We start from the raw sequence: 115,343 nt of genomic DNA, 5'->3' as shown, positions 1-115,343 counted from the left end.
ATATGTGGCATCGAAAAGCAACTGCGCATAGTGGTTTGTATTGCCTCCCAAGTGATTAAGCCCACCACTTTTCGACGGTGTAACGCACTTGGGAGTATCGTGGAGTTCAACTTGTCTTTAACCAACCCAGGAGGTTCATGGAATGGCTGAAAAGGATTCCCTACAGGGCGATTCTAATTTCCCACTCATTCGCGACGGAGTTGCCTCGTACCTGCACGATAGCGACCCTGAAGAAACTAGCGAGTGGCTGGATTCGCTCGACGGCTTGTTGGATGAAACATCCACCGAGCGTGCTCGATTCCTTATGTTGCGCCTCCTTGAGCGCGCAACCGCCAAGCGCGTACCGCTTCCTTCCCTAACGTCAACTGACTTCGTCAACACCATTCCAACCACCATGGAACCCGAGTTCCCTGGTGATGAGGAATTGGAGAAGCGCTACCGTCGTTGGATTCGCTGGAACGCGGCAATCATGGTTCACCGTCAGCAGCGCCCAGGCATTGGCGTCGGTGGCCACATCTCCACCTACGCTGGTGCAGCTCCACTGTATGAGGTTGGTTTTAACCACTTCTTCCGCGGCAAGGATGATCCATCTGGCGGCGACCAAGTCTTCTTCCAAGGCCACGCTTCCCCGGGTATGTATGCACGTGCATTCATGGAAGGCCGCCTGGATGAAAACGATCTTGATGGTTTCCGTCAGGAAGTCTCCCGCGGCCCCGGCAAAGGCATGCCTTCCTACCCACACCCACACGGCATGGACTGGTTCTGGGAATTCCCAACCGTTTCCATGGGCCTTGGCCCAATCAATGCCATCTACCAGGCACGTTTCAACAAGTACCTGGAGCTGCGCGGCATCAAGGACACCTCGAAACAGCACGTTTGGGCGTTCTTGGGCGACGGCGAGATGGATGAGCCAGAGTCTCGCGGCGCAATCCACCAGGCAGCTCTCTATGAGCTGGACAACCTGACTTTCGTCATTAACTGTAACTTGCAGCGTCTTGACGGCCCTGTCCGTGGTAACACCCAGATCATCCAGGAACTGGAGTCCTTCTTCCGCGGCGCTGGCTGGAACGTCACCAAAATTGTTTGGGGTCGCGCTTGGGACAAGCTGCTTGAAGCAGACAAGGACGGTGCTCTTGTCCACATCATGAACACCACGTCCGATGGTGACTACCAGACCTTCAAGGCTAACGATGGCGCATACGTGCGTGAGAAGTTCTTCGGCCGTGATGAGCGCACCTTGAAGCTGGTTGAGAACATGACCGATGACGAGATTTGGGCACTGCGCCGTGGTGGTCACGACTACCGCAAGATTTACGCTGCCTACAACACCGTCATGGAGAACAAGGGTTCCGGTAAGCCGACCGTCATCCTTGCCTTCACCATTAAGGGCTACGGTTTGGGCCACAACTTCGAGGGCCGCAACGCAACCCACCAGATGAAGAAGCTGACCCTGGAAGATCTGAAGAACTTCCGTGACAAGCAGGACATTCCTATCTCTGATGAAGAGCTAGAGAAGGATCCTTACTTGCCTCCGTACTACCACCCAGGCAATGATGCTCCAGAAATCAAGTACATGCTGGAGCGCCGTAAAGAACTTGGCGGCTTCTTGCCGGAGCGTCGTGAGAAGTTCACGCCGTTGCAGGCACCAAGCATCGACAAGCTGAAGAGCGTGCGTAAGGGCTCTGGTAAGCAAGAAGTTGCTACCACCATGGCCTTGGTTCGTACTTTCAAGGAAGTCATGCGTGATAAGGAACTGGGCAAGCGCGTAGTTCCAATCATCCCGGATGAGGCTCGTACCTTCGGTATGGACTCTTGGTTCCCAACCTTGAAGATTTGGAACCCACGTGGCCAGAACTACGTGCCGGTAGACCATGACTTGATGTTGAGCTACCGTGAGGCTACCGATGGCCAGATCATGCACGAGGGTATTTCTGAGGCAGGTGCTGTTGCGTCCTTTACCGCAGCGGCAACTTCTTACTCCACCCACGGTGAGCCAATGATTCCGCTGTATATCTTCTACTCGATGTTCGGTTTCCAGCGCACCGGTGACGCTTTCTGGGCAGCAGCTGACCAGAAGGCTCGTGGCTTCATCATTGGTGCTACCGCTGGCCGCACCACTCTGACCGGTGAGGGCCTGCAGCACATGGATGGCCACTCCCCTGTCCTGGCATCTACCAACCCTTCGGTTCTGCAGTATGACCCAGCGTTCGGCTACGAGATTGCTCACCTGATCACCCGCGGTATTGACCGTATGTACGGTGAAAACAGCGAGAGCGTCATGTACTACCTGACCGTGTACAACGAGCCAGTTCACCAGCCTGCTGAGCCAGAAGACCTGGACGTTGATGGTCTGCACCGCGGCATCTACCAGTTCAACACCGTCGGCAACGGCGACAAGGAAGCTAACATCTTGGCTTCTGGTGTTGGTGTTCACGAGTCCCTGCGCGCGCAAAAGATTCTGGACGAAGAGTACGGCGTGAAGACCAACCTCTTCTCCGTTACTTCCTGGGTTGAGCTTGCACGTGAAGGCACACGCCTGAACAAGGAAGCTCTGCAGCACGGCACCGAGCCTGAGAAGCCATTCGTGACTTCCCGGCTGGAAAATGTTGATGGTCCATACGTTGCTGTCTCTGACTTCGTGTCCGACCTACATGAGCAGATCCGTCCATACGTCCCAGGCACCTACATCACCTTGGGCACTGACGGCTTTGGCTTCGCGGATACCCGCGCTGCTGCTCGCCGCTACTTCAACACCGACGCTGAGTCCGTTGTGGTAGCAGTACTCGAGGGACTTGCTCGCGAGGGCAAGGTTGAGCGTTCCGTAGTAGAAAAGGCAGCCAAAGACCTGAAGCTGGATGATCCAACTGCCACCGTCGACACCACTGAAGCTCCTGGCATCGAGTAAACAAGCCTCGGAAGCTCCTGCCATTGCGTTGGAGAGCCTCTTAGGGTTCTAAAAGCCAAGGCCCTCGCAATCGCGTGCCTGCGTCCTTCCGCACCAATGTGTGTGGAAGGACGCAGGCACTTTCTTATGCCCACATACTGCCGTGTAGGAAGACGTATCTGCCCATTCTTTAAAGCTGTACAAAGTGTTTGACTCGCCATACTCCTTACCGTTTTATATTTATATGATTTTTAAAATCGTTAGAACTTTCTGCATGGAGATTTTCAGTTCCCAAACCCCAAGGTGAGAGATGTGCAGATCCAGCTTCTACGGCATTAAAACAGTCGATTTTCCGGAAACATAGCCCGATTGTAGACATAAATGTCTAAGCGGCTACATTTTGAGACTTCCTCGGGCTTAGCAGGCGGAGCACGGATAGAAAATTTTTGCATCACGACAATAGCCCTCACCCCCAACGCGACGACGGCACACCCAGGCCGAAGAGATCGGTACACACCCGACCCCCTATACTTCCACCCCCATTGACTCCACGGAAACAACCACTATTCCGACAGCAAACGCATAGCTTGCAATCGTTTGAATAATACTTGCATTAACCTGCAAAGTTACCGTTGCGTAACCATCGGAAAACCGTTGACATTGGCGTTTCCGCGCCAACGGCCATTGACACCAAAACGCGACCAAAAGCCTAGCCGCTGATACACCTCGGGTGTTACAACTTTTACACCTTGTCGTTTTACCACCGGGATTCTTGCATGCTAAGAAGTTCACCGGTGTAACCAGCACCACACATTAGAGTGGAGGGAAGCAATTAACAAGACGGCTTTCTGCCAAGTAGCCACAATTGCCGAGTTAATGTCGATACATCTCCGAGGAGCGGTGAGATGACAGCGCCGGTAGCCGAAGGAATTCCAAGCATGAGAACCAAACAAATTCACTCAAAGATCTATCTCGAGTTGCAACATCGAATTACTTCAGGGGGTTTAAAACCGGGGGATCTGCTGCCCAGTGAAGCAGAATTGTGTGAGGAGTTCGACGCCTCGAGAGGGCCAGTCCGCCAGGCTATTGCTAGTCTCCGGGCCGAGGGGCTGATCTCGTCTGGACGGGGCCGCCGTTCTGTTGTTCTGGGCACGTCAAAGGCAGATAGTTTCATGTCTATTTTGTCTAACTTCGCGTGGATGAAAGAACATGACCTCAACCCCACCTCGAAAATCTTGTGGATGGCGCGGCGCCCCGCGCCTGCCCACGTTGCAGCTGCACTAGGCATGAAACCTGATGACCCGATCATCTTTATTTCCCGCGTGCTTTTCGCAGAATCCAGGCCACTTATTCTGGAACGCCAATACTTCCCTCTCGAAGTTGGAATGCATGTGCTGGCAATGGAGCCAGGCACTGATGATATCCATGAGGAACTGATTCGGGAAGGCATTAACTTTGACAGTTGCCGTCGTTCAATTGAGTTTGTTCAAGCAGACGAAGAGATGGCGCGGTTATTGGAATTGGAAGTAGGAACAACGCTCATCGGGTCCCGCCTTGAAGCGGCTTCGCCTTCGGGCACGCCCGTGGAATATGCCGAGTATCTCTATCCTGCTACCCATCTCAGCTACACCATTACCGTGGTCAATGGCGAGAGCACACCGTTGTACACCAGCGTGCTCCCAGAGACGAAGCTCCAGTGGAGCTACGACGAATCTGGCTTTTAGTCACACCGTTTCGCAATTTCACTGCATTGTTGTCTCACTGCCCGGAACGGAGTTAGAGTCCATTTACTCCGCCGGGCAGGCTTACTAATTCGAGGCCGGCGCGCTCTCCGAGCTCCGCATAGCGCTCGACGAAGTCGCTGCTTCGTTGCCCTGCAGCGCAGTAGATCATCGCTTGTTGCTGCCCTGTATCTGAGTCGCGTGTGAGTGCCTGGAGCGAAGAAAGTAGTGCCGCAACATCGTCATCGGAACTAATGGAAGACAGGGGCAACTTGTGGGTCACAATGTCTGCTGGCAAGTCAGCGAGTAGTACCTCGTGGGGTTCGCGGATATCCACCGCCAGATAGTCGCCACGACGGGCAGTATTAAGCATGTCCTGAGCTTTTGGCGTGACGGCACAGATTTCGCCATAGGAATCGTGTAATTCCGTGCTTAGCTGTCGTTTCGGGTCTGCGGTCACGCGGAAGGTGCGTGTGGTGGGCGGGAAGGCATCATAGCTAAGCATTTCGCCCGGTTCGGTGGTGCCAAGACCGGTGAGATAACCAACGACGTGGGTGGCCATCAGTGCACCCATGGTGGCGGTGGTCGCGCCGAGAACGCCTGCGGTGGCGCAGTCCGGCACAGAATTCGCATCGGGTTGCTGCGGGAATAGATCCCGGAGTCCGACACCACGCAGTTCAGGTCCGGAATGAAACAGCGCCAGGTCGCCGTGGAACCGAAGCACTGTTGCCCAGATCAACGCCGTACCGGTGATTTCAGCGGCATCAGCAACCAGGTATTTGGTGCTGAAGGAATCTGAGCCGTCCAGCACCAAGTCAACGGAGCCCACCAGGTCCACCGCGTTGGCGGTGGAGAGGCGTTTGGGAATCGCATTAACGGTGATGCCGGGTTGGAGTTCTTCAAGGCGCGTCGCGGCGACTTCTACTTTGAGTTTGCCCACGTCATCGGCGCCGAAGAGGATTTGGCGGTGAATGTTTGTGATGTCCACGGTGTCATCATCAATGATGGTGATGGTGCCAATGCCTACCGATGCCAAAGATTGCATCGCGGGACAACCCAGACCGCCAGCGCCGATGACTAAGACATGCGCATTATAAAGGCGTTGTTGTTCTTCGATACCGAACCCAGGAAGTGCTAAGTGGCGGGCAACCCGGCGTAGTTCGTGCTCAGGAAGACTCATTTACAGCACCTGCTCAGACCAATTTGCAAGGCCTTCAAAACTTGACGATGCCACCGCGTGCTCACGTTTCGGGATCCGTCCAGCCGCAAAGGCTAAGCGCCCGGCTTCGACTGCGTGGTACATCGCCCTTGCCATGGCGACCGGATCTTGGGAGCGGTTAATAGCGGAGGCCAGCAATACTCCGTCGCATCCTAGTTCCATCGCTAATGCTGCATCGGAGGCGGTGCCGACGCCGGCATCGAGAAGAATCGGCACGGATGCGCGCGAGCAAATCAGTTCAATATTGTGTGGATTCAAGATCCCAAGTCCGGTGCCGATGGGTGAACCAAGCGGCATGACCGCGGAAACTCCCACGTCTTCCAAACGAGAGGCCACTACCGGATCATCAGAGGTGTACGCGAGCACGGTGAAACCATCGTTGATGAGTAGTTCACAGGCCTCCAGAAGCTCAGTGGTATCGGGCAAAAGCGTGTGTTCATCAGCAATGACTTCAACTTTCACCCAGGAGGTGCCAAGGGCTTCGCGCGCTAGCTTCGCTGTTAGCACGGCATCGCGGGCAGTACGGCACCCAGCGGTATTTGGAAGCAGGTCAATGCCGAGCCGGCGCAGCATCTCAAATATGGACTCACCAGCGCCGGTGTTGGCACTGTGGCGGCGCATCGCCACGGTGGTCAGCTCGGTTTTACTGGCACGCAATGACTCTTCCAGGAGCGCCTGCGAACTCGCGCCACCGGTGCCCATAACCAGGTGCGAGGTGAAGGTTTTATCTGCGATGGTCAGCATATCTATCCTCCCTGCACTGCGGTGAGAACATCCAGGACGTTGCCGGATTCAATCTCGCGGCCCCATTGCGAGCGTGGCACCACGGCGCCATCGACAGCAACGGCAACGCCTTCATCACTGCCGATGCGCTCGTGCACGAACTGTTCAATGCTCTGCGGCTGGGTTTTAACGGCCTCGCCGTTGAAATGAAAAGTAATCAAGGTGTTCTCCTAAACGTTGAGGGTGGATGAGGCATGGCGGAAAGGATCGCAGGGTGCGATGGCTGGCGATGTCTGCTGGCCAGTAGCCAATTGCACTGCCGTGCGGGCGCCGAGTGCGGCGAGCAAAATGCCGTGGCGGAAGTATCCGGTGGAAACGATGAGGCTGCGGCGAACCTGGCCGAGATAAGGCAGGTCATCGGGGGTGCCGGGACGTGCGCCGCAGGTGGCTTCGAGGAACTCGGTTTCTTCTAGGCCTGGTACCACGCGGATGGCATCACGCAGTAAATCGTGGATGGCGGAGGTGCGCGGGTGGGGCTGGTCTTCCCTGCTGGTCGCGCCGATGGTGACTGTGCCGTCCGCGCGCGGGATGACGTAGATGGGTCGGTCTTCTACGAACCCGCGAATAACACGCGTGGTCAGAGGCTGGAGGGATTCTGGAACGCGAACACGCAGCACATCGCCATACACTGGGCGAAGCTGCAGGGGATGCTCGCCCTCAAACCATCCGGTGATTTTCGCTGCGCCCAATCCGGCGGCAAGGATGATGACGTCGGAGGAATCGACCTCGAACTGCGCACCGGAATTCAAGGTCACGACCTGGTGCGTGGCCGACTCAGCGATGGTGGTGACGGTGGTGACGGTGTCGCATACGTGCTGCGCTCCCCTGGCGAGCACGGCATCAAAAAGTGCGCGGGCAAAAAGGCGCGGGTCAAGCTGGTGGTCACCATCGATGGCCGCGGCTTTCGTGATGCGCGGTGACAGTGCTGGTTCCAACTGGCGGGCTTGCCTGGTGGTTAGTGCTTCAATGTCGAGTTCTTCGGCCTTGATGTAGTCGATGAGCTCGGTGAGGTGCTGCGCATCTGCCCTGTCGGCGCCAATCAGCAAAGTGCCTTCGGTGCGGTAGCCGGTGGGTAGGTCGGTGTACTGCGTGACGCGCCGAATGAGGTCTGGGTAAAGCTGTGCGGATTCTTTCATCAGTGGAACCAGTGCTTGCTGTTGGTATTGCACCTCTGCGGTGGGCGCTAGCATGCCGCCGGCATGGTGGGTGGCGCCGGAGATGGGATCAGGATCGATGAGAGTGACCTCGAATCCGGCGTCTTGGAATTCAAAGCAGGTGGACAGGCCGATAATGCCGCCGCCGATGACTAGGGCATGTGCTGTCATGACGTCGCCCCCGACATCTGCAGGCCGGCGGAGAAATCAGCGATGATCTGCTGGGCAAGCTCAGTGGCTGAGGGGGCCTCGATGAATGCGCGGACCATGGCAACACCTGCGATGCCGGTGGAGGCTAGGGCTGCGACGTCGGCTGGCTGGACATCTCCGATTGCGACAATCGGGAGTTTCGACAGCTCAACCAGCTGCGGATAGCCCTCCAGGCCAATCGGTGCGCGACCGGAGTCTTTGGTGGGCGTGGGCCGGAAAGGTCCAGCACCAACATAATCGATGATGTCCGCGTACTCATTTGCTTGTTGTATGAGCTCGGCGGTTCCGGTGGTCAGCCCGATAATTGCATCGGGGCCTAAAAGCTCACGGACATCTGTGACGAGGATGTCGCTTTGGCCGACGTGTACGCCGTGTACGGGCAGTCCGCGACGCATGAGGATGGCGGCGATATCCACGCGGTCATCGATAAGAATCTTTGTTGCGGGGTTCGCTTCAGCGACGGCGAGAGAAACCTTCTCTGCAAGCTTGAGCAGCTGACCGGCTCCAATGGGCTTAGAACGAACTTGGATAACGCCAGCGCCGCCCGCAGCGGCCTGTGCGGCAGTGGCCACAATGTCATCTTGTGAGCCGTTGCCGGTGACAACATAGCAGCGCAGATCAAGTTGGGCACGGGTTTTCACCAATGTCCTCGCTTCCTTCGACGGTATTAACCTGACAGGTTCAAACGGTCCGGCGCAGCTGCAGCGCTCATCTCAGCCCAATGCTTTGGGCACCCGTTGAGGTAGTGAAAACCAGTCAAGCGTGGGAAGGAAGTTTTGTCAACAACACCTTAAAGGTTGAGTCTTCTAAGCAGGTGAGTCTTGGTGATTCGAAATTGCGGCCGCAGAAATTATTTCATCCAGTGCTTCGGAGATCTGCTCTGGCTCTTCCAAAATCACCATGTGGCCGGAGCCGTCGATGACTTTGAGCTCGCAGTTATTCCACTTTTCGCAGATGGCCTCCGACTGGCTCTTCGGCGTGATGATGTCCATGGAACCGATAACCACCTGGCCCTGCAGTTTTTGCAGGCGTTCTTGGGCTTCAAATTCCGAATGGTCAGTCAATTCATCGAAGTAGCCGACAAAACTTGGCAGCGGAGTATCCAGCAACATCGCCGTGTGGAATTGCAGGCGTTCCATCTTGGGGAAACCTGCAACCACAGCGGCAATGGTTGGCGCTGCAATTTGGGCGACAGCAAAGCGCAGGCGGTTGAATTTCTGCGGCACGCGGTCAATCGCGGAATAAAAAGCCTCGGCAATTGAAGACTGCAGCACGCGCGTGACACCCTTATCGGCGAAACGACGCATGGACGTTGAAATTAACAGCGCACCAGAGATGCGCTCGAAGATATCTTGAGGTGCGCGGCGAATAAGATTCAGAGCAATCATGCCACCCAAAGAATGACCCACCACAACAATGCGACCGCCGTCTTTAGGAAGGCGCTCCAAAATCACGGCGAGGACATCATCCGCTGCATCATCAATGGTGCAGTCTGCCGCTGGAACGCGTGAGGACATTCCGTGCCCCCGGACATCAACAAGCAAACTGCGAACATCGCTCCTGCTACGCAAGTGCTCAACCTGGTCACACCACGCCTCTGACGACAGGCAATAGCCATGAATAAACACCACGGTGACATCAGCATTGGGATTGCCTACCTCAAACCAAGCAATGTCCACGCCCTCATTATCGACTTCCCCCTCAGCGTCGAGATTTTGCAGACCAGGCGATGTTTCATGGTCATGCAGACGCTGGTGCAAAAGGCGCTGCGCGGCACGGTTTTTCCGGCGCTGCCCACGGTATGCAGCCGCAATCCTGTTTCGTTTATACATATGGGCATCCATTGTAGAAGCTAGACTAAGTTGCATGTCCAATGACCTCAGTGCACAACTACGTGCTCACCTTCAGACCTCACAGAACACAGAAACCAAATCAACCGGTGCACCGGAATATTTGGCGCTCATCTCTGAGATTACCGGGCAGGACCTAGAGAATCTCGAACCTGCGCGTCGACTTGATGAGCTAGGGCTAACGTCCTTGAATCTGATTGAGTTTGCAGTGCGCGCAGAAGACCGCCTGGGAGTGAAGTTTGAAGAATCTAACGCACTAGCACTTGAAACCGTGGACGATGTGGCCAAATTTGTGGAGGCAAAACAATGATTTCCTATCTATCTGACATGGACGGCGTTCTCATCAAAGAAGGTGAGATGATTCCCGGGGCGGATAAATTCCTGCAGGTGTTGAAAGACAATGAGATTAGGTTCATGGTGTTGACGAACAACTCCATGGCCACCCCGCGGGACTTGTCCGCGCGGCTGCGTTCCCAAGGACTAGACATCCCGGCGGATAAAATATGGACCTCTGCCCTGGCAACCGCGAAGTTCCTATCCCAGCAGTCCACCACCCGCACCGCGTACGTCATTGGTGAATCAGGCCTGACCACTGCCCTGCATGAGGAAGACTGGATTCTCACCGACAACGATCCCGAGTTTGTAGTCCTGGGTGAGACCCGTACCTATTCATTTGAGGCGATCACCACCGCCATCAACCTCATCCGCGGCGGCGCGCGCTTTATTGCCACCAACCCGGATGTCACGGGGCCTGCCCCGCAGGGTATCTTGCCTGCCACCGGTTCCGTGGCCGCGCTGATTACCGCTTCGACCAACCGTGAGCCTTACTACGTGGGCAAACCCAACCCCGTCATGATGCGCTCAGCGCTCAACAACATCGGCGTGCACTCAGAGAATACCGTCATGATCGGCGACCGCATGGACACCGACGTCAAAGCCGGTTTGGAAGCCGGTATGCGCACCATCTTGGTCCGCACCGGTATCATGACCGACGCCGCTATTTCCCGCTACCCATTCCGACCCACCCGTGTACTGGACTCCGTAGCGGACATCCCAGAACGCCTCATGGACCCGTTTGCCTAGATTGCCTGCGGCAATTACGGTAAACGGCTAAACGGAATCCACGCGCGCGCTGAAACCGAACTCCTCCGCCAAGGTTGAAACCACGGTATCTAGCGCGCGCAATTCGTGCGCTGTACCCGTGATGACTTGGCGGCAGCCCACGCACTTTTCCGCGCGGGGTTCGGGGAGTTCAACGCCAGGGAATGCGGCTAATGATGCCAAATCATCCGCGAATCCCGTATCGCGGTACCAGCGCGTGCACCACTGCGCGGTCAACGGATCATCACCCGGCACCACATACTCTGATGAGCTCGAAATGCACTGCACCATGGCGCGTTCAATCGCCGGGCGCAGGCGTTTAGGCATGCCACTGACACGCAGCACCGCGGTGCTGACGTGCACCCGTTGGGTATCGGCAAGCGCGGCTTGCGAGTTCGCTACGTACGACTCTGCGATCTCCTGATCGCGCTTCCCCTCCGCGACCAAGACATCTGCCGCGAAGGCAAAAGCGTTATCAGCATGGATGTCATGCTGCGCATTGTTTCTCACATGGTTGGTAGCTTCTGCCACCTGTGTTGCTGTTGACACGTGCCGAATCTCCTTACGGCAATTGGGCGCCACCGCATGCGGTTTCCTACTGTGTCTGTGGATCGTTGAAACAGACACCTCGGAACACCGCGGCGTTAGTGCGACGCAAGACGAGCTTCGTCTTCCCCTACGAGCTCATATTCGTACACAACAGCGAGAAAATCTTTGCTCCCGACACATGCGAAGTTGAACCGCAATTAGCTCAGCATCCGTTAATATCAGTCACTTAGAATTACTTTCTGCTCTTCCGCATTGTCACCCCACTTGCACACCACCGGCAACCCTCAATAACCGGTTTAACCCCCACTTATTAAAGCTAAAGTTCAGGTTGAGCACGGCTTTCTTTGTGCCGGTTTTGCCCGCTGCGCAGCTAACCGATGCTCACTCCCACCACGTTTTAGTAATAGTGGTCACATTTCCCGCCGAAGTATTTCCCGGGCAAAGTAAAGCCGCTACTGTATCTGATCATGCGTTTGAACAAGCTTGCCACTGCAGTGGCGTCCCTCGTTGCTGCTGTGGCACTTTCGGCGCCTTTAGCTACAGCACAATCTTCTACCGGTTACCTTTCTTCCAATCCGGAAGTTGCCCGTCAGCTGTCCTCCGCTATTACGGATGCGGTTCCGGATCGGAACTCCGGCGGTTCCAACTCCGCTGCCGGCACCACGCGTAAGACCACCAGTGTATTGGGTCAGGGCAACCGCCAGTATCTGCTGCAGTTGCCATCCAACTACAACGCGGGCGCCACCTACCCAGTGTTGTTCGCATTCGGTGGTGCGGAACACACCGCTGAGCGCACCAAGAACTACATGCGCTTTTCTGAAACCGCCGGCAATGAAGCCATCATTGTCTACCCTGAAGGCCGCGGCGCGGTGTGGGAAGGCCCAAGCTACGCGCAAACCTCCCGCGGTGAAGACGTCGACTTTGTGCGCAGCATCCTCAGCGACCTGCGTTCGCAATACAACGTGGACAACTCTCGTATCTACGCTGCTGGTCTGTCCAACGGCGGCGGCATGGCATTGTCTCTCGCCTGCCAGGCCCCTGAGGTGTTCTCCGCAGTCGCATCTGTCGCGGGCGCTTATTACAACCCGGTCATCAGCGGTTGCTCAGCTGGCAACGTCAACACTTTGATCGTGCATGGCACATCCGATAGCCACATGAAGTACGCCGGCGGCTACGGCACCGGCGGCGCCTACTACTCCGTTGAGGACACCTGGCGTGATGTTGCCGACCGCAATGACTGCAACCTCTACAGCGTCGCTGTCTCCAACTCTGGCCGTTCCGATATCCGTTCCTTCAACGGCTGCGACCGCGGCGGCAAATCCGTTCTGCAGCGCGTCAACGGCGCCGGCCACACCTGGTTCACCGAGAACCCGAACGCCACCCGCACCGTCTGGAACTTCCTGCGCGGCAACTAATCCGCGCCACACCATCTACTGCACTTAGTAGCACAAGCCCCGGAACGATCCCTGCACGTCACAGTGCACATCGCCGGGGCTTTCGGCATTTTAGGCCGTGATTTCGGCCCAGATTTCTTGGTTGGTTTCTTGCCACAGGGGCTTGGCCCATTCGCCGAAGTCGCGGTCGGCAAGTGCGACCATGGCGTGGTCGCCGGCGACCCAGAGGTAGGTGCCGCTCATGCCGAAGTGGCCGGCGGCATCGGCAGGCATGTTTGTGCCCATCCAGTGCGGGTCTTTCTCACCGTGGATTTCAAACCCTAGGCCCCACGGGCAGGGGCGGTGCATGCCGTAGCCCGGCACGATGCCACGCAGGTCTGGGTACTGAATGGCGCGCATTTCACCAAGCGTATCCGGGTGGATAATTTGTGGGTTGAGAACCTCGGAAGCAAACTTCACCAGGTCATCGACGCTGGAGATAAGCCCGTGCCCGGCGCTGCCTTCTAAGCGGGTGGAGTTCATGCCAAGTGGCTTGAGCAAGCCTTCGTGAAGGTAGTCCTCAAAGGCCATACCGGCGGCATCGGCGACGATTTCGGCCGCCCATTCGTAGCCTGCAGAAGAATAGATGCGGCGGTCTTCTACTGGGCGCTTTGCTTCGCGCGAATCAAAATCCACGCCGGAGGCATGCGATAGAAGGTGTCGCAGCGTGGAGCCTTCAGGCCCAGCGGGCTGGTCTAATTCCACCGCGCCTTCTTCCACGGCCAACATGATGCCCATGGCAACCACCGGCTTGGTCACAGACTTGATGTCATATTCGCGGGCAGTTTCGCCCAAAGTTTCCACCCCACCAGGGCTAATTAATGCCCCGGAAACGCTATCGACTGGCCACTGTGAAATCTTTTCTAATGCGCTCATGCAATAGACACTACCTAGCCATGCACAGCCAAGGGCTTGTGTGCGCGCCGAGAAGAGGCGTATACACGCCAAGCACGAACAATCAAGAATCGTATATCGGTGATAATGGACACATTTCCTGCAAGGATCTACCGCCTTCCCCAGCCGTCAGGTATGCGGCGCTTACAGCAAAACACTTCAATAAAGATTGGAAATCAATGTTAATGAGATTATTTCTATTTAGCTATTAAGCGATAAGGGCGTTATCATAACAATCCTTGCATGCCTTCGACCTGCTCCCTCATCTTCGGATGAGGGAGCAAGACTTTGTCGCATGCGTTACTTCATTGATAACCGAACACGGAAAGAGAGTGTACGGACGTCGATCACGTCGCTGACCTCGTCAGTTTTCGTCCCCTCCGGCGACCACCGAATCCTCATCTCCCGTGTTGAAGCCCCCAACGCACTGGGCTACGAATTTCCTATCGGACAGCTCCTCTCGCTCACCCTCGGCGGTGGAAAAGTCCTCTTGGCTCACAAATCCCCTGAGGACCAAGAACGAATCATTGAAGAGTCCGCATCCACGACACTCGCGGACTTTAAAACCCAAACTCCTGAGACTCTACGTACTGATATCAAGCAAATTCTGAAGACCGGCATATTCGTAAGTTCTTCCGAGCGTAGCCAGGGCACCGTCAGCCTCACAGCACCAATTCGAAACGGCGACGACAAAGTCATCGCATCTATTAACATCACCGGCCACGACGGACTTACCAACGCTGAAGCCATCCTCGAATTTCAGTCGACAGCCCTGCAAGCCGCTCGCCGCGTGAGCACTCAAATGTTCTAAGAACGCGCCGCGCCCAAGCGGTCAAGTCCGGTTGAGTGGTGTTTCTGCCTTTCGATAAAACAAGCAGTGAAATTGGTCTTCAGGGGCCGGCTCGTTGCCGGTGCTGTTGCCGGTTCATGCAACCTCCTGAGTGTTGTCGGCGTCGATGACGTTGGCGTTGATCATCGCCTTGGTGTGTTCCAGGCTGGTCAGTGACATGTAGCGATTTTGCTGAATCCAGTCATCATGCTGTTCAGCCAGTACCGCACCGACGAGACGGATAACCGCGTCACGGTTAGAGAAATACCGACGACATCCGTACGCCGACGGATCTCCCGATTAAGTCTCTCGGTCGGGTTATTCGACCAGATTTTGGTCCACACTGATTTCGGAGCATGAGTAAACGCTAGGAGTTCCTCGAGGGCTTCTTCCAGGTAGTGAGCAACGTGCGGGAACTTTTCCTCGCAAAAAGCCACGACCTCCCGGGCTTGATTCCATACTGCCTGCGCATCGGGTTGTTGAAAGATGGTATGAAACATTGCCGATAGCGTCGGCCATTGCGTCTTCGGCACCATCGACGAGAGGTTCTTGGCAAAATGCGTACGACACCGTTGCCAGGACGCATTCGGTAGTACTTCACCAATGGCATGCTGGATGCCCAAATGGGCGTCACTGGTCACGAGGTAGACCTCGTTAAGTCCGCGGGCTTTGAGATCTCTAAAGAACCCGGTCCACGAGGCCACTGATTCAGAGGTAGCGACCTGCATGCCAAGTAGTTCCCTGTAGCCTTCGGCGTTAACACCGGTGGCTAGTAGTACGGAGGTTTTGACCACCCGCCCGCCTTCACGGACTTTCATGGTCAACGCGTCACAGGAAACATAGAGGTAGGGTCCGGTATCTAGCGGGCGAGTGCGGAAATCTTCGACCATGCCGTCAAGGTCTTTCGCCATCTCGGATACCTGTGACTTCGACAGGTTATTGATTCCCAAACTGGCGACGAGATCGTTCATCCTGCGAGTCGATACGCCTTTCAGGTAGCAGGTGGCGATCACGGTCGTTAGTGCGCGTTCTGCCCGGGTGCGTCGTTGAAGTAGCCAATCTGGGAAGAACGATCCGGTGCGCAGTTTGGGCACGGCGACATCAATGGTGCCCACACGAGTATCCAGGTCACGGTGGCGGTAGCCATTGCGGACGTTAGTACGAGACTCAGAGGAGGTGGCGTATTCAGCGCCGCAGACTTGGTCTGCTTGGGTCGAGAGGATTTGGTTAATGAAACCTTGAAGCATCTCGCGCATCAGATCTGGGGATGCTTGAGCGAGCAATTCGTCCAAGTAGGTAGTTGGGTCGATAGAATGAGGACTAGCGGCCATCGTGGTTATCCCTTTCGAGGAGATGTAGGAGTTAATTCGAAAGGTACTGCGGTGGTCGCCCACATCGTTCATAGGGTCCTCACCAACAGTTACAGATACACCACGCTACGGGACACGACCGCCCAAGCTCCAAAAAAGATTCGCCCCAAGGGTCCATCGACAGATCACGAGCCCTCCCCTTGGGCGAATCTTTTCAATTTGCACATGAGAATCCCGTGTAAAACATCAAAAAAGTTCACCCCCCCCGCCCGAATATCCACGGTTTATTCGCTGCTCCTGAAACTGTTTCGTTTGAAACACGTCACATTTTGAAGCGCCCAAAAGCTGACAGCGGTCCCCTAGACTGCAATCCCACTTCAAAATGGCCAGCCACCCTGCGACTCGTACTTCCAAGATTCAGAAACTGCCAACCACCTGCGCCGGTACAGCTAATCTTCACACCCTAAAGTCGACCCCCGACCCCAACAACCGAGCCCGGAAACTCCGCCCTCGAAGCGCAGACAAAAGGTTCGCTCACGAAACCAACATGACGCGACTCACATTGAATCCTGATTAAACACTAATAGAGTCGGGTTTATTCGATATCCCCACGAGTCAAGGAGTTTCATGTTCGTCACCTCTAAGCCCGATACCAAGGCCAAGCGTCTATCCCCGGAACACGAGCAGATCATCATCGCAACCCTTCCGGCGGTCGGTGAGCAGATTGAGACCATCGCGCACACCTTCTACGGCAAGATGTTCAGCGCCCATCCGGAGCTTTTGCGGGATACGTTCAACCGCGGCAATCAGAAGTCTGGTGAGCAGCAGAAGGCGCTGGCTGCGTCTATCGCTACCTTTGCGACCATGCTTGTAGACGAAAATGCACCCGACCCGGTTGACTTACTCAACCGCATCGCTCACAAGCACGTGTCCCTCGGTATCACGGAAGACCAATACCAGGTTGTGCACGATAACCTTTTGCCCGCCGTGGCTGAGGTGCTCGGCGAGGCCGTCACCCCAAAGGTCGCCGAGGCATGGTCCGCGGTCTACTGGATTATGGCTGAGGTTCTCATTGAGCACGAGAAGGTGCTTTATGCATCAGACGGCGTGGAGAATGGTGATGTGTTCCGCGATGCCAAGGTTATTGCAAAGAATGTGCTCACCGAACGCGTAACCGAGTACGTCTTGGTGGGCGACTTTACGGAGCCGCAGCCGGGCCAGTACACCTCCATTGGCGTCAAGCTTGCCGATGGCGCCCGCCAGCTTCGCCAATACTCCATCATCGGCGGTGACGCGACCCAGTACCGCATCGCGGTGGAAACCGATGGTGAGGTATCCAACCATCTTCGCCAGCACATCGAAGTCGGCGACACTATCCAGGCCACCCTTGCCGCTGGCGAGCTTGTGCTTCAGGCTTCTGAGCGTCCAGCCGTGCTTATCTCTTCCGGAATCGGTTCTACCCCGATGGTTGGCATGCTCGCGCACCTCGCGCAGAACAACGCCAACCGGGAGGTTCTTTACCTCCACGCCGATGACTCCGCTGAGACCTGGGCGCAAGAAGGCCACATCCGGGCACTGGCAGGCCAGCTCGATAATTGCCAGCTAGTAGCAGCGCAGCGCAGCGCAGGTGAGCTTCTTGATGTCACCGCCCACAACCTCGTCGGCGCCGACGTCTACATCTGCGGCGGCAACAACTTCCTCCAAGCCATCCGTAGCAACATTGACAGCCTCGACGACGCCGCCAAGCCTTCCTCCGTCAGCTTCGAGCTTTTCAGCCCCAACGACTGGCTGATTCGCTAGCAACGAGCTAATCAGCCACCTCAACAAACTTGCCTGGGCGCACACCATGACACCTTCCAGACAGTGCGCCTAGGCATTACAACAATCGCTGTTGACCTGCCCAATCCAGACCAGGTCAACAGCGATTTCTTATGCCCTCTTCTTTTGAAGAGTCCCATGTCCGCCGCTGTTGCTAGTCTCCAAGTTATTCAACTATCGGTAGCTCAACTGCCCTATTGCTGAACGCTATCCGATAGAGAACTGAATCCAATCTAAATAGAAGAGAGGAAAGACAATAAGTGAATTGGGTTAGATCAAAATTTTACTCACTACGCCAAGGAACCGTCCGACTGCTTTTTACAGACGATTATGAATTTTCCCTGCCTGAAGCCTCTTGGGCGGCAAAAGCGACCTCTGTGAGTCCACACGTAACTAATTTCATTGTCGTCATTGGTTCACTTGTAGGTGGTGTGTCATTCGGACAAGGATCCTGGTCTTGGGGCATTTTGTGCGGTGTTTTCATCGCAATGGGCATTATCCTCGATTACCTTCGAGATCGACGCGAAGTTCAGATATCCACTGAGAAGCGCAATCTTCAACAGCAAGCGATTAAAGACCTAGTTCATACCTTGATAGATACTTCGCAAGGAACCTGCGATGCATTATCAATCGAAGAAAAACGCCGGAGGGAAGCGAGCCTGGCAGCTGCACGAAAGGCTATATTGTCGACGATTCGCAGAAGCATCGGACCAGAAAACGGCGTCCGAGTTAACTTTTTCGAAGTTGCGGAAGATTCCGCGCCCACTCTCAGAGCTTCAACCTACGCACACGAGGGAAGAAGCAATCACCGCTCGACACGCATTTTTGATTTACATGACGAGTCTTTGAAACTTGCGCTCTGCCACAACCAAGGTCGATTCATTGTCGATGCAAAGGCCGCAGGACTCGATTCCGAATTGCCTTACCAAACTTTTGCAACAATGCCCGTAAGCTCGGAAAACTATTTATACGGAATGATAACGGTCGATTCCCCTGAAGCCGGCGATATCAATGAATTCGAAGCAAAAGAGCTTCTCAATTTGTATGCATCTCAGTTTGCTCTCACTTTTATGTCCAGTCCCAAAGAAGCTAAACGATTACGCATCGGTGACATTTGCAACGACTTAGACAATTGAGATGCAACAAGCGATACACTAAAAGCAGAAACCCAGCCAGGAGAGCGAGTGAACAATGCGTAAACAAAAGGAGCAAGTGACCAACGCCCATCGAGTGGACCGAATCAAACTACTTCAAACCAATCCAGACCGATACTTCGAGAATAAACGCAGGATCGACTTCGGATTCGTTGCAAGTAACGATGAAGGTTCCGACCGAAAGCCACGTCGCTAAATTACATAAGCGTTTACCGAGTACCCGTTGCCAAGTGACGCTTCAGCGACCTTGGCAAAGATCTAATTGAAAGAAGCCTCGAGACGCCAGCTATTTACGGTATCTCGAGGCTTTGATTTTGTGGGGCCAGCGGGGCTCGAACCCGCGACCAATGGATTATGAGTCCACGGCTCTAACCGACTGAGCTATAGCCCCAGCACGTTGCAGCAAGAATCGGCTAAATCACCCGCTTGCTGACACGCTTGAATCATTATATAGGTAAGACTTTGCGCCCTGCGAATGCCCCACGTTTGTGTCTTCGTAGAAGAATTAACGAAATGCTCTTACGCTCTGTGGGCTTGGTGGCTAACCTTTGAGGTATGGCAAAAGCACTGATTATCGTTGATGTCCAAAATGATTTCTGCCCGGGTGGCGCATTGGGAACCGAGCGCGGGCACGAGGTGGCGCGTGGGATTAATGAGTTGATTAACGGCGAGCATGATTATGACGTGATTGTGGCGACTCAGGATTGGCATATTGATCCGGGTGCGCACTTCTCGAATGAGCCGGACTTTGTGGATACGTGGCCGGTGCATTGCGCGGCAGATTCTGAAGGCGCGCGGATGCATCCGGAGGTGGATGTGTCGAAGATTCGGGAGTTCTTCCGCAAGGGTGAGTACACCGCGGCGTACTCAGGATTTGAGGGCCACGCGGTCGCCGATGAGTCGACACTGATGGCGGATTGGTTGCGGCAGAATGGAGTGGCTGAGGTGGAGGTCGTTGGTATCGCCACAGACCATTGTGTACTGGCCACGGCGCAGGATGCGTTGCGGGAAGGGTTTGAGGTGAGTGTTATTGAAATGCTGTGCTCACCAGTTGATAAAACCCGAGGTGAGAATGCTCTCACACAGCTTGAAGAAGCAGGTGCGAAGATCATACGATAGTTGGAGATAACTTCAATATCGGCATTGAAAACAGGAGCAGTGGGCATGTCAGGCGCAGGCGTTTCTACGAACAGAACTCAGACGAAGGACCGCAGTCCCCGTCCGCCGCGAACTGACTCCCCCACTGCCAAGAAGAAGCCGAAGTCCAGGCGGTCACAGGGCTGGATGCCCAACCAGCATGGCGCATGGTTCATGCTGTTCATTCCGCCGATCATTGGCATGATTCTGGAGCCATCGTGGGCGGCGGTACCGTTGCTGCTGACCTGGTGGGCAGGTTATTTCACCTACTTCGCGGTCACTATTTGGCTTAAGGGTCGCAGGCGTCAAAAGCATCTACCACCAGTGCTGACTTATGGCGGCATTACGGCCGTCGCCGGTATTACTGCGTTGATTACGCAGTGGCAGCTAGTTTCCTGGTTGCCCATCTTCGCGCCGATTATCGCGGTGTCAATCTATGAAGCCGCCAAACGCCGTGAGCGTTCACTGCTTTCAGGTTGGTCCACGGTAGTGGCAGCGGCGCTAATGTTGCCGACGGTGGTGTCGGTGGCATCGACAAGCACTCCTGCGGCAATTACTGCCGATGTCTGGTGGGCCACCGCCTGGTTCGCCGCCTACTTCGGCGGATCCATCTACTACGTCAAGACGTTGATTAGGGACTTCGGGGACAAGACGCGCTTTGTTCAATCAGTCAGTTTCCACGCGGCGTTGTTCGTCGGTGCGGTGGTCCTCACCATCGCCCAGCCGCATACCTGGCCGGTGGCTGCAGTTAGTGCTTTATTGTTGGCACGCAGCTACGCCATCCCCCGCTTCGCGCAACAGCGCGGCAAGCGCACGGAGCCAAAATACGTCGGCATGATTGACGCCGTGGTCGCCATCTTTGTAGTGATTGCAGCCTTCGCAGCATTTGGCAGTTAACTTCCAACCGACTTTCAGACATCGCGCCTAAAGTCGGTTTTATGACGTTTGTAGATTTTGAGTATTTCTTCTATCAGCTTTGGGGCGTGGTTGTTGACCACATCATCCCGCTTATTGCCCTGCTGCTCATGGCCATTTTGGTCCCGCGTTTGGGCCGCCTGGCCATCAAGGTCATTGAGGACAGGCTGGATGAGGAAGAAGAATCCACCAAGGCACGTCTGGCGCTTCTGGGCGCGCTGATTTACGTCCTGCAGATTGTCGCCTACTTCATTATTATTTTGTTGGCGCTGTCTAACCTGGGCGTTCCCCCATTGGGCGCCGCGGTGCCTGCCACGATTGCATCGGCAGCCATTGGTTTCGGCGCGCAGACCATCATCGGTGACTTCCTAGCGGGCTTCTTCATCATATCTGAGCGCCAGTTCGGCGTCGGCGATTACGTCAGCTTCGACGGTACTGCCACCGCCATTGAAGGCACCGTTGTCGCGCTGACCTTGCGCGCCACCAAAGTTCGTACGCCTTCGGGCGAGGTCGTGATGATCCCTAACGGCTCCGCCGGCGTGGTCACCAACTTCTCCCAGGATTGGTCCCGGGCGGTGGTCAATTTTGATGTGCCAGTGCGTTCCGGTGAGAACCTAGACCACATTCAGAAGATTATTGAGGACACGTCTAATTCGGCGGTCAATGATCCTTCAATTTCTGAGGATGTCGCTGGTGACATTGAAATTCTGCCAGCTACGTCGCTTACTGCGCCGACTGCCGCGGGGCAACCGTGGAAGGTTAACTTCCGCATCCTCGTGGTGGTCAACCCGGCGCGGCAGTGGGCTGTGGAGCGCGGGATTCGCTCGGCGTTGCTCAATGTCTTTTGGGATCATTTCCGCGCCCCGTTTGAGACGCCGCAGGATGCTTTAGATAAGGACACACAGGCAGAGCTTGCACAAATCAAGAAGCAGAAGGTCGCATCGCCTTTCGATACCCCGGTTGCGGATACCTCCACTGCGCCCAGCTACCAGGGCGCAGACGCGCCAAAGATTGCCGCGTCCGAATCACCTACTGAAGTTATGCCAGTGAGGGGCACGGGTCCAAGCCCTGTTAGCGCCACATCCGAAGACTCTCCAGCCGAAGAGACCCAAGACGCCGCTGAAGCAGCAGAGGAGGCGGAGCGCACCGAGGAGGAGCTTGCACCATCGGCCAAGGATGACGGCCCCGGTCGCCCGGCGCAAACAGCTACTTTCGACGCCACTGATATCAACACAGATGCCGTAGATACCGACGCCGCCACAGATGCCAACGGTGACCAGGACAGAGACGAAGAGCAGACCCGAAGCAGCCGCCGCGATTTCTGGCGCACGGATGCTTATGACAAGCGTTGGAAAAAGGTCATGAGCTTTGGTGGCCGCATTCGCGTATCCACCACGGGCCTTATCCTGGCGTTGGTATTCACCGGCGGCCTGGCGTTGGCCTCATCTAATCCAGAAGACGGCAATGCCGGTATCTTGTCCCCTGCTTATTGGAGGGACCGCGCGGAGACAACCATCACGGAAACCACCGAGCCTGAAACCCCACTGGAGTCTTCCGAGAACGAGCCGACAGTAGCCCCTGAGGTGCCTGAACCGTCAGAGCAGCCAATTCCGACTGAGCAAACCCCACAGGAAAGCATTCAGCCGAACCAAGAGCAATTAGAAGATACCTCATCGGTGCCAAGCCAAGATGACCCGTCAGCCCCAAGCCAGGCTCCAACCCAGGAGCCAGCACCAACGGAAGGCACCCCCGACCAAGGAACGCAAGGGTTAAACGACACCGGCGCTACCTCCCAATCAGAAGCAGTGGAAGTCCCAGAACCTGCTGAGGAGCTCCTCCCCTAGCCCAACGCCGCCACACCACAATGTCCAACAACGTAAACATTAAACGCCACTCCAGTAACACTAGTTTACCCCTGCAACAGTGGAAGCTATTCCTAAGCTGAGTAAAGTTTGTTATTTTGCTTAGTAGAATCGTATTTCTTCCACTTCAGGAGTTCTTCATGGCTTTCAAGAAAGCACTGGCCACGGTCGCCGTGTCTGCTACAGCTGCCGCCGTCTTGGTATCAACCGCAGGCGCAGACGAAAAGACTATCTCTGTCGGACAGGGCGACTTGGTCGGCTCCTGCTTTGTCAGCTTCAACGATCCAAGCGATAACCGTTCCTACTTCGCGGATTACTGCGGCGATAGCGAAAATCCAACCCGCCTGCACGGCGAGAACAACGCACCAGTTGATGGCCACGGCACCTTCACCGCATCCGGTCTAAGCGATCTAGGCACCAACCTGGCGTACGTCCAGTGGGATGATGAGGTCGAGGTGGAAGCAAATGACTTCACCCCCAACAACTGGGATGATGCACCAACACCCGGCGATGCCGTGTCCTTCGCTCAGTTTGAGTACGAAGAATCTCCAGCCAAGTCCGGCGAGGGTGTCCTGGCGGGTGAGATCAACGGAACCTACTTCGTGGACTTCGGTGAGCACAACGGCACTGCCGAAGAAGGCTCAGGGCTTCTCGATGGCACCCCCGTTTGGACCACCGACGGCCTCCTCGGCGTAGTCAACGGCCGCTTCAAGAATGGCTCCCACCCACACCTGACTCTGGTCGCATCCCCTGAAGCAACCGGCGGCGCCACCGGCAAGGACACACAAGAAGAGCGCACCAAGCTTATTGATGCCCACTTCAACGGCACCAACCCCACCCCAACCACCTCGGAAGAATCCTCAACCGCGGCATCCACCACGGAATCTTCTTCGTCGCAGCCAACCTCTGAGCCTTCGGAATCTTCCTCCGCTTCCTCCACCACCGCGGAGCCAAGCCCAGAACCATCTGAGCCAAACACCCCGCAGGAGCCAAGCGCTGACGCCTCTTCCATCGGCGGAATCATCGGCATCATCCTGGCTCTCGTCGCAGCCCTCGGCCTCGGCGGCGCAGCCACCGGCGCCATCCAAATCCCTGGCCTCGGCTCCTTGAACCTGGACCTGAACTTGCCGTTCTAATCCCCCAACGAGCCCCCGCTAGACACCAGTGGCGCTGCCCTCCCCTTTCGGAGGCAGCGCCACTTTCGCAAACCAGTAGTTGCACCTCGCGGATTCCTGCTATCGGAGATCAAGAATTCCGTACTGCGAGACCTTTCGCTGCAGTCTTATTCTGGCTTTTTTTGCGGAGTCAAATACCCACCTTCAGCCTGGATATATCCCATTTCTTCCATATCGGATTCCGTTGGAAGAGGGAATACAACATCACTTGTCACAAAGTGAGGCATAATGATTTGCGCTCTTAGGACACGAGAAGCGAGGTTCTGGACGACTTCGCGAAGGTAGGGCAACAATGTCGTAATTGCCTGATCATTTGCGTAGGCGACCAAACCAATCGGATTTACATCGTTTACTAGATACTCAGGGAAGCGATAGGTGCCCTCCACCTCACCACTAATAACACCCCGATCTACCTCGATATCTACAGCAAGAGCGATAGACGTTGACAACCAGCCCTCGTCATTTCTGGCTACAGACCCATCCCCCGAAACCCGGAGCCCAAACACAGGATGAAGTCCGCCGTCCTCAACTTCGGTTTGCTTAACTTCCGCGCTCATCTTGTTATAAGAAACATCTCTGAGCTCAAGGTGCTCATCGAGTATTTTTAAATAACGCGCCGCCAAGACTTCATGTTCAAGCATATTCTACCTTTCGTGTAGATGGCTGCCACACATCTTTCTCGTGATTTTCAAGCTTTGAACCCGAGCGTAGCTTTCGAGATACGGTAAATGATTTTGAGGCTTGACGACTTGGCGAGACAAACTCTGCAGCCCTTGGAGATGCAGACATTACTATCGAGGCGCCAACAGCGAGTGCGTAACGTCTAATAGTTCCTAACGTCGGATTTGAATCATATCGCTCAAACTGTGCAATGGCACTTTGAGACAGGCCCAACATCTCTCCGACCTGGGATTGAGAGAGGTCTCGCTCCTCGCGAATTCTCACAAGACTTTCACGAAACTCCCGCTGCTCACGGAGAATTTCTTTGGCATGCGCCTTTTGCTCGTTCTGTTGGCTATTACTCATAAGTTTTATCTTATACCTCGGGGGTGCCTTTGTTCACGCAATCGGTGTGTCTCGAGCTCCTTAACTCTCCAATTCTCATCCGAGCAATCTTCACAAAGTTTTACTGCCGCGTCGATTTCAACATCCTGAAGCCTGTTGGTTTCACCGGAATTGTCTTTAATTACCCTCTTTTCATGAAGATACAAACCAACTACCCAATTATCACCTTCTTCCACCATATAAAGGCGTAAGCGTACTTTAGCTTGGGAATACAATCCTGACGCCTTCTCCGTTCGAAAGACTTTGAGATCATCCCATCTAATCTCATAGAGATCTAAGGGCTTAGCCCTGTGAATACGCTTGATATGATCAATCGGCTTCAGCGCCCCCATTTCCGCTAACTCAAGTAGATATTCTATTTGAGCTTCGAAATCTCCCTGCAGAACGCCTGAAATGGTGTATCCATTCTTCCGCAGCTTTTCTGTCGCGTTAATTACCGTCTCTCCAATATGGTTCGACGTCGAGCAAAAACGCCAATAGTAATTAACACTGTCCCCACTCGAGCAAACCGATTCATTATTACTCACGATAACAAGCTTACCGTTCGTCTAGACAAATGCACTGACGCACGGTCAAAGCCAGACAACTGCTCTAAAGCAACGCTTACAGGCGATGTACCCTATTATCTATCGAACAAAATTCCGGAGATAATCCTCGGTGGTTTCTTCCGTCAGTTCACGCTCACTCAAAATACGAAATTCAGAGCATCAACTTCCATTTCCTCGGGTAAATTGTTCATAATTCGATACACCCTTAATTTAGGCGTGAATCCTGGTCGGTGGTTGGTGCCCGCATCTCGCAGAAATCACTCATCCCCTCATTTCAAAATGCGGGGATGACTCCTTGTCCGTGCTAATCCTTAATGCTCGACATCGCGTTCTTCGTATTTCTTAATCAGCCGGTTAATCAGTTCATCGGTGAGTTTGTCATCAGACAAAATCATGTCGAGCATCTCTTGGTGAGCTTCATCGATGGCTTCTTTTGGCTCGTCTGCCTGGTCGGAGTTGGTGTCCTCGTCGTAGCGGTCATAGGCTTCGCCGGAGAAGTCCATGCCGATATCGGCAAAGAATCCGGTGCCAGATTCCTTTTCCTTCGGCTCTTCCTCAGATATTGGCTTCCCATTCTCAGTCGCCGGCTGCACGCGGCTGGCTAAATCGGGTGATGGCTCCGGTGCCTTGCGCTCGTGCTGCTGCAGCATCGGCGCCGGCTGTCTGGAGCGTGAGTCCAGAGCATTGCCTTCGGGCCTTTGGAATTCTGAGGTAAACGTATCCAGGAATTCCTCAGCATCAGATTCCGCAACCGAACGGCGCTTGCCGCGTTTGACCTCAAGTTCAATGCGCCGCTGTAGGGCCTTCTCCATTTGGCGGTGGCGCCAAGAGCGAATGCGGGTTGGCTCATACTTGCGTCCTACCGCGCGGCTTTTATCCTCGGCCTTCTTAGCAAGTTCAGCGACCTGTGCTGCGGACTCATTAACCGGTGCCCACTCGGGATTTGAACCTAAGCGCCAGCCGCCCCAGTATCCCCACAGAGACAACACGATGCTAACTAGCGGGCCGACGACCATGCCGACGGCCAGGTAGCCGAAGGAATCAGAAATCAGCACGATGACTGATGCAGCAATTGCCGGAATCACTGTCGGCTGGTTATCGCCAAAGACACCGGGCACGCGGCCGGTGACCACGTCACGAATCATCGAACCGCCAGTCGCGGTGAAAACACCCATCATGATGCAGGGCACCACCGGCAAGCCGTATGACAGGGCTTTTACCGTGCCGGTGCCGGCCCACAGTCCGGAAACAATCGCGTCACCGTGAGCTTGCAGAATCTCCCACGTGCGGCCTTTGAAGTACACAAAGCGCGCAATCAACGCACCGGTAAACGCCAGAATCAGGTATTCAGGCTGCGACATTGCCGCGACGGTGCCCTGGTTAATGAGCACGTCGCGGATCATGCCGCCGCCTAACGATGAAAACAGCGCAATGAAAAAGAACCCAATAATGTCATAGCCACGCTGCCTAGCGATGGTCCCGCCAATGATTCCCATCAACAGCACACCGCTGACATCGGACCAGCGATACAACGAATCAATGAGCGGATCGACCTCTGTCATGCGCTTCATTGTATAAACGACTGCAGCTTTTAGGTCGTTTCACCCTCATTGGGCGGGACTAACGTTCACTCCATTAGTCCGAAATTCCCAATAGCTCAATAGCTTCGTCGGTCAATGCAAATACCAACGGACGCTTTTCCACTTCTCGGATGAGTCCAGCTTCCCGAAGCTTCAGAGTTCTAGGCCGAAGCACCTTCTTCGATAGTCCAGTAACTGCAGATAGTTCATCATTAGTCATGCCAGAACGTGGACCAAAAAGACGAACTTGCCCCAACAGGAACAAGATTTCGTCCTCTCTGTCTTGAAGCGAGGCTCCATTGCTGTCTCTATTGCTTTTGTACCGATCAATCCCCTTGCTGAGCTGTTCTAGCTGGCTAACCTTCTCAGTTAGTGACTCCAGTAAATCTAGCATCGCGCTAGCAAGAATTTCTGCCAAATCGTGGACGAAGAAGGTTAGCTCGCCGCGATTGAGCTTCTCCTCAGCGATACTAAATGCCTTGTAGTATCGAGCTTTTTGATGAAGAACCGCAGCTGAGAGTGAAATAGCCGTAGGCGCAGAGAGATACTCCGTCAGTTTAAGTCCGAGCAGGAACCGGCCAAATCTACCGTTGCCATCGTAAAAAGGGTGAATGTGCTCGAGCAGAAAATGGCCGACAAAAGCATTCACTAAAACATGCTCGGAGTCTTGCTGCGCATTCAGCATCGTTAGGACGCCCGAATGAATGGCATCTTCTCCGCTAAGACCACGATGAATTTCTTTAGTTCCATCTGTGATACTTACAGTGCCTTTTCTGAAATACAATCCATCCAGTTTGTCGTCAGCCGCGATTTCCTTCCCCATGAGCTGGTCGTACAACTCCCGCATTTCCTTTAGTGTTGCAGGAAAGCGAACACGCTCATTGTCGAGCTCTCCGAATAAGAGCAAGTACGTCTTAGCCATTTCTTGAAAAGGCCGAAACGACAGATTAGCTGAATCTTTAGATTCTGCTGCCCGGATAGCATCCTCGATCTCATTGTGCGTGGAATGGATACCTTCAATTTCATTGGTGGACTGAATTTCGCTAATCAATAAAGAGTGCAGGTAATGGTTTCGAGCCACACCAGGAAGCAGATTCCATAGCTTTTGAATCTGAAATTCGGTTCGCCAGATCTTTTCAATTTCAGCAGTCAATTCCGCGACAAGGTTGACGAAGACAGGATGCCCATTCACGGTGTAATTCCAGTGAAGCGAGGAAGGGGAACTGATACGCAGGTTAAGCTCTTCTTCCAACAGAGATCGCGCGTTAGTGCCAGCCTGGTGGTAGTTAATCTTCATTTGTTTATACCCAGATGCCTGCATTACATTCCCTCCTTCCCTTGAAAAGCCTTGAACCGAATTGTCGCATCTCTGATTTGCGACTATTAACGGCTACTGCAAATAGCCTAATTTCCCTCACCAGGGGCGAATGGTAAAAATATAGTTCAAAATGACTCAAAAAGCTACCAATGAGCCAGATCGGGCAATAAATGACAAACTTTTGAGTAACTTAAATGCCCAAATAGCCATTTTGGGCAAATAATACAATCACATATAGCAACAAACTGTCCACGCTTGGCAGAATCGTCGTGCAACTATGGTCGAGTGCATCCATCGTAACTACAGTGGTGGCGACTTAGGATATGTGATGGTTTATGGAAAGCCTTTGGTGACTCTAGGACAAGCTCGAGCGATGGTAAAGGTCGAGACAGTGACCTTGTGCTTCGCGATGTTGAAAGTCTCCCATCACATGCTGCAGTGGATTAGCTGCGCTTGTAAGTCACTAAGGCCACGCCAATGCCGTAGAAGGCAAAACCGTTCTTGTCAGTGTCGGCTCGGTCACCGCCCCGGGGAGCCTGTACGACTCTCGAACTATTGGAAAAACCGAAACTATGGAGGAATGCTCTTACTGTCCGGTACGTAGCCATGCACGGATTCTGGAACGTGCGTTGACGTAGGGCGACGAAGTATTAAATGAAATCATTCGACCCATCGTCCATTTCCCGTACCAAGGTTCTCCATAAAGCTCATCATCTTCATAGCCATTTATCAGCTCGATAATCGAAGCTTTGGCATCACGCAGCTCCTCTCGGAGATAGTCCCAGGACTCGGTTTCGTGCTCGGAATAAAAACGCTGAGCGAGGGCGCCAAGTTGATTCCACTTAATCCCTGCTGCAGGGAATTCATCGGGAAGGCCTGCGGATCGACGTTGGTGCCATATCAGTACTTGTTGGTTCCAACCGATGAGGTATGCCACAAGGTCGGAAGGGCTCATCTTTGTATCTTTTGCGTGACCGTCAAGAACGGGGTCTCTTACAGTTCCTAACGGGACCCTGTCAAGGTCACGCTCGAGCTGAACGAAGGTCTTCTCTATCGCTGCAAGAAGCTCATCCCTAGTTTCAGGAACCGCCATCAGATTTACAATCCTCCAGACTAAGCGCTATTCCTAGGCACAATGCTCGCCCTCTTTCTTCCAATGCTAGTCCCTCATCGACGCAAAAGACGTACGCGGCGACGGTGAAATAACACTGGGAGTTTCAATGCTACAAAAGAAAATCTTAAAGCCGAAGCGCCCCTGCGATTGCTTCAAAGAGGCTGCGGAATGCGCCGCCCAGGGCATCGAAGATTCCGAAAATTCCGCGATTAGAAGACTTCGTGTCATCGGAAGAGCTCGAAGAATTAGAGGAGCCCGGGGAACCCGAGGAGCCTTCGGAGCTGCCCTCCGAGCTGCCGACGGAGCTCGAAGAGTCTTTCTCAGTGACCACGACAATACGGTTTGCGGTTGCTTGGTTGCCATTGGCGTCGCTGACAACATAGTTGATGATGTAGCGGCCTGGCTTGTTGATATCGATGTTGCCGACTACTTCGATGTTGTCCGTGACATCACCGTCGACGTCATCGGTAGCAGTCACGCCAGCTAGCAAATCTGCCTGAGAGCCAGCTTCTACCTCAAGGTCCTCAGCTGGGATAGAAAGTTCTGGTGCGGTGGAATCCGTGCCGGCATCCTGTGCGGTAAAGACTGCGAATTGGCGGGTCTCGCCAGGTTCTACTTCTTTACCGGTAGCGATGTCGCGGCTGGTGGCGTACCACGCATAGACCGCATCGGATTTGAGTCCCGACCATTTGACCTCTGCTGGCCAACCAGAACGTGCCTTTGATTTGCCGATTTCCTCGCCGGTATCGGAAACAAGAGTCACGGCATCGGTGGAGAAGCTTGTCTTGCGGGTTTCAAATTGCACTGGCAGACGGGTGTCGTCTTCAGTGCCGTCATAACGGGAACGGTCATCATATTCCGTAGCACCAAAGTTATCCAGGAACGGTGAGTAGGTATCCACAATCATCTCACCGGCATCCAGATCAAACTGCAGAAGACGCAGGAATGCGGCACCAAATTGCAGTGGAGTATCCGTGCCGTAGTCTCCTACCTCGGTCAGGCCGAGTTCATCAGAACCAACTTCGTAGAACTGGTAATCCGCCAGCAACTCGGTGACGTGGTTGCCTTCGGTGCCAACGTCCTTGCGGGCAACAATGGATACGCCATGCTCATGGCCAGAGAGCACCAGCGCAACGTTAGGGTTTTTCTCCACCACACTTTCTAGGACGATGCTTCCATCATGCGAAGCATTTGCGCCGCGTCCGTCTGGGGAATTACTTGGCTTGTTATAAGCGTGGGTCAACACAATTGCATTGCGGTCTGGGTACTGCTTCAGCACACTATCGGCCCAGTCAGCTTCTTCTTGGGTTACGTCATAGCCCAGGCTGACGACGACAAATTCGAGACCTTCGGCGCTAAACAGGTCATAGTGGTTGTCATTATCGCCTTCTTTCCACGGATGGTGGGAAGCTTCGCGTTCTTGCCATCCCGCGGTCTGCTCCAGTGCTTCATAGCGCTTAGGCCCAAAGTACTCGTTGTACAGGTTGTCTGGGCCAGTGTCGCGGCCGGTCCAGTTATCGTGGTTGCCGGGAAGAACGCCGTTGACAATCTCGGCGTCATCCAGAATCTTCTGCGCTTCAGAGGCTACTTCAAATTCTTTTCGGGCATTGTCCTCATCATCGGTTTCCCGGATCCAGTTTTCAATGATGTCACCAGTGTGTGCGTGGTAGGCAATCTTGCGCTCATCAGCGTTATCAGCAACCCATTGCGTGGCATCCAGGTAGGACTGTTTCCAGACCGCACGCTCTTCTTCCGATGCATTTTCTACCGCACCTTCGACAATGTACTGGGTGTCAGTGTGGTGTGAGATAGCGAAGTCATAGTCATTTGGATCTGCGAAGCTATCCTCGACCGTATTCGCGATGTCGTCTGCAAATGGGTCATAGCCAAGAACCATCGCGTGAACATCAGTGCCGTCGACATGCTCCGCAGTGACGTCACCGTTTAGGCTGACATCGCCGTTGTCTGCTCCGCGGGTGCTAGCCAGCTCATCCCACGTGGAGGTGGCAGTATTCCAGGCAAAAAGTCGGGCGCTGCGGTTTGGGTCAATCTGGCCCTTCCACACAATTTGGTTTTCTTCCGCGCTGTTTTCTGGAAGCGCAACGTCGAAACGCTGGAAAGGCATTTGCTGTGTAGAAGCGGTCTGTGCAGCTTCCTCATCCCCTGGCTTGAGGCTTTCAGAGATCTCAGTGGCATCCTCATACTCAAATTCGAGTGAGTCTGGCAAAGCTCCCACGACGCCTTGGAACCCGCCTTCCGGCGTGGAGGTTGCGCCCTTGGTGAAGGTAGTTTCCACATCGCCACCTGAAGGATTATCCGCGATTGCGGATAACGTGACGCTGCCTTCACCTTGGTCTGTGTCAGTGCCAGCGCCTTCTGGGATGTTACCGCTGGTGAAGTTGATTCGCTCGGAGATTTCTCCTCCGAATACGTCCTTGGCGTGGATGAAAATCTCGTGGTCTCCTTCCAGTAGACCAGGGCCGATGAGCTGGCCTGCTTCAACCTTTTCACCGTCGAGTTCATAGGTTGGTTCGCCGCTTATCAATGCATCATCGGAGTATTCGATGTCAAGCTTTACAGCATCTTTCACGTGCTCTGCGCTGGCTGGAGTTGTAGAAACCAACTCCAGCGCCTTGTCGCTGTTGACGCCAGAATCTGCGTAGAGGGCATCAACATCAGCCTGGGCAATTGGTTCGGAGAACAAACGGGCGCTGCGGAAGGAGGCATCGGCAAGCAACTGCGGGTTGTCTTGGCCATTGGTATCTCCACCAACGGTGAAAGAATCTGCATTGCCCGTAGGAACGTTGTACTCCCCTGACGTTGTCTTGGTGGCCGCCAACTCTCCGTTGAGATAAAGCTGCGCCTCATTGCCGTCCCATACGCCGACGGCGTGGTACCAACGGTCAGGGTCAACTTCCACGCGTGCCTGCTGGTAGCCGGAGCCAACGTTGATGATGAAAGACAGCTCATTTTCATAGAGCGCTAGCGCAAATCCGCCGGCTTGTTTGTTGGCACACAGGCTCTTTTCACTGGCGAATTCGCCGTTGAGTTTGAAAGTACATTCCACGGCGAAGCCATCAGGCAGTGCCTCATCCTGGTCCCCGATATCGAACTGTACTGCATCATCTTGGCCATCAAAGGTGGCAACGGGTGCCTCGAGCGTCGGGTCGACGGCAAATTTTGGATCGCCGCTGACCTTAGCTGGCACATCGCGTGCATTATCAATTGCTCCCGATTCCGAGATTTCAATGTCCAGCAGGTCTGCCTGCACGTTTTCTTGTCCATGGGCTACCCCGACCATGGCGACGTGGCTGACGGTCACAGCACCGGCTACGACTAAAGCTGTTGTCAGCCGAGTCGATTTAGTTGTCATGTGGTTTTCTCTTCTCAATGTAGTTGCTCAATACCTTTGGCGAAGCGGTCGTTTCACCAAAGAACGCGTCCTCTTCGAGACCGCGCCGGATGCAGGTTATCGAGGCAGGGTTAAGCTAAAACAAACTGCAAAACAACATCGCACCAACGTTAGGTAGATGAAAGAACTAGTGACGACGAGATCCCTAACACACGGTTTCATTCTTGCGCCACTGTGAAATTGTTGTGGCCGCATTACCCTGGTGTGAACTACCGTGGAGTGCATGAGCGCGAAGAAGAAGCCCACCAAGAACGTAGCCAAGACGAAGCCAGAAGCTGAAGCGCAGCAGGCGCTGACTGAGGCTGAGCTCAAGGAAGTCAATAAGCAGGCACGTCCAAGCATCGGAAAGATGATGGGCGTTTCGCTGTTGGCTAGTGCCATCGGTGGTGGCGCATTGGTCGGTGGCATCGGGGCCGCTATCGATACTCCTCAGCGCGCGGACTATGAGATTACCGATACCGCAGACATGGAAATCACCAATACGTTCAGCACGGAGGTTCATAATCCTGATGGTGTGCTGAGCGCGGAAGATGAAGCCCGTATGGAGCGCGATGTTGAGCGCCTTGAAGCACCAGCCGTGGTTGAGCAGCTGCACTACATGGTGTTTGAGGAAAATGATGACAATGTCAATGACACTGTGGAGGAATACTGGGGTGGTCTGGATTTTAGGTCCAGTTGATTTAAGCGACTTTGCTTAAAAACTGCTTCTTGAATTCCTCCGGCGGGATAAATCCCAGTGCCGAGTGAGGATGATACGTATTGTACCTGTGACACCATTGTCCGATGCAGTACCGGGCATGTTCCAGATCCAGGAAGCATTCCTGCTCAAACAACTCATCACGCATCCTGTTATGCAATGACTCCACAAACCCGTTATGCCACGGCTGACCAGGAGGAATAAACGCCTGCACCGTCTCTTCCTCAGCAGCCCACGACTGCAGAGTCTTACTGATAAATTCAGGCCCATTATCCATCCGCACCACACGAGGACGCTGACCACGCTCACAGGCAATAACATCCAGCAATTCCACAACAGCTGCAGCATCAATAGTGGAATCTGCTGTAAACCCGACATGCTCACGGGTGAACTCATCCATCACGTTGCAGACCTTGATTGACCTGCCGTGATAGTCCGAATCGAACTGGAAATCCAACGCCCACACATCATTCGGACATGCTGCTGGCTCCACCCTGGGAGTGGGATCCGCCAAGGTTTTCGGCTTCGACCGTTTCCTCGACGGAACCCGAAGATTTTCCTGACGCCACACACGCCGCACCACGTCCCGTCCCACATCAAAACCTTCCTCTTTAGTTTTAATCCAGGCACGGCGATATCCCCACCGAGGATTCTGTGCAGCCCACGTATGCAACCATTGCCGAAGCTCAGCATACTTATCGAACGTGACAACGTCTTTGGCGTGTTTGTGGGCTCGTTGGAAAGAACTTCTAGCAACCCCCACGATCAAGCAGGCACGACGCTGGGATAACCCCAGCACATCCATGAGATGACGCACGGCGTCGTAGCGTCTTGTGGGGGTTAGAATTTTCCCTCAGCCAACTCCTTGTAGGCTGCTTTATCTAGCTCTGCTTCGCCTAAAAGCTTCTTTAACCGGTCGTTTTCATCCCGCAGGGCTTTCAGTTCTCGTGCACCAGCACGATCCATCTGACCATAGGTTTTCTGCCAGCGATGCAGTGTTGCCTCACTGACTTTCAGATCGCGGGCTACATCAGCGTTCGTTTTACCTTCCGCCTTGAGCTTCGCGGCCTGGTCAAGCTTGCCCACGATCTGTTCTGGGGTGTGCTTTTTAAACTTCTTCATCATTGACCATCTTTCCACCCCGCAACGGGGTTTGCTCTGAAAGACTCTCAAATCAAACGGCCCGACAAACCCAGCCCACTCCAATACCTGCGCGATAATCGCCCAGATTTGATTGGTGATGACTCCTTTGCTGACGGTGTCCTGATCGTTGGCGTCGGTCTGGACCCGCGTCAGGCATTTGTCTTTGCGGGCGATGACGTCGCGGAAGCACTAGACCTTCGCGACAGCTCCCACTTGGATGATTCGCTCGATGCCATTAAGCCCGGTGTTGAGGACAACAACATCCCGGCTGGTCTTTTCGCCGGCGCCAACGCAGCAACGGATATCTCGACGTTGGCTGAGGACCGCTACAACGACGCGGTCGGCGACCGTATCGGCGCGATGGTTGGTTCCGGTATCGGTGGCGGCGGTGTCATTTTCGCTACCGGTATGGGTATTGGTGCGTATCGCCGCAGCAAGGCGAAGAAGATTGCCCAAGCCCGCGCAGAGATGTCCCTGGTGGGCAAGGAATATGGTGAGTTGGCCACGCGTCTGGATCAGATTGACATCCGCGCACATTCCCTGACTTCCCCGTTCGCGAATGCCACCATGCGCAATGAGTGGGAGGAAGTCCGTGACCGCTTCTTCAATATCCACGGCCAGGTGGATTCATTGGGCAATCTCACCTCACAGTCCCCGGATGAAAAGTACCTTGAGCAGGCCGATGCCATCCACCAGGCCGCAGTGACCACGCGTGAGGTCAGCTACGCGGAGGACAACATTGACAAGCTTTACCGTTTGGAGCACGGCGATGACGTGGTTCGTCGTACTGAGTTGCAGGCGCTTCGCGATGACGTCGTTGAAGCCCAAGTCGCCCTCGACGATGCAGAATCCGGCCTCTACCGCGAACTTCAAAACCTGCGCGAACGGGCAGACTCCATGATGAACCGGACCCAAGACTCCGGTTTCTTGGACGAATACGTACTCTTGCTTGGTGATTACCGCACCGCCCTTGAGCAGCTACGCAAGCAGAAGTTCGACGACCTCGATGAGTCCGAGAACACCGCACTGGTTGCCCCAGGTATCACCAGCCCCGACTACCGCGTGGGCTACGGCTACAACAACTTCGTTCCATTCTGGGCGCTGAGCACCTGGCACTCCACCAACTCCGCCGCCCAATCCTCCGGCAGCGGTGGCGGCGCCAACACTGGATTTAGCTCTGGCTTCTCTGGTGCGGGTGGCTCATCGAGTTTCTAGTGCCTAAGACTCCTGACTTACTCACAGGTTCTGGCTAACAACTGCGAGCCAGGACCGGAGTACAGTTTTTCCGTGGAATCAAGAAGTTATTCCGTGGAAAGACCGAGGGCTCGCCTTCTTCGCCATACACCTTCACCCGCGCAGGCGGTGGCCTTAGGTTTCTTAGGCCTCATCGCGCTGGGAACCCTGGTGTTGAGCATGCCGGTGGCATCATCCACAGGCGAAGCCACCGGATTTATGCCAGCCATTTTCACGGTGACCTCAGCCGTTACCGTAACTGGCCTGGCCGTGGTTGACACCGGCACCCACTGGAACGGACGAGGCCAAGCGATAATCCTGCTCTTTATCCAGGTCGGTGGCTTCGGCATCATGAGCATCACTTCGTTAGCGGGCATGCTGCTGACCGGGCGCATGGGGCTCCGGTCTAGGCGCTACACCCAGGCAGAAAACCGCTCTTTGGGCACCGGCGATATCGCCCGCACCGTGTTTGCTGCGCTTGTCATCACTGTCCTTTGTGAGGCAGTCGTAGCGCTCATCACCGCGGCGCGGTTTTCAATCGAATAAGGGATGACTCTCCCACGGGCGTTGTGGGAAGGCCTGTTTCACGCTGTATCAGCATTCAATAATGCCGGCTTTGGACTGCGCAGCGACAGCCTAGTCTCTTACGTCGGGGACGGCTGGATCATTCTTCCGCTGGCATTCGCACTCATTACCGGCGGACTAGGCTACCCCGTGGTTTCTGAGCTCTACGACAGGATTCGCGAACGGTGGAGACGAGGGGGCATCGGCAAGCAAAGCAAGCTTTCCGTCACCACCAAAGTAACGCTGCTGGGCACGAGGCTACTCGCCGCGTTCTTCCAGGGTGTCACCCCGCGTACCGCGGGTTTCAACTCCATTGATTACGGTGAAGCACAGCCGGTCACGCTCATGGTCACGGGGCTTTTGATGTTCATTGGCGGTGGCTCTGCCGGCACCGCTGGTGGTATCAAAATCACGACCGCAGCCGTTATCCTCGCGGCTATTATCGCGGAAATCCGTGGACACAATGAGACCACCATCGCGCACCGAACGATTAGTCAATCCGTTGTCCGGCAGGCGCTTGCCGTAGCATCCAACAGCGTGGTGATTGTGGTTGTAGCCGTGGCTGCCATTCGTATTTTCGAGCCCAACTTTAGCGGTGAGTCCATCACTTTTGAAGTCATCTCCGCGTTTGCAACTGTTGGTCTTTCCACCGGTATCACCGCTGATCTGGGTGCTCCCAGCCAGCTCATTCTGTGTCTATTGATGTGCATTGGCCGAATTGGTCCGGTAACCCTAGTGGTTGCGCTGGCTGCCCGGCACTCTGCCCGCCGATTTACTTATCCTGAGGAAAGGCCCTTCATTGGCTAACACATTTGGCCGTATTCGCGGTCGTATAGAAATCTCCCCCGTCGTGGTCTTAGGCCTGGGCCGTTTTGGCGCATCGCTGGCAGAGGAACTCACCTGCCACGGCGTGGAAGTCCTTGACATGGATTCTGACGCCAAACTGGTTCAGGAGTGCTCCCGCTTTCTTACCGATGCCGCCGTCGGTGACACCACCGACCAACAGACCCTGGTGCAATTCGGCGTCCACGAGGTAGAAAGAGTCGCCCTAGGTATCGGCTCCAGCCTGGAATCATCCATCCTGACTGCCTCCAACCTGGTTGACCTGGGTGTGCAGGACATCTGGACAAAAGCCGACTCCGATGCCCACGCCAAAATCCTCACCCAAATCGGCGTGCACCACGTCGTCCGCCCTGAGCGCGACACCGGCCGGCGCGTCGCTCACATCCTGGGCGGCCGCTTCAAAGACTTCGCCCAATTCGACGAGGACTACGGCATGATCAAGCTCTCCCCACCTGCCATACTAATCGGCAAAGCAATCGACTCCGACCGCCTCTGGAAGAAATTCCACGTCCGCGTCATCTCCGTACGCAGCAATGACGTGTGGGAGCCTCTAGCTGCGAATCGCACCCTATCCCCCGATGACCAAATCATCATCGCGGGGGCTCCAGAAGACCTGGAGAGGTTTGCGAATAGCTAGGTCGATCCTTGTGATTCTCATTAAGACGCTACCCAGAATGAAGCCCCGCTGTATTGTGAATCCCTCGAACGCACAGTTTGAAGTTATCAACTGATTAACATCACCCCCGCGTGTGCGGGGCAAATCAAGAAAATTTGATTACACCAAACATAATCATTGGATCATTCCCGCAAACGCAGGACGCGAGCTACCAATTGTACAGCAGCCCAATTAACTGTTGTGCCTTGGAACCGACGACAATTTTTGAATCTAAGCCGACAACTGTGGGGCAAATGGCAATCTATATTCTCCCGTAACTCCTCCGATTCCGTCTTCTAGCGGATGAAAGTTAATCTTCAACCTGTCATTGCATTCCCCCGCGTATGAAGCAAAGCTCTCCGAAGCAAAAGACCGCGCCACTAGTCCCGGACCATCCCCGCGTGTGCGGGGCAAAGTAGAAATGGCGTTGCCAGAAGCAACCGTCAATGGGACCATCCCCGCGTGTGCGGGGCAAAGCCAACCTTGCCTTCCTTGCGTGTTTCCACCTTGGGACCATCCCCGCGTGTGCGGGGCAAAGTCTGTAGGTAAGGCGCGCAAAGCGTCGAGGGTGGGACCATCCCCGCGTGTGCGGGGCAAAGCTAGTGACGTTCGCTGGCCGCTCTTGCTATGAGGGACCATCCCCGCGTGTGCAGGGCAAAGGGCAAGTTTTTCTTGTGGGACAGCTCTTTGATGGGACCATCCCCGCCTGTGCGGGGCAAAGAAAGCGATTGTGTCGGTGACAATATCGGGCTTAGGACCATCCCCGCCTGTGCGGGGCAAAGACTTCCCGACCTGCTATTTTACAACCCCAGACGGTGGTTTTGATGCAACTTGTTCAATAGGCAGGTCTCCTTTCTAGAGCAGCGAGGTTTGAGTTCGTGAGAGTATCGCTTACTCATTTAACCTGATTCGCTATTTTGGTGTCCACCTCCGACATGGGATTTAAATATTATTTGTCGGCGCTAAGAATTGGCTCCCAGAGCTTGACTTGCTGAGAAGCATACGTGCTTGTTGACCTCCAACGAAGCACTGGAACCGCAGGAACCGGAGTAATAAATAGGTCTCGCAGCTCATCCAACGTCACCCAAAAATCAGGCACAGGAATTCGAAGTTCATTTTGACTTACCCCGACCCCGTATTCCGAAGGTGGCATTCCTAAAGCAGCCATCCCGGCAATGGACCATGCCAGATGATGTTCTGAATAAAGGAATTCGGTCTCACCTGTTAAGCGAGTCTCTATAGAAGTATCCAACCCACCATTCTGCTTTCCAGGCACCTGCGGCGAGTCTGGCTCAAACAAGGAAGCTACACGTGCATCAGGATCTTCTGTTCTTAAGATCCCGAAGGGGTTTCCGTTTCGTAGGTGGATCGGCAAAGAATAAAACCGACCGCCTTGAGGTTCTGGTTGGGCATCAAAGAGCATAGATTCCATCATTGGAGCGATATCTAGCATTTGTTCCCGGAAATGGGTTCGCCATTTGTTCTTCTTGACGATCTTGCCGAATTCCCCTTCAACTCCCTGTGCGCCGAGTTCCATAGCGTCAAGGACCTTAGTCCACGATTCAGAATCCCAAACGATGTCTGCGCTCGCGGAAATCTGCACAAGTCCTTCTCTGACGCGGAAGCACGCTCCCTGTCCTGCCGCAGCCAGCGCACCTATTCCGCCGAACAACATGTTTAAGGAGTATGGGCGCATACCTGCGAGACTGACGTAGTCACGCTCAGTATCAGGTTTCTCCGGTGCAAAAAACACATCTAAGTCAGCCCATTTAAGCCCCTTCTTTTTAGGTTTACTGGAGGACATGTGGTCGGCAATTCGAAGCGTAGTCTCCAGCATCGCCAGTCCCCATGGTCCAAAAATGCTCTCGAGTTCTTCATATTGGTTGGTAGAAAGAAGGATCTTTCCTGCATGATTGGTTATTCGCCTTCCCCAGCCGTGGTGGGTAGTAATCAAATACCTAACTAGTGCTGCCTTGACGTTTTCACCGCTTACTGACTGGGCGGAGAGAATTTCATGACGCCAACCAATCGGCATGAGTCCTCTATTAGCTGCCAAAATCGACCCGCGTGGTTTTGCCAATGGTTCATCAACAAAATTGTTGAAATGCTGCTGAAATTTGGTATCACTTTTTCCAAAATCATGTTTCAGACCAGCCTCCTGGAGAGTTGAAACAAGTTCATCGGAAAGCCCAATTAGGCAAGCAGATTCTTCGGCAGTCTCCGAGACTTGAAGGCTATGGTCTGCCAGACCAACGGGAGAGCCATGGTCCTTCTTAACCGTTTCCCGCCCCACTGCCACAAACCTGCCGGAAATACTTAGACTGTTATCCAGTTCAAGTTCTGAAATTTTCTCTTTGAGCTCGACTTTGACGTGCTCAAGCAAATCTTGCTCAAGCTCAAGCAATTCAAGTGTGCGATTCTGCCCAAGCAACACTCCGGCGTCAAAGTAGCCTTGTCCTCGTTTCAGCACTGCGAGCATCGAGTGATCCTCGACTTCTTGATCGGGTTTGGCCCCGACACCCGTCCAACCGTTTTCGAGACTATACCCACCAGCAGTAGTTGAAAGCACCAAAATGGCATCGGCAAGCAGTTCATCGCTACTGCTCGGTTGAACCCAAGTTTCGCCTCGCCGAATACGGCAAGAAACTCGAATACTTGCTGCCGGTTCTTCCCGAGGCGCCCCAGCGGTCGTATCTGAGAACTTCGCGTCGCCCTTTCCCGAGGTCACAAACTTCTTCGCTGCCCAGAGAGGGATAGTAATTGTCTCCTCCCGAAGAATTTGATTCTGGTCGAGAATATCTAAGTTTTGCCGCCAAGCTACAGTGATGCTTGCCCGGTCAACACGATCTGGTCCAAAAGCCAACGCCTCCCACGGAGCAAGTGCCGTAGGTCGTGTTGCAGTCAACCGAGGCAAGAACGGATTCACACTTACTGTCCGCGCTTCGTCTTCCCAAGTATCAGAGGGGATCTCCAACGCGCCGAAATGATCAATAAAGCCGTCTACTGCAGTGCGCTCCAGCACGTCCAACGTTGAATACAGTTGCTCCTCCCCATAAATAGCCTTAGACGGCTCATCATTCGGGTTGGCTACTATGGTGGCTCTTACAATTTTGCGTAATCCTGAACGATTAAATCGCCCGAACCTCTGAACCAGGGCTGGTAAAGAAGCAAGCTCTGTGATTAAGGCACACGCATCCAGATCGACTCCTACTTCAATCGTTTGAGTAGCAACGACGATGCTATTCTTGCTGAACTCAATGGATGTACGATCTAAGGGCCGAATGGTGGATGTCAATAGGTGCAAGCGGAGATCCTGATCTTTTTGCAGCTTTTTGGCAATACCATTCCTGATGCGCACAGCAGAGTCAATCGTATTTGCAACTACGATTATGCCATCACCGCCGTCCCCATCTCTGTTTAGCCAAGCCTCGCAAGTTGCAGCTACTATTTTGTCCACGGTCGTGCTGGGAGTATCCACCGTGACAATCACTGCGGGTTTGGAAGCATTAACTTTAGCCTTCGCTACCGGTGACGGATCACCAATTAAACTGCCGACGAATGCGTGCCCCTCTAAATAAGGCGGGACTGTCGCCCCTAAGACGATGGTCTGGCCCAGTGGCAGAATTTCTTCAAATTCACTTTGGATCGATTCGGCTTCCCGCCACATCTTTACGGTAGCTGGTACTAAATGCGGTTCATCAACTAATATCAGCCGATCTACACCTGTTAATGCAGCGTGTAATGGCAGCGATCCCGGTGCGACACCCACCCCGCGAAACAGAGTTCGAGATGCGAGCTGCGTAACTGTACAGGTAATGATTTGAGCACCGAATGGTCTCAACCAATCCCGGGAGCTTGGTTTTCCCCCATGAAGCGAAGTTACGTTAAGTACGCCTTGGTCCCAATCTTCCGGAAGCAATGAACGCAGCGCTTCTTTTATGGGGTTTAACGCGGAATCTTCTTCAATGGCAACTGAAATCTTTTTTGCGTGTGTCTCAGCATCATCTACGACAAGGCGTCGCTCCACCGTAAGAAAAACCCGGAGTGGAAAGGATCTGCCTTCTTTCCCATGCTCGTGGATCTGGCGTGCAAGTACCCAAATGGCAATATCCAAAGTGGACGTTTTGCCAGCGCCCGTGGGAGCAGCGACTTGGTCTGGCCACGACTGTTCTTCCCATACCTGGGCTGCCAATTGTGCCTGCCAAAGAAATGGTGGATACCCATGGACAACGCCGTAGAAGTCCTCAAAAGTTGGGAACGTTGAGGTGCCTGCGGCCGTCGCGTCAGCCCCCATGTCAGAAACACTATTCCCTGACATCAAGTTTTCCTTCCAATCGGTAATCTGGCATCAATACACCGCTTCCGGTTTCTGTATCGAGAAGCAGCGGACCAGCAATTTTTTCAGGAGTCTTCAATGAAATATGCCAAGCTCGATGCTGGTCATCTACACCGAGTCTTTGCTGGCTCGGGCGAATCGGTGACGAGGAAATTTCAAGGATCTCTGCTTCTGGTATTCGTGCAAGCACCTGCTGAGACGCCACCCATTTATCAGGGTGCGCGATAAAAGGAACTGCAGTCATCCAATAGTGCGCAGAACGCATCCAGTATCGCGGTTGCAGGGACGCAGTGCCTCGGTCTTCCCCGAGTAAGTCGAAATTGAATTCAGGATCGAATTCAACCCCCTCACGAGTAAGCACACCCATTCCCACTGCTGAACCATCCAAATGTGGGTTTCCTGCTCTTGCCAGGACAAAAGCTCCCGTGTCAGTTCCGCTCTTAACCAAACGGACGACTCGCAGCGCGCTTTCTAGTTTTGTAGGACGAGCAAATGGAATGCAGATAAGATTCAGCCCACCATCTGCGACTGGGACAGCTGGAGCATAGCTTTCCAATCGCACACGGTGATCAACTCCAATTGGTTCGCGCCCAGCGTCACTGAACTTAGAATTGTAGCGCTCTACTAGCCAATCCAAATACGATCGACTGGCTGACCGTAGCTTTGTTCCACCTCCTGGTGTGGGTGCAAAAATGGTGTGTGAAGCGGCAAGCTCTCTTTGCAATGAGACAAGAGGTGCTTTTGAAATCTTCAAAAGCACAAGGTCCATTTCCCGCCCCAAATAGGGCACTTCCGAACACAATCTCCTTAGCGTTTCCTCGGATTCTGATGAAAGCTCAAGGCTTGGCCACACAAAATACAATTTATCTGTAATTGTGAAGTGCCCGTTAACGTTCTTTTCAACCTTTCCTCCACGTTCTCCGAACATGTGCTGGGGGCTGAGTACTTTTCTTTCTGCCTTTGTTCCTGCGGGAACCGACATCGGTCCCGACATAAAAGACCTGCTAGTTCCTGTGGAATAAGCTGGTGGTGCTATGATTTGCGGTGATTGAGCTCCCGAGATCTCTTCAACCACTTTCCAAGCACGCTTTTGATCATCAGAATGTGCCGCTGCAGCGACTAATGCCGATAGCAACCTTCCAGGCGATGGTGGATATGCTGAGCCAGACTCAGCATGACCAGAATATGTTCCGGCGATAAAGTTAGCTGAGATTGTCAAACTCACTGCTACTCCTTATCAGTCTTCGTGGTATTAGACTCCTCCAAAAGAGTGAGAGCGCGGGCGGTGACGATTACTTCTGGGAAATTGGCGCGAACTGGCTCGGCAAATTTCAGAGCGTCAGGAAGCGCTGCATAGGCTTTTTTGAATCCATCAATAGCGCCTTCCAATTCAATATCAAAAGTGGTCGTTTCCCCGTCGAAATCGACCAATTCGAAACCACTGTTGGCTTTCCCTGTGACCAAATCACAGCCGGAGCGTAAGAATCCTTCCCGTGCAGCAGCAAGAATTCCAAATATACCCAACCAGGCCAAAACTTCTGCCATTTGTTCCGCTGCCTGAGGAAAGTCTTCCGCCAACTGCTTGTCTGAGAGCTGTAGGTGTCTGAGATGAGTCAGTGAGATTGACGCACGGCGCAAGATGCTGTCACATGCGAATACCTGTGGTGTCGGAGTGTTAGGAATCAGCCCTAAACCAACCGCGGATGGCTTTCCATTCTTGCTGGAATCTGGAATCATGGCTGCTGTCTTTGGATCACGTTTAAGCCCCACTTCTGTAGAAATGCCACCGAGCAAGTCTCCCTTGGTTGCGCCATAAGACACTGGCTGAGCATCGTACCCAATTACCGTGGAAGATAACGCACGCGCCCATTTATGACGACGTTGAGCGACGGACGATAGCCAGAATCCGAAAAGCGCTGACCCTGGAAAGTAGCGAAAGAGAAATTCTGCCTTATTCGCAGACGCCTCCGAAATGAACTGGTAATGCTCACTTTCTGGGTTTTCCCAAATCTGTTTTCCGTCTACCTCTGCGTGACGAATGTAGCTGTCAACATGACGGTGCGCAGCAGTCCAATTGCTGGCATTTGCTGATTCCAAATCATTCCGCAATGCACGCGCAAGGACAGATGCAGTGTACTGAGTTTGTTTTTTGTCGCTTTTTGCAAACTTCTTGATTGCCTCTCCCGCAATCTTTTCCAATTGTTCATCTGAAATGTTCTCAGAGGTCAAGTAGAAACCAGGCAGCTCGATTCCAAGCCGATGGGAGTTCGTGAGAATGCATTGCTCAATGAGGCCTGCCTCCGCCCCTAAAGAATTGATGACGACCGCACGACGGTGAATGAATGCACCATTGTCATCTGTCAGGTATGCCCGGTACCCACTTTGAGAATCTGGAACCGGATGCGAATCCGCACTAGCAAAGGCAGGAGCTTTTTCTTCGCGGCCAATGTACGTCGGCGGTGCAACCGGGGTTCCTCGTCCACCAGTCGGAATCAAATCTCCCAGATACCGAACCGCCACGTAATTATTAAATGACATGTTCTGATTTGAATTGCTCATCATTTTCCTCTCATTTGGCTGCAACTTTCGTTGCGTTAAGTAATCTTTTCCAGTTGAAGTAGCCCACATCCAAAATTCTTCGATCGCCCGAAGCCTTGAAAAAGGGCCGAATTCGCCTTATCTGCATCAATCACGTTCACAACTGCACTGAATTGCGCGCCAGATAAGTTCAAATTTCGTGCTTTGAATTTCTTCGTCGCTACCACCTTCCAGGATTTGATAGTCAATCCACTGCGCTCCAATTTCTTTGTCAACCAATCCTGTACCTGTTCATCTGGCACTGGGACTCGCTTGTTTCGAATCGCAGGACGATTCGGAAGATTCCAAATCTCATCGGGAACGCGCGAAGTTGGGGTGTGACTCACTTCCACCATTCCCTCAACCTGGAAATCCTTCTCTTGCTCAAATACTGGACTAAAAGGCACCTCTTCCACTGCAACATCGGTGGTAGATTCCAATCTCACCCCGGAGCTAACCAACAATTCATCCGGGGAAACAATCGCCCAGAGCAGCTTTGCAGCCTCACGCGGTGAGGACTTATCCAAGGCCGTCGGAACAAGCAAAGCCATAAGCAGCCTGTGCCCAACTGCTCTATCTTGCTCAATTCTTCGCATCAGATTTCTTGGCACCGTTACTCGATAGCGAACCACTTGCCTATCTGTCATTTGCTCATTCCACGTTTCTGTCTCTTTTTGCATTTTCCGCCAAAAGATTGTGCGGTTAGTCAGTCAATCTAGCCTGGATAGGCGACATTCTCTCCACATCTCAGAATTTCGACCAACACTACCGAACATAATCATGTTAAAAACTCTCCCCTAAGCCCAATAATGCCGATTTCTCAGAGCCCTTGTTCCCCTGAAGCTTCTTCCCCAACGAGGCCGAAACCCCTTGTCCGCCCCTCTTCGACCCGTCTACCTGAAGCGAAAGCTGGGTCAAGCGTAAGAACACCAGCCATTCTCGAACGCCTTTACGGAACGGGGGTAGTGCTTCCAACCCCGTTTTCTCCAGAATCAGAATTTTGCGCGGTCTTGATGAATGGGAAAATCAATCTATTTTCAACGCGTTCGTCACCCAAAATTTCTAACCATGGCATCAGAACCGACCAATTCGGTCCAATGCTTTTCACGACAGGCAACACCCCCACTATGGGGCATTTCCGCAGCGTACGAATTTGTAACCGCCCGTTCGGGCAAAGGCAGTGAGCAGTCACCATATTCACGAGTTCAGAACACTGAGAATCTGAAGGTACCCGAAACATTTCCTGTCAGACTTCTATAGGCTCGCCGACGTAGACCTCAGATACGCAGTCGCTCATCAGCGGGTCAGCAAAACAATTTGCAGTTTCAATTGCTCGCAGATGTGCCCAACACATGGAAGTGAGCCTATGACCGCAAGTAAGCAAGCTGATACTCAGATTGACCTCATTTGGTTGTCCGAGCAGGACATGATCGACGCCGGCGTAACCGATACCGCCAAGTGCGTGGAAACCATGGAAGAAACGCTCATCCTCCTCGATAAAGGTGACTACCGGATGGCAGGGGCATCTGCGAACTCGCACGGCGCACAAATTAACTTCCCCGATGAGCCGGAGCACGAGGGTATGCCAGCTAATGGCCCGGACCGTCGTTTCATGGCGATGCCGGCTTATATTGGCGGACGCTTCAACAACACTGGTGTGAAGTGGTACGGCTCCAATGCTGAGAATCGTAAGCATGATCTGCCGCGCTCGATTCACGTTTTCGTCCTCAATGACACGGTCACTGGCGCACCAAAGGCCATCATGTCTGCCAACTTGCTTTCTGCGTACCGCACCGGTGCAGTCCCAGCAGTCGGTGTTAAGCACCTGGCGGTAGAAAACGCCGAAGAAGTTGGCATCATCGGGCCGGGTGTCATGTCGCGCACCATTTTGGCATCGTCATTGACGCAGCGTCCTTCCATTAAGCGCGTAAAGATTAAGGGCCGCACCCCAGCTTCCACCGAGCGCACCGCAACCTACCTGCGTGAACAGCACCCGGGCATTGAGTTCACCGTCGTGGAGACTGAGCAGGAAGCGATTGAGAATTCCGATATTCTCATCGCTGGCACCTCTACCTCGCAGGATGGCCCCATGGGCTTCCCGTACTTTAATAAGAATTGGCTCAAGCCCGGCGCGCTAGTTTTGGCTCCGGCAGCGGCACGTTTTGATGATGACTTCATCCTTGAGGGCAAAGCCCGCCTGGTCGTGGACTACAAGGGTCTGTATGCCGAGTGGTTCAATGAGAACGGCCCGGATGTCACCTATGAGCGCCTGCTGGGCATCCCGGGTAACCGCTGGTGGGACTTGGTTCAAGATGGCACTTTGAAAGAAACTGACATTGCAAACATCGGCGCGATTGCAGATGGTAATCAGCCGGGACGCACCAATGATGAGGAAATCTTCTTCTATTCCATCGGCGGCATGCCGGTAGAAGACGTAGCATGGGCTACAGATGTCTATGAACAGGCATTGGTAAAGAAGCTCGGCACTCCACTGAATTTGTGGGATAGCCCAGCTCTTTCCTAATTCGTCCGTATCAACAATCAACCCCAATTCACACACGAAGGCGTGTTTTTACAGTGAGCTTTAAAGCTTTCTCAGTCCAAGAAGTAATCGACTTTATTCAGGCTGAGGAGGTGCGCTATTTGGATATCCGTTTCAGCGATATTTTCGGCGCTGAGCACGCGCTGACTGTGCCTGCCCGCCTTCTCTCGGAAGAAACTGCCAGCGAAGGCTTTGCTTTCGATGGCTCCTCCATCCCTGGATTCGCCACGGTAGATAAATCGGACATGATTTTGGTCCCGGATCCACAAACCGCATATGTCGATCCTTTCCGTGATCACAAGACTTTGAACATGCAGTTCTTTGTCCGGGATCCGCTCTCGCAGACCTCGTACAGCCGTGATCCGCGCTCCATCGCGCAGAATGCTCAGGAGTATTTGAAGGAAACGGGCATCGCGGATACCTGTTCCATCGGCGCGGAGGCGGAGTTCTACGTCTTTGATTCCGTGCGCTATTCCTCCGGCGTCAACCACTCTTTCCACCACGTTGATTCGGATGAAGGCTGGTGGCGCTCGGGCGAGGAAACCATGATGGATGGCAGTCCGAACCGCGGCAACCAGATTCGCATCAATGATGGCTACTTCCCTGTCGCACCCTATGACAAGACCATCCCGGTGCGCGATGACATTGTCTACAACTTGGAGAAAATCGGCTTCGATATCGAGCGTTTCCACCATGAGGTGGCCACGGGCGGTATCCAGGAGGTCAATTACAAGTACTCCGATCTGCTGCACGCCGGCGATGACATGCAGGCGTTCAAGTACATTGTCCGCAACACCGCCGAGGCCCACGGGCAGACCGCGACCTTTATGCCTAAGCCATTGGCTGGCGATGGCGGCTCCGGCATGCACGCCCACCAATCGCTGTGGAAGAACGGCAAGCCACTGTTTTATGATGAGACCGGTTACGCCGGGCTTTCCGATGTCGCCCGCTACTACATCGGCGGCCTTCTCAAACACGCGCCGGCAGTCCTGGCTTTGACCAACCCGACGGTGAATTCTTACCGTCGTCTCTACTCGGGTTTCGAGGCCCCCGTAAACCTGGCCTACTCCCAGTCCAACCGCTCCGCGGCCATCCGCATCCCGCTGACCGGTGATAATCCTGCCGCCAAACGCATCGAGTTCCGCGCGCCCGACCCATCCGCCAACCCATACCTGGCGTTCACCGCACAACTCATGGCAGGCATCGACGGTATCTTAAACCGCATCGAACCCGGCGAACCAGTAGATAAAGACCTCTACGAGCTCGCCCCCGAAGAGCTCAAAGACATCCCCCGCGTCCCTCACTCACTGGAAGCCTCTCTCGATGCCCTCGAGAAAGACCACGACTTCCTCACAGCCGGCAACGTCATGAGCGAAGACTTTCTCGACGCCTACGCCCGCCTCAAATTCGACCGCGAAATCCAACCCCTACGCCAAGGCCCATCACCGAAGGAATTCGAGCTCTACTACAACGTTTAGTTAGCTTTTCTCCCGAGAGCTTATAGCGCAATAAGAACTCGTACCGGGCCCAGATATTGGTCCAGTACGAGTTCTCAGGTTTTGCGGGCGCTCCCTATTTTTAAGACACCACCGGTTAGTTCAAACTGAAGGAATAGCTGCCGGTGAGACCGTTGTGGATTTCCACGGAATAGCTCTGGCCGTTAGCGTTAGCCCCCTCAATCAGAGACTCGACTTCCTGCGCGTTGTAATAGCGGCTCAGCCCCAAGTACAGCAGCAGCAATAGGAACATCTCCACCACGATAATTGCGGTAACCACCATGGGTGCTGTTGCTCGGGATTCCGTCTTGACTGTATCTGCTTCTGCCATTCGAACCGGTATCCTCCCGCGTGCTTGGCTGCCCCAGAGTCAGTGGTGCCCTCCACACCGGAAGAGTCGCGGCTATCAATGACCGGGTTTCGCCGTTATCGTAGCACTGATCAATTAGATTCTTCTTCTCTGCGTGTGACGTATACATGGCATAGAAAATCAAGCCACCACCAGTAAGAATGCCAATGAGAGCAACCCCTCCCTATATAATTGCGGGAGCGATTCGAAGGGATGCCCCAGAGTTATCAGGCTGGCGTATCTGTTCCGGATCGTAGCCATTGTCAGCAATCACCTGATCGATCTGTTCATCGGACAGACCTGCTAGTTCAGACTCAGCTGCGTCGATCTCAGCTGCGGTGACGCGATCATGATCGATTTTGTCTTCATTGAGCCGGAATTCATCTGCCTCGGAGTCGTAGTACACAGCTTCAGCCAAAGCCAGCGGGCCTTGAACATCAGGATCAGACTCTTGTGCATTCGCTACTGGGGCTACGGTGCCTGTAATTACCACGGCTGCAGCCAGCAGTCCGGCCAAGCCGTTCCTAAGATTCGATGAGACGGTCACTGAAATCCCTTCCTATCAAAACAGCCACCTCGAAGTACTACGAGGGGCTGCACCTGTTGTGGTCGAGGCCACCGTAACAACAGGTCTTGAAGCACACAATGGTTCTATTTGAAGTTCTCGTCCACGAACGTCACCAACAGGAAAATATAAATATATCTACAATTTTGCACCGGAAATTTAATGCAACCCTTCAATAGTTTCCATTGCAAAAGACTAATAGCAGCTCGGAAGGGTAAGTCCTCCCCGACAGAAACTAAAAGACATGTCCTTTAAGGCTTCACCAGACTGCAGAAACAACATAGGTTAGTGAATTAACTCATATTTATTTCAAAAATGCACCCGGACAATCAGGCGGCCTGTCAAACGCGGCGCCTGAACTACCCTCACACTCTGGACGCTACCCATGAAAAGCAATACAAAGGATTCTGAAATAACTACAACTCTAGGCAACTAGATCCATGCGCGAAATTTGATTTTTCGGACATAGGTGAATTTTAATATTGAGCTAAGCTCTACGAGGATCTGGAAATCCTAATCGATCCGAGGTTTATTACAACGATTAACACCTTGAAATAGAAATCCTGATCTCCCGCCACTCGATTGGCGCTTTTCAAGCATTTCTGCGAGCTCGTCACGGGTATTTTCATGAAAAAGATCTACGACATGATTCTTCAGCTTCGTCAGTCGCAGCGTAGCCTCACTCCAGTCGCTTGCGGATTCCCAACTACGGATAGGTTTCAGTTGTGAACTTAGTTTTCTAAGCCGCTCGTTGTCCAAGGGATGACCAAAAATCCTCTCTCGCGAGTTCAGTGCAATGAGCCGGTTGATTTCTTCGCCCTGATTCTCAGTTCCAACAACCCAATCCACAGATTGCAATCGTTCGATCATCTCTTTGATGCTTTCTTTCGATTGCACCAATTCCAAGACCAGCGCCATGCGCCTATTCACTGGAAAGATAATCTGTGGGGTATTAGCTAGCCCAAGACTCACCACGCTGTTCGTGATGCGCTTCAAATCGGCAAGCACTACGGGGCGATCTCCAGAAACTAGAACTGGCTGATTGAAAAATAGAACCGTCCATCTGCGTATCAAAAGTAGAGCTTTGTAGGGTTCCTTGGTAAAGCCTTTTAATTGCGAAAAGCTGTTCTCAACGGTAGTAAGAAATCTGGGCCCTTCGTCCCTTAAATAACTTTCCCACATTGACGACCACTCATCATCAGAAACCAACTGCCCAAAACTTAACTCGTGAAATAGACGCATCCCATCCTCAGGGCTTCGTCGCGCCATATCCCGAATCGCCATATTGTTAAAGTCATTCGACGCAAGGCGAAAATCTTCACCTCTCACCCACTGCGCTAAGAGAAACTCGGCGATGTCCGCCTTCCCTTTTCTCCCGATGTATCTCTGAGACTCCAATCTCCGCAGTGCATCCGCTGCGTTGCTTTCAACGACGCTCAGGTGTTCTTCAAATTCAAGTGGCGAGACTGATAAAGACTCTGAATTCCTGTAATAGTCGTTTACGGAAAACGCTTTAGAAGCAGAGATAGTATATGAACCACCTCCCAATTCCTGCACACAAATATTTCCCTCAAGTGCAAATGCTTTGAGATAAAATTTTGGGATTAAATGATGCCGTTTAGCAGGTTTGCTCACCAATAGAGAATTCCTTTTCAAATCACGGACTACATATGTCTTGTGCTGAAGGACTCCCCCAGTGCCTAGTAACCGTATTCTATCCTATTCCCGACGAGCTTTCAGCCTGCAGCGAGTACATTTAAAAGATGGCATAAGAAGTTGTGACTGGCATTCACCGTCTATGTGTTGAGTCAAAAGAAGTTGGATCTACTTACATCAGATTGTCGGTGGCCCCTCATTCCGCTACGGACCAGTGGCGCCATTTCGACTCAAGACAGACTTGGTTTAAAGGATGCCGTTAAACCTCTAAAATTCAATAATTCGATCATTCACTAGTCCAAGAAAAGCACTCGATCCTATCATCAATGACACTTTTCTACCGAATACATTGGATTCAGGAGAATAAGCTGCCACAGTAGGGCGGCACCTCGATAATCCTAAACAACTTCGCGCCTAGATTAAAAAGTACGCAGATGGCGACTCCGTTCGCGTTTGGCAAACTACACCCAAAGTAGAATCGGTTTCAATTCAGATTAGGCGTGTTGGAAAGGGCTATCGTCTTTTCCAAGACATCGACGATTGAGAACCGGGCGACGCCCCAGAGTAAAGAAGTGCAGAAATGAATGAAATTCTAGTGAATGTTGTAGACGTTGGCGAACCACCAGTAACCAAGGAAGGTGTTTTCACACTTATACGAGACAACTGGGATGATTATCGTTTCAAAACGACATTTCTCTTGACTTATGCAGAGAGATACAAGGTCCTTAACATTGGAACCGTCAAAATTGCGAAAAAAGGGATGCGCGCACCAGATAGTGGCACCTTTGTAGATCTTAAAACTAGACTTCCCAATCGGTTTCACGCTCTCGAAGACGATTATTTCTCATTGGGGCAAGATGTCGAATATTACGAACGGCTCCTCGCACTTCCCGATGGAAAGGGGAAACTAGCATTGGCAGCACTTCGTGACATCTCAGCTTCGCAAGACATTTTTGAGGCTGTGCTGAATGAGGAAGCGTTTAGCACTTCTCTCCTCCGATTTGTACCGGAAAACACTGTGACCAACCAGTTCCGCCGGATCGCTAATGGCGGGGAAACACTAATTTCGTATGGATTTAAATTCACAAAGGTGCAACCAACCAAATTAGCCCCTCCACTCGAGCTTACCTTTGAGATTAACCCAGAAGCAATGCCTCCGGAAAATGTGCACGCTATGATAGGCACTAACGGTGCGGGTAAATCAACACTTCTTAAAGATTTTTTCAAAACTGCAGTTGAAAATGATGATTCGGTGGGTGAATTTTCAAACTTAGGTGGTGACCAGCCTATCCAAAACGGGTTTCCCTTCGCTGACGTACTTCATATCTCATTCTCAGCTTTTGACGAAGAGCTTCGATACGAAACAAGTCGTTCCAGCACAATCGCAGGTCGAGTTGTTGGGCTTTCCACTCAATCACAACCACTAGAAGATCAGTTTTTCGATAGCCTTGAAGCTTGTTCAAGTGATTCCCGTCTCGATCGCTGGATCGACTTAATGAAACTCCTATCCGGCGGAGATCCTCTACTTTCGGAAATGCCCACGGATCATACTGCGGAGGGCTTTCTCGAATCAGCTAAACAGGCTTTTGCCCTAATGAGCTCTGGCCATAAGATAGTTACCCTCACGGTCACACGACTTGTTGAGCTTGTAAAAGAGAAAACCCTAATTCTGTTCGATGAGCCAGAGACGCATTTGCATCCTCCGCTACTTTCGGCACTGACCCGTGTGGTCTCAGAGATTGCGGCCAGCCGCAACGGTGTCGCCATCATTGCAACTCATTCACCAGTTGTCCTCCAAGAAATCCCCAGCACTTGTGTTTGGACTATTCAACGAAGTGGTTCCGTTTCTCGCGCATTCCGCGTTCCAATTGAGACCTTTGGGGAGTCAGTTTCTCGGCTCACTTCGGAGGTCTTCAAACTATCAATTGACAACACCGGATTTCGGAGAATACTTGCCGACCTTCTCACCAAGAACAATAAGTCGGCAGAACAGTCCCTCGACGTTCTTGGTGGCAGGCTTGGCTCGGAAGGTCGATATCTCCTCAGCTCCCTGGCATTACAGTCGGATAGTCAAGATGTATAAGATTCACGCTCCACAAATCACTGCAGCGGAAGCTTATCGCACGACAATCTCAGCCATAAGAAACCCCGAAAAGAGAAATAGGCACAGCACATGTGCAAGTGAAGTAGAGAATAAGTGCGAGGACTATGATCGTTTGGGGGAACAATACTTATTCGAAACGGCAAGCCCGCTCTCGTTCGGTGTGCCCAACTTAGGTTCCGTTGCGATGCAAGAGCTTTACGAAAAACAATTCAGCAAACTCACTGGAACTAAGCAACTCCGTGACGTTATAAGAAGTGGTGCCGAGAACAACTTGTGTCCATATTGCGGAATTGGTCTTGTTTCTCAACTCGATCACTATTTACCTAAATCAGAGTTTCATGCTGTAACCGTGCATCCTAAGAATTTGGTGCCTTCCTGTGCAGACTGCAACACTGCAAAGAAGGCATTTTTCCCGTCCTCAAATACTCCAGCTGTTTTTCACCCCTATTTTGATATTGCATTCGACATAGCTTGGCTCGACGCAACCCTAGTACGAGGACATGATGGCCACCCAGTCGCGTTGTTCGATGTGCACTCGAAGATTACGGACACGCAACTAAGAAACAGAATGACAATGCATCTGGATGTATTCAACCTTAAGAATAGATTTAGCAGCGTCGCGAGTCAGTCACTTCAAGAGTTCGAAAGCGTCTACCGGAACAGTTCTCAAAAACTCACGTTGAAAGAAGCCAAGTTTGAATTGGAATCTAATATACGTAGCCGCTCGTCGCTCAGGGAAAATGATTGCAGAGCATCAACGTACCGCGCCATGTTGACAAGCGCCTGGTACCTTATCGAATTCATACAGCTTGACTAGTTTTGCACTCGTTCTCGATGCTCTCAAAATTGCATTCTCTCAAATTAGGAGCTGGTTTGGACTGAGACAGAATCCAGAACCGAAAGTGTCCAAGCCCAGGCCAAAACTTCGCAGCTGCTTCACAGGTGGTGTGGATCGCCGTCCATCCATCGCCTCAAATTAAGATCGAAATTGGCCGACACCTTTCTAAACGTGCAACCGGAGATTTTGGTTTGTCAGAGTCTAGGCGAATGGGCCTTATTTACTACCCGATTTTGTGTTCCCCGTATCCGTTGCGAAGTCAATGACCTCACCCTGATTTTCTTCGGGACCGTCGGCTTTGGCTTTGAGTGCAGCAGCTCCCACTTCCTTACTATCTTCAACGCTCTCATCGGTTACTAATATGCGCTCTACATCCTTGCTCGCCCGCTCGATGTCTCGCTCCAAGAGGTTTTTGTAGTGGTTTTCCGCCTCTCGTTGTTTACGTCGAGAAGAAGCTTGGCGAACAATCAATGATGTTGTACCTAATGCGACTGAACCCAAAACTAGAGAAATGGCCGTCTTGGGATTACTCTTGGCTGCTGCGCCGGCACTTCGAGTCAGATCTGAAATTGCTTTCATCAAGGCAGGTGTCTGCACAGCGATCTCGTTAGCCACTTCGGGAACGGCTTCCTTAAGCATTTGCACAATCTGGCCGGTAGCGGCATCACGCACAACACTGCCTTCTACAACTAGCTTTCCAGCCTGAACGCCTGCCTCAATTGTCGCATTAGAAAGAACGTTAACTGTGCGAATTACTTCCAAATCCATCACTTTCTACCCCTTATCCTATGGGTTATTGCCTCCTCAATTGTAGTGCTATTTCGGCCACCACAAGACGGCATTCGACCTTCAATTCGAGAGTTAATTGGATTTCACAAGAACATCCACCTCAACTCCAGTCTCAAAATATAGCTTGCCTGCCAAGGCCCCTCACCAAGAGTCTTCGATCTCTGCTATGCCGTGCGAGTTTCATGTTGCACCAACGCCTTGCCCCAAATGCCCCGACGAGGATGCCTACTAACCATTCAGCCGTTCAAATCCCGGTGTTTTCTTTACCAATTCCGCAATGTGATAACAACCACAATCCTGCCCCGGACAGACCATCAGAGCCACCAATACCTATAGGCCTATAGGCGATTTCGGCACGTCAGAACCACAATAAAAAGAGCACACAGTTCCGCAATAAAGCACACAAAATCACCCACATGACATGCGCAGCCATACTTCTACCTATTGATTGATAGGAATATCGAAATCTATCTGTTAGCTTATAGGTATTCCGCTTCGGGCAGTCGTGCCCGGGGCAGGACGCTGTGCCTAACCGATTGATTAATAGAGGAGCATCCCATGGCCTTCGCAACCGTTTCCGACGTGGTCGAGTACATCAAACAAGAGGGCATCCGTTTCCTGGATGTGCGCTTTACTGATGTGCCCGGCACCGAGCACCACTTCACCATCCCGGCAGAAGAATTTGATGAAGATGCAGCCGAGCAGGGCTTGGCATTCGATGGCTCCTCAGTGCGTGGTTTCACTTCCATCGACGAGTCAGACATGACGCTGTTGCCGGATCCTGCAACGGCAACCTTGGATCCATTCCGTATTGAAAAGACGTTGAACATGAAGTTCTTCGTGCATGATCCGCTGACTTTGGAGCCGTATGCTCGTGATCCGCGCAATGTGGCTCGCAAGGCGGAGGAATATTTGGCCTCCACGGGTATCGCAGATACTTGTAACTTCGGCGCGGAGGCAGAGTTCTACGTATTTGATTCGGTGCGCTATGCCACCGAAACCAACACGGGTTTCTATGAAGTGGACTCCAATGAGGGCTGGTGGAACCGCGGTAAGAAAACCAACCTGGACGGCACGCCAAATCTGGGTTCCAAGGTGCGCGTGAAGGGCGGATACTTCCCCACCGCGCCCTATGACCAGACAGTGGATGTCCGCGATGAGATGGTCACCAACTTACAAGATGCAGGTTTTGCGATCGAGCGCTACCACCACGAGGTTGGCAGCGGTGGACAGCAGGAGATCAACTACCGCTTCAACACGTTGTTGCATGCGGCGGATGATATTCAGTCTTTCAAGTACATCGTCAAGAACACCGCGGTTAAGAATGGCAAGACGGCAACGTTTATGCCAAAGCCGCTGGCCGGTGACAACGGATCCGGTATGCACGCGCACCAGTCGCTGTGGAAGGACGGTTCACCGTTGTTCTACGATGAGGCCGGCTATGGCGGGCTTTCAGACATCGCGCGCTACTACATCGGCGGCATCTTGCACCACGCACCAGCGGTGTTGGCGTTTACCAACCCAACGCTTAACTCGTACCACCGCCTGGTCCCAGGCTTTGAGGCCCCAATCAACTTGGTCTACTCCCAGCGCAACCGCTCGGCTGCAATCCGCATCCCGATTACGGGCTCCAACCCGAAGGCAAAGCGCATCGAATTCCGCGCGCCGGACCCATCAGGTAACCCATATTTCGGTTTCGCCGCGATGATGATGGCGGGCCTAGACGGCATTAAGAACCGCATCGAGCCGCACGCGCCGGTGGATAAGGACCTCTACGAGCTTCCACCAGCAGAGCAGGCTTCCATCCCGCAGGCGCCAACCTCCCTGGAGGCCGCGCTGAAAGCACTGGGCGAAGATCACGAGTTCCTCACCGAGGGCGACGTGTTCTCTGAGGATCTCATTGAGACCTACATCCAGTACAAGCACGATAACGAGATCGCGCCTGTCCGCCTGCGCCCAACCCCGCAGGAATTTGAGATGTACTTCGACTGCTAAGTCGCACCACGAGTAGAAGATTGTGGGTCGCTGACTAGCGCCGCGGCTAGTTCCAACCCCTGGATTCGGCCTCGGCGCTTAAGCTACCCCTGGAGCAAAGAGGCAAACCCATGGATTTGAGACCAGGCCCGCAGGGCTTGTACAACCCAGAATTTGAGAAGGATTCCTGCGGTGTCGCATTCATCGCAGACATGTACGGACGCGCGACCCGCGAGATTGTGGACAAGGGTATTCAGGCCCTGGTCAACCTAGAGCACCGCGGCGCGGCAGGTGCAGAGACGAACACGGGCGATGGCGCCGGCATTCTCATGCAGGTTCCAGATGCTTTTTGCCAGGCAGTGGCTGCCGATGCCTCCTTCCAGCTTCCGCAGGCCGGCAGCTATGCCACCGGCATCGCATTTTTGCCGCGCAAGCGCATGGCGATGTTGGATGCCAAGCGCGAGATTGAAGCGATCGCTCGAGAGGAAGGCGCGCGCGTTCTTGGCTGGCGCACCGTGCCCACCGATCCTTCGGAATTGGGCCGGATGGCGTATGAGGCCATGCCGCACTTTGAGCAGATATTCCTTACCGCTGAGCGCGATGGTCGCCCGTTGGAGGGCATTGCGCTAGACCGCGTGATGTTCTTTATCCGCAAGCGCTGTGAGCGCGAGCTGGGCACCAAAAATGGTGAGGATACTATTTACTTCCCGTCGCTGTCAGCACGGACGATGGTGTACAAGGGCATGCTCACCACCCCGCAGCTGGCGGGCTTTTACACAGACTTGCGTGACCCGCGCATGGAATCGGCGATTGTGCTGGTGCACTCGCGCTTTTCCACCAACACCTTCCCGTCCTGGCCACTGGCGCACCCTTTCCGCCTGGTCGCACACAATGGTGAGATCAACACGGTCAAGGGCAATGAAAACTGGATGCATGCGCGCGAAGCGCTGATTCGCTCCGAAGAGCTTGGACCGCTCGACCGTGTGCTGCCAGTCTGCGCGCCTTCTGGTTCAGACACGGCCGTCTTCGATGAGGCCCTAGAGTTGCTGCACCTGGGCGGGCGCTCACTGCCGCATGCGGTCATGATGATGATTCCGCAGGCGTGGGAGCATGCAGATAACATCGCGCCGCAGCTGCGTGATTTTTATGAGTACCACTCCTGTCTCATGGAGCCATGGGATGGCCCGGCGGCCGTCGCGTTTACTGATGGCACGCTCGTCGGCGCCACCTTGGACCGCAACGGTCTGCGCCCGGGACGCATCTGGATTACGGATGATGGCTTGGTGGTCATGGCATCGGAAGCCGGCGTGCTAGATATTGACCCGAGCCGCGTGGTCAAGCGCACCCGCGTGCAGCCAGGACGGATGTTCTTGGTGGACACCAATGCCGGCCGCATCATCGAAGATGAGGAAATCAAAGACAAGCTGGCAACCGCAGCTCCTTACGGGGAGTGGATTCGCAGCAACTTCGTTCCAATCGAAAAGCTGCCGCAAACCCGCTATGAGTACATGCCGCATGACCGCGTGGTGTTGCGCCAGCGGGTCTTCGGTATCACCGAAGAAGACGTGGACCTGATTATCAAGCCGATGGCGACTACCGGCGCTGAGGCGATTGGTTCCATGGGTTCAGATACCCCGATTGCAGCACTGTCTTCACGCCCACGCATGCTTTTCGATTTCTTCGCTCAGCGCTTCGCGCAGGTCACCAACCCGCCGTTGGATTCTATCCGCGAGAAGAACATCACCTCCATGTTCACCCTGCTGGGCGCGCAATCTGATGTGCTCAACCCGGATGCGCAGGCCGCACGCCGTATTCATTTAGATGGCCCGGTAATTGATAACCATGAGTTCACCACCTTGGTCCACGCCAACGACAACGGTGGAGCCAAGAATTTTGGCTCCACCGTCGTGAGAGGGCTTTACCCCGTGGCGCACCACGGCAAGGGTTTGCGCGAAGCCATCGATAAGGTTTTGCGCGAAGTCGATGAGGCCATCGCCCAAGGCAAGAGCCTCATTGTGCTCTCAGACCGTGATTCCGATGAGCGCTTCGCACCGATTCCTTCCCTGCTGCTGACTTCCGCTGTGCACCAGCACATGGTGGCAGAGCGCACGCGTACCCGGGCCTCGGTGATTATTGAGTCCGGCGATGCCCGCGAGGTCCACCACCTGGCCATGCTGATTTCCTTCGGCGCGGATGCGATTAACCCGTATATGGCATTTGAGACTATCGATGAACTCCGCTTAGCCGGCCAGCTCGGCGAGCTCAGCCTGGATGAGGCGTGTTCCAATTACGTCACCGCGGCGACCACGGGCGTGCTCAAAGTGATGTCCAAGATGGGTATTGCTACGGTGGCTTCCTACCGCGGCGCACAGTTCGCTGATGTCACGGGTCTGCACCAGGACCTGCTGGATAACTACTTTGGCGGCGCGAACTCGCAAATCTCCGGCGCTGACGTGGAAGACCTCGCAGCCGACGTGGAAGCACGCCACCGCAGTGCCTTCCTGCCACGCCCAGAAGAAAACGCGCACCGCGACTTAGAGCTGGGCGGTGAATACAAGTGGCGCCGCGAGGGCGAGTTCCACCTGTTTAACCCAGAGACCATCTTCAAACTGCAGCACGCCACGCGCACCGGCAAGTATGAGATTTTCCAGGACTACACCCGCGCGGTCAATGACCAGTCCCAGCGCCTGGCCACCATCCGCGGACTTATGGAGTTTCACTCCGACAGGCCGGCTATCTCGGTGGATGAGGTGGAGCCAGTCGAGGACATCGTCAAGCGCTTTAGCACCGGCGCCATGTCCTATGGCTCTATCTCCGCTGAGGCGCATGAAACCCTGGCTATTGCTATGAACCGCCTGAAGGGCATGTCCAATTCCGGTGAGGGCGGTGAAGACCCGAAGCGCTTTGAGATGGAACCCAACGGCGACTCCCGCCGCTCTGCTATCAAGCAGGTGGCATCGGGACGTTTCGGTGTGACCAGCCACTATCTTAATAACTGCACGGATATTCAAATCAAGATGGCCCAGGGCGCCAAGCCTGGTGAGGGCGGCCAGCTGCCACCGAATAAGGTCTATCCGTGGATTGCCAAAGTGCGCATTACCACCCCGGGCGTGGGCCTAATTTCCCCACCACCGCACCATGACATCTACTCCATTGAGGACCTCGCGCAGCTCATCCACGATCTCAAGTGCGCGAATCCGGATGCCCGCATCCACGTCAAACTCGTTGCTGAACAAGGCATCGGTGCCGTGGCTGCAGGTGTATCCAAAGCGCATGCCGATGTCGTCTTGGTCTCCGGCCACGACGGCGGCACCGGCGCATCACCGCTGACCTCACTCAAACACGCCGGCGGCCCCTGGGAGCTGGGCTTGGCCGAAACCCAGCAAACCTTGTTGCTCAACGGCTTGCGTGATCGCATCCGCGTGCAGTGCGATGGCCAGTTAAAAACCGGCCGCGACGTCATGATTGCAGCATTACTCGGCGCTGAAGAGTTCGGCTTTGCCACCGCCCCGCTGGTGGTTGAAGGCTGCATCATGATGCGCGTCTGCCACCTCGATACCTGCCCCGTGGGCATTGCCACCCAAAACCCCGATCTGCGCAAGAAGTTCACGGGACGCGCCGAGCACGTGGTCAACTTCTTCACCTTCATCGCCCAAGAAGTCCGCGAATACCTCGCCCAGCTCGGTTTCCGCTCCATCGATGAAGCCGTCGGCCAAGCCCACTGTTTGCGTCAGCGGCAAGCCGCTGCCGCCAACAGTGGGACAGAAGACACCACCAAAACCGTGGCACCACAAGGTGCCACCCAGCGCGCGGACAAGCTCGATCTCTCCCCTATCTTCAAGCGCGTGGAATCACCATATTTCCGCAACCAGAATCTGCGCCAAACTAAGGAGCAGAACCACTTCCTGAACCAGGCACTGGATAACCAGATCATCGCCGATGCACAGTTGACTATCGATGCCGCCGCGGCCAAGTCCTCCGCCAACGCACCAGACTGGATGGCAGCGGGTAAAAAGCCCACGGTGGATCTGCACTATAAGGTTTCCAACCGTGACCGCTCGGTAGGCACGATGGTGGGCTCACGCATCACCCGTGCCTCCGGCGCGAAGGGGCTGCCTGCCGATACCATCAACGTGCACCTCACCGGTTCTGCCGGCAACTCCTTTGGCGCATTCATTCCAACGGGTCTGACACTAAACCTGGAAGGCGACGCCAATGACTTCGTGGGCAAGGGCCTATCCGGCGGGCGCATTATTGTCCGCCCGGCTGAATCTAGCCCGCGGCAGCTAAAGCACAACCCGGACATCATCGCCGGCAATGTCACCGCTTACGGCGCCACCAGCGGCGAGCTCTACATCCGCGGCGCTGTCGGCGAGCGCTTCTGCGTGCGCAATTCCGGCGCCACCGCAGTGGTTGAAGGCATTGGCAACCACGGCTGTGAATACATGACCGGCGGCACGGTGATTATCGCCGGTGAGATTGGTGAGAACTTCGGCGCCGGCTTTACCGGCGGCACCGCATTTATCCTGCGCACCCCGGAAGTTCTTGCGCGCCTCAACAAAGATGTCGCCAACGCCGTCGAAGAACTCACGCAAGCCGATGAAGCTTTCCTCGCAGAGACCCTGGCTAAGCACATCACCTATACCGGCTCGACAATTTCTGCGACCCCGCAGGACTTCCTCAAGGTAGTACCCGCCCCGTACCGCAAGGTCCTTAACATCATGGCCAAAGCTGAGCGCGAAGGCCGCGATGTCAATAACGCAATCATGGAGGCTGTGAAGTAATGGCTGATCCACACGGATTTCAAAAGTTTAACCGCGCAACCCCTGCGCACCGCCCGGTTCCGCTGCGCTTGATGGATTATCGGGAGGTCTACGAAAAAGCCCCTACGGGCCAGATTGAACAGCAGGCTAGCAGATGCATGGACTGCGGCGTTCCCTTCTGCCATGAGGGCTGTCCCTTGGGCAACATCATCCCCGAGTGGAATGACTTGGTACGCCAGGACCGCTGGCGCGAAGCATACGACCGCCTGCATGCGACAAACAACTTCCCGGAATTTACCGGCCGCCTGTGCCCCGCCCCGTGTGAAGGCGCCTGCGTACTAGGCATCAATGATGATGCCGTGGCTATCAAGGACGTTGAACTTGCCATCGTGGAACGCGCCTTCGCCGAAGGCTGGACCACACCAATCAAACCCAGCCTGGATACCGGCATGCGCGTTGCCGTCGTGGGCTCCGGCCCCGCAGGTCTTGCCGCCGCACAGCAACTCACCCGCGCCGGTCACACCGTTACCGTCTATGAACGCGACGACCGCCTCGGCGGACTCATGCGCTACGGCGTGCCCGAATACAAGATGGAAAAGCAGTGGATCGACCGCCGCCTGGAGCAAATGCGCGCTGAGGGCACTGAGTTCCGCACCGGTATCTCTCCTACCGCCGCGGACCTCAACGCTTTCGACGCCGTCATCTTAGCCACCGGCACTCCCGTCGCCCGCGAACTTCCCGTCGACGGCCGTGAGCTCACCGGCATCTACCCGGCGATGGAGTACCTCACCTGGCAAAACCGCGTGAATGAGGGCGACTACCCCGACTCCGCCATCTCCGCCAAAGGCAAGAAGGTTGTCATTATCGGCGGCGGCGATACCGGCACCGACTGCTTCGGCACCGCCCTGCGTCAAGGCGCAGCGAGCGTCACCCAATTCGATATCCGCCCCCGCGCCCCAAAGAACCGCGCTGCCTCTACCCCGTGGCCGATGTATCCACTGCTCTATCGCACCGCCACCGCGCACGAGGAAGGCGAATACACCATCACCGGCGACGAATCCGCCGATGAAATCGCCGCCTTAGGCCTTGCCACCAAAACACCCGGCACCACCTTGGGCAACCGCACCTTCTCCGTCAACACCGTCGAGTTCACCGGCAACAATGGCAACGTCACCCAACTCCACGGCAAGCAGGTGGAAGTCATCAATGGCCGCCGTGAGCTCATCGATGGCACCGATTTCACCCTCGATGCCGACCTCGTCCTCATCGCCCTGGGTTTCCAAGGCGCTGAGCGCGGCGGCCTCACGCACGAACTCGGCGTCTCCTTCGATGAACGCGGCCGCATGGTGCGCGATAACGACTACCGCGCCGAAACCAAGCCATTGTTCCCTGGTTTCAAACCACCTGTTTACATCGCCGGCGACAACGGCCGCGGCCAATCACTAATTGTCTGGGCCATCGCCGAAGGCCGCGCCGCCGCCGCTGCCGCCGACCGCGACCTCATGGGCGAATCCGCCCTGCCCATTCCCGTCACCCCACGCACCAGCCCGCTCAGCGTCTAGCCCAACCCAAAAGGAAACAACCTAAGACAAGAAACCAGAAATCCCCCAACAGAAAGAAGCGCGCGGCCACCGCCGCGCGCTTCTCCTCATTTCAAAATCGACCTATTCCCCGAGAGCAGCCGCTACCAAACCATCAAATAGTGGGTGCGGGCGCGTTGGCCGGGACTTGTACTCCGGGTGCGCCTGCGTTGCTACCAAATATGGATGAATATCTTTTGGATATTCAACGAACTCGACGAGCTTGCCATCTGGTGAAGTCCCTGAGAACACCAGGCCGGATCCTTCCGCAATCTGTTCACGATAAGCATTGTTGACCTCATAACGGTGACGGTGGCGCTCTGATACGTCAACGGAACCATAAACATCTGCCACCACGGATCCTTCTTGCAGCACCGCCGGGTACGCACCAAGACGCATAGTGCCGCCCAAGTCGGCCTCACCAGCAACCGCTGCTTCTTGTTCTGCCATCGTCGCAATCACCGGCGCCGAAGTAGACGGATCAAACTCCGTGGAAGAAGCATCAGCGATACCAGCATTTCGTGCTGCTTCCAGCACCGTACACTGCAAACCCAAGCACAATCCTAATAACGGCAGCTCGTTCTCACGCGCGTACGTAATCGCGGCAATCTTGCCTTCGATACCACGTCCGCCGAAGCCGCCCGGCACCACAACCGCATCCAGGCCACTCAATGTACCTGCGGCATCAGTTTCACAGTCATCTGAGGTAATCCACTTGATATGAGCCTTGGCGTGATGCGCGAACCCAGCGTGACGAATTGCCTCCGCTACAGACAAGTACGCGTCCTGGAGATCGATGTATTTCCCCACGATGCCCACTGTGACCTCCCGCCGCGGATTACGCACGCGATCCAACAGATCGCCCCACTGCTTCCAGTCCACATCACGGTATGGAAGACCCAGTTTCCGAATAACAAAAGTATCCAAATGCTCGTTATACAGAACCTCCGGGATGTCATAGATGGATGGTGAGTCCGGGCATGAGACCACTCCTTCTTCTTCCACATCCGCCATCAGTGCAATCTTGTTTTTCAGTCCCTGCGGTACTTCCCGATCACAGCGCAACACCACCGCATCCGGCACGATACCAATGGAGCGCAACTCCGCGACAGAGTGCTGCGTCGGCTTGGTCTTCAGCTCCCCTGAGGTACCCAAGTACGGCACGAGTGAGCAGTGAATGAAGAAAATATTCTCCCGCCCCACCGCATGGCGCACTTGCCGCGCTGCTTCCAAAAACGGCTGGGACTCAATATCACCGACTGTGCCCCCGATTTCTGAGATCACCACATCCGGCGCATTACCTTCGGCATCTGGTTCTGCCATAGCGAGCACGCGGTCCTTAATCTCATCCGTAATATGCGGAATAACCTGGACAGTCTTGCCCAGATACTCTCCGCGGCGTTCCTTTGCGATAACCGTGGAATAGACCTTTCCGGTTGTCACATTCGCGTTCTTTGTCAGATTACGGTCCAAGAACCGCTCGTAGTGCCCCAAGTCGAGGTCGGTCTCTGCACCGTCTTCAGTAACGAAGACTTCACCGTGCTCAAATGGATTCATGGTGCCCGGGTCGACGTTGAGGTACGGGTCTAGCTTTTGCATGGTCACCGACAGCCCCCGGGAGATTAACAGCTGGCCTGCCGATGCCGCGGTCAATCCCTTTCCGAGGGAGGACACAACGCCTCCGGTGACGAAAATGAACTTGGTCTGATGGGTGGAACGAGGTGGCATGATGCACCTTTCTGGCTACTAGTCTCTTCGCCAAAAGCACCCACGATCAGAAAACCGCAGGCGCTTTCTTAACGACCTACGGGCTTTCAGCTTATCATTTGTGTCAAACTATTTCAATAAAGCGATAGAAACCCCTCGCCCTTCAGTGTTCCAATTAACAGTTGGGATACAAACAACGCGCATAGATAACAAAAATTTCCAATACATGCAGGTAGATCAAATCGATGTCAATATCCCATGGCAAGAACCTGCCAAAATCAGCAGCGAGAAACAACCCATAAATGAGGGTATGGCCGCCAATTCCCGAGATAGGTAGTAGAATCCCAAGTACTTAATACGGAACGCCTTGACGATCCGAAAAGTAGTTCTGCCTAATCGCCTAAATATGAGGAATTCAAAATGACTAATCAGACCGTAGCCTTCGTTGGCCTCGGATACATCGGACTGCCAACTGCCGTAGTTATGGCTAATTCCGGCGTAGACGTAACCGGCGTCGACGTGAATGAAGCTAACGTCGAGCGAATCAACCGTGGCGAAGTCACCATCGTTGAACCAGGCTTGGAAGAAGAACTCAAGCAAGCGATTAAATCCGGAAACTTCCGCGCAACCACTTCGCAGGTTCACGCGCAGACCTACATCATCGCTGTTCCAACTCCTTTCACGGATACCTACGACGTAGATATGAAGTACATCTACTCTGCAGCTGAGGCTATTGCGCCACAGCTGAAGGGCGATGAGCTTGTAATTTTGGAGTCCACCTCCCCTCCCCTGACCACAAAGAAGATGGCAGACAAGATTCTCGAACTACGCCCGGACTTGGCAGCTGATGGTTCTGAGAATCCTGAAGGAAAGCCAGTTGTTTACTTCGCGCACTGCCCTGAGCGAATCCTTCCTGGCAAAGCAATGGAAGAGCTGCGCACCAACGACCGCATCATCGGTGGACAAACTGAAGAAGCCACCAGGCGTGCGACTGCGGTATACGCAACTTTCTGCAAGGCTGAGTTGCTTCCAACCAACGACGTGACTGCCGAAATGGCAAAGCTGACTGAGAACTCATTCCGCGATGTCAACATCGCCTTCGCTAATGAGTTGTCCCTCATTGCTGACAAGCTCGACATCAATGTTTGGGAGCTCATTGAGCTTGCAAACCACCACCCACGTGTGAACATTCTTCAGCCTGGTCCAGGCGTAGGCGGACACTGCATCGCAGTTGATCCATGGTTCATCGTGGCATCCGATCCTGAGAACTCGAAGCTCATCCATACCGCACGCAAAGTGAACGATGGAAAACCACAATGGGTCATCAATAAGGTTAAGGAAGCCGTCGAAAGCACTGGTGCATCAAAGGTTGCAGTTCTTGGTCTAGCATTCAAGGCCGATATTGATGATCTTCGCGAGTCCCCTGCCCTCAACATCGCCGTAGACATCGCGGAAGAACTAGAGAACATCCAATTCCTAATCGCTGAGCCTAATGTTCAAGAGCTCCCAAAGCGCCTCAAGGGCTTTGATAATGCAGAACTAAAAGACTACGGGGCCGCAATCGCAGAAGCTGACGTAGTCCTTCTACTTGTTGACCACAAGGAGTTCAAGGCTCTGAATGCCAGCCAACTAGCAGAAAAGACCGTTGTAGACACTAAGGGGCTATGGAGTTAAGGCAAACCTTCCTCTGTCAAACTCTGATCCATAATCTGCAGCGCTCCAACGATTTAGTGAGGAATGGCTGGCTCGTACGAAACATTTGCCAGCCATACCTCATTTTGTTGCGTTTACCTGCGCTGAGTTCGGAAGGATTAATAAAACGTGCTGGCATAACTCAGCTACTAGACAAAAATCCCCATCTGTAACGCTTCCATTCAGCTCGTAGTTCTTCACGGAACAATTTGTTTACCAAACGATTGGCCTTGCTGGAACAGGCTGGACAACTTTGACGATTTAACGTCAAAGTTGGAAATACTTGTATGAAAAAGCAAGAAAGACAGACAGCATAAGCTAATGGAATATTTCTATAACTATTGCTCCAAGCTGAACACACGCACCTTGGGCTTCAACTTCATCCAACGATGCTATCTTTACTGGTAAAGAATAGAGCGGAGATAACCATGACCGGCGATTATCAAACCATCAAGCAGTTCATTCAAGAGCAAATCCTCGACAAAAATTTAGACTACAACCATCTAGAGATCACCCGTTCACCTATTTTGGCAATTACGCGCGGTTTCGCTGAAAAGGGCTGGAAAGTTGAAGACACCACTCCAGAAGATTCTCGTTTTAAACAACATAGTTTAACCGCACCAGACGGTTCGGAAACATTGTCAATGCTGGGGGGCAAAGTCTTCCGACACCCCACTTCTACTGAGCAAATTTGCCGGCGTAAGCACTTGACCAAACGCATGTTGAACACAGCTGATATTCCAACTCCTACAGGTTCAGATTTCGCATTTGACGAACGCGAAATTGCAGCCGCCTTTTTTGATATTGTTCCGAAACCGGCTGTAGTTAAAGTCTCAGACTCTGGCGGTTCCCAGGGGGTAACCGTTGGAATTTCAACGAGGGCAGAATTTTACAAAGCCTGGGATTACGCACTTGCTGATGGCAGAAGTACTTCAAATGTTCTAGTGGAAGAGTTCGTGTCCGGGATCGAACTCCGTGCATTTGTAGTAGGGACCAACGTAGTAAGTGTCGTTGCTCGACTTCAGCCCTTCGTGGTTGGCGATGGGTTGTCAACTGTGTCGGAGTTAATAACAGGCTTCCATAAGAAAAGAGAAGTGCATTACCGTGCTATGAAGATGCCCGCCAAAATTGACTGGCATTTCATCGACAAACAGGGTGCCGACGAAAACCATGTTCTTCCGACAGGGGAAATCTTATTCCTAAATCCGTTTAACACACCTACAGTTGGCGCGTTGGTACTCGATGTTTCCGATTCAGTAAACCCTAAAATCAAAGATATAGCGAAGAAAGCCAAAGATGCTATTCCTGGACTCGAAATCGCCGGGGTAGATCTCTTGGTCGACGATTTGAGCGACGAAAAAACTGCGCATGTCCTAGAAGTGAATACTGCTGCCGCGCTAGAACTCCACCGTTATCCCACACATGGAGGAGGAGCGCGATTTATTGAGCATGACATTGTCGACCATTTTCACAACCAGTTCCTTGCGAAAGGGCATTCTTCCGTGAATACACCAGTTCCCGATAAAACAATCGAATTCAGAAATCTACTGATTTCAAAAACTCGTGTCTCTTTCCTTATGAGATATGAACGTGGCGAGTTCGAGATTTGGTACGAATTTGATCGAGAAATTGAGACAACACCCTCGCTCGTTGCTGTAGCCGCTGCTACGTTGTGCGGAACTGCGTTTGATTCAATAATATTTGACTTTGAAATTTCAGCTCAGACGTTGGAAGCGATTAAGTTGTTCACCGAAGCAGAGGTCTCAGCACCTGTAGATCAAGGTGCAGCATTCTCCAATTCAGATAGCCGCGAAGGGACAATTCTTAGTTTCAGCGGAGGATTCGACTCAATAGCGGCCAAGTCACTTCTCCCAGAAAACACTCATCTGGTTTCACTTGATCTAGGGGGTTGGTTTAAACGCGAAGCTGAGTATTTTGGCCGCTATTCACCAATCACCATCAAAACAAACTTCCGACAGGTTCCAGACCAGCAGACTGCATTGACGCGCAACCACTGGCTTTTCATGGCATCGGGAGCCATTCTCTGCTCCGATCATTTGAATGCTCGTCACCATGTTTTTGGACAGATATTGGGTGAAAGGTTCTCATTCCCAGCAGCTGAGCGCAGGATCCCACTTTTGGAAGCAGTGGGCCTAGAAGATGTCCCTATTACATCTGGAATTACGGAACTAGGTACTACCAATATAATGCTACAGACCCACTACGACGAAGTCGCCGACTCTCTAGTGTCGTTAGCCAATAACGGAGACAGAAAACAATACTACAAGCAGGCGATGGTGGCACTGCTTTCGGATGAACTAGGCCTGCCTAATCCTGTACGTGGCTTTAGGGCTGAATGGGATCGGAAAATTCCTTTTGACCGTTCCTATACCTCAGCATTGTCTACGCTTTACTTTATTTCTAGAGGAAGAACCGACCTCATTGAGCCGCTCTATGAGTCAATTCCTCAGGAGGTAACGAATTTCTCCCAAACGCTTTCTTTGGACTTCATGACGAAGGTTAATACCGATTTCTACGAATGGACACCACAAATACTACGCACCCCGCTATTTAGCAAGTTTAGCCAACTTAATCTACTTCCATACACTGAATCTGACTGGCATGAGGTACACCGCGTACGCGATTTCCTAGCCACTTGGTTTAAATAAGAACTCCTTTGCGTTGCCAGTTTCGGAATATTCACTCGGTTGCTGGCCGCAATTTAGGTGCCATTTTGCAGGTTCAGTCCCGGGGAGGTATTCAGAGGGACCGAACCTGTTTCCTCGCTCTTAATAGTGTCAGGCACAATCGTTCCCTTCCACGATCACATTGCTGACGCCGGTGTTTTGGTAGGGCTTCTCCGATGGGTTGTGATGCTCCTATAGTGTGTCAAGCGCTTTTCAGGAATTTTTCGTAGGCCGACGCCAATTCCGTTAACGGACGTTTTCCAGTCTCGATGTCACTGATCCTCGCCGACGCGCACCCTAAATGTTGCGCTACGTACACCTGGGTGAGCTGCTTCGCGATCCGCAGTTCTTTCAGCTCATCCCGGCGAAGATCCCTGGGCTGTGGCGTACTGCGCTTGGTACAGATCACGCGGTAGACCTCTCTGATGATGGCTCGCTTGAGGCAGCGAATAATCTCCTTTTTCGACAACCCTTCAGCGGTGCGCCTGGCTACGTAGGCTTTGGTGCGTTGGTCATAGCGCATCCTCACAAGAGCAATCCGATACAACGCCGAGTTCGCACGCCGGTCACCACCACGATTAAGCCGGTGCCGGTTGGTTCGCCCAGATCTTGCCGGCAATGGAGCCACCCCACACAAGTTCGCCAGCGCTGCTTCGGAGTGGATGCGCTCAGGATTATCTCCGATGCTGATCAACAAGTCAGCGGAAACAAGAGCCCCACATCCTACGATATTGCTGACATGGGGATTGATCATTGACACCAGAGCAGAGATCCGGGCTTCCAACTCATCACACTGCTCCCGCAACGCGCGGTAGGTCGTGGCCAGAATCTTCAGGCTGGTCAGCACACCATTTCGCGGATCGCTAAGATCCGGCGATGGACGGCAGTATACCAATGCGTTGACGAGGGTGTGGTTAGTCATGGTTTCGTAGCGGGCGCGGATATCATCAGGGGCTGTGACCAGCAACGACTTTATCGTTGTGATGAGTGTCGTGGTGGTGGACACCAGCTGTTTCCGGGTGATCTGTAACGCTCGCAACGACTCCACCGGGCCTGTGGAATCTTTAGGCATACTCAGTCCTTCCCCTGACAGGACCTGTCGCGCGGCGGCAAGGGCATCCACCGGATCTGACTTCCCGTCCCGGCGTCGGATGCTGCGCTTCGGGCGCAGGACTTCAACGACCGTGTAGCCACGGCCTATCAGGTGCCGGGTTACTCCGGCACCGAAAGAGTTGGTTCCTTCTACTCCAACGGTGCCGACACCGTGCTTGCTGAGAAACTCGGTCAGGTGTGTGTAGCCGGCCCTGGTGGTAGGAAAGGTTTCGGTGGCCAGATGCCGGCCGGTTGCAGTCACCGTGGCGACGGTGTGGGTGTCGGTGTGAGTGTCGACCCCGGCGACGGGTCTTGCAGAGAAGTCGATGTCTGTGGTCATGGCTGTCAGCGCTTTCGTATAGGGAAATGGTGAAGGTAGCCGCTGGTCCGAGGGTTCGGGCAGACAAGACACTGATGGGACTAGTACCATGACACCTGCCAGGGTGGTCACGGTTAGGGGTCACGCTCCTATAAAGTCATGACCGAATCGCCGGATCGCGGTGCGGGGCGAGAACCAACCCGGAAGACAGATCGCCACGAAGGCACACAATCAAATTGTGGCCAGTCCGCTAGTGGGTCATTCCGAGTGGTTCTTGTCCCGCACTCTCTATTATCAGTGTCCGTTTGAGTGGTGTTTCTGCCTTTCGTTGAAACAAGCAGTGTGATGATGTCAGGGACCGGCACGTGCTTGGTGCTGTGACTGGTTCATGCGACCTCCTTGGTGGTGTCGGCGTCGATGATGTTGGCGGTGATCAACGTCTTTGTTTGCTCCAAGCTGGTCAGTGACATGTAGCGGTTTTGCTGAATCCAGTCATCATGTTGTTCTGCCAACACAGCACCAACGAGGCGCACGACTGCATCACGATTAGGGAAGATTCCAACAACATCTGTGCGGCGCCGGATTTCTCGATTAAGCCGTTCAGTGGGGTTATTCGACCAGACCTTCTTCCACACTGATTTCGGCGTATTGGTAAACGCCAAAAGTTCGTCGAGGGCTTCTTCCAGGTAGTCGGCCACGTGTGGGAACTTCTGCTCGCAAAATGTCACGACCTCTTTGGCTTGGGACCACACCGATTCTGAGTTTGGTTGTTGGAAGATCGTGTGAAACATCGCCGATAGCGTCGGCCACTGTGTCTTTGGCACCATCGCAGATAGGTTCTTGGCGAAATGGGTACGGCACCGTTGCCAGGACGCATTCGGTAACACGTCACTGATCGCGTGCTGGATACCTAGATGCGCGTCACTGGTCACAAGATAGACCTCATCCAAGCCGCGGGCTTTAAAATCCCTAAAGAACCCAGTCCACGACGCCACAGACTCAGATGTAGCAACCTGCATACCCAATAGTTCCAGGTCACCTTCGGCATTAACTCCGGTGGCCAACAGCACAGAGGTTTTAACAACGCGTCCACCTTCACGAACCTTCATGGTTAACGCGTCGGCCGCATCCTGTGAGTCAGGAACCGCTTTGCGTCGATGCGACCCGGAGCCGGTACCTTGCGTGCCCTGCGCAGCAGCTACCCAGCGTCCTAAGGCCGAGGCTGAGACCTCGTATTCACGGGCTACTTCTTACCGGGTCTTGGCTGTGTCCCGTAGCGTGGTGCATCTGTAACTACCGGTGAGGGCCTGATGAATGCATGAGGCGACCACCGTAGTACCTTTCGAATCAACTCCTACATCTCCTCGAAAGGGATAACCACGATGACCGCTAGCCCTCATTCTATAGACCCCACTACCTACTTAGACGAATTGCTCGCTCAAGCATCCCCAGATCTGATGCGCGAGATGCTTCAAGGATTCATTAACCAAATCCTGTCGACTCAAGCTGACCAGGTCTGCGGCGCCGACTACGCGACCACTTCTGAGTCTCGGACGAATGTCCGCAACGGCTACCGCCACCGCGACCTCGATACTCGCGTGGGTACCATCGATATTGCAGTGCCGAAGTTGCGTACCGGATCATTCTTCCCGGACTGGCTCCTGGAACGACGAACCCGGGCCGAACGAGCACTCACCACCGTGATAGCCACCTGCTACCTTAAAGGCGTATCCCCCCGCAGGATGAACGATCTTGTCGCTAGTCTAGGTATCAATAATCTCTCAAAATCCCAGGTCTCTGAGATGGCCAAAGATCTTGATTGCATGGTCGAAGACTTCCGCACCAGGCCACTAGATACCGGCCCATACTTGTATGTCTCATGTGATGCGTTGACGATAAAAGTCCGTGAAGGCGGACGCGTTGTTAAAACCTCTGTGCTGCTGGCCACCGGAGTTAATGCCGAAGGTGACCTGGAACTATTGGGCATGCAGGTCGCTACATCGGAATCAGTAGCATCATGGACCGGGTTCTTTAGAGACCTTAAAGCCCGCGGACTCAACGAGGTTTACCTCGTTACCAGTGATGCTCACCTGGGAATCCAGCTTGCTATTAGTGATGTTTTACCGAACGCATCGTGGCAACGCTGCAGAACCCATTTCGCCAAGAACCTCTCAGCCATGGTCCCCAAGACTCAATGGCCGACATTATCGGCGATGTTTCACACGATCTTCCAACAACCAGACTCAGAATCGGTGTGGTCCCAAGCCAAAGAGGTCGTGGCATTTTGCGAGCAGAAGTTCCCACACGTGGCCGACTACCTAGAAGAAGCCCTCGATGAACTCCTAGCGTTTACCAATACCCCGAAGTCGGTGTGGAAGAAAGTCTGGTCGAATAACCCCACTGAACGGCTCAATCGAGAAATCCGGCGCCGCACAGATGTTGTTGGAATCTTCCCTAATCGTGACGCTGTTGTGCGCCTCGTTGGTGCCGTGTTGGCAGAACAACATGATGACTGGATTCAGCAAAACCGCTACATGTCACTGACAAGCCTTGAGCAAACCAAAGCAATGATCACCGCCAACGTCATCGACGCCGACACCACCACCAAGGAAGTCGCATGAACCAGTAACAGCACCAAGCACGTGCCGGTCCCTGAGGCCATCACACTGCTTGTTTCAACGAAAGGCAGAAACACCACTCGCGCGGACTTGACCCGGGTCTTTCCCAGCACCAGTACCGCATCAACACATTGCTGCTTGAACTGTGGTGGATAAGCCTTTGGCATATTCTCAATCCTTGTCGGTTATGGGCTTCCCTGTCAACAAGAATCATCACACCCCACTTTGACATCTCAGACTCCGGAGTTGGGTCCTAGACTTAATCTGCCTCCTACACATCGCTCTTGTACACCAGTCCAGACCGCTATATCTGAGTTAACCTCATCCCCCGTTCCTCGAGTCACTTCAAAATTTGAATTTTTCCCTGCCCGAAAAGTCCTTCTGTTACTTGGAAAATCCGGAAAAAGACGAATAGAAGGCTCACGCCTTCTATTCGTCTTCTAGAATTAACTGGTCCTATCAGCTTTTCGATGCACCAAGGTACAGTAGGGCCTTCTTGATGGCGCTACGCCCTGACTAAGCAAGCTGACTTCTGTACCGATTTATGATCTCTTGGAGCACCTTGATTGAAGAAGGCACATTTCTATTTTCAGATTTGAAGTCCAGCTCCTTTTGCGACAGCGGTGAGCCTGGATCAAGCACACCCCAGATTGGTGTTCCCGACGCTTTGTAGTCAGAATATTTCGATGGAAGAAAAGGATTAGTATCCATCCCGGCCGAACGTTGAATATCATTCACCAACAGCACATCTGCCTTGGTCGTAGCATTTAGGAACTGCAGGTAAGGAAGATACGGATGGACGGATACTATACTGGATAGACCTAGATCTATGACTTGACCAGTTGCTTCTACAACGTCAGAACAGTAAATATGGAGTGCAACCATTCGCTGCTCAGCTGCGCTGAGGTTTTGCAATGCTGTGAATACGTCTCCGAGTCCACGATTAACGTAGAATGCTCCAAAATAGGCTATGTTAATTCGATTCGAACTAAACTCGGGACTAGATTCAATGACCTGAAAGTCGGCCTGGCGTGGGGAAGGATGCTCACGTACTAGAGCCTTTTTGCGGATCTTTTCCGCGAAAGATTCTGGGTACTTGGAAAGCATATATGCTAGCTGGTTCTCATTAGTAAATACCAACTCATCGGCCAGCAGCATTGTACTGACTTCGACTAGATCGAAGACCGTCAATATTTCTACTTCAACTGGGCTTTGCGTCTTAATTAACTCTGCGAAAAGCCTCGAGTCATTGTCATCAGGAACGGCGCCAACTCTTGGCTTTCCCTCCACATCGAACCGAAGAGGATCAGAAAACTCAGCGGTCCAAATCGTTTCTGGGTACTCAATTTTAAATAGTGCCCCTGCAATATGCGACCCCATCCATAGTGCCCGTGAATATAAAGTTTTATAGGGCACGCCCTTAGACTGTTGGAGCGCCCGTGCTTCTGCTACCGCTTTCTTAGCGAAATCGACGTTTAGCTTCCAATCTGCAAACGAAGGTGGAACATTAATTTCAACTGCCTTATCGAGCCAACGTGAACATAAGAACCGGAGACTTAGGTCTTTCGCTCTTTTATCTCCCATGGAAGCAGACACGACATCAACGAGTCGCTCACGTTCCGCAATTGCTTTCGCCGCAATGACTGCGGAAGTATCAGCATATGGAAGAAAACAATATGAAAAGGCAAGGTGATTGGCCTTTCCGTCGTTAATCCAATTCCATGGGAAATCAACGAAAGCCATATCGACTAACAAGGAGTCAAGGTCCTCACTCGACTCAGGAAATTCATCTAAGTACCGAACCACAAAACTGGCTTGGGCTCGCTCGAGCGAAATACGCGCCTGCTTAGAAGAACCTACCGTATCAATCTCTCGCAAAGCAGCCATGCATTCGACACGCTGCTTCACATTGAAGTCGAAAGACTTTTCCTGCCGTGAAACAGAGTTATCAGAAATTCTCCGTACGTAGGCTGCGCCCTCATACGATTCAGGGAACGTAACCTTCAAACGGTCAAGGCTCAAAAGGCTGGCGAAGAAAACCAAGTCTTCGCCACTCTTAAGATCTTCTCGGTATCTTAACTCAACCAGAAGTTCACTCGATAGGAGTTTACACGCATTGAAACCGAGCAGCCACGGAACCTCGGAGATCGGCACTGTGGCCCCTTGGCGTTCGACGATCCTTTGATTTAGTGCATTATATTCATCGATAGACCCATCAGTACTCAGGTTATGAATTGGACTCGCCACCAAGCCAGATTCAATCGGCATCGAGTCGAGAGCCGTCTTTAGAAAATGTTTCTCGACGAAGTCATCTGCATCCACGAAAGTAATGTTTGCATGCCGAACCAAATTAAGTGCTACATTCCTAGCAGCACCAGCGCTCGCCTCCGAATTGAAGAAGAAGCGGATATTAATTGCTGGGTACCGTGCTATAAAGTTCTCTGCAACTTCTACGCTTCCATCATCTTCACCATTGAATACTAATATAACCTCATAGTCTTCAAATTCTAGGGTCTGGTCATAGAGGCTTATTAATGTATCCTCCAACGTCGAAGAGCACTGATAACACGGAACAATGACACTGACGCCGGGTAAATAGCGCAACGCTACAGACTTTGATCTTACTTTCCGTTCAAGGCGTTTTAACTTTTTCCGCCTGATTTCAGTGCCGCGCTTTTTCTGGTTAAATGTTTCCATATCCTATTTCTTTTCCCAGTTACAGAATTTTGGCCGTTTTAATTTTGACCTACTTAGACAACTTATTAAACGCCTTACGGGCTAGAGCGTCGTTCCGCTTCCGCAATCTCAAATTCTCAGTTTTGGCTGTCTTCAGTTTTTCATATAAACGTGGCAACTGGGACGAGCGCTTCCGAAGAATCTGTAGTTCTAGTCTCAGCTCTGAGTCTTTAAGTGCTAAGGTCTCCATCTCATGTAGGAGCTCCTCATAATCTTCAATGAGAGTATTGAGCTCACCTACTGACAGTGTGGACGGAGCCCTAAACCGTTCGATCAAAACCTCCCGCATAGCATCAGGCTGGGTAGGCGCCCCTAGACCAACTGCCGGTTCGACGGCGATTTCCAATCTCGCCGTCGAACCAAAGATGCTGAAGCTACAGTGACCCATTTCTCGGGCGAGGGCTATCATCGAGTAGGAATACGGCTTACTTCTCTCGGCGTTCCATACGATGGTTACGGCCCCTACTCCCTGATTGAGAACGCTGCGAGACTTCTCGATGGCTCGTTCCGGATTTTTATCTACTATGACAAGGCACGACAAATCTAACTCGCGCTCAACTTCCTCCCATGCTTTAAAGAAAGTACTACCTACAGATACCCATCCTAGATCGACACTTAACCCCGAGTCACCGATTACGACTACCGCGGTCTTTTGAAGGTTATCTCGTGTTACTGCCATAACTTCTCTTTCTCTTTTTTAGGTTCTTCTGAGGGCATCTCATAATTGAGCAAGTGATCCGATTGAATTGCAAAACGCGAAATGAACACGGATCCTATGTCGCGGATCTGCTGGACACCAATTGCTCTGCATTTAGCATATTCTGGTAGATTGACCTCAAATGTAACAGTCTCCGAACCCCGAATTTCAGGAAAGTACATAAAGTAGTCAATGCCTGGCATCGCAGATCTGGAGACCGAGTATCGCGACAAGCTTTCGTTCAGAGGATTTCCTTCTTGATCTTCGATCTCAAGTGTCAATAGTAAGTTTCGATCTTTGTATTGCTTAGGAGAAACTAGAACATCCACCTCCACCCGGAAGCTATTAAATAATCCTTTGACTGGAGCTGTCTGTACAGCGTCTAGGGGCGTCAGATTCGAAACCAAATTTAGTTGGCTTGGTTTTTCGCGGAGCGTCATATTCTCGTCAAAGGTTGTCCAGTAAGGTTCGATCAAATTCTCCAACTCAATTTTCTTTGCCGAAAGAGACCCACCTGAGCTGCGACCTGGTATACGGAGGAATTCAAATCCCGATTCTTCAAGCATTAAATTCTGAATAGTCGAATTAAACTTTTCGTCTGAGCCAGGCTCTGCACAGCTTAGTTCCGCATCCGATTCTCGAAGCTGAATCAGTATTGGACGTGGACGCAAGCTTTGTAACAGAGAATCCAATGAATTCTTTAAGACCCTAAAGTATTCACCGTCTCCAACTTTGACTACGTCAGATTCCATGACCAGGGACCCCAACGACCTTGCTTCGGGCGATACTTCAATATATGTGCCCTCTACATTAGAAATGGGCACACACAGAGATTCCAGATCGATAACGAGGGCGTCAAAATCAGTCGTCGCTAGTGTCTTAATAATGCGTCTCTCCAAGTCCGCATGAAGCTCCGGGAACTTTTCAATCGATTTATTCGAAGCATGTAACCTGTTAATAAGGTCCTGGTTTGATGGCTCTCCGGCAGTCACCAAACAGGATGAATAGGAGACACGTTTGATTATTCCTAAAGTATTATTCGAAAAATCTGAATACGCCTGGTCGCTGCCCCAAAAAGCTGCTAAAGGCTGCCAGCCTGGCCTGTCCAATAGCAGCTCAATATCTCCATTGCCATACCACCGTTCTATGCGAACTTCTGGAGTGCCATGGATTTCTTTGTCGAAGTACGCTTCAATTTCGAACCGATCTCGATTGCCCGATGCCGGAAGGTATTTATACCAACCACCAGTAGCCGCCCAATGCAGCCCGTCTACCTGATCACGCTGAGTGCCTTTGGTCACAAATCTTAGAATCACGCGACTTTCAGGAGGACAATTTATCCACCCACCTATTCGATACACCCCATCCTCTGGTTGGTGATCGTTAATTACTATAGCTTCATCAAGGAACATAATCGGAGCTTACCTTTAACCACAATTCGTTTTTCAATGCGTCGATCATTCGCGCGCTTCCAATTAAACCGATCAGAAAGTTACCTGTAGCTTGGCCGCACCACGTTGAAGATAAATCGGAACCGTTTAAAGTCCCTGAGTAATTATACTACAAGCCGCCGATTCCTTCCCGCGCTGTTTGACTTATTCATGTGGCTCAAGTTGACCATCAGGTTCATTTGAGACGGAAGCAGACTCTAAATTGGCTGCGTCTCTTAAAGTGATCACTTTGCGACCCCGACAAAGATACGGGATTTAAAGAATCATTTCCTAAGGAGACGTTACTTTTAGTATCTCAAGTTCCAAATATTCTTCCGAATGCCCTTGTCTACCTGCTTTCAGGCGTCGTCGAACCCACATAGAGCGCCCAGACCACCGGATTACGAAGTTTGGGGTGTGATGATTCTTGTTGACAGGGAAGCCCATAACCGACAAGGATTGAGAATATGCCAAAGGCTTATCCACCACAGTTCAAGCAGCAATGTGTTGATGCAGTACTGGTGCTGGGAAAGACCCGGTAAGAAGAAGCCCGTGAATACGAGGTCTCAGCCTCGGCCTTAGGACGCTGGGTAGCTGCTGCGCAGGGCACGCAAGGTACCGGCTCCGGGTCGCATCGACGGAAAGCCGATCCCAACTCGCAGGATGCGGCCGAGTTATCTAAACGCGTTCGTGAACTGGAACTGGAGAACGAGTTTTTAGAAAAAGCGGCCTTGGATTCAAATCGTCAAGGCAACACTGCTTTGCTCGACCTCCAGTGGGGTTTTGTAACCTAAGCACTTCCTAGGTCGATTATTGAGTTGACCTGCAATCCTATCCAAGTCCGCTTGTGAAAAAGTACTCAGGTCGGTTTTCTTTGGAAGGTACTGGCGTATGAGCCCGTTGGTGTTTTCATTAGTGCCGCGTTGCCAAGGGCTGTGTGGATCGGCGAAGAAAACATCGATTCCTGTAGCGCGGGTTAGGTTGTGATGATCTGCAAGTTCCATGCCGCGATCCCAGGTGAGCGTCTTTAAATCATCAATGACACGATTCGATAGGTAGTGCGTCAGTGCAGCTGTCAAGTGCGTAGCACTACGATCCTTTAGCTGAACCAAGTCGACTTTCCGTGTCGCTCTATCAACCAGCGTGGCAATCTGAGAATGGGTACCACCAATAATGAGGTCACCTTCCCTGTGCCCGCTTACGGTACGGTTGTTGGCTTCTTGTGGACGGTCGTGGATTGAACGCGCGTTTTTGATCTTCGATCGCCACTGGCCTCGGGTGGAATAGCTTCTACCATGCCGGATTGAACGGTTCCGCCGTAAGCAATGATGAATATTGTGCGGCAGAATTTTACGTACTTTATGCAAATACACGGTGCGATAGATAGCCTCATGACTAATCTGCATACGGGAATTATTCGGATAGTCTAACCGCAATCTTCCCGCGATTTGCTCCGGTGACCACAATTGCTGAAGACGAGCGGTTATGTAGTTAGTCAGTACCGGATTCTTCTGTAGCTTCAAACGTTGGGGCCTGGCCCGTTTACGACATGCCCGTTCATGAGCGTCAATACCCCGATAGTGTGTGCGCCCTTTATTCTTCGAAATTTCACGACTAATCGTTGATGGCGCTCTGCCAAGCTCTGAAGCAATGGCTCGAATCGAGCGACCAGCTGCAAGACCCCGCGATATAGCCTCGCGCTCTGCAAGGCCCAATGCTCTCGGGGCCGAGGTGGGCTTGGGAAACCATATGCCCCCACGAGTACGAAGAATCGAAAACACTGACCCCGGAGCAACTCCCAGGAACTCAGATATCTTGGTAAATGACTGCCCTTGTTTCCATAAATCCCACACTCGACGGCGCTCGATATCTGCAAGTCCAGGTCGTCCAATCTTTGCCATACTCTACCCCTAACACATAACACCTCGAGTGTTGCACTGACGGTTTGAGTCTAAGGCCGCCTTCTTCGCCAAGGGCATGTAGACGAGCACGCTTTTGCCCTTATCTATCGCTTTGATGAAGAAGGCACACACCAACAACCCCGCTTTACCGTGACTATGATGGCCAGGCTGCTACGCGTAAGCCGGGCTGGGTACTACGCGTGGAAAAAGCGCCGTAACCAAAAGTATCCTTCTTCGACTCCACGAGGATTCCGTGACCGGATTGCAGAGCAAATTAAAACCATTTTTGATGCGCACCGTGGTTTCGCCGGCGTACGTACCATCGCCGCTGAACTGGCCACACGTGGTATCACAGCATCGTTGTATGCCGTGCGTAAAACCATGCGAAAGCTGGGATTAGGGCCTGACCCCCGGAAAGTAGACACAGGGATTTAATCAAGAAGCACGTTTGAGTGTAGCTTCATTGTGCCGCTCAAACACGTTTGGTGCGAGGTGATTACACCACGAGTGCCTTCGCATCGTGTTGTACCTGGTGCACCACCGGAACACCTCCCTCCGACACACCAGCTGGTTAGTGAATGTTTTAGAATCTTGCAGCACTTCACGCTTCATTGAGGCGTTAAACGATTCAGCTAAGGCGTTATCTGCGCTGGTTCCAATTGCTCCCATCGACTGTTTCACCCCAAGTAGCGTGCATGTCTGCTGGAATGCTTGCGAGGTATAAACACTGCCGTGATCCGAGTGAAATATTGCCCCTTTAAGGCTGCCTCGCTGGCCTTTGGCAGCTGTAAGGGCATCTTGAACCAAGCTAGTGCGCATGTGATCCGCAATCGCGAAACCGATTAGCCTGCGTGAATAGCAGTCAATCACGGTAGCCAGGTACATATTTGCCCCACCGTCAATCGGCAAATACGTAATGTCACCGACATAGAGCTGATTTGGCTTGTCGGCAGTGAACTTCCGTCCGACTAGGTCCGGAAACACTGGTTTTTTCTTATCCGAAACAGTCGTGGTGACTTTGCGTTTTTTCGTGAACCCAAACAATTTCATTGACCTCATCACCCGTGCGACCCGTTTATGGTTGACAGGTCTATCTTTTGGATTGTCGTTGAGTTCTGCCGTGACGCGTTTGGCGCCGTAGCAGCCCTTTTCTGCGGCGAACACGGCCTTGACTTTCGCGCCGAGGATAGCATCGCTAAACAAGCGTTTCTTGCGCTTGGCTGCACTAGATTTCCATTTGTAATACGAGGAACGATTCAACGTCAGAACTTCACATAACCGCTTAACCGGGTAGGTTTTTCGCGCGTCGTCAACGAACCGGAAGCGGATCACCAATTCGTCTCTTCCGCGAAATATTTAGCAGCCTTTTGCAAAATATCGCGCTCTTCTTGCAAGCGTTTAACTTGGCGTTCAAGCTGCCGGATCCGCTCGGTGTCGGTGACCGAGGCCGACGAGGAAGAATCCGGGGTAATGATCGTGGTGCGCGCGGCCGTCCCGTACCTTTTGACCCAGTTATGCAAGGTAGCGCGGTTGATCCCGAGATCAGTGGCAATAGTGGTCAATGAAGCACCCGAGGAATTCTCATAGAGTGCGACAGCATCACGCTTGAACTCTTCGGTATAGGTCTTGCTTGGCATAGTGAGGAGATTACCTTTCAGTCCCACGTTGATGGGATATTAGGTGTCTACCAAACAGGGGTCAGTGCCTTAGTAACTAAGTATCGCCGGGCATACAAACGCACGACCATCGCTGATGAGAACGCACCGTATCGCGGTGATTTGGTACGACGCAATTTCACTCCACCGGTGCCCACAACGCACTTATGTGGTGATATTACCTATCTTCGCACCGGGCAGGGCTGGATGTATCTGGCGACCGTTATTGACTTGTCCACCAGGATGGTTACAGGCTGGCAGGTCGCGGATCGTATGACCAGCCAGTTGGTGATTGATGCCCTGGCCATGGCTCATCGTGGTGGCTATGTCGCTGGTAATGCCATATTTCATTCTGATCGCGGCAGCCAAGGCGGATTCAATCGGTGGTCGCAACACCAGGTTCTTGGGCCGATGGTAGCTGCTCTGTGAATACCTCGGCTGGGGTTTTCCAGTTGAGCACTTTCCTCGGCCGGTTATTTAACGTGTACGCGACCGCGGCGAGATCGTCAGCACCCCATCTCGACAGGTCGGTGCCCTTGGGGAAGTACTGTCGCAGCAGCCCATTGGTGTTTTCGTTCGTGGGCCGCTGCCAAGGCGAGTGCGGATCAGCGAAAAACACCGTGGTGCCGGTCTCGAACGCGAATCTGGCATGCTCTGCCAACTCCTTGCCTCGATCCCAGGTCAACGTCTTACGCAGTTGCTGCGGTAGATCCGTGATTGCTCGGGTGAGCGCATCAGCCATCGCGGTCGCGCCGTGGCCGGCCAAGGCCGGCCCGTTTTTCACTCGCGGCTGCTGCCCGTAGCCTGCAAGTCGTGGCAGGTGCACCAGCAGCACAGAGCGGCTCTTGCGCTCGACGAGCGTGCCGATCGCGGACTGGTGTGTGCCGATGATCAGATCCCCCTCCCAATGTCCAGGCACCGCGCGGTCCGCCGCTTCGGCGGGACGCTCGGAGATGACGACATCGTCTGTGACATGGCCTTGTGGCTTGTTCCGTGAACGCCGTCGTGGTTTCCGCAGCGCTCGACCAGTGCGTAGACACGTGACGAGCTCGCGCTTGAGTGCGCCGCGACCCTGGATGAACAGTGACTGGTAAATCGCTTCGTGGCTGATCCTCATGGCACCATCATCAGGGAAATCAACTTTCAGCCGGTGCGAGATTTGTTCCGGGCTCCAACCCGTGACCCATTGACGGTCCTCTCGGTGTGGCTTGTTTCGTCCCTTCCAGCGCGGTGCATCGGGCCCCTGAACTACCGTCCTGTCCGGCAGACTGACGCTGCCCTCAAGGCGTTGTTGCACATAGTCACGCAGCGCGGTGTTGGTCACCAGTTTCGCTTGTTTGGGCCGCTTGGCCGCAGACTCGGCCTTCCACTGCGCAACGGAAGCCCGGTACTCCACTTCCCCGGCACGGGTCGCGGCGTTTCGCCGCAGTTCCCGGGAGACTGTCCCGGGATCGCGTCCGAGTCGTCGGGCGATCTCACGGACGCCGACATTTTGAACGTGTAACAGCGCGATCTCTTCACGCTCAGCAAAGCAGAGATAACGGCCAGCAGCTGGAGCAAGATCTAGTGGAGGCATACCTCCAGCATGGCGAAACCACCGCGTACCCACCGGTGCTGACACACCAACAGCAACCGCGGCATCCTCGCTCGTAAGCCCATCAGCGATCTGTACCCAGAATGCCCGCTCGACCTCACGTCGCGGGGGCGGGCGCCCCGGAGAGCGTATCGGTTGTCGCACCGCTCGATCCGCATCCGCCTGACGACGTAGCATCACACACCTCCATGTCATCGAGGTGTTGCGACGACCAGTTGAATCCGCCCAATACACTAGTGCGGCACTAAGCAAGTGGGCCGAAAGTCACGATGTTCGCTTATCAGTCGGCAAGGTCGGAGTGTGCTGAGGAACGGTCGTGGCGGAATCATTCTTTTCCACACTGAAACTGCATTTACTCTACGAACGCAAACAGTTTCAATCCAAGCTAGAAGCACGGATCGGTGTGAGCGTGTCAAGTATTTTGTGTGTGGGGCTTTCGGGGTTAGTGATTTATAGGTAGTTGGTGAATCGTTCGGGGTAGGCCACGGCCATTTGGTTGATGGCTTGTTTCCAGTTGGTGACCTTTCTGCCTTCGATGAGTCTTCCGCTGGTAGCAGCAGCTTTCTTGCCCTGTTTTGCGCGTTTAGCCGCGCGTTTATCCTCAATATTGCAGATCATCAACCACAGCGTCTTAATCGCGGAATCATCATTGGTAAATTGCACGCGGTTACGGGTAGCTTTACGCAGCTCGTTATTCATCGACTCAATCGAGTTTGTCGTATAGATGACCTTTCTGGCCATCGGCGGGAACTGCAGAAACGGCACGAAACGCTCCCACGCATCCGTCCAGACCTTGACTGATTGGGGATATTTCTGGCCCAGTTCTGAGTCGGCGAATTCATCCAACGCTGCACGTGCGGTTGCCTCGTCAGGCGCGGTATACACCTTCTTCAACGCCGCAGATACGGTCTTACGATCGCCATAGGCCACCCACCGGTTTGCTGCACGAATCAAATGCACCACACAGGTCTGCACCATCGAATCCGGCCACGTTGCTTCCACCGCTTCCGGCAGGCCCTTCAAACCATCGCAGCAGACAATAAACACGTCCTGGACTCCACGGCTTGCCAGGTTCGCGCACACATGAGCCCAGAAGGAGGCGCCTTCTTCTTTCGCCAACCAGATACCCAGGATGTGTTTGATCCCGTCCATATCCACGCCGATAGCCAAAAAGGCGGACTTGTTAACTACTCGTCCACCGTCGCGAACTTTGATACGCAGCGCATCGAGGAATATTACCGGGTAGAACTCGTCTAGCTGACGGTTTTGCCAGATCATGACTTCATCTAGCACCGCATCAGTCACTGCGGAAATCGTTTCATGCGAGATATCAACCCTCATGACCGTGGCCATATGATGCTGGATATCGCGCACTGTCATGCCACCGGCATACAAACTGATGATCATGTCATCGACATCGGTTAACCTGCGTGAGCCTTTCGGCACCATCGTGGGCAAGAACGTGCCCTGCCGATCACGTGGAACGGTGACATCGACCGGGCCGTAGTTCGAATCAACCTTTTTGACATAGGAGCCGTTGCGATAATTATCGCCACCACCGGCCGCTTTGGCCTCACGATCGCCTTTGGAATAACCCAGGTGGGCATCCATTTCGGCTTCCAAGCCACGGGTGACCGAAGCTTGCAGTAATCCCCGGACTAGGTCGTTGGCGTCCGTTGCTGTGGTTCCCAGCTCATCAATGAGCTTGGCTATCTCCGGGTTCGCCAGCAGTTTCTGCTCGATCGCTTTAATCTTCGCGGAATCTTCCGGATCTCGTTTCGCCACAGAATCCATTATGGTTTATCTCCTTCATGTAAGGGAAACCCCTCACACACAAACCATTAGACACTCTCATCGGTGTGGGCGAATGGATCGAGGCCTACTACAACCGGCGTCGCTTCCACACCAGCACCTGTGAAATCCCTAAGAAAGCAATGGACGACTTCCTGACCCCACCAACGACTACCGCCGCGCAAGCGGCCTAAACAACAAACCAAAGAGTTTCCCCGTCAACAAAAATTGACACAGCCCAGTTCTAGCAGCTATCACGAAAAGTATAACTACCCAATTAGTTGACAAGGACCTTGAAGTAACATGACCACATTAAGCGCAACCATCTGCCTCGTAATCAGCAATAATCTTCTTCAACTGCGTATACAACGCAGGACCATACACATCCGACTTCAAACCAAAATCAACATTAGCCGGAATATAACCACCAGGATTACCCAAATCATGACGAGTACCCGAATGCACCACAACATGCACCGGCTCACCCTCCTGGATCAGCAACTCAATCGCATCCGTCAACTGCAACTCACCACCTTTACCCGGGGTGATACGACGCAAAGCATCAAAAATCTTGCGATCCAGAACGTAACGACCAGTGGCCACCAAATTCGACGGCGCATCCGCTGGATCCGGCTTTTCCACCATCCCGACAACCTTCTTCACCAGGTCATCTGAAGTGTCCTGAACATCAAACACACCATAATTAAAAGTCTGCTCCCGCGGAACCTCAACAGCCAGAAGCACCGAACCGCCAAGCTTGTTACGCACCGCAACCATCTGCTCCATCGCAGTCAACGGCTGCACAATATCATCCGGCAACATCACACCGAAGAACTCTTCATCCTCAGCCAACACGGACTCCGCAAGACCAACAGCGTGGCCCAAACCAAGTGGCTTATTTTGTTCAACCGCAATCGGATTCAACAACGAATGCGCACGCTTAACCTTCTCCGACTGCGTCTGCTTACCGCGTGACTCGAGCGTTTCAACCAAATCAGGGAACGCCTCGAAATGCCGCATGACCTCCTGCTTGTTAGGAGCAGTAATAATGGCCAGCCTATCGGCGCCAACAGCAGCAGCTTCCTCAGCAATAAGCTCAATACCTGGGGTATCTACCACCGGCAACAGCTCTTTCGGCACAGTCTTCGTCGCCGGCAAAAACCTAATTCCCATTCCAGCAGCAGGAACAACAACAGTCCTTACCCACTTCGAAGCATCGTCGCGATCATTAACCATAACGAACACCTTACATTCCGGCTGATGTTCCCGCCGGGTACGCATTTCTCATACCGCTATGCTGAGACATAACACACGATGCTAACTAGGAGCCATTCACGAAAATGCCCAGTATTGTTCCGGCAATGGACGGAATAAACCCTGCTACAACCGCTGATTTCAATTTCAATGGTCTCCAAAACGATTCGGAATTCGCAGCGTTTGTGTCTCGCTTTGTCCAGCTCGGGCCATGGAGTTTCTTATTCGCTCGGGCTCTTCGTGCACGTCCCACCCCAGAGCAAAGCGACTACCGAAAACCTTGACCGGTAGCCGCTAAGTTATTCTAACTACAATTCTGCTGAGGGTACGGGACTTCTAGGCCTCATTCGTTATCGCTCGACGAAGCGCTTCATTTACTTTGGAGGAGTCAAACTCCCGCTTAATAAACTCTGCAGCTTCTAATCCATCGATTGAACCGTCTAGAATCGCGTCCGCCATAGAAGAGATATTAGGGAAGAGCCATTTTTCTGGATAGATCAAATCCGAACCGGGCCATGAGAGACTGACAGGCACTGCGCCAGATGCTGCCCCATCCGCAATCGTAAAGTGGAAGGATTCATAATCGCTAGTCGATACAACTACTCCTACGTTGCGATACCAATCTTCCATATCGTCTCCGAAGTCGATTAATTTCACTGCACCTGGATAATTAGCATTGATTCGCTCGATCCTGTCGAACTGTTCATCGTAGTAACGCATTTCCTCAACGCGGTTCTTCATCCATGGGTAGTCATCCGGCCGCTTTCCTCGGACAAGAAGCGAGTACCGTGAGTCTACTTTCAGCAGCCTTTCCACAAGATCAATTGCAAGATCAAGCCTTTTTCGCTGAGGAATCATACCTACGAACCCAATGTTAAATTCAGCTCCCTCCTTCTTCGGAAGCGCCAACTTTTCTGCCTCAACACCATTCGGGATCACAACGGACTTGTCACCTTTTACTCCGTGAGACAAGATAGCTGTCCGACGAATTAACTCACCAACAAATATAAACTTGTCGACCTTACTGTTATCGATCTTCTTCAAGTACGGAAGTTGAATTTCTTGAAGATGCACACGAACTACAAGCCGTTGGTCTTCGCTTACGTTGTGGGAGTACCACACCGCGTTACCCAAACCCCACTCACAAAAAACTATGTCAGACTGCGCTAATAGAGCTCGAGAACGTTCAACATCATGTTTCGCATGTGAATCCCACTTATCAATGAGCACTGTATGGCCCTCTTTATTCAAAGAGTCAATCAAGCTCGTTGCAAACTTCAAGTCATGCCCGGCAATGAGAATAGTTCTATGGCTCGGTGTTTGGTCGTGCTCCTCATCTACGATTTCTGGGCTCGACTCAAGTTGACGGTCGCTCTCTGGCATCAGGACACCGACCGCGGGATCCTTGGATGAAGCCTCAATCCTATCCAGACGTCCGGAATTATGAGTTGAACTAGAATCCATAGTCTCCGGACCCACAAAAACAGGACTTATCCTCTCATCGAGGGATTCAGGTTCAAATGCGATAAGTGAGTTCCATTGTCCAAAACGCGTTGGCAACAGCAAATCTTCATAGAAAGTCCTGTTTGCATTCGAAACCCAAGCTCCAGCAAAGATAGCTTCCGTTGAATCAACATCAGCTATAACTTCGATCCCCTCTTCTTCGAGCTCTGATTGTCCTGATGAGACTGAAGAAGATACTACTGACACAGGGCGGAGAGACTGTCGCAAAATTTCCGCCGAAATCGTCTCATTTAGGTCATCTACCAAAACCGCATAACTCGGTAATACTAATCCAGGATGACTTAGGCCGATGGTCCTTACCAGGATACTTAATGCTGTATCTGAAGTATGAGCACGATAAATGGTTCTCATTTGACGCCATGCTTCATTATTACGGAGAACCGGGTCGTTTTTCCAAGCAGATAACCAAGTATCCAAAGTATCGATGGAGTTCGAGGTCGCAATGTTTTCACCCAAAGATTCCTTGATTCCACGGCTCGGTGTGCTCAGGACGATGCCACCGCAAGCGGGTATTTCCGCAACCCGGCGTGAAAACATCGTAGGAGAATTATCAACCGAGCTTACATTTAGATGCGCAATGTTGGAAGCGTATGTGGAAATAACCTCGTCATAGGGAAGTGCTCCCTTGACATACACCTTATACTCCTCGGGGAACTGGTACGGGGAGTCCGGATTACTTGCCTGCCTGTCAAAAATTTCCAAGCCATACTTCTTCGCTGAAGATAACAGAACGTCGAGGGCTTTCGATCGCGAAGCATATCTTTCCCCATAGTACGTTCCGGCAAAGGCATATGTATCTGCTGGGTGGGATTCCACCAACGGATTATGGAGCTCTGGTTGCGCGAAGAACGGCATCGAACTTACGCTCTTAATTTGATTATTAGGCAGCTCCAGATACTTCTGAATCAGATTCGCATCAGTAGTAAATACGTAGTCAAACTTAACCGCAGTTGTGGAGAACCGCTTGAAATGTACGGGGTCCTCTTTATTCCAAAATACGGTAGGTATTCCTAGGTCTTTTGCCTTTTCAAGCAGTTCGAAAAGAGACCGAGACTCGTCTTCCGAGTAGAACCCGACAGCGCGATGCCAGAGCCCGTCATTGCCCTCCCACGCTGATTCGACAAAAATGAGGTCGAAATCAGTCTTCTCGAACTGGTTCTTCCAGTCAGCCGGATGTAATAGAGTGATATCAAATGTTCCGGCGATAGTCGTGCGGGTAAACTCATCGGCAATTACCCCCACTTTCAGTTTTGATGGAGAAATGGTCTCAGCGCTATCGAGTCGCTCAGCTTTACGGTTGCGTACGACTTCCTTGTAAACCGCGGAAAATGTCTTTCCAATTGCATTCCAATTGCGCTCCTCCATTACCCATTGACGACTCGACCTTCCCAATTCTCGGCGTAAATCAGCATCCTGAATCAATGTGCTCAAAGCCTCGACGAGCGATTCAAGGTCACCCTTCCTGAAAGTAAGAGCTCTCGAATCGTCCTTCCCTGCCAATTCGAGATTTGGTGCGACATCGGAAAGGATTGTTGCTCTACCGGATGCAAACGCTTCTAGAGGCTTGAGTGGTGAGACAAGTTCAGTAACCTGGTGAGATTCTCTCGGGCATGCAACGATATCGAAGGTACTGATCAAACGTGGAATCTGGTTCTGGGGCAGCCTACCCAGGAATCTGACATTGGAAGCTGGCAATTCTTTGGCAAGTTTGCGTAACCCGGGCTCAGCTGAGCCCGAGCCAGCAATAGCAATCTGGTGTTTGATACCTGCTTTTCCAAGTTTTGCAGAGGCTTTCACGAGAAGGTCAAGACCTTCGTAACCCACGATGCTTCCCGCGAAACCAATAACAGGTGCATCTACGTCAATCTTCCGAGTCTTAGCGAAGTACTCGTCTTTAGGATACGGCAGGAACCTTGAAGAATCGACGCCATTCGGCACTAGCTCAATCCTGTCTCGATCAACTCCCCTTGCAATTAGCTCCTCCGCTACCTGGGATGTAATGGCTAGAACCTTATCTGCATTCTTGCATACAAAAGTTTCGAGATCTTTCATCAATTCAAACCGCTCAGAACCCGAAAAACTAGGCTTCCTAGCTGCCTCTGAATATTCCCAGAGCCCACGTACCTCGTACACGAATGGGACCCCAACACGTCGTGCAGCTAGTAACGCTGGGAGAGCCGTGCGATGATTTGATGCCGACTGAATAACTTCTGGACGAAGGTTTCTTGCCTCACGAACAAAGGTATCTGCGGCGATAGTGAAGTAATGGTCCATCGCGATGTCTCCGAGTTTGGGACCCGGATTATGGATATAATCGACTCCATCCAGACGCTTCAACGTGCGTTGTTCGCCTGGGGCCTTCACATCAGTAGCTGTGTCCCACGGATATCCTGCACGCGAAACGACAACCATATGGTGTGAGCCTTCTGCAACCCCCGAAGCTACCCCTCGGGTACGCGTGGAGTATCCGTTTGAGTTAAATACTGGAGTCGAGTGAACACAGTACATAACGCGCCCTAGCTCTGGAATGTAGCTTGCTCCACCTTCCATTGACGACAAAACGATCTCACTATTAAAAAGTCTGTACTCGCCCTTGACTTGCTTTATAAGCCGGGTCAACTTTTCATCTTGCGAAGTATCAACACTCGTCCGATGAATAAGATCGTATGACTCGCTAATCTTGCCGGCATCATACCAAAGGCGCTTCAATTCGGTTTCGAACTCTTTAAGACCAGCCTGACTTTTCTTCAAACTGAGACGGGATTTCTCCTTTAACGCCTGCTTCTCACTATCCTTTGAATCCCCCTGATGAGTTTGTTCGTTGCGTACAGTTGTCGCTCTGCCGCGCTGCCCGGCGCCTCGTGTCTTGTTTAACTTCTTTTCCGTCACCATCGATTTCAGAGATTTGACGTCCGCTTTGGCAAGGTATTTCCTCAAGAATCGAACGGGTTCCCCAAGTTGATAGCCAACGCGGAATGACCTTGAATTTCGCAACGCTTCAAGCCTCCGCTCCAGCTTTGCATTGTCCCCACTCAGCTCTTGGATTTCTTCACGAGCTTCAGACAGTGCAGTAGAGGCTTCTGCGAGACGACGTTTCAAATCCGCAAACGCACCTTTTGAGACTGAATCGTTCTGGCGGCGCACTTGCTCCCTCAAGACAGACATCTCCGAGGCAACAGCATCGGGGTTTCGTCGAATATTTGCCGATTTCAGTTTGTTTATCTCGTTGGAGTCACGTTTTTCATCACTGTACATTTGGCTCTCCCCATATAGGTTCGTATATTTCAATCTTTTCTTTTACCCATTGAAATACCATTCCAAGGCCATTATAGTCTTCACCGATTTCAAACAAGCAGTACCAACGGAACAGTGTAACTAAAAATAACGAACTGTGCGCGGGTTAAAACTCGATTCTGGCAAGTACTCAACAGGAAACACCCGTCCCTACCAGCGCATTTCGTATCAAAATATAATTGACAGACATTTCCATTGCTGTACGCCAAATGACTGAACAGATGAAATATCTACTAATTGTCCAACTCAATTTCTGAAATCGCGTTTCATCCAACATTGAGAATTCTAGATAAACGCCTGTCAACGCTTGAGAGGCACAATCATCGGACCATGGAGGAACCAACTATTTCATGTTCAAGATTCCTCGCTTCCCCACCGCTGTTTACCAGTTGTAGCTCCGCATGAAACCAAACTACAGCTATCTCCCACATCTTTTATCGGGTCCTCACCGAGACTTACAGATACACCACGCTACTGGAGCATTCAACAAGCTTGACCAATCACTCCAAACGCGACTCGTGTATCGATTTTAGGAAACGCGAAGGAACCTGCGACAATTATCGGCTTGTGGTAGCGTACTCGGAACACAAATGACCAAAAATCGACGAGTGATAGATTTAAAGATCGGATATTCCGAGGATGGACCCGGACAGGGCTAACCGGCTTTCCTACAGCTCGGATTCAATCATCTTCTACTGGGAGGAATTTATGCCGGAACAAACGATTCGAACGTTCTTGTTTGGCTCATGCGTAGGTCGCGACATGTACGAAATGGTAGGTCAAGAAAATGGACTCGAAAGAGTTGGAACAGTCGCCAGGCAATCACTTGTTTCGGCATTTCACCCTGCACCGACTACAGGTTTTGATTTCAACAAAATTAAGTCCGCATTTCAAAAGAGAATGGCGTCAAGGGATTTTCAAGGTTCATTACTAAACGGCCTCGAGGAACAAAAAGAAGAAATCGACATACTAATTATTGACCTTATTGACGAGCGACGTGGGGTGATGAAGTATCCCGACGGTGGAGTTTTTACGCCGACAATCGAAAATAAGTCTGCTCTCGTTGGTCGCTATGAAGACCTCGGAACTCAACACCTGGAATTCGGAACTGATGCTTTCTATGGTGCTTTTGCTCGTGAGGCTATAGCTTTCAAAAATTTCCTCCTTGAACGCAATCTCTTTGAGAAAACCCTGATATTAGATATCCCACTCGCGCTGGCATACGACAAGAGCGATTCCAGCATTGATGCTACCCGGGCAAAGAATCACCTAAAATGGGCGCCTAAAATGAATGAACGACTCAGGGAGCTGTACCAGCTGCTTGAAGCAATGAGTTTCCCAGTCGCCGGACTCTCAGACCAAACTCCACTCATGTCCGGAGGGCACCGTTGGGGGCAGGCACCTTACCACTACCAGGACTCTATATATGAGCTAATCTATGAACGCGTGATTGAATTCGTTGGGCGGGATTCGTTGCAAAACCAAAATGACTACGAAGCTACCGAAGATTAAGAAGATTGCAGACTAGCCCCTTATAGACTATGCATTGTGTTTACCAACTGGGGATATTCATTACTCTTGTCCAATTGTGGTGACTGCGATGAACTGGTGCTGGTGTTCCGAGTACCTGTGACCTAAGCATTCCGAGTTGTTGGAACTGGGGTTGAGACTTGGAGGGCAGCTCTCTTGGTGCTTGGGGTGCTGCTAGGGCTCGTCTTAGTTAGTCGGTCGGGGCGTGGGTACGAACCAGGCCTTGTCGCATGTAGTTGTCACCGAGGTTGTTGCATAGGCCGGTGGTGGGGTGGCTGATTAGGAAGTCTGTACCGACTCTATCGGATAGGCTTCGATCCGGTAAGCCACGTGGTACCGCCAGAGCGTGATGCTCCTATGTTGTGTCAAGCGGGATTGAGAAGTTGTTCGTAAGCTGTTCTTAACTGGGGTAGTGGGCGCTTGCCGGTTTCTATATCACTTATCCTTGCTGGCTTGCACCCGAGTTTTTCGGCAATCTGGGCTTGCGACAGCTGTCTTTCGACTCGTCGGGCTTTGAGTTCAGCGACCCCGATCTGTCCTGATGAGGTAGCCGTCTGATTCTGGCACAGCACTCGGTAGACTTCCCTGGCGATGGCGCGTTTTAGGCACCGTAAGATCTCCTTTTTCGACAATCCTTCCTTGGTGCGCTTGGTTACGTAGTCCCTGGTGCGTTGCTCATGGTGCATCCGCACCAACGCAATGCGGTGCAACGCGGCGTTAGCTCGGCGATCACCGCCCCGGTTGAGTCGATGCCGATGTGTTCTTCCCGAGCTAGCCGGAATCGGTGCTACCCCACACAGATGGGCTAATGCTGCTTCGGAGTGAATCCGGCTTGGATTGTCCCCAACACTGACAATCAGATCGGCAGCCACCACGGAGCCACACCCAAATATCGACGTCACATGCGGATTGATAATTTCAACCAGGATGCTGATGTGCTCTTCTATCTGAGTGGCCTGTTCTTGCAAATCACGATAAGTGGACGCTAAGGTCTTCAACGCGAAAAGCACACCATTTCTGGGATCGGCCAGGTCTGCTGAAGGTCGGCAACGCGATAATGACTCCACCATGACTAATGTAGACATCGCACTATAGCGGCACCGAATTTCATCAGGTGCTGTGACCAGCAACGATTTGATCGTTGTCATCAGTTTCGCTGCAGTCATCACGATCTGACGGCGAGTGATCTGCAACCCACGAAGGGATTCCACGGGCCCGGAGGTGTCTTTCGGGATGCTTAAGGCTTCCCCGGCGAGTACCTGGCGGGCGGCAGCTACTGCATCAACGGGATCTGATTTTCCATCCCGGCGTCGAACTGTCCGGGTCGGGCGCAGGACTTCTACGATTGTGTACTTCTGGGTACGAAGGTACCGTGTCAGGCCTGCTCCATAAGAGCTGGTGCCTTCCACACCGACGGTGGTGACACCGGAAGTTGCTATGAACTCTGAGATCGCCTTGTAGCCCAAGTTGGTGGCGGGGAAGGTGTCAGTGGCGATGTGCCGGCCAGTGTCCGAAATGATGGCAACGGTGTGGGTATCGGTGTGGGTGTCGATTCCGGCGACGGGGCCGGTGAGGCATTCAAAGGTGGTAGGCATCGGGGATCGGGTCCTGTCCGTGAGTAAATGTGCGGGTAAACCACGATCCGAGGTTTCCGGGCAGACAAGACGCTGATGAGACGACTACACTAGGCACCTGCCGGGTTGCCACGGTGGTAACGTCACGCTCCTATAAGGTCATGGACGGAATCTACCGGATTGCGGTACAGGGGCGGAACCAACCTGGAAGACAGATCACGCTAAGGACACATGAAAAAGATCATGACCAGTCAAGTATTGGGTCATTCCACGAGGTTCCGATCCTGCATTCCCATTATCAGCGTCAAGTATTTTGTGTGTGGGGCTTTCGGGGTTAGTGATTTATAGGTAGTTGGTGAATCGTTCGGGGTAGGCCACGGCCATTTGGTTGATGGCTTGTTTCCAGTTGGTGACCTTTCTGCCTTCGATGAGTCTTCCGCTGGTAGCAGCAGCTTTCTTGCCCTGTTTTGCGCGTTTAGCCGCACGTTTATCCTCAATATTGCAGATCATCAACCACAGCGTCTTAATCGCGGAATCATCATTGGTAAATTGCACGCGGTTACGGGTAGCTTTACGCAGCTCGTTATTCATCGACTCAATCGAGTTTGTCGTATAGATGACCTTTCTGGCCATCGGCGGGAACTGCAGAAACGGCACGAAACGCTCCCACGCATCCGTCCAGACCTTGACTGATTGGGGATATTTCTGGCCCAGTTCTGAGTCGGCGAATTCATCCAACGCTGCACGTGCGGTTGCCTCGTCAGGCGCGGTATACACCTTCTTCAACGCCGCAGATACGGTCTTACGATCGCCATAGGCCACCCACCGGTTTGCTGCACGAATCAAATGCACCACACAGGTCTGCACCATCGAATCCGGCCACGTTGCTTCCACCGCTTCCGGCAGGCCCTTCAAACCATCGCAGCAGACAATAAACACGTCCTGGACTCCACGGCTTGCCAGGTTCGCGCACACATGAGCCCAGAAGGAGGCGCCTTCTTCTTTCGCCAACCAGATACCCAGGATGTGTTTGATCCCGTCCATATCCACGCCGATAGCCAAAAAGGCGGACTTGTTAACTACTCGTCCACCGTCGCGAACTTTGATACGCAGCGCATCGAGGAATATTACCGGGTAGAACTCGTCTAGCTGACGGTTTTGCCAGATCATGACTTCATCTAGCACCGCATCAGTCACTGCGGAAATCGTTTCATGCGAGATATCAACCCTCATGACCGTGGCCATATGATGCTGGATATCGCGCACTGTCATGCCACCGGCATACAAACTGATGATCATGTCATCGACATCGGTTAACCTGCGTGAGCCTTTCGGCACCATCGTGGGCAAGAACGTGCCCTGCCGATCACGTGGAACGGTGACATCGACCGGGCCGTAGTTCGAATCAACCTTTTTGACATAGGAGCCGTTGCGATAATTATCGCCACCACCGGCCGCTTTGGCCTCACGATCGCCTTTGGAATAACCCAGGTGGGCATCCATTTCGGCTTCCAAGCCACGGGTGACCGAAGCTTGCAGTAATCCCCGGACTAGGTCGTTGGCGTCCGTTGCTGTGGTTCCCAGCTCATCAATGAGCTTGGCTATCTCCGGGTTCGCCAGCAGTTTCTGCTCGATCGCTTTAATCTTCGCGGAATCTTCCGGATCTCGTTTCGCCACAGAATCCATTATGGTTTATCTCCTTCATGTAAGGGAAACCCCTCACACACAAACCATTAGACACTCTCTACCGCCACCTAGAATAATGGCCAGACCCCAAGCAGTACCACCTATCCGGAACACGAGTACCAACTAGTCCTATACGGCACAATTGGAGACTGGGGCAACTGAACCCAGAACGATCCTACGACCAACTTAAAGTTCTATTATGTCCGTACCCGGTGAATAGTTCTCACATTCAAAGCTCTCTAGTCTCGATAGCGCATGGATGCGAAAAACCTATGTGACGAGCAAATACCATTACCCCCAACTTCTTCCCGAGTAAGTCTGTAGGCACTTCAATAGCGAATTCGCTCTTTTCTTGGTATTGATACTTTTGTTCTGCACGCCCGTTCACAACCAAATAGAATGCAAATTCCAGCTTTGCGGGCCGAGAACATTCAGGATGAGCAGAAATTCGAATACTTCCGTCTTGAATAGAAATCTGCGGACTCAAAACAACTTGCGGTAGTACGGCAGTATTTTGTGATACCCAATCAATAGAGATACCAAAGGGCTGGACTCCGGCTAGGCGCACAGACTCTCGATCACATTCAGTACCAAGGGTAAAGGTACTACCCGAATGTGTTGTCGGGCTAAACACATCCCTCGCAGATCTCATTCGAGCTGCGGTCGTAGATGGACTTAGCACCCCCAGCTTAATAGCAGCCAACACCTCACGGTGGACGCCTTTCAATGTATCCCGATATTCAGGGAATGCTTCTTCAATATCGTGTGCAAGGGTTCTACACAAACTTTCTAGCGCGGAAGGTAAATTCGGCAAAAATCGATCTTGATGCCGGCCCGGGAGTGTTATTCGCTTGGAACTTATCTTTTTGGATGCAACGCGGTCAAAGTGATTTTCTAATGTAGCTCGATCCTTGGAAATCATTACGTGAGGTGAAGAAGAAAGTTTCTCAGTCGCAACCCCACTCTCAAAAGGATATTTAAGCAGTTCAGGGGCGGCATCGCTAAAGATCTGTTGTACCAGCGCAAAATCCTGGAGCTCAGCGTTATCTATATGTTTGGTCGCTTCGTAGAAATAGGCGTTCGAAAGTGGCTGAAACGGAAAATGGTTGGACGAACTTGAAAATTTGGCATGCCCAAAATGTGTTCGGTTCCTAGTCTGCTGATACAAAGATGGCATGACTTGATGTAGGTCATCCCGAATAAAGTGTGATTGTAATGAGTTCAAAGAGTCTTCTACTGTTTTCCCATATTTGGTTTTGACAGTCGCATTACCTAGGTACCAAGCCTTGAATTGTTCAAATGCACCGATACGTTCACCAACAAAACCATTATTAAAGTTTTGCACTTGGTCACCGAGACTTAAAAACCCTGCTCCCTTCAAAGGCTCGCCGCCTCCCCCTCGCAAGGATATTTCGGGGGTTCCAAAGACTGTGTGGTGTGACGTTGGCGTGAAATTGAAGGAAAAATTTGAAGAATAGCTTTGGGTAAGGCGCTGAGACTCTTCGAGGCCGGTGTCCATGTGAAAAGTTTCTCTAGCGCCTTGCCAGTTCATCCCAAGGTCATTCCCGATTCGGTAACTGATATAGAAATCATCCTCGAATACCCGCATACTATATTTGCTCTTATACAGTCGCGGGTCATTTGACCTGAATTTAAAGTCCTTCTCTACGCCTGCTTTTAATACTAGGGACAGAACGGTGCGAGAATCCACACCACCTGACAGCAACAATGAGTGATTGAAATATTCCAGCCTTGCCAAATTACGCAGTGTAGAAGAAACAAACTCCACTCCATCCCGAACCAACTGGTCAGAACCTTTTGGAATATTTCCTAATAGTTCAGCACGATCTCGAATCGTAGCCGTCTCCTCAGTGATATAAAGAAAACTATGAGGCGCGAGAACCCGAATATCATTAGAAAAAGTTGTTGACACAAAAGGATTCGAAAACCTCGAATCCTTTGTGACAAGCGAAGCAATGTATGTTGATATGTCCAAGGAAGGGCGGATACCTCTTCGCTGAAGTTCGTGGACAACGCCTTGGAAAGAATCAGAAACCACGATAGAACTACCTGGTATGAACGCATAGAATATTGGTGAATAGCCAAATTCGTCGTTCAGGACAATGAAATGGTTTTTTCCCCGTTCTCCCTGAGCTTTGCGCCTAGCAACGGCAGTCCATTCCCCTATCGCAGGCGCGAACTCCTCCACGGGCAATCGATGCGTCAGTAGTTCCGAAAAGCTGCCAGACATACTTAGATCAGGAGTCGCAGCAATTCCAGAAACTCTTCGAACTTCGAAGCCTGTCAGGTCAATGCTCCCGAAATCTGACGTAGTAAGTGATTTCGCGCGAGTCTCAATTGATATGGCGTGCGCCGGAAGTCCGATTTGTGTCATTCTTGTCCTCTGATTCCTGATTTTGAACGAAACTTACGAATCACGGCGGTGTTTACCTTCTTTACGCCGATACTCGGACCGAAAACGTTCAGATTCTATTTGAAACTTAGCAAACTCTGATTCTAAGTAAATTTTAGGTTGAGAGTACCTATTAATGGCATTCTGAATCACCATGTCAGCACCTTCAAGATTTTTGGCTGCTGTACGTTTGGTCCACAGATTGTATTTCCGAAGTACTCTCTTCGTCGTGCCATCTGCAATAACTTGCCCCTCATGGATCCAGATCACTCGTGAACAGTGCTTTTGGATAGTAGACGCTGAATGCGAAACGATAAAAACAGTCCCGGCATCGTTTAGGAAAGTTTTCATTCGTTCTCTTGCTTTATCAGCAAACGTTGCATCACCAGTTGATAGTGCTTCGTCAACCATCAATATTTCACGATTAACTGCGGTGGCGATCGCAAACTTCAATCGAGACTTCATACCGGACGAATAGGTTTCCATAGCTCGGTCTGCAGCATCCGTCAGCTCTGCCCATTCAATCACTGGCTCGATTAACGATTTCACCTCCTTCGGAGAAAGCCCCATTGCCAAGAGACCCAGCCGAATATTAGCTCTTCCGGTCAAATGCGACTGTAGAGCCGCGGAAACTCCAAGTAGTGTCGGCTGGGCAGACACACGAACCATCCCGTTCGTTGCCTCTTCATTTCCCGCAATGATACTCAAAAGGGTCGACTTACCCGAGCCATTCTTTCCTAGGATCCCAATACACTCACCCGATTTCGCGATGAACGATATGTCTCGAAGGGCTTCGAATTTGTCTTGCTTGAAACTAAGGTTTGATTTTCCCTTTTTAGGAACGTCATAAGACTTCGAAACCTTTCGGACGACAACTGTGACTTTATCGGACTGCAACATAACGTTCCTCCGCCTGCCAGAAGTACACGAATCCGAATATTACTAAGATTACGGACCAGGCCAATAGGTATAGCCACACACCTACGGATGGGAATACACCTTCGAGCACGCATGATCGTGTCGCTTGAAGGAACTGGTAAATCGGATTGATTTCTACGAATTTTGTAAGAGCGGGATGCGAATCGAATCTCGAGATTGAGAAGAATACTCCTGAAGTGAAAAAGAGAGCGCGCGTTACAAGACTTAGAACCTTTGCCAAATCTGGCACGAAGGCAGTGGCTCGCGCAGCGAAGCAAATACAGCCAAACGCGAAAAGATGCGCCAACAGGAAGAGTGGAATTACACCCAATAGAGCGAAACTTACTGGTTCCCCCCATTGAAAAAGCAACGCACCAGTGACAGCGATTACGGCTGGAACAATGTGGTCGATCATTTGCCTCAACACAACTGAAACAGCGAGTGTTACCTTCGGGAAAGTGAAGGACTTGATCAAATTACGAGATCGTTGAATCAGTTTTCCACCTGATGTAATTCCTGATGAGAAGAATCCGAAAAAGATCACACCGATCAAAAGGAAACCGACGAAATTATCCATTCCTCGGTCTACTTTCAAAATCAACCCAAATACAATTACATAGACACTAACTTGGAGGATTGGCTCCAGAAGGATCCAGGCCTGACCAAGATAAGTTCCTTTACCCGAGGAAAACGACTTTGACTTGGTATCTTCCCAAATAAAATGACGAAAATTCCACAACGAAAGTATGTAACTAACTAGCGCAGGCCGTGCTTGTAATCGAACAAGCTCGCTGTCGTCAACGATCTCAATATTAACCGGGCGTGTTCGTACTTCCGTTGATTCGTTATCTGAACTCACTGTATGTCCCTTTGCGCACCGCTTCACTAGCTTCAGCTGAACTCATTACGCTCCCTTGATTAACGCTATCACTGACCACACCGTACGAACTCTTCAATCCTAATTAGCGTAGTCGGAAGATAAAAAACTTGCTCATCCATGCGCATTGCGCACCGACAATCACAGTTAAATCTAAAATGCCGTCTCACAATAAGCTAATTGAAGAACAAGGAATCCAAATGGTTTTGACCAAGGTGACGTAATCCAACGTAGAACCGTTCGGACCCAAAGCATTCCTCAGTGGAAGTTCCCAGATTACGGCAGGCAGTGAAATTCGACTAATCTTGGGGCTATGAAAAGACAACGCGACTTGAGCAAGTGGCCAACTCAGTTCGAGTACCCAAGCCCGCAAGACTTTCTTTCAAGTGAATTGCAATCAGGTGTGCATTCTATCCGTATCGGGCAACAGTTCATTGACATATATGTCGAAAATCGTAGTTCTGAAGTCACGCTCGTTAATTTCAATGCTGCTGTCCCCAGCCGCATTACTACGGTCCCAGTATTGCTGGGGCATAGTCTAACGAAATCTACTGGCATAAATTTGGTTGCTGTTTCGGACCCAACGCTCGCAATGGGCGATGTTGATCTAACCGTGACTTGGTATTTGGGGAACCAAGAGACTGGGAAACTTCCGCCAGTTCTTGCACCGCTGATACAGCACGCATTATCTTCCGTAAAAACCAAGCGCACAATATTGTTTGGAGCATCCGGTGGTGGATACGCAGCCGTGCTGTACGGACAGTTTTTCCCAGATTCAATAGTATTTGGTGTTAATCCTCGTCTTGATCTGGGTGCACGTCCGGCGGCAGCAATCGACAAATACCTCGCAGCTGCACACAACAGCGATGCTTCAATGGAGGATGCTGCTGGCAAAGAGTTCCTTCCCGGTAAACTATCCAATCTTTACAAGAAATCTCTTCCGTTTGACCTCTGTATATACCAAAATTTAGGTGACAAGAATTTTCTAAATCATCAGCTACTTCCATTCGCGACTGACTTGCAAAACGACCCCCGTCTATTCACCAAAGTTGAATGGATCCGACCAGGCCACGTAGTCCCACAAGGCGCACGACTACGCCATATAGTCTCATGCCTGTCATCCGGCAAATCCCGAGAAGATGCAATCATTAATGCTGGGTTTACTCCAACGGTACTAAACTCAAGAGACTCTAACCTCGCTAAACGCTACGCACACCTAAATACATGGTAAATATTTGGAGCTCAATTCCCACGGCCCCTAACTCAAGTGACGTCAAGAAACATTCTGAACTATAAGGACGAACCCGTGGGAGTGAGTACTATCTATTTCCTTGATTGAGCGGTTGCCAAATCTGGAGTCAGATTCCTCGAGAGCTATATAGCTCCATCAACTTTTCTGCATTCGATTCCCAGGTTCTTGCACGAACCCATTCCCTAGCTTTGTCCGTCAACGTTTTAATCTTAGTTGGATCCAAATTTAAAACATCGCGTATAGCTCCTGCTAGTTCCTGAGGATTTTCAGGCCGGAAGTAGACTGCATTGTTCCCCGTTACTTCGCGAAGAGCGGGAAGATCGGATGCGACGACCGGTACGCCGTTAGCTTGTGCCATTAATGTTTTGATTGGTGTGACGGTACGGCATACCTCTTGATCTTTACGTGGAATCACAAAAACATCGAGGGCAGCATACCACTTCCAAATTGTTGAAGCCGGTTGTTTGCCAACAAACCGCACCTGTTTTCCCAGACTCAGTTCATCTACCAAAGCTTCTAACCTCAATTTGGTTTCGCCTTCACCCACAATGATGCAATGAACATCCGGCAAAAGCTCAATTGCTCTAATCAGGTCATCTAAGCCTTCGTACTGGACCACAGACGTAATCGAACCAACGATGACTTTATTCTCACTCAGTCCAAGTTCTTGGCGAATGTCAGCCTTGTTGAACACACGGCCGAGCTCCGAACTTGATACAGCATTTGGAATAATTCGGATCTTGTCTTCTTCTATTCCTTGACTTACTGCATTTCCTTTCGAAACGTCACTCAGCTGGATCAGAGCACATGCATTTTGCATTGCCTCAAGCTCTTTGCTTTCAGCTATAACATAGTATTCCGACTCTTTAGCGATTGCCTGAGATCCTGGATTTCTCTTGGAAAGCCAAGTCTTTTGGAGCTCCCCCCTCGTTTCATAGACCCAAGGAATCCCAAGTATACGAGCTGCACGAGAAACGATAATGGCGTTCTTAAAGTCAGTCGTCGTGTGCAATATCCCCGCATCAAATCTTCGAGCCTCTTCCACAAGCATTTTGACGGCTAATTCGATCTGCTGATCCTTGTTTCGAGGAAACAGTGCTGGCAGCATTTGCCGGTATTCAATACCATCAAGGATCAGGTTGCTCTTAATAGGAAATTCACCGACAACTATGGGGTACCCAAGCCTAGTAACTGCGCATACATTAACACCATGCTTATGCAAAGATTTCAGCACAAAATGGCTACGCTCGGTATATCCCGATTGCGTATAAGGCTTCGAATTCGTCAAATAGAAGAGCACATTTTTGGAATTACAGCTGCTATCTAGCGGTCGACTCTTCAAAATCGGCAAGTCCAGTTCAGCAAGCTGTCGTCGGATCTTTCGGGCTCTGGCCATTCCACGAATACCGCTTTGCTCGAATATTTCCGCGCTTAGCGTCAGCTGCCCTTGTTCGTATAAGTCTTCACCGTATTGGCTCGGCGTAGGTAGGCGCAAGGTTCGAACTGGTATGCCGAAGATACGGAGCTTCTGACTAACTTTTACAAAAAGATCATTGGGATCTTCTAAGAGATGAGTTCCGAATAGACTCGCCGCCAAAGAAGCACGTTGAATGTAGGATTTCATTCGACTATAAATCATCAATCAGTTTCGAAGTTATCGATCATCCGCAAAAACTCACGAGGTGCCACATTCACGCGCTCTTCAGCAACCCATTTTGCGCCAACAGTTGAAACATCCAACAACCGAGGCTCATCAATTAATTTCATCCAAAGTTGTGCAAGTGCCTCAGGTGATTCAGGGGCAACGACATGTCCAGCCTCGAGTGCCTCTATCAATTCCATAGTCTCACCTGAAGCGACAGCGCTGATATGGATACCTAAATTCATCAGTTCGTAAGTCTTTGAAGGCACTGCCTGTTCAAGAGCGGGCCAATCAGTTAAATGCACTAAGGCAGTATCAGCCCATTTATACTGCTCAGCCAATTCATCCGCAGCAAGCTTAGAGCTGAATTCAACTTTCACATTCAAATCTTTTGCAAGGCGCACTAGTTCTTGACGTGCTGCGCCCGCACCGACAAACCGGAGATTGACCTGATAGCCGCCTTCTCCTGTTCTCGCAACAGCGCGAATAGCGTTCGTCAAATTCTGGGCACGCCCAAGCGTTCCCGCATACAACACATTTAAACAATCAGCCGAGCGCTCCTCATGTTCGGATACTCGTTGATTAATTTCAGGTGGAAATACGTTTCGAATAACAGAAATTGGCTTGTCTACGGACTTTTGCTGTTCATCGAACCGCTCCTTCAACGCTTTGCCAAGGAGTGATGAGGTCACAATCAAACCGTCAGACTCTCGGAGGCTGTAGTTCATGGCCCATTTAGTTACAAAACCAAGCACTTGCACTGGACCTCTTGAGAGAACCTTTTCTCGAAACGACGGATCTCCCAAGCCTGAATTCCATCGTTCATGTTCGCTAATCAAGTCGGGCCAAGCATCTCGGAGATCTATTACGTAGGGTGCTTTGAACCGCTTCGAAGCGATGTAAGTGACCACAGATGTAGGAAGCGCAGGAACCGAACCAATTATTAAGTCCGGTTGGTAATTGCGCAGCACGCCGGGCTTTTTGCCAATTACCCAGAGTGCTGCTGCTGCAACGGCAGCTTGATTCAAGATCCTCTGGGTTAGTGACCTCCCAGCCGGGAAAAACCCCGTGCGCACAACCGTCTCCGCATGATTAATAGTCTCATGCTCCGTCCGAGCCCGAAATGAACCGGACTTCCACCACTCTCCCAGACTAGGACTTCGATTGTAGTGAGGCGGAGGAGCAATTACCGTCACTAAGTGTCCTTGCTCCTCAAGAATTCCTGTGAGCCAGGACCACCGCCTTTGCGGAACGCCGTTTTCTGGAGCCCAGTACTGCGAAATGATCAGTATCTTCACTGACTAGCTCCCTCACATTTCTATTCCCGCAAGACAATATTTTCTAAAGATATCACTTTAGAAGTCTATAGGTGCGCTTAACCCTAAATCCAACTGTTAAACAGCACTACAGTCGTAACGATCCTTCGAGCCGGATATTGACAAGCCTATTCAGCCCCAAAAGCCTTGTCCACTAGGCGATTTGCCCAATTCACCTTAGCTCTTATATAGTTAATTCTCGTTGCAGAGAGCGGATGAACTTCAGCTCAAACAACACATTCCTCCATAGCTCAGTTGGCAGAGCATTCGACTGTTAATCGAAGGGTCACTGGTTCGAGCCCAGTTGGAGGAGCAAATATTCACCTCATCATCATTTCAATAGATGACGAGGTGATTTTTTGTTCGTCGATATCTTGGATCTCGGCTGGGACCTTAGGGGCTATATTCCAAAAGTGCTATCGGCTCTAAGGCTCCTCGCCCCCTTAACCGGACAACGACTAAACCCTAGCAACGTTCCAGGATCCCTGACGCCAAACGACGAAACCGCACCGCATTTCGTCATCTAACTCATCCATGTCACTAGGGCTAAATTCATCCTACAAAACTAATTGCTAGTTTCCATCATTGACAACTTCATCGAACCGTGGGATGCGCTCCTCTTCAGCCCCGGTTCCCGGCGAAAAATTTTCAGCGCGTTCCCCCAGACCTAATAGCGCGCCAATAGCCGCTACTGAGCGCTCCGCGCCCTTGCCGTCACCGTATGGGTTAACTGCATTAGCCATTGCTTCAAAAGCAGCCTCATCGTCCAAAAGTAGCTTGGCTTCCGCAACGATTAGGGAGCGGTTGGTTCCGACCAACTTCACAGTGCCAGCGACTACTGCCTCCGGACGTTCGGTGTTCTGGCGCATAACCAAAACCGGCTTACCCAAGGATGGTGCCTCTTCCTGAACTCCGCCCGAGTCGGTCAGAATGATGGTTGCTCGACCCTGAAGCTTCGTGAACTGATCATATGGAAGTGGGTCTGTAATGATTACGTTCTCAAGGCTCTCAACCTCGGGCAACACTGCTTGGCGCACAGCAGGGTTCAAATGCAATGGAAGCGCGAAGTTTATATCAGGGTACTCAGTTGCAAGATCTTGAACTGCGCCTCCGATTTCCTTCATCGCATCGAGGTTCTCACGGCGGTGAGTAGTAACAACTACCATGCGCTTATCCGATGCGGCAGCTTCCTGAAGCTTTGGATGCGCGAAGGTGGTATCCCAACTTGCTGCTTCCAAAAGTGCGTCAATAACGGTGTTACCTGTGACCACGATGTCCTTGGAACGGAAGTTTTCCATCCGAAGATTCTCTAGTGAGCCCTCCGTCGGAGCAAGATGGAGGGAGGCGACCTGGCCGATGATCTTTCGGTTAGCTTCTTCCGGGAATGGGGAGAAAATATCTCCTGTGCGCAGACCGGCCTCAAGGTGAACAATCTTTATCCCACGGTGGAAACCAGCCATTGCAGCAGCCATAGCAGTTGAAGTGTCACCTTGAGAGATGACTACGTCAGGCTCAACTTCAGCAATGATTTCATCAAGTCCTGCAATTGCGCGAGAGACAATTTCATTAAGCCCCTGCCCCGGCTTCATAAGCCCCAAGTCGTAAGCTGGCTTGATACCAAACATGGTATTTACCTGCTCCAGCATTTCCTTATGCTGACCAGTAGATACTGCAATCGACTCAAAGCGATCGTCAGCCTCAAGCGCCTTAATGACAGGGGCAACCTTGATAGCCTCTGGACGGGTACCGTACACCGTCATAATCTTCGGCTTGCTCATTTTTCTCCTCACTAATCAATTTGGAAATTAAAACTATTCAACCACGTGTTCCCGTAGAGAACTGCTCGAGACTTCCAAACCTTTATTTCGAATTTGCAGAGTTCTCTCGTAATCCTACAAGGCAGATGAGTTTTTCTCTTGACGGCAATTTTCAAGAAGCTCGGTTTCTCAACAAGTACCAGAAATTCCGTATGAGGTTTGTGCTGAGTTATTGCTTGGAGAAACCGACTAGTTACTGAGGTTTTTGTTCTGGTTGAGCGGAAATGTTCTCAGAATAATTAGGAGTTCGCTGGGTTTGATCCATGGCGTGACTAGCTACAAACAGGGCGGCCGTAGCAAGCGCGGCTGAGGTTGCCTGAGGCAACAAGGATTCAAACTCCACGCATCTAAAACTATCGGAGGATCTACCACCCTGGGAAGAGTCCGGAACAGAATTATTTCGCCCTACCCCTGTTAGAGTCCCCCATGTGGTGCAGGTGCGCATTAAAGTAACGGATGTTTAATTAAGGGTGACACCTTCATCGGATGAAAGAAATCGGTAGGCTAGGACAAGATAAATCCGCATATCCGCAGAATGTACAGGGAGTAGACAGCAATAATGTTTCAATTCGTAGTCGGTGCCGCTGCAGGTTACGTACTTGGCACGAAGGCCGGCCGGAAGCGTTTTCACCAGATTAAGAATGCTTACGAAAAGACAATCAACTCCCCCGTCACTAAAAAGGCGGTCGACGCTACGCGTAAGACCATCGCTAATCGGCTAGACCCAGATCCACGCATGCGCGAGATTAAAGACCTGAACCGCGGTAAGAAAAACAAGAACGACCAGGACAATGGCCCTGATCGTATCTATGAAGTAGACGAGGACTGAACACCTCTTAGGGCTTTAGTCCTCGTGCAAAATTAGGAAGCGCCTGGTCCGCGGAATGCTCGGTTGTTGAGCTCACGGCGGGCTTGCTCGAGTGCCACGAGATCGGCGAATAGCGAGTTGTAGGTGGCTTCATCTTCGGATGGGCGCATGCGACCCAAGCGAGCTTTAAGTTCCGCGATATGGTTTCCCACCTGCGATTCCTGCAGGCGAGAGAGCACCATATCGGCATAATCCTCCATCGAGGAACCCGTTGGCAGAATCTCTTCTACTGCTAATTCAGATACAAAGTTACGACCGGTGAGATCAAGCATTTCGCCGGCAACATTCGCGATCCATTCCACCGTTGGCTGCTGAGCACCCTTGGTAGCACCGCCTGCGGTGATAATTGCATTGCGGACAACGCGGTAAGCCTCATTGGTAAAGGCTTCCTCATCAACGCCATCGAAGTAAGCACCGGCAACACCTGGGAATTGCAGAGCCACCTTGAGAGCCTCACGTTGTGGCCACAGGTGCGTCTCCCGCGGTGATGGCGGGCGAATCATTGGCGCTGCCGTTGCCGGCGCTTGATTCGTCTTGGAATCAGACAAAATGGTGCGGCGTTGTTCTTGCTTCTTCGGCTTGTGGGTCTCAGCAAGTACTTGCTGTAAAACCTCATCCGGGTCAGGCCATCCCACCCAGCCAGCAAGGCGGCGGGCGTACTCGCGCTGTAATGGTTCATCGCGAATCTGAGCCACTACTGGGACAGCGCGGCGCAGCGCCTGTAGGCGTCCTTCAGCGGTGTCGACGCGGTATTCAGATAGAACCGACTGAATTACGAACTCAAACATCGGGATACGGTCTGCAATTAGGTCACGGACTGCGGCGTCACCGCGCTCCAGGCGCAGATCACATGGATCCATTCCTTCAGGTGCGACTGCCACGAAAGATTGGCCGGTGAACTTCTGCTCACCTTCAAAGGCACGCATAGCGGCCTTCTGCCCTGCTTCATCACCATCGAAGGTATAGATGAGCTCACCGTTAAAGTAGGAATCATCCAACATCAACCGGCGCAGCACCTGAAGGTGCGGACCACCGAATGCGGTGCCACAAGATGCCACCGCGGTGGTTACACCAGCCGCGTACATAGCCATAACATCGGTGTAGCCCTCCACCACTACTGCCTGGCGCTGCGAAGCAATCTCACGCTTAGCCAAGTCCAGACCAAAGAGCACCTTGGACTTGTTGTACAGCATGGTTTCAGGGGTGTTCATGTACTTGCCGAGCTTGTCGTCATCAAAAAGCTTACGGGCGCCAAAGCCAATAACGTTGCCGCTCAAGTCCTTAATCGGCCACAACAGACGACGATGGAAGCGATCGATAGGACCACGCTTGCCCATCTTGGAAATTCCAGCAGCTTCTAGCTCCTCGAAGCTAAAACCCTTGCGCAGCAAATGCTTAGTAGTGGTATCCCACCCCGAAGGCGCATAACCGCACTCAAACTTGTAGATAATCTCCTTGCTAAAGCCGCGATCCAGCAGGAAGTTGCGCGCTGTCGCTGCATCCGGGGTCTCTAACTGCTGGCGGTAGAACTCATGAGCAGCCTTGTTCGCCGCCACTAGACGCTGACGCGTACCAGGCTTTTCATCACGAGCACCAGTAGTGCCGCCCTGATAATTGATGTGGTAACCAATTGTTTGTGCAACCGACTCCACTGCCTCAGGAAAGGAAACCTGTTCCATTTCCATGAGGAACTTGAATACATCGCCGCCATTACCTGTGGAAAAACAGTGATAGTAACCACGTTGTGGACGAACGTGAAAAGACGGGGTCTTCTCTTCCTTAAAAGGTGACAGTCCTTTCAGACTGTCATAGCCAGCTGGCTTGAGCTGGACATATTCGCCCACGATTTCCTCAATAGGCGCGCGTTCACGGATCGCTTGAATATCGCTCTCCGGAATTCTGCCTTTTGCCATACACAGAACATTACCGTGTAACACAAAATCGAAGCAGTTGGCTGATTATTAAGACAGCCTTATTTCGTTATTAAGTCGCGCAACTGCAACAATGGTGGCTATGGCACGATCATCTGAGGAATCCGCATCAGGTAATTCAGCACCACGCAAGAAATCACTTCCTGCAATTATTGGTGGCGCTGTAGTGGTTCTGGTCGCCGGATATTTCGGCATTGACTTAACCTCCGGCGGTTCTGGGGACTCAAATTCTTCTAGTTCAGAAAGCTCTGCCGCGTCCGCTGAAGGCAAAGCAATTTCCTCGGATTCTGATACGTGCGCAATCTCCACTTTGCCTGATGAGGCACATGAGACTCGCGACGATATTGTTGCCGGTGGCCCATATGACTACCCAGAAAATGACAATCGCCATTTTGGAAATTATGAAGGCGTTTTACCTGATCATTCTTCTGATTTCTACCGCGAATACACCGTTGAAACCCCAGGCTTAGACCATCGCGGCGCACGCCGTATTGTCACCGGCGGTGGCTCCGAAACCGACCCTGAAGTGTGGTACTACACCGATGACCATTACGAATCCTTCTGTGAGATCCCTGATGCCGAATAAGCGCCGAGTTCTCATTACGGATTGCATCCACAACCGCGAAGACTTCTTCCACGCGATGGACAAGGTACGTTGTGACTCTGACGTTCCCAGCCCGCGCAATCTAGATGCGCTCGCAGACTTCCTAGTTGACGCCGGCATTGACCGCATCACCTGCGCTAATTGGGGCATGAATGAAGCGGATGCGACCGCCATCATCACTGTTTTGTCCGATATCGGCGTGAAATTATTTCGATAATTTCACGGTAAATTCCTTATGATTTAAATGATCTTTGGGCAATTAGGTGTTACCGAGGACTACCCGAGGTATCCCGAAAACTCCGCCGACGCACGGGCTACGCGTTCGAGGCGGGATTCGGTCATTGAAGCGATTTGGTCGATGATAACGCGTTGGCGCTCAGCGGGGGTTTCGGCTTGCTCCCACCACATGCGAAACATGGCATCGAGGGTGCCCGGCGCGCCGGCGGTGAGGTAGTCGAAGACGCGGTACACGCGTTCGCGTTGGCGGTCCTGGCGGCGTAGATGCGCAGGCGTATCCATGACGTAGAGAACCGCGATGGTTTTTAACAGGCGCACTTCGGCTTCCGCGGCGGGTGGGACGATGAGGTGGCCGTGTTGGCGGCCGAGTGTCGCCCCGGATTCTTTGGTGGCGGCGACGGTTGCGCCGACGTAGCGGCCGACTAGTTCGGAGGTCATCTTCTTAAGTTCAACGTAGCTTTTTAAGGTGTAGTCAAACTTGTGGTGAGAGACGATGGGTAGTTGGCGGAGGGAATCGGCGGCATCGAGAAGCTCTTCTGCTGTTCCACCAAAAGCCTTCGCGCCCTTATCTGCCAGGTTGGCCAGTTCCACTAAGTCCCACAGCACGTTGAGGGAGATACGCCCGGAGACAATGCCATCTTCCACGTCATGGACGGAATAGGCGATGTCATCAGACCAGTCCATGGCTTGTGCCTCCATGGAGGGACGGTCATCATCGTGGCCCTCACGCAGCCAGGTGAGGAGATGCGCGTCCTCATCATAAGCACCGTACTTACGGTTAATAGAGCCATCCGCGTTGGTCTTGGCCTTTGGGTACTTACAGGCGGCATCAAGAGCCGCGCGGGTAAGATTCAAACCCATTGACTCACCGTTGTCATTGATGATTTTCGGCTCCAAGCGGGTGAGGATGCGCAAGGTCTGCGCGTTGCCTTCAAAGCCACCGCATTCAGTAGCGACATCATTGAGCGCGTTTTCACCATTGTGGCCATAAGGTGGATGCCCAATATCGTGAGTAAGCCCGGCCATCTCACACAGGTCGGCGTTAAGGCCCAATCCCTCACCAATGCCGCGGGCGATCTGCGCGACTTCTAGCGAGTGTGTCAGACGCGTGCGCGGGGTATCACCATCTTGTGGGCCCACCACTTGAGTTTTATCTGCTAGCCGGCGCAGCGCTGCCGAGTGCAGGACACGCGCACGGTCACGAGAGAACGCGCCTCTTTGGTCTACTTCCGAAGACACAAAAGTAGAGCCCTTCGGGGACTCATCAAAAATCCGGGCGGTATCAGCAGCGTTATAGGAATACATTGGCTCTTATTCTATGCCGTTATCCCTGCTGGTGTTTGCACTGTCCGACGAGTTTTTCCGAATCAAACCGTGGCGCGTTTTAAACCGCGGGCGAATAATCGCCTCCACGTTATACAGCCATCCGCGAATTTTCTCCCCCGCTTTCTTTCCGAACAGTCCGGTCAGCTCGGCCACCACGAGCCCACCGGCCTCATGGGCAAGTCCACCCCACCATTCTTTTTGTGGGAAGCAATACGGGCAGTTGCGCGCACCCTTGACCGTTGGGCTCCACCCCAGCTGCTTTGCAATCAACTTCGCGCGCACCGTGTGGAGTGGGTCGGTTATGAGATACGAGGGGTACCGAAAAGCACTGCGTGCTCTTGCAACACTGCCTCCAACGAACCGACCGTGTCATTACCCTCCGGCACCTCATGCACCTGCGACTCGGTGATGCCGCGGTCAACGAGATACGTCCTAGCCACCTGGGCCTCTGTAAACCTATCCCCCGGCATATTCGCACCCAAGGTAAAGAACTGCACATCCTTGGCCGAGTGTTCGGCTGCGGTGGCTATCGACTCATCCAACCGCGCCGCAAGCACCTTTGATGCCCGGCCATCATATTGCGAAGCACCCAAGACCACGATTGCCATATCCATAGAAATCCAGAGTACGTGCTGCGGCGCTGCAGGTGTGGGCTAAAACGAACGAGTCGGCGTGAGCTCACCATTGTGAGCACTCACGCCGACTTCTTGTACTTCTGGTTAGTTATTACCAGAGGAGACGGAAGGCTTCTTCTTTAAGCTACGGGCAGCGGAACCTTTAGTCACATATCGCCCAGTTACGGCACTACGACGAACTGCTCCGGAGACGCGATAAACGTCTTCACCGATCTGTTGGAAATAGCGGGCTTGCTTTTTCTCAGTCATGGTTTTGCCTCCTTTGATTACCACTAAGCCTACGCCTCATCATCCGAATAAACACTCTTATAAAGACGAAAAGCCCATTCGTTGGCAATTTCGCCCACGACATCAGCCCAAATCTCTGAGTCCCCTTCATACCCTTGCTGTTCTATGGGAAGTCCCACCGTAATTACTGCACTTGAAACCATAGGCAGTTGAGGATGGGCCACTGGCAATGGAAACGCAACCACCGATTTCCACCGGCGAGTCGGATGTTGCGTTAAATCCCTTACAACCTGGTCGTCCTTTGCCAACGCCTGCCCAGCTATCCAGGGACTATCATGGCCAGTCTGAACGACTCTCAAGGCGTCTAGAGTTCGATACGTTCTATCTTGAGATGCCCACCTGACAAGTCCCCCATCTCCATTGGATAGCCAAATTGTTAAGTCTAGTTTCTCAACGTTAAAAACCTGCTTGAGCATTTCGGTGTTCTTTGAAAGCTCATGAACATACTGGGCTTGTAGCTCGTCAAAGTTCCTCACGTGTGCTTCCCAAATGAGTCTGCACCGTTCTTGGGGCGAGATGTAGTCATCCCGCTTTACATAATCGAGCTCCCGAATAATCTGGGCTGCGTCCGTATGGTCTTGCATAAGAACAGGGTGAAGACCTATTGCACTCCATTGGTTGCTCAATGCCCGCTCTAACTTTTCGAATCCCGTTTTCGATACATCGAAGCCTTCCCTCGCAAGCAAAACAAAGGCTTTGTGATTCTTCGGGTTGTTCTTGAGCGCTGCGTGTAACCATTGACGGAGATCGGGATCACGATAAGACGTACCTGCGATTATTAGTGACCCCTTAGAAACTGCAGAATTTAGAAAATTCACCTGCCACGAATCTTGTTGCTCAATTAAGGTGGTGAAATCATTAAGTGTGAGCACTACGTCTTCAGTTCTGTCAGGAGTGATAATGCCATGAAGGTGATGGACAGAATGTTGACCTATACGCTCGGCGCTATTTGTTACCGAATTAGGCTCACCGTCCGTCTCAATTTCCAGCACTGACTCCAGAAGCACGTCGAAGTTGAGTGTGACAAGGCTACTACTGTCTTGCCGTTCAAGATAATGACCGACTGCCGCTAGGTGTAGCGGTGAAGGGCTCAGTGAATTAAGAGGTTTCACGCCCGTATATAGCGCGTCACGAAGCTGTTGGCCCCATTCGAGTTCGCCGCCTGTCCTTGCTGCTTCTACCGCAATTATTGGATCTTGGCGTTTTAGCAGGAGCTCAGCCGAGTCTTCATCGACAGACCCGCTACTCACCAAAAGCCTGATTGCGAAGTCGTCCCAGCTAGGAAGGCCAGAAGTTATTGAAGCACCCGCCCCAAGCAAAATCGTCGAATGCTTCTCCACCCCAGAGTCACGAAATTGTCCCATTGTCTCGGCAGTTATATCAGGGGCGCTCATAAGATTTATATTGCCACGAAAACTAGTAAGCCGGTGCTTAACCTTTAATGTTCCAACTTCAGTTGACGAAGTTCCCGGTTAACCCCTGCTCCAATTTTCGCATCCCAGTTTTATCCTGCATCGCGCGAGCTCTAAAACACATCGGTAGGATTGGCGTTTATGAACAAGCGAGTGCGTATTGGCCATATCCTGTGTACCGGTCTCTTTGCCACAGCCCTAGGTGGTGCGGCTGCGGCGCCCGCGGTGGCAGCCACCGTGGATTATGTAGCCCAAGCACCGAGTGCAATCTCCGACCGCGTTACTGACTCCGCTGATGTGTTGAGCGACGCTGAGGAATCAGAGATCACTGAGAAAATCACGCAGCTGCAGCAAGAAGAGCAGCTGATGATCCACGTGGTGTTTACCACCGACATGGACGGCATGAGCGCTGAGGAATATGCCGGCGCGCTCGTAGATGAAAAGGGCCCGAACTCCGCGGCCTATGTTGTGAACACCGAGCAATGCCAGATGGGCGTGCAGACCGGTGACCAATGGCCGCAGGGCAAGTTGGATGAGATGTATGACGCGGCCTATGGTCCTTTAGCTACTGATGACTGGGCGGGCTCAGCCAACGCACTGGTTGATGCTGCCTTGGGATCAGGTAGTGCTAGTGGCTCTGGCGCCAGCGGTGCTTGGCTGGCTGGTGCCGGCGGCGCCGTGGCTGTTGCCGGCGGCGGGATCTGGATGTACACCCGTAAGCGCTCCAAGAAGGAATCCGCTGCGGTGTTAGAAGATGCCCGCGAGATTGAGCCAACTGATATCCGTCGTCTTAACTCCTTGGACTTGGAGACTCTCGATGCATTGGCACATGAGGAGCTGGTGAGCACCGATGAGTCCATTCGCCGTGGCAAGGAAGAACTAGACATCGCCATGGCTGAGTTCGGTCCGGAGCGCACCCGCTCCTTTACCCGCGCGATGAACCAATCCACCACCACGCTGCAAAAGGCCTTTGGCATTCGCCAGCGCCTCGATGACTCCATTCCGGAATCCCCGGAGCAGCGCCGTGAGATGCTGGTGGAAATCATCTCTTCTTGTGGCCAGGCCGATGATGCCCTGGATTCCCAAGCCGCTGAGTTCGCGGAGATGCGCAACCTGTTGATTAATGCTTCCTCCAAGCTGGATGAACTAACCCAGCGCACCATCGACGTGCGGGCGCGTTTGCCGAAGGCTGAGGAAACTCTGGCCGCCTTGCGGGCGGAGTTCAATGAGGAGATGCTGCAGTCTGTTGATGACAACGTGCAGATTGCATCCGCTTCCCTGGATGAA

82 protein-coding genes, 2 tRNA genes, 4 pseudogenes, 1 CRISPR repeat array and 1 riboswitch (1 of these 90 cut by a window edge) are annotated in these 115,343 nt (G+C 52.4%); of the genes and pseudogenes, 36 read left to right on the top strand and 52 right to left on the bottom strand.

What is annotated here, in order from left to right:
• The first annotated feature begins 142 nt into the window (after positions 1 to 142).
• The 3 genes and pseudogenes from aceE to CCASEI_RS05050 all read left to right on the top strand — a co-directional run bounded on the left by aceE (position 143) and on the right by CCASEI_RS05050 (position 4,608).
• On the top strand, positions 143 to 2,905 hold the full coding sequence (aceE, locus tag CCASEI_RS05055; RefSeq protein ID WP_025387345.1) for a pyruvate dehydrogenase (acetyl-transferring), homodimeric type: 2,763 nt from the start codon (positions 143 to 145) through the stop codon (positions 2,903 to 2,905).
• An 884-nt stretch (positions 2,906 to 3,789) separates the two neighbouring features.
• Positions 3,790 to 4,017: pseudogene (locus CCASEI_RS15445) on the top strand (GntR family transcriptional regulator); the annotation flags it as partial.
• A gap of 39 nt (positions 4,018 to 4,056) precedes the next feature.
• Complete coding sequence (locus tag CCASEI_RS05050) at positions 4,057 to 4,608, top strand: GntR family transcriptional regulator (protein WP_225868459.1); 552 nt, start codon at positions 4,057 to 4,059, stop codon at positions 4,606 to 4,608.
• Between the two features lie 52 nt (positions 4,609 to 4,660).
• Here the strand turns inward: CCASEI_RS05050 and CCASEI_RS05045 are convergent, their stop codons facing one another.
• The 6 genes from CCASEI_RS05045 to CCASEI_RS05020 all read right to left on the bottom strand — a co-directional run bounded on the left by CCASEI_RS05045 (position 4,661) and on the right by CCASEI_RS05020 (position 9,803).
• On the bottom strand, positions 4,661 to 5,785 hold the full coding sequence (locus CCASEI_RS05045; protein WP_025387343.1) for a ThiF family adenylyltransferase: 1,125 nt from the start codon (positions 5,783 to 5,785) through the stop codon (positions 4,661 to 4,663).
• Positions 5,786 to 6,568: a thiazole synthase gene (locus CCASEI_RS05040; protein ID WP_025387342.1), complete on the bottom strand. Its 783-nt coding sequence runs from the start codon at positions 6,566 to 6,568 to the stop codon at positions 5,786 to 5,788.
• A gap of 2 nt (positions 6,569 to 6,570) precedes the next feature.
• Positions 6,571 to 6,768, bottom strand: coding sequence for a sulfur carrier protein ThiS (thiS, locus tag CCASEI_RS05035; protein WP_025387341.1), 198 nt, complete (start codon positions 6,766 to 6,768; stop codon positions 6,571 to 6,573).
• Positions 6,769 to 6,777: 9 nt separating this feature from the next.
• Positions 6,778 to 7,932, bottom strand: coding sequence for a glycine oxidase ThiO (thiO, locus tag CCASEI_RS05030; RefSeq protein WP_025387340.1), 1,155 nt, complete (start codon positions 7,930 to 7,932; stop codon positions 6,778 to 6,780).
• A complete protein-coding gene (locus CCASEI_RS05025; RefSeq protein ID WP_025387339.1) occupies positions 7,929 to 8,612 on the bottom strand; it encodes a thiamine phosphate synthase in 684 nt (227 codons plus the stop codon). The genes thiO and CCASEI_RS05025 overlap by 4 nt, the downstream gene beginning before the upstream one ends.
• Positions 8,607 to 8,719, bottom strand: a riboswitch (TPP riboswitch). It overlaps the preceding gene by 6 nt.
• 58 nt (positions 8,720 to 8,777) lie before the next feature.
• On the bottom strand, positions 8,778 to 9,803 hold the full coding sequence (locus CCASEI_RS05020) for an alpha/beta fold hydrolase (RefSeq protein WP_025387338.1): 1,026 nt from the start codon (positions 9,801 to 9,803) through the stop codon (positions 8,778 to 8,780).
• 34 nt (positions 9,804 to 9,837) lie between these two features.
• Between CCASEI_RS05020 and CCASEI_RS05015 the strand changes: the two genes are divergently transcribed.
• Both CCASEI_RS05015 and CCASEI_RS05010 read left to right on the top strand, forming a co-directional pair.
• A complete protein-coding gene (locus CCASEI_RS05015) occupies positions 9,838 to 10,131 on the top strand; it encodes an acyl carrier protein (RefSeq protein ID WP_006822037.1) in 294 nt (97 codons plus the stop codon).
• The gene (locus CCASEI_RS05010; protein ID WP_006822036.1) at positions 10,128 to 10,904 is read left to right on the top strand and encodes an HAD-IIA family hydrolase; all 777 of its coding nucleotides are present in this window, start codon (positions 10,128 to 10,130) and stop codon (positions 10,902 to 10,904) included. The genes CCASEI_RS05015 and CCASEI_RS05010 overlap by 4 nt, the downstream gene beginning before the upstream one ends.
• Before the next feature lie 27 nt (positions 10,905 to 10,931).
• On the opposite strand, the gene CCASEI_RS05005 is transcribed toward CCASEI_RS05010, so the two are convergent.
• Positions 10,932 to 11,471, bottom strand: a complete 540-nt coding sequence (locus CCASEI_RS05005; RefSeq protein WP_006822035.1) for a hypothetical protein — start codon at positions 11,469 to 11,471, stop codon at positions 10,932 to 10,934.
• A 467-nt stretch (positions 11,472 to 11,938) separates the two neighbouring features.
• Between CCASEI_RS05005 and CCASEI_RS05000 the strand changes: the two genes are divergently transcribed.
• Positions 11,939 to 12,886: an alpha/beta hydrolase family esterase gene (locus CCASEI_RS05000; protein WP_025387337.1), complete on the top strand. Its 948-nt coding sequence runs from the start codon at positions 11,939 to 11,941 to the stop codon at positions 12,884 to 12,886.
• A 90-nt stretch (positions 12,887 to 12,976) separates the two neighbouring features.
• On the opposite strand, the gene CCASEI_RS04995 is transcribed toward CCASEI_RS05000, so the two are convergent.
• Complete coding sequence (locus CCASEI_RS04995; protein ID WP_025387336.1) at positions 12,977 to 13,780, bottom strand: serine hydrolase domain-containing protein; 804 nt, start codon at positions 13,778 to 13,780, stop codon at positions 12,977 to 12,979.
• 313 nt (positions 13,781 to 14,093) lie between these two features.
• Between CCASEI_RS04995 and CCASEI_RS04990 the strand changes: the two genes are divergently transcribed.
• Positions 14,094 to 14,609 carry an IclR family transcriptional regulator domain-containing protein gene (locus CCASEI_RS04990; RefSeq protein ID WP_025387335.1) on the top strand — a complete coding sequence of 172 codons (516 nt, stop codon included), beginning with the start codon at positions 14,094 to 14,096 and terminating at the stop codon, positions 14,607 to 14,609.
• Between the two features lie 114 nt (positions 14,610 to 14,723).
• On the opposite strand, the pseudogene CCASEI_RS04985 reads toward CCASEI_RS04990, so the two are convergent.
• Positions 14,724 to 15,958, bottom strand: a pseudogene (locus tag CCASEI_RS04985) (IS256 family transposase).
• 606 nt (positions 15,959 to 16,564) lie between these two features.
• On the opposite strand from CCASEI_RS04985, the gene CCASEI_RS04980 reads away from it, so the two are divergent.
• Both CCASEI_RS04980 and CCASEI_RS04975 read left to right on the top strand, forming a co-directional pair.
• Positions 16,565 to 17,737 (top strand): globin domain-containing protein, encoded by a 1,173-nt coding sequence (locus CCASEI_RS04980; protein WP_025387334.1) that lies wholly within the window; start codon positions 16,565 to 16,567, stop codon positions 17,735 to 17,737.
• A gap of 278 nt (positions 17,738 to 18,015) precedes the next feature.
• On the top strand, positions 18,016 to 18,891 hold the full coding sequence (locus CCASEI_RS04975; protein WP_006822031.1) for a hypothetical protein: 876 nt from the start codon (positions 18,016 to 18,018) through the stop codon (positions 18,889 to 18,891).
• Positions 18,892 to 19,226: 335 nt separating this feature from the next.
• Here the strand turns inward: CCASEI_RS04975 and CCASEI_RS04970 are convergent.
• Positions 19,227 to 19,300, bottom strand: a tRNA-Ile gene (locus tag CCASEI_RS04970).
• 164 nt (positions 19,301 to 19,464) lie between these two features.
• On the opposite strand from CCASEI_RS04970, the gene CCASEI_RS04965 reads away from it, so the two are divergent.
• The 4 genes from CCASEI_RS04965 (at position 19,465) to CCASEI_RS04950 (ending at position 23,959) form a co-directional block, all read left to right on the top strand.
• Positions 19,465 to 20,028 carry a nicotinamidase gene (locus CCASEI_RS04965; RefSeq protein WP_025387332.1) on the top strand — a complete coding sequence of 188 codons (564 nt, stop codon included), beginning with the start codon at positions 19,465 to 19,467 and terminating at the stop codon, positions 20,026 to 20,028.
• Between the two features lie 45 nt (positions 20,029 to 20,073).
• On the top strand, positions 20,074 to 20,943 hold the full coding sequence (locus CCASEI_RS04960; protein WP_051461192.1) for a YwiC-like family protein: 870 nt from the start codon (positions 20,074 to 20,076) through the stop codon (positions 20,941 to 20,943).
• Positions 20,944 to 20,984: 41 nt separating this feature from the next.
• A complete protein-coding gene (locus tag CCASEI_RS04955) occupies positions 20,985 to 22,805 on the top strand; it encodes a mechanosensitive ion channel family protein (RefSeq protein WP_025387330.1) in 1,821 nt (606 codons plus the stop codon).
• A 158-nt stretch (positions 22,806 to 22,963) separates the two neighbouring features.
• Positions 22,964 to 23,959 carry a hypothetical protein gene (locus CCASEI_RS04950; protein WP_025387329.1) on the top strand — a complete coding sequence of 332 codons (996 nt, stop codon included), beginning with the start codon at positions 22,964 to 22,966 and terminating at the stop codon, positions 23,957 to 23,959.
• 146 nt (positions 23,960 to 24,105) lie between these two features.
• On the opposite strand, the gene CCASEI_RS04945 is transcribed toward CCASEI_RS04950, so the two are convergent.
• The 7 genes from CCASEI_RS04945 to CCASEI_RS04920 form a co-directional block, all read right to left on the bottom strand.
• Positions 24,106 to 24,639, bottom strand: a complete 534-nt coding sequence (locus tag CCASEI_RS04945; RefSeq protein WP_025387328.1) for a hypothetical protein — start codon at positions 24,637 to 24,639, stop codon at positions 24,106 to 24,108.
• Positions 24,632 to 25,024, bottom strand: a complete 393-nt coding sequence (locus tag CCASEI_RS14720; protein WP_081748469.1) for a helix-turn-helix domain-containing protein — start codon at positions 25,022 to 25,024, stop codon at positions 24,632 to 24,634. The genes CCASEI_RS04945 and CCASEI_RS14720 overlap by 8 nt, the downstream gene beginning before the upstream one ends.
• Before the next feature lie 5 nt (positions 25,025 to 25,029).
• The gene (locus CCASEI_RS04940; RefSeq protein WP_025387327.1) at positions 25,030 to 25,590 is read right to left on the bottom strand and encodes a hypothetical protein; all 561 of its coding nucleotides are present in this window, start codon (positions 25,588 to 25,590) and stop codon (positions 25,030 to 25,032) included.
• Between the two features lie 332 nt (positions 25,591 to 25,922).
• Entirely contained in the window at positions 25,923 to 27,173 is a 1,251-nt protein-coding gene (locus CCASEI_RS04935) for a trimeric intracellular cation channel family protein (protein ID WP_025387326.1), read from the bottom strand.
• Positions 27,174 to 27,246: 73 nt separating this feature from the next.
• Complete coding sequence (locus CCASEI_RS04930) at positions 27,247 to 28,512, bottom strand: Fic family protein (protein WP_025387325.1); 1,266 nt, start codon at positions 28,510 to 28,512, stop codon at positions 27,247 to 27,249.
• Between the two features lie 583 nt (positions 28,513 to 29,095).
• Positions 29,096 to 29,602: a ClbS/DfsB family four-helix bundle protein gene (locus CCASEI_RS04925; RefSeq protein WP_025387324.1), complete on the bottom strand. Its 507-nt coding sequence runs from the start codon at positions 29,600 to 29,602 to the stop codon at positions 29,096 to 29,098.
• 145 nt (positions 29,603 to 29,747) lie between these two features.
• The gene (locus CCASEI_RS04920; RefSeq protein WP_025387323.1) at positions 29,748 to 32,996 is read right to left on the bottom strand and encodes a LamG-like jellyroll fold domain-containing protein; all 3,249 of its coding nucleotides are present in this window, start codon (positions 32,994 to 32,996) and stop codon (positions 29,748 to 29,750) included.
• Positions 32,997 to 33,258: 262 nt separating this feature from the next.
• On the opposite strand from CCASEI_RS04920, the gene CCASEI_RS15440 reads away from it, so the two are divergent.
• Positions 33,259 to 33,714, top strand: coding sequence for a hypothetical protein (locus CCASEI_RS15440; protein WP_025387322.1), 456 nt, complete (start codon positions 33,259 to 33,261; stop codon positions 33,712 to 33,714).
• A 1-nt stretch (position 33,715) separates the two neighbouring features.
• Here CCASEI_RS15440 and CCASEI_RS04910 read toward each other — a convergent pair whose 3' ends face one another.
• A complete protein-coding gene (locus CCASEI_RS04910; protein WP_155894813.1) occupies positions 33,716 to 34,549 on the bottom strand; it encodes an IS3 family transposase in 834 nt (277 codons plus the stop codon).
• Between the two features lie 23 nt (positions 34,550 to 34,572).
• Complete coding sequence (locus tag CCASEI_RS04905) at positions 34,573 to 34,857, bottom strand: transposase (protein ID WP_081466614.1); 285 nt, start codon at positions 34,855 to 34,857, stop codon at positions 34,573 to 34,575.
• Between the two features lie 105 nt (positions 34,858 to 34,962).
• Between CCASEI_RS04905 and CCASEI_RS04900 the strand changes: the two genes are divergently transcribed.
• From CCASEI_RS04900 to CCASEI_RS04890, 3 genes and pseudogenes are all read left to right on the top strand, one after another.
• The gene (locus CCASEI_RS04900) at positions 34,963 to 36,090 is read left to right on the top strand and encodes a hypothetical protein (protein ID WP_025387321.1); all 1,128 of its coding nucleotides are present in this window, start codon (positions 34,963 to 34,965) and stop codon (positions 36,088 to 36,090) included.
• 72 nt (positions 36,091 to 36,162) lie between these two features.
• Positions 36,163 to 37,479: pseudogene (locus CCASEI_RS04895) on the top strand (TrkH family potassium uptake protein).
• A complete protein-coding gene (locus tag CCASEI_RS04890; protein WP_025387320.1) occupies positions 37,472 to 38,152 on the top strand; it encodes a potassium channel family protein in 681 nt (226 codons plus the stop codon). The pseudogene CCASEI_RS04895 and the gene CCASEI_RS04890 overlap by 8 nt, the downstream one beginning before the upstream one ends.
• 404 nt (positions 38,153 to 38,556) lie before the next feature.
• A CRISPR array of direct repeats spans positions 38,557 to 38,952; the repeat unit is 30 nt; unit sequence TGGGACCATCCCCGCGTGTGCGGGGCAAAG.
• A gap of 167 nt (positions 38,953 to 39,119) precedes the next feature.
• Here CCASEI_RS04890 and cas3g read toward each other — a convergent pair.
• From cas3g to CCASEI_RS04860, 4 genes are read right to left on the bottom strand one after another with little or no spacing between them, the layout of a single operon-like run.
• The gene (gene cas3g / locus CCASEI_RS14395) at positions 39,120 to 42,464 is read right to left on the bottom strand and encodes a type I-G CRISPR-associated helicase/endonuclease Cas3g (protein ID WP_225868458.1); all 3,345 of its coding nucleotides are present in this window, start codon (positions 42,462 to 42,464) and stop codon (positions 39,120 to 39,122) included.
• A 10-nt stretch (positions 42,465 to 42,474) separates the two neighbouring features.
• Positions 42,475 to 43,731, bottom strand: coding sequence for a type I-G CRISPR-associated protein Csb2 (gene csb2 / locus CCASEI_RS14715; protein WP_081748468.1), 1,257 nt, complete (start codon positions 43,729 to 43,731; stop codon positions 42,475 to 42,477).
• A gap of 2 nt (positions 43,732 to 43,733) precedes the next feature.
• Entirely contained in the window at positions 43,734 to 45,068 is a 1,335-nt protein-coding gene (locus CCASEI_RS04865) for a type I-G CRISPR-associated protein Cas7 (RefSeq protein WP_169731177.1), read from the bottom strand.
• A gap of 32 nt (positions 45,069 to 45,100) precedes the next feature.
• Positions 45,101 to 45,763, bottom strand: a complete 663-nt coding sequence (locus CCASEI_RS04860) for a type I-E CRISPR-associated protein Cas6/Cse3/CasE (RefSeq protein WP_081748466.1) — start codon at positions 45,761 to 45,763, stop codon at positions 45,101 to 45,103.
• A gap of 686 nt (positions 45,764 to 46,449) precedes the next feature.
• Here CCASEI_RS04860 and CCASEI_RS04855 point away from each other — a divergent pair.
• Together CCASEI_RS04855 and glnA (CCASEI_RS04850) are read left to right on the top strand one after the other, a co-directional pair.
• Positions 46,450 to 47,607 (top strand): tyramine oxidase subunit B, encoded by a 1,158-nt coding sequence (locus CCASEI_RS04855; RefSeq protein ID WP_025387313.1) that lies wholly within the window; start codon positions 46,450 to 46,452, stop codon positions 47,605 to 47,607.
• Between the two features lie 53 nt (positions 47,608 to 47,660).
• Positions 47,661 to 49,103 (top strand): type I glutamate--ammonia ligase, encoded by a 1,443-nt coding sequence (gene glnA, locus CCASEI_RS04850; protein WP_025387312.1) that lies wholly within the window; start codon positions 47,661 to 47,663, stop codon positions 49,101 to 49,103.
• Between the two features lie 115 nt (positions 49,104 to 49,218).
• On the opposite strand, the gene CCASEI_RS04845 is transcribed toward glnA (CCASEI_RS04850), so the two are convergent.
• The 3 genes from CCASEI_RS04845 to CCASEI_RS04835 form a co-directional block, all read right to left on the bottom strand.
• Complete coding sequence (locus CCASEI_RS04845; RefSeq protein ID WP_051461190.1) at positions 49,219 to 49,452, bottom strand: hypothetical protein; 234 nt, start codon at positions 49,450 to 49,452, stop codon at positions 49,219 to 49,221.
• Between the two features lie 202 nt (positions 49,453 to 49,654).
• A complete protein-coding gene (locus CCASEI_RS15435; protein ID WP_225868444.1) occupies positions 49,655 to 50,017 on the bottom strand; it encodes a hypothetical protein in 363 nt (120 codons plus the stop codon).
• Between the two features lie 531 nt (positions 50,018 to 50,548).
• On the bottom strand, positions 50,549 to 51,670 hold the full coding sequence (locus tag CCASEI_RS04835; protein WP_051461189.1) for a DUF4238 domain-containing protein: 1,122 nt from the start codon (positions 51,668 to 51,670) through the stop codon (positions 50,549 to 50,551).
• Between the two features lie 601 nt (positions 51,671 to 52,271).
• On the opposite strand from CCASEI_RS04835, the gene CCASEI_RS04830 reads away from it, so the two are divergent.
• Both CCASEI_RS04830 and CCASEI_RS14390 read left to right on the top strand, forming a co-directional pair.
• Positions 52,272 to 53,774 (top strand): AAA family ATPase, encoded by a 1,503-nt coding sequence (locus CCASEI_RS04830; RefSeq protein ID WP_025387310.1) that lies wholly within the window; start codon positions 52,272 to 52,274, stop codon positions 53,772 to 53,774.
• Positions 53,767 to 54,612: an HNH endonuclease gene (locus CCASEI_RS14390; RefSeq protein ID WP_025387309.1), complete on the top strand. Its 846-nt coding sequence runs from the start codon at positions 53,767 to 53,769 to the stop codon at positions 54,610 to 54,612. The genes CCASEI_RS04830 and CCASEI_RS14390 overlap by 8 nt, the downstream gene beginning before the upstream one ends.
• 237 nt (positions 54,613 to 54,849) lie before the next feature.
• On the opposite strand, the gene CCASEI_RS04820 is transcribed toward CCASEI_RS14390, so the two are convergent.
• Positions 54,850 to 55,404 carry a hypothetical protein gene (locus CCASEI_RS04820; RefSeq protein WP_155894820.1) on the bottom strand — a complete coding sequence of 185 codons (555 nt, stop codon included), beginning with the start codon at positions 55,402 to 55,404 and terminating at the stop codon, positions 54,850 to 54,852.
• Between the two features lie 576 nt (positions 55,405 to 55,980).
• Here CCASEI_RS04820 and glnA (CCASEI_RS04815) point away from each other — a divergent pair.
• From glnA (CCASEI_RS04815) to CCASEI_RS04805, 3 genes are all read left to right on the top strand, one after another.
• Positions 55,981 to 57,417 (top strand): type I glutamate--ammonia ligase, encoded by a 1,437-nt coding sequence (gene glnA / locus CCASEI_RS04815; protein ID WP_025387307.1) that lies wholly within the window; start codon positions 55,981 to 55,983, stop codon positions 57,415 to 57,417.
• Between the two features lie 110 nt (positions 57,418 to 57,527).
• The gene (gene gltB / locus CCASEI_RS04810; RefSeq protein ID WP_025387306.1) at positions 57,528 to 62,180 is read left to right on the top strand and encodes a glutamate synthase large subunit; all 4,653 of its coding nucleotides are present in this window, start codon (positions 57,528 to 57,530) and stop codon (positions 62,178 to 62,180) included.
• Positions 62,180 to 63,721 (top strand): glutamate synthase subunit beta, encoded by a 1,542-nt coding sequence (locus CCASEI_RS04805; protein WP_025387305.1) that lies wholly within the window; start codon positions 62,180 to 62,182, stop codon positions 63,719 to 63,721. The genes gltB and CCASEI_RS04805 overlap by 1 nt, the downstream gene beginning before the upstream one ends.
• A gap of 102 nt (positions 63,722 to 63,823) precedes the next feature.
• Here CCASEI_RS04805 and CCASEI_RS04800 read toward each other — a convergent pair whose 3' ends face one another.
• On the bottom strand, positions 63,824 to 65,467 hold the full coding sequence (locus CCASEI_RS04800) for a CTP synthase (RefSeq protein WP_025387304.1): 1,644 nt from the start codon (positions 65,465 to 65,467) through the stop codon (positions 63,824 to 63,826).
• 399 nt (positions 65,468 to 65,866) lie between these two features.
• On the opposite strand from CCASEI_RS04800, the gene wecC reads away from it, so the two are divergent.
• The gene (wecC, locus tag CCASEI_RS04795) at positions 65,867 to 67,120 is read left to right on the top strand and encodes a UDP-N-acetyl-D-mannosamine dehydrogenase (RefSeq protein WP_025387303.1); all 1,254 of its coding nucleotides are present in this window, start codon (positions 65,867 to 65,869) and stop codon (positions 67,118 to 67,120) included.
• 446 nt (positions 67,121 to 67,566) lie between these two features.
• Positions 67,567 to 69,807, top strand: a complete 2,241-nt coding sequence (locus CCASEI_RS04790) for a hypothetical protein (protein WP_025387302.1) — start codon at positions 67,567 to 67,569, stop codon at positions 69,805 to 69,807.
• A gap of 220 nt (positions 69,808 to 70,027) precedes the next feature.
• On the opposite strand, the gene CCASEI_RS04785 is transcribed toward CCASEI_RS04790, so the two are convergent.
• Both CCASEI_RS04785 and CCASEI_RS04780 read right to left on the bottom strand, forming a co-directional pair.
• The gene (locus CCASEI_RS04785; RefSeq protein WP_025387301.1) at positions 70,028 to 71,257 is read right to left on the bottom strand and encodes an IS110 family RNA-guided transposase; all 1,230 of its coding nucleotides are present in this window, start codon (positions 71,255 to 71,257) and stop codon (positions 70,028 to 70,030) included.
• A gap of 365 nt (positions 71,258 to 71,622) precedes the next feature.
• A pseudogene (locus CCASEI_RS04780) lies at positions 71,623 to 72,363 on the bottom strand (IS256 family transposase); the annotation flags it as partial.
• Positions 72,364 to 72,618: 255 nt separating this feature from the next.
• On the opposite strand from CCASEI_RS04780, the gene CCASEI_RS04775 reads away from it, so the two are divergent.
• Positions 72,619 to 73,857, top strand: coding sequence for an IS256 family transposase (locus CCASEI_RS04775; protein ID WP_025387300.1), 1,239 nt, complete (start codon positions 72,619 to 72,621; stop codon positions 73,855 to 73,857).
• A gap of 513 nt (positions 73,858 to 74,370) precedes the next feature.
• Here CCASEI_RS04775 and CCASEI_RS04770 read toward each other — a convergent pair.
• From CCASEI_RS04770 to CCASEI_RS14385, 3 genes are all read right to left on the bottom strand, one after another.
• Positions 74,371 to 76,551, bottom strand: coding sequence for a glycosyltransferase (locus CCASEI_RS04770; protein ID WP_025387299.1), 2,181 nt, complete (start codon positions 76,549 to 76,551; stop codon positions 74,371 to 74,373).
• 708 nt (positions 76,552 to 77,259) lie between these two features.
• On the bottom strand, positions 77,260 to 78,699 hold the full coding sequence (locus CCASEI_RS04760) for a hypothetical protein (RefSeq protein ID WP_025387297.1): 1,440 nt from the start codon (positions 78,697 to 78,699) through the stop codon (positions 77,260 to 77,262).
• Positions 78,700 to 79,454: 755 nt separating this feature from the next.
• Positions 79,455 to 80,618 carry an IS30 family transposase gene (locus tag CCASEI_RS14385; RefSeq protein ID WP_025387296.1) on the bottom strand — a complete coding sequence of 388 codons (1,164 nt, stop codon included), beginning with the start codon at positions 80,616 to 80,618 and terminating at the stop codon, positions 79,455 to 79,457.
• A gap of 156 nt (positions 80,619 to 80,774) precedes the next feature.
• Between CCASEI_RS14385 and CCASEI_RS15685 the strand changes: the two genes are divergently transcribed.
• On the top strand, positions 80,775 to 81,053 hold the full coding sequence (locus tag CCASEI_RS15685; RefSeq protein WP_025387295.1) for an IS3 family transposase: 279 nt from the start codon (positions 80,775 to 80,777) through the stop codon (positions 81,051 to 81,053).
• Here CCASEI_RS15685 and CCASEI_RS04745 read toward each other — a convergent pair.
• Positions 81,054 to 82,255, bottom strand: a protein-coding gene (locus CCASEI_RS04745) for an IS3 family transposase (protein ID WP_404825269.1) whose coding sequence is annotated in 2 segments (ribosomal slippage) — positions 81,054 to 81,961 and positions 81,961 to 82,255 — 1,203 coding nt in all. Because the reading frame shifts where the segments join, the coding sequence is not laid out codon by codon here.
• Between the two features lie 168 nt (positions 82,256 to 82,423).
• Between CCASEI_RS04745 and CCASEI_RS15205 the strand changes: the two genes are divergently transcribed.
• Entirely contained in the window at positions 82,424 to 82,702 is a 279-nt protein-coding gene (locus CCASEI_RS15205) for a DDE-type integrase/transposase/recombinase (protein WP_169731175.1), read from the top strand.
• Here the strand turns inward: CCASEI_RS15205 and CCASEI_RS04735 are convergent.
• The 4 genes from CCASEI_RS04735 to CCASEI_RS04720 form a co-directional block, all read right to left on the bottom strand.
• The gene (locus CCASEI_RS04735) at positions 82,650 to 84,044 is read right to left on the bottom strand and encodes an IS30 family transposase (protein WP_206741121.1); all 1,395 of its coding nucleotides are present in this window, start codon (positions 84,042 to 84,044) and stop codon (positions 82,650 to 82,652) included. The two genes, CCASEI_RS15205 and CCASEI_RS04735, sit on opposite strands and share 53 nt — an antisense overlap.
• 273 nt (positions 84,045 to 84,317) lie before the next feature.
• Positions 84,318 to 85,661: an IS256 family transposase gene (locus tag CCASEI_RS04730; protein WP_025387290.1), complete on the bottom strand. Its 1,344-nt coding sequence runs from the start codon at positions 85,659 to 85,661 to the stop codon at positions 84,318 to 84,320.
• Between the two features lie 309 nt (positions 85,662 to 85,970).
• Complete coding sequence (locus tag CCASEI_RS04725; RefSeq protein WP_025387293.1) at positions 85,971 to 86,894, bottom strand: UTP--glucose-1-phosphate uridylyltransferase; 924 nt, start codon at positions 86,892 to 86,894, stop codon at positions 85,971 to 85,973.
• A 354-nt stretch (positions 86,895 to 87,248) separates the two neighbouring features.
• A complete protein-coding gene (locus tag CCASEI_RS04720; protein WP_025387292.1) occupies positions 87,249 to 91,691 on the bottom strand; it encodes a glycosyltransferase in 4,443 nt (1,480 codons plus the stop codon).
• 678 nt (positions 91,692 to 92,369) lie between these two features.
• Here CCASEI_RS04720 and CCASEI_RS04715 point away from each other — a divergent pair.
• Positions 92,370 to 93,242 carry a DUF6270 domain-containing protein gene (locus tag CCASEI_RS04715; protein ID WP_025387291.1) on the top strand — a complete coding sequence of 291 codons (873 nt, stop codon included), beginning with the start codon at positions 92,370 to 92,372 and terminating at the stop codon, positions 93,240 to 93,242.
• A gap of 383 nt (positions 93,243 to 93,625) precedes the next feature.
• Here the strand turns inward: CCASEI_RS04715 and CCASEI_RS04710 are convergent, their stop codons facing one another.
• From CCASEI_RS04710 to CCASEI_RS04690, 5 genes are all read right to left on the bottom strand, one after another.
• A complete protein-coding gene (locus CCASEI_RS04710) occupies positions 93,626 to 94,855 on the bottom strand; it encodes an IS110 family RNA-guided transposase (RefSeq protein ID WP_006822409.1) in 1,230 nt (409 codons plus the stop codon).
• Between the two features lie 321 nt (positions 94,856 to 95,176).
• Positions 95,177 to 96,520, bottom strand: a complete 1,344-nt coding sequence (locus CCASEI_RS04705) for an IS256 family transposase (protein ID WP_025387290.1) — start codon at positions 96,518 to 96,520, stop codon at positions 95,177 to 95,179.
• 229 nt (positions 96,521 to 96,749) lie between these two features.
• Positions 96,750 to 98,915: a hypothetical protein gene (locus CCASEI_RS04700; protein WP_025387289.1), complete on the bottom strand. Its 2,166-nt coding sequence runs from the start codon at positions 98,913 to 98,915 to the stop codon at positions 96,750 to 96,752.
• A gap of 33 nt (positions 98,916 to 98,948) precedes the next feature.
• Positions 98,949 to 99,833, bottom strand: coding sequence for an ABC transporter ATP-binding protein (locus tag CCASEI_RS04695; protein ID WP_025387288.1), 885 nt, complete (start codon positions 99,831 to 99,833; stop codon positions 98,949 to 98,951).
• The gene (locus tag CCASEI_RS04690) at positions 99,817 to 100,710 is read right to left on the bottom strand and encodes an ABC transporter permease (protein ID WP_025387287.1); all 894 of its coding nucleotides are present in this window, start codon (positions 100,708 to 100,710) and stop codon (positions 99,817 to 99,819) included. Before CCASEI_RS04690 ends, CCASEI_RS04695 begins: the two co-directional genes overlap by 17 nt.
• Positions 100,711 to 101,041: 331 nt before the next feature.
• On the opposite strand from CCASEI_RS04690, the gene CCASEI_RS04685 reads away from it, so the two are divergent.
• Positions 101,042 to 101,959 (top strand): hypothetical protein, encoded by a 918-nt coding sequence (locus CCASEI_RS04685; protein WP_025387286.1) that lies wholly within the window; start codon positions 101,042 to 101,044, stop codon positions 101,957 to 101,959.
• Between the two features lie 127 nt (positions 101,960 to 102,086).
• On the opposite strand, the gene CCASEI_RS04680 is transcribed toward CCASEI_RS04685, so the two are convergent.
• Entirely contained in the window at positions 102,087 to 103,604 is a 1,518-nt protein-coding gene (locus tag CCASEI_RS04680) for a glycosyltransferase family 4 protein (RefSeq protein ID WP_025387285.1), read from the bottom strand.
• Between the two features lie 14 nt (positions 103,605 to 103,618).
• Entirely contained in the window at positions 103,619 to 104,650 is a 1,032-nt protein-coding gene (locus CCASEI_RS04675; protein WP_404825289.1) for a glycosyltransferase, read from the bottom strand.
• A gap of 528 nt (positions 104,651 to 105,178) precedes the next feature.
• On the opposite strand from CCASEI_RS04675, the gene CCASEI_RS04670 reads away from it, so the two are divergent.
• Positions 105,179 to 105,251: transfer RNA gene (locus CCASEI_RS04670), tRNA-Asn, on the top strand.
• Positions 105,252 to 105,510: 259 nt separating this feature from the next.
• On the opposite strand, the gene wecB is transcribed toward CCASEI_RS04670, so the two are convergent.
• Positions 105,511 to 106,716, bottom strand: coding sequence for a non-hydrolyzing UDP-N-acetylglucosamine 2-epimerase (gene wecB, locus CCASEI_RS04665; RefSeq protein WP_025387283.1), 1,206 nt, complete (start codon positions 106,714 to 106,716; stop codon positions 105,511 to 105,513).
• A 598-nt stretch (positions 106,717 to 107,314) separates the two neighbouring features.
• Between wecB and CCASEI_RS04660 the strand changes: the two genes are divergently transcribed.
• Entirely contained in the window at positions 107,315 to 107,584 is a 270-nt protein-coding gene (locus CCASEI_RS04660) for a hypothetical protein (RefSeq protein ID WP_025387282.1), read from the top strand.
• A 32-nt stretch (positions 107,585 to 107,616) separates the two neighbouring features.
• Here CCASEI_RS04660 and dnaG read toward each other — a convergent pair whose 3' ends face one another.
• Positions 107,617 to 109,536, bottom strand: a complete 1,920-nt coding sequence (gene dnaG / locus CCASEI_RS04655) for a DNA primase (protein WP_025387281.1) — start codon at positions 109,534 to 109,536, stop codon at positions 107,617 to 107,619.
• 100 nt (positions 109,537 to 109,636) lie between these two features.
• Between dnaG and CCASEI_RS04650 the strand changes: the two genes are divergently transcribed.
• Both CCASEI_RS04650 and CCASEI_RS04645 read left to right on the top strand, forming a co-directional pair.
• On the top strand, positions 109,637 to 110,140 hold the full coding sequence (locus CCASEI_RS04650) for a ribonuclease domain-containing protein (protein ID WP_025387280.1): 504 nt from the start codon (positions 109,637 to 109,639) through the stop codon (positions 110,138 to 110,140).
• Complete coding sequence (locus CCASEI_RS04645) at positions 110,130 to 110,375, top strand: hypothetical protein (protein ID WP_025387279.1); 246 nt, start codon at positions 110,130 to 110,132, stop codon at positions 110,373 to 110,375. The genes CCASEI_RS04650 and CCASEI_RS04645 overlap by 11 nt, the downstream gene beginning before the upstream one ends.
• A gap of 59 nt (positions 110,376 to 110,434) precedes the next feature.
• On the opposite strand, the gene CCASEI_RS04640 is transcribed toward CCASEI_RS04645, so the two are convergent.
• The 5 genes from CCASEI_RS04640 to CCASEI_RS04630 form a co-directional block, all read right to left on the bottom strand.
• Positions 110,435 to 111,700, bottom strand: coding sequence for a deoxyguanosinetriphosphate triphosphohydrolase (locus CCASEI_RS04640; protein ID WP_025387278.1), 1,266 nt, complete (start codon positions 111,698 to 111,700; stop codon positions 110,435 to 110,437).
• Positions 111,701 to 111,706: 6 nt separating this feature from the next.
• Complete coding sequence (locus CCASEI_RS15430; RefSeq protein WP_225868443.1) at positions 111,707 to 112,003, bottom strand: hypothetical protein; 297 nt, start codon at positions 112,001 to 112,003, stop codon at positions 111,707 to 111,709.
• A 17-nt stretch (positions 112,004 to 112,020) separates the two neighbouring features.
• On the bottom strand, positions 112,021 to 112,335 hold the full coding sequence (locus tag CCASEI_RS15425) for a YdcF family protein (protein WP_051461186.1): 315 nt from the start codon (positions 112,333 to 112,335) through the stop codon (positions 112,021 to 112,023).
• A gap of 105 nt (positions 112,336 to 112,440) precedes the next feature.
• On the bottom strand, positions 112,441 to 112,605 hold the full coding sequence (locus CCASEI_RS15000; RefSeq protein WP_155894818.1) for a hypothetical protein: 165 nt from the start codon (positions 112,603 to 112,605) through the stop codon (positions 112,441 to 112,443).
• 29 nt (positions 112,606 to 112,634) lie between these two features.
• The gene (locus CCASEI_RS04630; RefSeq protein ID WP_025387277.1) at positions 112,635 to 114,038 is read right to left on the bottom strand and encodes an SIR2 family protein; all 1,404 of its coding nucleotides are present in this window, start codon (positions 114,036 to 114,038) and stop codon (positions 112,635 to 112,637) included.
• 159 nt (positions 114,039 to 114,197) lie between these two features.
• Between CCASEI_RS04630 and CCASEI_RS04625 the strand changes: the two genes are divergently transcribed.
• Positions 114,198 to 115,343, top strand: partial view of a TPM domain-containing protein gene (locus CCASEI_RS04625; protein WP_025387276.1) — the 5' portion only. The gene runs 858 nt beyond the window's last position; the window shows 1,146 of its 2,004 coding nt (coding positions 1-1,146); it begins with the start codon at positions 114,198 to 114,200; its stop codon lies beyond the right edge, outside the window.

This window comes from Corynebacterium casei LMG S-19264, assembly GCF_000550785.1.
GTDB lineage: Bacteria > Actinomycetota > Actinomycetes > Mycobacteriales > Mycobacteriaceae > Corynebacterium > Corynebacterium casei.
Note: the sequence above shows the minus strand (reverse complement) of the source record. Positions and strands in the feature narration are given on the sequence as shown.

Coding starts and splice junctions, on each gene's coding strand:
- CCASEI_RS04630 (WP_025387277.1), bottom strand. CDS start 114,038: ATGAGCGCCCCTGATATAACTGCCGAGACAATGGGACAATTTCGTGAC.
- CCASEI_RS04775 (WP_025387300.1), top strand. CDS start 72,619: ATGACCGCTAGCCCTCATTCTATAGACCCCACTACCTACTTAGACGAA.
- CCASEI_RS04925 (WP_025387324.1), bottom strand. CDS start 29,602: ATGGCGGTTCCTGAAACTAGGGATGAGCTTCTTGCAGCGATAGAGAAG.
- CCASEI_RS05015 (WP_006822037.1), top strand. CDS start 9,838: ATGTCCAATGACCTCAGTGCACAACTACGTGCTCACCTTCAGACCTCA.
- CCASEI_RS04720 (WP_025387292.1), bottom strand. CDS start 91,691: ATGTACAGTGATGAAAAACGTGACTCCAACGAGATAAACAAACTGAAA.
- CCASEI_RS04905 (WP_081466614.1), bottom strand. CDS start 34,857: ATGATGAAGAAGTTTAAAAAGCACACCCCAGAACAGATCGTGGGCAAG.
- CCASEI_RS04920 (WP_025387323.1), bottom strand. CDS start 32,996: ATGACAACTAAATCGACTCGGCTGACAACAGCTTTAGTCGTAGCCGGT.
- wecB (WP_025387283.1), bottom strand. CDS start 106,716: ATGAGCAAGCCGAAGATTATGACGGTGTACGGTACCCGTCCAGAGGCT.
- CCASEI_RS04930 (WP_025387325.1), bottom strand. CDS start 28,512: ATGCAGGCATCTGGGTATAAACAAATGAAGATTAACTACCACCAGGCT.
- cas3g (WP_225868458.1), bottom strand. CDS start 42,464: ATGGGGGCTGACGCGACGGCCGCAGGCACCTCAACGTTCCCAACTTTT.
- CCASEI_RS15000 (WP_155894818.1), bottom strand. CDS start 112,605: ATGACTGAGAAAAAGCAAGCCCGCTATTTCCAACAGATCGGTGAAGAC.
- CCASEI_RS04865 (WP_169731177.1), bottom strand. CDS start 45,068: ATGATGAGCAATTCAAATCAGAACATGTCATTTAATAATTACGTGGCG.
- CCASEI_RS05050 (WP_225868459.1), top strand. CDS start 4,057: ATGTCTATTTTGTCTAACTTCGCGTGGATGAAAGAACATGACCTCAAC.
- CCASEI_RS05020 (WP_025387338.1), bottom strand. CDS start 9,803: ATGTATAAACGAAACAGGATTGCGGCTGCATACCGTGGGCAGCGCCGG.
- CCASEI_RS04800 (WP_025387304.1), bottom strand. CDS start 65,467: ATGCCACCTCGTTCCACCCATCAGACCAAGTTCATTTTCGTCACCGGA.
- CCASEI_RS15425 (WP_051461186.1), bottom strand. CDS start 112,335: ATGGATATGGCAATCGTGGTCTTGGGTGCTTCGCAATATGATGGCCGG.
- CCASEI_RS04645 (WP_025387279.1), top strand. CDS start 110,130: ATGCCGAATAAGCGCCGAGTTCTCATTACGGATTGCATCCACAACCGC.
- CCASEI_RS04965 (WP_025387332.1), top strand. CDS start 19,465: ATGGCAAAAGCACTGATTATCGTTGATGTCCAAAATGATTTCTGCCCG.
- CCASEI_RS04705 (WP_025387290.1), bottom strand. CDS start 96,520: ATGGATTCTGTGGCGAAACGAGATCCGGAAGATTCCGCGAAGATTAAA.
- CCASEI_RS15440 (WP_025387322.1), top strand. CDS start 33,259: ATGAGCGCGAAGAAGAAGCCCACCAAGAACGTAGCCAAGACGAAGCCA.
- CCASEI_RS04710 (WP_006822409.1), bottom strand. CDS start 94,855: ATGCCTACCACCTTTGAATGCCTCACCGGCCCCGTCGCCGGAATCGAC.
- CCASEI_RS04860 (WP_081748466.1), bottom strand. CDS start 45,763: ATGCAAAAAGAGACAGAAACGTGGAATGAGCAAATGACAGATAGGCAA.
- CCASEI_RS04980 (WP_025387334.1), top strand. CDS start 16,565: ATGTTCGTCACCTCTAAGCCCGATACCAAGGCCAAGCGTCTATCCCCG.
- CCASEI_RS04760 (WP_025387297.1), bottom strand. CDS start 78,699: ATGTTCCTTGATGAAGCTATAGTAATTAACGATCACCAACCAGAGGAT.
- CCASEI_RS04785 (WP_025387301.1), bottom strand. CDS start 71,257: ATGACCACAGACATCGACTTCTCTGCAAGACCCGTCGCCGGGGTCGAC.
- CCASEI_RS04805 (WP_025387305.1), top strand. CDS start 62,180: ATGGCTGATCCACACGGATTTCAAAAGTTTAACCGCGCAACCCCTGCG.
- CCASEI_RS15685 (WP_025387295.1), top strand. CDS start 80,775: ATGATGGCCAGGCTGCTACGCGTAAGCCGGGCTGGGTACTACGCGTGG.
- CCASEI_RS04960 (WP_051461192.1), top strand. CDS start 20,074: ATGTCAGGCGCAGGCGTTTCTACGAACAGAACTCAGACGAAGGACCGC.
- CCASEI_RS05010 (WP_006822036.1), top strand. CDS start 10,128: ATGATTTCCTATCTATCTGACATGGACGGCGTTCTCATCAAAGAAGGT.
- CCASEI_RS04695 (WP_025387288.1), bottom strand. CDS start 99,833: ATGTTGCAGTCCGATAAAGTCACAGTTGTCGTCCGAAAGGTTTCGAAG.
- CCASEI_RS14720 (WP_081748469.1), bottom strand. CDS start 25,024: ATGAGTAATAGCCAACAGAACGAGCAAAAGGCGCATGCCAAAGAAATT.
- CCASEI_RS04830 (WP_025387310.1), top strand. CDS start 52,272: ATGAATGAAATTCTAGTGAATGTTGTAGACGTTGGCGAACCACCAGTA.
- CCASEI_RS04995 (WP_025387336.1), bottom strand. CDS start 13,780: ATGAGCGCATTAGAAAAGATTTCACAGTGGCCAGTCGATAGCGTTTCC.
- CCASEI_RS04990 (WP_025387335.1), top strand. CDS start 14,094: ATGCGTTACTTCATTGATAACCGAACACGGAAAGAGAGTGTACGGACG.
- CCASEI_RS05000 (WP_025387337.1), top strand. CDS start 11,939: ATGCGTTTGAACAAGCTTGCCACTGCAGTGGCGTCCCTCGTTGCTGCT.
- aceE (WP_025387345.1), top strand. CDS start 143: ATGGCTGAAAAGGATTCCCTACAGGGCGATTCTAATTTCCCACTCATT.
- CCASEI_RS04950 (WP_025387329.1), top strand. CDS start 22,964: ATGGCTTTCAAGAAAGCACTGGCCACGGTCGCCGTGTCTGCTACAGCT.
- CCASEI_RS04725 (WP_025387293.1), bottom strand. CDS start 86,894: ATGGTTAATGATCGCGACGATGCTTCGAAGTGGGTAAGGACTGTTGTT.
- CCASEI_RS04855 (WP_025387313.1), top strand. CDS start 46,450: ATGACCGCAAGTAAGCAAGCTGATACTCAGATTGACCTCATTTGGTTG.
- CCASEI_RS04640 (WP_025387278.1), bottom strand. CDS start 111,700: ATGTATTCCTATAACGCTGCTGATACCGCCCGGATTTTTGATGAGTCC.
- CCASEI_RS04935 (WP_025387326.1), bottom strand. CDS start 27,173: ATGACAGAGGTCGATCCGCTCATTGATTCGTTGTATCGCTGGTCCGAT.
- glnA (WP_025387307.1), top strand. CDS start 55,981: ATGGCCTTCGCAACCGTTTCCGACGTGGTCGAGTACATCAAACAAGAG.
- CCASEI_RS14385 (WP_025387296.1), bottom strand. CDS start 80,618: ATGGCAAAGATTGGACGACCTGGACTTGCAGATATCGAGCGCCGTCGA.
- CCASEI_RS14390 (WP_025387309.1), top strand. CDS start 53,767: ATGTATAAGATTCACGCTCCACAAATCACTGCAGCGGAAGCTTATCGC.
- thiO (WP_025387340.1), bottom strand. CDS start 7,932: ATGACAGCACATGCCCTAGTCATCGGCGGCGGCATTATCGGCCTGTCC.
- CCASEI_RS04945 (WP_025387328.1), bottom strand. CDS start 24,639: ATGCTTGAACATGAAGTCTTGGCGGCGCGTTATTTAAAAATACTCGAT.
- CCASEI_RS04650 (WP_025387280.1), top strand. CDS start 109,637: ATGGCACGATCATCTGAGGAATCCGCATCAGGTAATTCAGCACCACGC.
- CCASEI_RS04700 (WP_025387289.1), bottom strand. CDS start 98,915: ATGACACAAATCGGACTTCCGGCGCACGCCATATCAATTGAGACTCGC.
- CCASEI_RS05040 (WP_025387342.1), bottom strand. CDS start 6,568: ATGCTGACCATCGCAGATAAAACCTTCACCTCGCACCTGGTTATGGGC.
- CCASEI_RS04845 (WP_051461190.1), bottom strand. CDS start 49,452: ATGGCAGAAGCAGATACAGTCAAGACGGAATCCCGAGCAACAGCACCC.
- CCASEI_RS04660 (WP_025387282.1), top strand. CDS start 107,315: ATGTTTCAATTCGTAGTCGGTGCCGCTGCAGGTTACGTACTTGGCACG.
- gltB (WP_025387306.1), top strand. CDS start 57,528: ATGGATTTGAGACCAGGCCCGCAGGGCTTGTACAACCCAGAATTTGAG.
- CCASEI_RS04730 (WP_025387290.1), bottom strand. CDS start 85,661: ATGGATTCTGTGGCGAAACGAGATCCGGAAGATTCCGCGAAGATTAAA.
- CCASEI_RS04735 (WP_206741121.1), bottom strand. CDS start 84,044: ATGCTACGTCGTCAGGCGGATGCGGATCGAGCGGTGCGACAACCGATA.
- CCASEI_RS04685 (WP_025387286.1), top strand. CDS start 101,042: ATGAAAAGACAACGCGACTTGAGCAAGTGGCCAACTCAGTTCGAGTAC.
- wecC (WP_025387303.1), top strand. CDS start 65,867: ATGACTAATCAGACCGTAGCCTTCGTTGGCCTCGGATACATCGGACTG.
- CCASEI_RS04715 (WP_025387291.1), top strand. CDS start 92,370: ATGGACCCGGACAGGGCTAACCGGCTTTCCTACAGCTCGGATTCAATC.
- CCASEI_RS04790 (WP_025387302.1), top strand. CDS start 67,567: ATGACCGGCGATTATCAAACCATCAAGCAGTTCATTCAAGAGCAAATC.
- CCASEI_RS05045 (WP_025387343.1), bottom strand. CDS start 5,785: ATGAGTCTTCCTGAGCACGAACTACGCCGGGTTGCCCGCCACTTAGCA.
- CCASEI_RS04955 (WP_025387330.1), top strand. CDS start 20,985: ATGACGTTTGTAGATTTTGAGTATTTCTTCTATCAGCTTTGGGGCGTG.
- CCASEI_RS04770 (WP_025387299.1), bottom strand. CDS start 76,551: ATGGAAACATTTAACCAGAAAAAGCGCGGCACTGAAATCAGGCGGAAA.
- dnaG (WP_025387281.1), bottom strand. CDS start 109,536: ATGGCAAAAGGCAGAATTCCGGAGAGCGATATTCAAGCGATCCGTGAA.
- CCASEI_RS04680 (WP_025387285.1), bottom strand. CDS start 103,604: ATGAAATCCTACATTCAACGTGCTTCTTTGGCGGCGAGTCTATTCGGA.